Consider the following 115343-nt stretch of genomic DNA (forward strand, 5'->3'; position numbering starts at 1 on the left):
TTCCGAGTTCAAAGGTGCAACTTCCGAGTTCAAAGGCTCAACTTCCGAGTTCAAAGGCTCAACTTCCGAGTTCAAAGGTGCAACTTCCGAGTTCAAAGGTGCAACTTCCGAGTTCAAAGGCTCAACTTCCGAGTTCAAAGGCTCAACTTCCGAGTTCAAAGGTGCAACTTCCGAGTTCAGAGGCTCAAATCTCAACTTAAACTGCTTCTTTATCCCCCTCATCTCCCCCATCCCCCTTATCTTTCTTTAATTTGCACGCTGCGATTGAATAAATTCATAACTATAGAGATGGTCAAACTCAAGGTGAGATAGGTGAGTATAATCAGTAATATTACTTCAACGGCTTTCCCCGTTTGGTTAAAAGTGGTGGAGGCGACAAAATAAATATCGGGGTAGCCGATCGCGATCGCTAAACTGGTATTCTTCGTCAAATTGAGATATTGACTCGTCAATGGTGGAATGATTACCCGCAAGGCTTGGGGAAAAATCACCAGCCGCATAACTAACCCTGGTTTTAATCCTAGCGATCGCGCCGCTTCCCACTGTCCCTTAGCTACTGATTGAATCCCACCTCGGACAATTTCAGCGATAAACGCACCCGTGTAAAAAGTTAATCCCAACAGCAAAGTTGAAAACTCTGGTGATAGAGTAAACCAAGGGAACTGTAAGCCATTTTGACTAACGCCAATAAAACCCCAAAGGGATATCTTATTTTCTGTTTTGGGAAAACTTAGGAAAACAGCAAAGTACCAAAATAGCAATTGCAGCAGTAAGGGGGTATTGCGGAAAACCTCCACGTAAACCATCGTGATATTCCGCACTAGCCAGTTATCAGAAAGTCGGGCAACCCCAGCACCTACCCCGACGATTGTTGTGAGAAAAATTCCTGCAACCGCCACCCGCAAGGAGTTGATTAACCCCACCCACAAAGCATGACTGTAGGTGTCAGTAGGTTTGTAGGTAATCAGCGTCTCGCCAATATCAAAAGATGCTTGTTGCTTAAGAAAATCAAAACCAAACTGAATACCCAATTGCTGCAAATTGCGGTTGAGATTGCCCCACAGTATTACTACTACAACTGCTGCTAAAAATACGGCAATGAGTTGTAAGGTAATGCGCCAAAAGCGATTATCACGCCATATAGGCGGTTTTGAATTAGTCATTTATTATTTCTCCCCCTGCTTCTCCTGCCCGCCTGCCCTCTTCTACCGGAATGGCGGAGAATAAAGCAGTCCGCCTTTGCTCCAGAGTTGATTTTGACCGCGAACTAGATTAAGTTTTGTCTTGGGGCCAAGGTTGCGATCGTAAATCTCAGCATAGTTGCCGACGTGCTTGACTATCCTGGCTGCAAAGTCGTTAGTTAAGCCGAGTCCTTCACCAAGGTTGCCTTCAGTTCCTAAAAAGCGTTTAATATCTGGATCAGTACTAGTGGCGAACTGACCTACATTCTCAGAAGTAATACCTAACTCTTCAGCCTTGACCAGCGAATAAACCACCCACTTAACAGCATCACCCCACCTAGTGTCTCCTTTGGCAACTGCTGGTGCAAGGGGTTCTGAAGAAATCACTTCCTCAAGAATCACGTTATCTTCTGGTTTAGGTAGAATCGTACCTCGCGAAACTAATGCTGAACGGTCAGCCGTAATCCCGTCGCAACGACCTTCGGCATAGGTAGCAAAGGTAACGTTAACGTCTTCAAAGACAACGGGTTTGTAGGTGATGCCCCTTTTCCGCATTTGGTCTGCTAAGTTCTGTTCAGTAGTAGTTCCAGTTTGAACGCAGATGGCTTTATTTTTAAGGTCTGCTAAGGACTTAATGTTGCTATTTTTGCGAACCATTATCGCTTGTCCATCGTAAAAGACCACAGGTGCAAATTCTAGACCGACTGTGGTTCCGCGACTAAGTGTCCAGGTAGTATTACGGCTGAGAACGTCTACTTCACCAGTTTGCAAAGCTGTAAACCGCTCTTTAGAATTGAGATTGCGAAATTCTACTGCATCTGGGTTGTCAAACAAAGCTGCGGCGATCGCGCGACAGACATCCACATCAATGCCGCTATATTTACCATCAGTTCCCACAAAGCTAAACCCTGGCACTTCGCCACTGACACCGCAAATTACTTGACCACGACTTTTAACACTAGCCCAGCGATTTCGATTTGCTGGTGCTGCTGGAGTACTGCCTGGAGGGCTGGATGTATTTGCTGTTTTACCTGACTCTCCACCACAAGCAGCGATCGCAAAGACTAAGGGTGCGATCGCTATAATTAAAGCTGATTTACGCATAAACTTCATTGATACTAGACAATCAAAAATGTATTGCTCACTACAATCATTTTGTGAAAACAATTTGTTGCTTGTAATATAAAACTCTACCAGCCTCTGGGCTATATTTATTCGCTTTTAAAAGCGGTAGTTTAAGTTTTTACTTATATTTCCAAAAGCCTCAGATGCTATGTAGAAATTCTCTTAACTTGGCTTCAGCTTTCGAGTTTGATTTAAAATGCTGCCATCATGCTTCTAGTAATACATTCATTGAACCTAGAAGATAATATTAAAATTGAAGTTATTAGTGCTATATCGTTGACTGGGTAATATTTAACAAAAAGTGATTATCGCTTCTTTAATAATCAGTAATAGTCCTTCATAAAATATAATTTACAGCACAGAATGATCATCTGTTTTTTCTATCTTCAATGCCCAATGCCCATCAAAAGTTTTGAGTGACTTTGGCGTGAGCGCTCAGTCGAACCCTGAGTGCTGAGTAGGGAATCTCACTTCTTTACTCAGAACTCGGAACTCGGAAAAGACAAACTGTTTTACCCCGTGCCCTAATTGCATACTTCTATGTGAGCAGAAGTAGCCACACCAACCTAAACAACTACCCCTAGCAGGTTAAACTAGGTCTGTTAACAGCTGCTCCATGTTCCTTATGAGGCTTTTATGGGAGCTAACCTCAAACAAATTGCCAACTATTTAGACAACCTTGGTTGGGACTACCGTTTTGATGATCAAGAAGACCGGATTATAACAGGTGTGGAAGCTGATAACCTAGAAGATTTTCTGATAGTTGTCCAGTTGGATGAAGAAGGAAAATTTTTCAGGGTATTTGCTCCTCAAGTTCTGGCAGTAATCCAAGACCATCCTCACAAAGGAGCTATCTTACAGACAATGCTTGCCATTTCCTGGGAAACCAAAATGTTGCAATGGGAGTATGACCCATCTGATGGCGAAATCCGTGCGATTATTGAATTTCCTCTAGAAGACTCGATTCTCACAGAAAAGCAATTTCACCGTTGTCTGAGTGGGTTAATTCAGATTGTGGATGGCATAGCGGCACCTCGCCTAAAAGAAGTGATGGCAACAGGTCTTGATCCGGGGAATATAGAACTTGGGGAAAGACTGTTACTCAGTATCCAAGAAGAAGCTCCAGGATTGCTAGATTTGCTAGAAAAAGCAATGGAAGCGCGAAAAAAGCGAGGAAGTTTTAAGCGCGACTGAGACGGATCATCACTTAAATAGCTATACTCCAAAGTGATACCCTCACTATATACTGAAATTTTCTGGGGCTGGATATTATGACATCCTATGCAACCTCCTCTGCCAAAGCGGAAATGAGTGAACTTCGGCGGTTGAAAGGCTTACTACCGCCAGAATTACAGAGCTGGGTCACGGTTGAAGGCACAACTGAGGTCAATCCACCCCTGGTTCGCTGCGAAGAAATTGGTAAAGACCAGGTAGAAATTCAAATTGACTTGGTGAAATGGGATGCCCTCGCAATGGATCAGCGTAATCTGCTATTCTGGCATGAAGTTGCTCGCGTTCAAAATGACACAATTCCTAAAGATGGTTGGGAAATGGCAGCACTAGCCATCGGTTTAGGTGGCGCTGTAGGCGAATTGTGGGTACAAGATGGATTGCTATTGGTGTTAGCTTTGTCGCTTTGTGGCGTGTCAGGGTGGCGACTGTACCAAAAGAATAGTGGTGAAAAGCAACTAAGAGAATTGCTAAATGCTGATGAAAAAGCGATCGCCTTAGCAACTCGTTTTGGTTATAGCCTCCCCAATGCCTACAAAAGTCTAGGTAGCGCCTTAAAAACCCTGATTGATAATACTCCTAGTAAGCGCCAACGGTCGAAATACGAAGCAAGACTCTCTGCCCTCAAACGCAGTGCCAATAAGGCAAAAGGTAAATCCAAAATTCCAGATGAGGGCGCACTGTAGAAACCAGAAAGTAGGTTGGGTGGGTATTACCCACCCCACATAATACCTAAATCAACATGAGTTCGAGGAACCTCTCCCTGCCTTGAACTAAAGTTCAAGTCTTTCTCTCTCCGACTCCCAGAGGGACGGTTTTACTGCGTAAAACCTCTTAGAGGTCTTTTGATTGAGATAACTAGATTGCTTATTGAGGGGGTGCTGCCTCCCTGATTAGCAGCAGCTCAATGACTATTTCATAAAATCTTACTTTTTTCTTGACTACATCTTTATCAAACTCAAATTTTACAGCTGGTTCAGCATTTTATGCGTCTGAGGGATCACACGCACTTGCTTCACAAACCGCTTCATTAAAGCTTGCCACGTCAAAACTTGATCAGCCGTAGGGGCAAGTACAGGTATTGGGGAGAATTGTTCAGATGCTGCCAAAGGCGTAACAGGTTGTAAAAATACTGAGATATCTGGACTAACCTCTGCCACCAGCAAAGCTGAACGTTCCAACTCAGCTGGATCTGTGTTTTGAGACACAATTATCTTGACAAAAACATTTAAATATGAATCATGACATAATTGGAGAAATTTAGCATGTTCTTGCCAATGACTTTCACCGCTGACACTGGGCAATTTGAAATCCATACCTACAGAGTCTAAGTAGGGGAGAATCATCGCCAGTTGTTCGGGGCGATGTCCGCCAGTTTCTAAGTATATAGGTAGACCAGTTATGGCTCGCACTTGGGGGAGAAACTGGATTAAAAATGGGGCATGAAGAAGTGGTTCGCCTCCAGTTAAGCTAATGCTATCGTGTAGACAAGGTAGATTTTGCTGTTCCACCCATTCGATTAATATGGGTAATGGGACAGGGTTAGAGTGGATTTCAAAGTCGCGCAATCCAGGCGATCGCTCTATCCGACAAGTAGCAGGTGCATTCCAAGTGTGGGCACTATCACAAAAGTGACAGTGCAAATCACACAAAGCAAAACGAATAAATATCTGACGCGTCCCTACATTCAGTCCTTCCCCTTGAATGGCAGAAAAGACCTCAACTAGGCGTGCGGTAGGTGTAACCGTAGTTTTAGCAATCATTTGATTAGAGCAACGCGATCGCGCTGCGTCGGCACAACAGCAAGGATGTTTTTTGGCTTCTTGTTCTATTGTGAATCGTCGCTAGCGATCTCCAATCTCAGCCCCGATAAATAGCAATTAGTCCTTATTACTACTGATTCCAATATTAGATTAAGTAATTTTATAGGACAAAATAATGTTTGGTAGATTACATTATACATGGCAACGAAAGTGCAGAGCTTCATGACTAGCCAACCGACAGAGGTCGATTTTCCAGTTAATTCCCTAGATGACACGGCTATAATGCAGGTGCCCACACGGTTGAGCGTGCTGGAGGCTTTAGGTTTTAAACAAACCTGCCAAAGCTTAATCCAACCCAATTCACATCCTAAGCAAATCATTATTGACTTTCACCAAACTACTTTTATAGATAGTAGTGGTTTAGGTGCGCTGGTCAGTAATTTTAAATACGCCCAGTCCAAAGGGATTGCATTAACACTGCGGAATGTAACACCTCAGGTAATGGCAGTCCTAAAACTCACAGGATTGGATCAGGTTTTTCCTTTAGAGCTTGTGGATGAGGCATCGCTAATAGAACAAGAAGACTTAGTAGATATTCGGAAGACAACTTCCCGGAAAGTAGAGCAGTTACCCACTACTCACCCTTCTGTGGCATCTTGGATGAAACGGTTATTAGACATTGTAGGGTCAGTGATCGGTTTATTAATTACAGGAGTTTTATTTATTCCGATTGCGAGCGCTATTCAAATTAATGATCCCGGACCCATTTTCTTTAGTCAAACCCGCTGTGGTTGGATGGGGAAGCGGTTTGAAATTTGGAAATTCCGCTCCATGTGTGTGGATGCGGAAGCGAAGAAATCTGAAGTCAAAAACCAAGTGCAAGGTGCCTTTTTCAAAAATGAGAATGACCCCAGAATTACCAAGGTAGGGCGCTTTTTACGGCGAACGAGTTTTGATGAACTACCCCAATTTTGGAACGTCCTCAAAGGAGAGATGAGTTTAGTAGGCACCCGACCACCTACACCTGATGAAGTGGAACGCTATGAAGTACCGGAGTGGCAACGTTTAGATGTTAAACCCGGTATGACTGGCGAATGGCAAGTAAATGGGCGTTCTACAGTCCGTAGTTTTGAAGATGTAATTCGCTTGGATTTGCAGTATCAAAAAAATTGGAGTTTGGTGTACGATTTAAAGCTAATTTTCAAAACTATAGCTATTCTGTTTAAGAGAAACAGTGGTGCTGTTTAGCTAACTACCTTTATTCACAATTTTTTGGTAACTCCCAATCACGAAAATTCTAAAATTTACCCAAGCCTATTTTAGGCTTGGGTAAATTTTAGGTTCACCATACAGTACCATGTAATGTCATCCTCTGCTTAACAATATGCTGGCATGAATTGTGAGAAGATATCTTTGATATAAACAATGTTAAAAGCGCTGGTTTCAAAACCTAAATAATTATTTTTCAGCCTAATGCAAAGGCGCAAAGATGCTAAGAAAAACTCTGCGCCTCTGCGTGAACTTAACCCACCGCCTTCTGAACACCAACTACTTCAATCGGCTGCACCTCTGGCAACAAACGCTTCATACCTTGCTTAACAAACCCCTGCAAAAAACCAATTTGCTGATTTTGCCCAAATACCTTTTGCAAAGTTTGCCGCAAATTCTCCAAATTCAAACCAGTCCCGGAATCTATCGCTATTTCCTGCTGTTGGAAATACTCAACTAAACTTAACCCTGCTACCCTAGTCAGATAAGCTGCACTTACTCCCTGCACCACGCCACCAGCAACAAAGGTAATAGCATTACTTTTAAGAACAGTACTAATCGCCTTTGTAGAAAGTTCAACTAAACCCAGTTTCAACATCAAACTTCCCATTGTTCCAGCTACGGTTTGCGCCTGTTCCAAGGAAAACTTCTGCTGATAGATATTACCCAAATCCATTACCATCTGAGCATTAATTGCCGCAGTCGCTAGGATGTCAAGGGCTGGTACTGGGTTAGCAAAGGCAGCTGCTGCTGCTATCCACTGATATTGTTCAATAATTGGGGTAGCGTGATCGCGTCTGGTTCCATTCAGCCAGTTTTTCGCCTCAGCTTTCAACAACCCGGCTTTTCTGATGGTAGTTACCCAAACCAGCCGTTGTCCTTGCTGTGCCAAAACTTCATCCAACTGCTGCGTCAACTGCTGGATATCTGGTGCTGGTTGTTCCATCCACTCTTGCACAGAACCATCAGCCTCATGCTTTCGGACTTTGATGGCAATGGGAGAGGCCGCAGTTGCAACTACATTTCCCTGCATCCGCTGTTTCAATTGACTAAAGATGCTGGCGCTTTCATCGGTTAAATACTGGTCTTGTTTGTTGAAAACCAGGATTGTAGGCTGATTTGCTGCTTTTAGCTGCTGTAAGGTTTGAAATTCTGAGTCTGTCAAATCACCGTTTGTCAGGAACAGAACAAAATCAGATTTTGCCACTTCTGCCAAAATAGCTGCATCTGAATTGTCACTTACTTCTCTAAATAAAGGTGCTGTCTCTTCTAAAGACACTAAATTTCGTGTCTCTACATTTTGTAGCACTTGCATTAAAGTGCTTTTACCCACGGATTTACCGCCAGTCACAGCCACTTTAATTTCTTGCCTGTCTAATTCCAATAATAATTGGGCAATTTGTTCTCTGAGTGTCTCTAATGCCAGATGGTTTTCTGCTTCTTGTGCCAGTTGATTTATTACGGCTTCAGTTTTAGCGATCGCACTTTCCCCAGTCGCCCGATCCACGAGCATACCATCTAGCTGCTCTAAACTGTCTTTCGGGCGATTTTGCTGTAATAACCACAAACCACCGCCTACAGCTAAAGCACTCAATAAACCAAACTCACCCACCTGCACTATAGAATCGTGCCAACTTTGTAACATCCACAGGGAAAAGGACAGTCCCAATCCTCCCACTAAAATTGGTCGCTGCAACTTTACAACCATGATTCTCCGCGCTTTTTGGATGGCTATTTCTTCCAGAATAGATCAAAATAAAACAAAACCCTGCAATCTTTATTGATTGTAGGGTTTTGTTTTATTTTTTATTTGGTGGCGGGAAGTGGATTTGAACCACTGACCTTCGGGTTATGAGCCCGACGAGCTACCAGGCTGCTCTATCCCGCGTCGCTCTTAACTTTTATAGCATAACCTATAGTTAAGAGTTTGGCAACTACAAAAATGATAATTCTCCAATTACTTCTAAACGCTTGTATTTTCCCAAAGTCACAAACTTTTCTGAGAGGCTTTCGGCGGCGCTGGGACTAATCCAACCCATTTGTTGGAGTAAGTGAATAGCAACGGCATGTTTTGCCCGTTTTGCCCCATCCATGACTTTGATTGCCAATCCCATGCCTTCACCGAGTCTACCAATGCACTGCACTCCTTCGGCACCAGCTTTACTGACCAGTTCCCCTGGAGTTAAGCGCATCAGTTCCGTATCAAATTCTCCATCTCCTGCTACCATCGCGGGGTGATGAGTCATAGCACGGAGGATGCGCTCCATATCCAAATTGGTACTAGAGGCTAACAGCGCATACAAAGACGCCATATGACCGAGTTGCATCAGATAAGTTGGTGCGCCACAGTCATCATGAGCGCTGATAAATTCTTCAGCTGGCATTCGCAGCAACTCTGCTACTTTGCCCAAAATCAACTGCTGTATTGGGTGCTTGCGATCCAAGTAGTTATTCAAGGGCCAATGGCGCTGCTGACAAACGGCTAACATTCCCGCATGTTTACCAGAGCAATTGTACTCCAGAGGACTGCGTTTACCTTCAGGAATTGGACACTGGAGTATAGTCGGGTCAAGATCAGCCCGCCAAAGGATATTAAATACCTGTCGGACTTGATCTATTCTTCCTTTATGGGAACTTGTGATAATTGCTAAGTCGCGATCGCTGAGATTATAGCGTTCCAGTGTACCCGTGGTGGTGACTGCAAGTGCCTGAAATGGTTTGAGCGCTGAACGAATAAATGTAGCAGTTTCAGAATTTCCGGCTACGGTTAGAACCCGCCCCCGTTCGTCGCATACAACAGCCTGGACTATATGCTTGGATTCAATAATACCTTCCCGCAGCAACCGGACTTCCAGTGCTGTGGCTTGAGTTCGTTTTCCCATTGTCATGGGTTTATATTTATCACCTTTTTTTAGTTAGGAGTTAGGAGTTAAGAATTATGAATTATTAACCAAACTCACTGGTGAGTTTTGAGTTCTGAGTAAAGTAAAAAGTACTTCATTTTGATGCTCTCGGTATATGCCCGCTCTTTGTGGGCGGTCTTTTAACTCAGTACTCCATACTCAGGACTCTTCATTAATCACTCCTAACTCCTGACTCCTAACTTTTAAAACAAATGCCAAACTATCGTACCAATAACGAACATTCCCGCCAAGCCAGCAACGGTAAATTGTAACCGCCGCAGAATAGGTTTGATTTCGTATGCCACAATTAAACGATCGCGGTTGAGGACTTCCTGTGGTTTCGTCCAAGTTTGGCCGTCATACCAGCCGGACTCTTCATAAAATACTGTGGGACTGCAAAGGCGATCGCATACGTAAAACCACCCTAAGTACAACCTTACCAGTGCCAGCACTACTCCGACACTCGCTCCTGCTGCACCACAAAGGATAAAATGTGCAATATACTTGTGGGCAGGAAAACTCGCCGCAGCTACAGGTCCTGCTACCAGCCAAGATAAACTCCAAATCCAAACAATTTTCGTGATATACTTGCGCCAATTTAAAGTGCTATCACGAAACAGCCAGGAAGTTTTTAACTCTTCATACTCATTGAGCGGTTGTTGGTCTGTGGGAACTGGGCAATTTGAAACCGAAGACCTAATCATGTTGGCTTACTCTCACCCTCATCAGATTCTGGAAGGGAAATACGTTCTGCATGAATCCAGAACGCTTCTAAATTATAAAACTCCCGTTCCTTGGGCATCATGATATGAACGATCACATCACCGTAGTCTTGTAGTACCCAACTCCCCTCGACTTTTCCTTCTGTCCTTATGGGACGCCGTTGCAATTCAGTTTCGACTTTTCCTTCAATTGCTTGAGCGATCGCCCTTACTTGTACTCTAGAATAGCCAGTCATCATCACAAAGTAATCAGCCAGGTAAGATACCTCTGCTACTTTGAGCAATAAAATCTCACCCGCTTTGCGGTCTGATGCAGCTTCTGCTATCGTTGCAGCTAATTTTTCGCTCGTCTCTTCAGTTTGGGCGTGGCTTTTTACCACACTTTTTGTCAGTGGGACAGATTGTAATGGGAAATTTCCTTGGAAATAATCAGTCATTAAACCTCATGTGCTTTCTTTCTTTTGAAACAATTGTTTACATTTACTTACAAATAACAAACAATTGATCTGAAAATGTGTCAATAGGTTTTTTTGAATACTAACAAAAAAATAGGTGTCTATGGAAGCTGGTTTGATAATTGGCTGTTTATATTTCGACATCAGCAATCAGCAGTTGCGGATGGTTATTATGCAGCTTTTTAAGTGCGATTCGTTCAGTCGAAACCGAGCAATCGGGGGATGACTGGCTTTTACAAGGTAATTCATTAGGATTGAGTTCGCACTTTAATCCCTTGTAGATGACAACTTCATAACCTTACAAGTGAGCGTAAGTACCCTAGAAAACGACAACCCCTATCTTCTATACGTAGGAGTGAAAACACATATCTCCCACTGTAGAGACTAGCCCTCAATCGGTGAAGTGGGGATAAAAGCAAAAAGAGCTACTAGCACTGCAAGGCGGAAGTCAAAAGTCAAAAGTCAAAAGTTAAAAGAAATACAGCGTAAACGTTTCGTTGATTTGAAATGGGTTGTTTATTTCCGCCGCGCTGTACTGGCCTAAAAGTGGTGTCCTGTGAGTAAGTCCTTATGGATAACTCTCATCTAAGTCACTACTTGAATCACCGTTACTGCAAGCCAGCGAAATTAGGCTTTCTGCGCTGGAAGTCCCAAAAGGGTATAAGAAAAAAAGGGTGGGATGAAGATTTTTCTCGACATACCTACGTTATCCAAAAACTCGGTAATAAGGTGGCATTCTAACGGAACAAAACTCCAGTTACGAGGAACGAAGTAACTCACCTAATTACTCTCAAAGAGGTGGAATACTTTCAGTAGTAAGCTAAAACGAAAACTCTGGATTAAAACCAGGTAGCAGGTGAGAGAGATTGAGCGAAGCTGGAGACACTCCGCCTCCGGTCAGAAACTAATACCTTGCTGTTTTCTAGATAATTCTTTCCACCATGCTGTACTAATAATTTGCAGGTAACGTCACATCTATACTTTCGGCTGTCTACTAAAAACTACAATACAACTGCTCTTGACTTAAACCCCCAGAATTAATTAACCACCCTCAAAATCTGTTGTTATTTAGATAGCGAGGGTAAAATTGCGACTTTCTGAGTTGGTTACATCCTCATGGGCTTTCTGCTCTCGATACTGTAACTCTTGTGGACTGAATTGCTCTACAATCTACCGTCAATGAGTAACACAACGACTCATACTGATTTAAAGCTTGCTCAAAAGCATAGTGTTCAACCGCATATTGACGACTTTTATAACCCAGAGTTTTGACTTTTTCGGGGTTTTGGTACAAATCTAAAATTGCCATTGCTAAAGCTTGAGGATGTTCTGGAGGAACGATAACTCCGCCGCCACTTTGCCTGATAGCTTTTGCTGCTGTACCATTGTCAGGGACAGAGGCAACTAAGGCCCTTCCACTGGCAAGTAGCACTTGAATTTTTGACGGCATATTGAAGGATACAACATTTTTCTTTTGCACCACCAAGCCAACATCAGCAGCTGCTAACATTTGTGGCAAATGTTGGCGGGGTTGAAATGGCAGTAGCAAAACATTATCTGCGCCACAGTTTAGACATTCCTGTTGCAATCGCTGTAAACCTTTTGCCTCTCCAACGATGACAAAAACAATATCTCGGATATGGCGCAACTCAGAAGCAGCTTTGACAACGCCTTCTAAGCCTTGGGTTAGGGCAATGTTACCAGAATAAAGTACTACAAATTTGCCATTCAGATTATGTGCTGTGCGGAAAGGGTTATTTTCTTTAGGCAAAGGGCAGATAAAATTTACATCAACCCAGTTAGGAATTTGCACAATTTTGTTAGCTTCTACGCCCTTGGATCGCAAATTGTCCACGAACCCATCGGCGATGACGCTAATTTTATTGGCAGTGTGGTAAGCAAACTTTTCCAACACTGTAAATAACTGTATAAGCAATTTATTTTTTAGTAGACCGACGTGGACTGCTGCTTCTGGTAATATATCTTGTAGGTTTAAGATTACAGGACAAGCACGTAACCATCCTAAAAGAGCGACTGGTACACAGCTTGGCAAGGATGGCGATGTTGAGAGAATAACATCTGGGCGCCAACCGATGAGGGCAGGCACAAAACTAGTGACAACGAAACTAGCATCTAGTAACACCCGATCTAATAGGTTGGGTTGGGGACGAATCCAAACGTAACTGCGTTGAATTTGAACGCCATTTTTGTATTCGTTGACATACCACTTGCCCCGATATTCCTGGTAAATTTGACGCTCAGGGTAGTTGGGCATAGCGGTGACTACGCGCACTTGATGCCCACGCTTCACTAGTCCCTCTGCTAATTCGGTCATCAGTGGGGCAATACCAATTGGCTCTGGATAGTAGTTGTAGGAGTAAATTAAAATCCGCATAAAAATTAGTCCGAAGTAACCCGGTTTTTTATTTAATGACAAATATTTGTCTTAAACATGATTTGGAGCTTGGAAACTCCTATATTTAATTGTGACTTCAGACTCTTTTTATGTCAGGGATTTTTCTTAAAGATTGAGTAAACTTTGATATTAAATACATAGGCAACCTGTGAACTTTTTTTACTATTATAAGCACTATTTTAAGTGTTTATTTCTAACTGGTACGTAAGTAGAAACCCTATGTTTCTCGATATTAATTAAGACCGATTTCACAATATTAGTTATTCAATGAGCGATCGCCCTTGTATTTTCTCCTTTTTTGCTGGTTCAGGACTCCTAGATTTAGGTTTTGAAACCAGTGGTTTTAATATTGTTTACGTCAATGAAATTTTTTCCTCATTCATGGCAGCATACCGCTATTCACGGCAGGTTCTCAATCTCCCGTTGCCAGAATACGGGTATCATAACGGACAAGCAGGAGATGTAACCCAACTTCTCGAAGGTTTAGAAACACAACACCTCCGGGAGTTAGTACAAGACTGCCGCAAATCTAATAATATTGTGGGCTTCATTGGCGGGCCTCCCTGTCCTGATTTTTCTATTGGCGGGAAAAATAGAGGACGTTTAGGAGATAATGGCAAGCTTTCCGCTTCTTACGTTGAATTAATTTGCCGCAATCTTCCAGATTTCTTTTTATTTGAGAACGTTAAGGGGTTGTGGAGAACGACAAAGCACCGTTTATTTTTTGAATCGCTCAAGCAACAATTAGTGGAAGCAGGCTATATATTAATAGAGCGGTTAATTAATGCTATCGAATATGGTGTACCCCAGGATAGAGAAAGAATTATTCTCATTGGTTTCCGAAATAGTTTGATCAAGGATAGAGGAATAAAACTCGGTAGTGAAAAGTTACTACCTGAGGGATATTTTCCTTGGATAAATCACATTTTATATCCTCAAAAAAAGGTTTTTGCTTATCTTTGGCGTAAGTGCGAACCATTTCAAGAAAATTCCATAATGCCTTGTCCTGATGGCATACCTCAAGAATTAACAGTTGAATACTGGTTTAGAAAAAATAATGTGCTGAAGCATCCTAATGCTGAGAACTGTTTTCAACCAAGGGCAGGGATCACAAGGTTTGCTGCTATTGATGAAGGAGATGATTCTAAAAAGTCTTTCAAGCGTCTGCACAGATGGCGTTACTCTCCGACAGCCTGCTATGGAAATAATGAGGTACATTTGCATCCCTATAAAATCCGGCGAATATCTGTGGCGGAAGCTTTAGCCATACAATCTTTGCCTGCAAATTTTGTACTTCCAGAGAATATGTCGCTCACGAATATGTTTAAAACTATTGGTAATGGCGTACCATATTTGGCATCGAAGGCGTTAGCTAAAACTATTATTGATTTCTTAGGATCTGGCGTAAAAAATGCTGTTGATATTCCTAATCTTACTATGCCTAATGTCAACTTAAACACTTACAGTAATTCCGGGAAATCTCCAAAGCCGACATCCAAAATAAGTCAGCAGTTTGTTTTCAGAATAAACTCGTAATAAATGTGGTTTAATATATATATAAGAAATGTTTTAATTTTTTATAAAGTTTAATAATCAATTACTGGCAGAAGACACGATGGCAGCAGACTATCCAGATATTGATATTGCGCCATTTATCGATCACGCCCTGTTAACGCCAACGGCTACTCCAGAGCAAGTTAAGCAGTGGTGTGAAGAAGCATACAGATTCAATTTTGCGGCGGTTTGCTTGTATCCCGCCTATGTCAAACAAGCAGCCGAACTCCTCCACGGCAAGAACCCAAAAGTCTGTACGGTGATTGGTTTTCCCTCTGGTGCAACGACTTCAGCAGTCAAGCTGTATGAGGCTCAAGAAGCAGCAGAAAATGGGGCGACTGAGTTGGATGTGGCAATGAACTTGGGCTGGTTGAAAGCTGGTAAAACTGAAGAAGTCCACCGGGAAATTGCCGAAATTTGCGAAGAGACTGGGCAAACTGTCAAGGTAATTTTGGAAACCAACCTGTTGACAGATGCGGAGAAAAAAATAGCTGCTGAAATAGCTATGGAGGCGGGGGCGGCTTTCTTAAAAACTAGTACAGGTTGGAATGGTGGTGCAACAGTGGCAGATGTGCGACTTTTGCAGGAATTGGCAAAAGAAAGGGTGGGAATTAAGGCTTCGGGTGGTATCCACACTATCAATCAAGCCCTAGACTTAATCGTAGCTGGTGCTACTAGATTAGGCACATCTCGCGGTATCGATTTGATCCGCCAGCGCGATAACCTGGGAAAGGGTGAATAGTCATTTGTACTTTGTCCTAACCTAATGACCAATGACCAATTTTAGATTTTAAATTTTGGATTTTGGATTGAGGATTCAAAATTTACACCTGGTTTGAGAGCAACTAGTTTCAACTATGGAAAAATCTAAAATCTGAAATCCTTGCATTCCTTTCCCAAGCTCCTACCTTGAGTATGGGGTTAATCTAAAATCTAAAATCCCAAATCCGAAATTGATTGGCTAATGACTAATTACTAATGAGTAGAACCTACAAAGCAACCGGAATTAATCTTAAAACCCAGGTGCTGGGAGAATCAGATAAAATAGTGACGATTTTGACACCGGAGTTGGGACTGATTCGAGCAGTGGCTCCAGGGGCACGTAAGCACAACTCCAGCCTGGGCGGCAGGAGTGGAATGTTTGTTGTCAATGAACTATTGATCGCGAAAGGGCGATCGCTTGATAAAATTACTCAAGCACAGACGTTAAAAACTTATCCTGGTTTAGCTAAAGATTTGGGAAAATTGGCTGCTAGTCAGTATTTAGCAGAAATAGTCCTGTGTCAAGCTTTGAGCGAACAACCCCAAGAAGAACTTTATGAGTTGTTCAATGAACATCTGCATCGGTTGGAGGCGTTGTCTACTGCAAATGCGTCTGGTGTTTTGGCTCATCTGGCTCATGGGGTGTTTCATCTTTTAGCCTTAGCAGGACTAACACCACAAGTGCAAATCTGTTGCCTATCTGGGCGCCCCCTTAAGCCAGACTTTACAGACCCCAACTGGCAGGTAGGATTTAGCATTCCTGCAGGTGGAGCGGTTTGCTTAGAAGTTTGGGAACGTTTACGAACAGAGGGAGAAAGGGAGAGGGGGATACAAAGAAATTCATCTTTTTCTCCATCACCCAATCACCCCATTATCCCATCACCTCCAAAACCTGGCTCTCAAACAGTTGTTGTGCATCGGCAAGAAATACCTGTGATTTCTAGTCGTCCGGGTGCTATGGAATTGACTTTGCTTCAGCATCTGTCACAACCAGAGATAATGCAAATTGATGGTGCTAGAGATCATAACTGGTTATCTGTTGAGCAGATTTTACGCCAGTATGCTCAGTATCAATTAGGTCGCCCTATTCGCTCTGCTACCTTGATCGACTCTTATTTTGCTGCCAACCATGATGCAACCGTCTGATTTGGATAAAAAAATCCTGCCTTTGTCACCAAGCCTTGTCAAAAAACAGAATGGGGCATTAGATCCTCCAGTCAAGAATCACTTGAGTGCCGTTTCCGAATGTACACCTAGTCAAATCAATAGCCAAGAAATGTCTCCAGAAGACGTTTCTAAAAACGATCAAAGTTGGACAGAAGAAATTCCAAAAACTGATATTCCAAGTCAATCAGAAACACAATCTGAGGACAAATTAACCACTGCTGAGGTAGATAGCAACGGGCAAAGTTTGCCAGCAGGCTCTCTCCCAGAAAAAGAACCACCGAAATTAGATGGCTCTGGTTCAGGTTCAGAAGCTGTTTTAGGAAATGTCAAACAGAAGGGGTTTTTGCCCGTATTAAAAAACCCTAATTTCCTGGCTCTTTGGGGTGGTCAAGTTTTCTCCCAATTAGCAGATAAAGTTTATTTGGTGCTGATGATTGCCTTGATTAATACTCAGTTTCAAGCAAGTAATCAGAGTATTAGTGGTTGGGTATCAGTCTTGATGATGGCTTTTACTATTCCAGCTGTATTGTTTGGTTCCGTTGCTGGTGTGTTTGTCGATCGCTGGTCGAAAAAGGCTGTGCTGGTGGCAACGAATATTTGGCGCGGCATCCTGGTTTTGTCAATTCCCTTCCTGCTGTGGTTGACTCATGGCTGGAAACCCATAGGAGTAATGCCAGTGGGTTTTTTGATCATCCTGGGTGTAACTTTTTTAGTTTCCACACTGACGCAGTTTTTTGCACCGGCAGAACAGGCAGCAATTCCTTTGATAGTAGAAGAACAGCATTTACTTTCGGCAAATTCGCTTTACACGACAACGATGATGGCATCAGTGATTGTTGGGTTTGCCGTCGGAGAACCGTTGTTAGCGATCGCCGATGGACTTTGGCTGCAAATTGGTGGTAGTGGTAGTTTAGGTAAAGAATTTTTAGTAGGTGGTAGTTATGCGATCGCTGGACTAATTTTATTTCTCCTGGCAACTAACGAAAAACACCACGACCCCGATACAGAATTCCCCCACGTATTCTCTGACTTACGGGATGGTTTTGCCTACCTCAAAGCAAATCAGCGCGTCCGCAATGCTTTGCTTCAGCTGATTATCTTATTTTCCGTCTTTGCAGCATTAACTGTTCTAGCCGTTCGCATGGCAGAAATAATTCCCAACATGAAAGCCTCACAGTTTGGCTTTTTACTAGCAGCCGGCGGTGTTGGCATCGCTGCTGGAGCAACAATTCTCGGTCAATTTGGTCAACGCTTCTCTTATACCCAACTAAGTCTGTACGGTTGTATGGGCATGACAGCATCCCTGATTGGTCTATCAGTATTTACAACCCAACTGTGGCTAATCCTCCTGCTGGTGGCGCTATTAGGTATCTTCGGGGCGCTAGTAGGTATTCCTATGCAAACAGCGATCCAAACAGAAACACCTCCAGAAATGCGTGGTAAAGTCTTTGGCTTGCAGAACAATGTAATTAATATTGCTCTCTCCTTACCTTTGGCATTAGCAGGTGTAGCAGAAACCTTTCTGGGATTACAGGTAGTTTTTTTGGGATTAGCAGCGATCGTCTTTTCAGGAGGTATATTAACCTGGTATAACTCACATAAGTAGTTATCAGCTAATAGGAGCTATTATTCATTAACTTGAAGTAATTATAATTTACTTAAAGCTTTTGTGTTCATGGTAAACTGTGGTCAGTGAAAATTTATCACATACTTGCCGGATATGAATCTGACATTAGTCAGAATAAGTTGTTTAAATATCAGAGATTAACAACTTATAGGTAGAAGAAATAAAGCCATAAATCTACTGGTTTAATCAGCTGAGAATAAGCTTTTTAAAGTAGAGTGTTATGGAAATTTTTAATAAATAAAAAACCAGCAAGTATAGCTAGATAAAATAAAAATCACCAAGGACACAAAAGTAATAGAACAAACCCGCTTTTCTTACAGCTAAATAAAGAATGCGTATAGCCTGGATTGGAAAAAAATCGCCCTTTTGCGGCAATGTCACCTACAGTCGAGAAATTACAAATGCCTTGCTAGATAGGGGACATCAAGTTAGCTTTCTTCACTTCGCCCAGGAAGAGTCTGAACCTGACAATTGGCCAAATCTTCGAGAGGTTTCCCTACCTTTCATTTATAAGTCCCAGGTTTATACAATTCCGACTTTTAAAGCCACCAAACTTTTAACCGATTCGCTACGGGAAATCAAGCCAGATGTAGTCCATGCTTCCTTGACGCTATCTCCTCTAGACTTTTTTCTACCGGAAATCTGTGAGGAACTGAGGTTGCCCCTAATTGCCACTTTTCACACACCGTTTGCTGGCAAGGGGGCAAAGCTGATATCTGGAACACAACTTTTGGCTTATCAGCTCTACGCGCCTTTTTTAATTAACTACGATCGGGTGATTGTATTTTCTCAAATTCAGCGAGAATTATTGGCAGGGATGGGCGTGCGGGAAGAAAATATTGCCGTAATTCCCAACGGTGTTGATACCGCCAAGTATTCTCCAGGACTTTCTAAAATAAAAGCAGAATTTAAAGCCGAACGCTTGTTTGTCTATCAGGGTCGCATAGCGCCAGAGAAAAATGTTGAAGCCCTCCTCCGGGCTTGGAAACAGTCGGCAATGGGGCCTGGTAGTAAGTTGCTAATTGTGGGCGACGGGCCTTTGAAGTCTTCCTTAGAGCCGTTTTATGGTTCAGAATACGGCATTATCTGGTTAGGTTTTGTTGCTGATGAAGACCGACGCATCGAAATTTTGCGGGGCGCAGATGTATTTGTTTTGCCTTCATTAGTAGAGGGTTTGTCCCTATCTCTGTTAGAAGGAATGGCATGTGGGTTGGCTTGTTTAGCAACAGACGTGGGTGCAGATGGAGAAGTATTGGAAAAGGGCGCAGGTGTAGTTATTAGTACCAAAACAGCGCGATCGCAGTTAAAAACCCTCTTACCAGTGTTGCAAGACCATCCGGAGTTAACAACCTTACTGGGGCAAAAAGCCAGACAGCGTGTATTAGACCGCTATACCCTCAGTAAGAATATTACTCTAGTGGAAGAACTTTATAAGGAAGTTTTAGCACAGCGACCTCTACCACTAAGTCGCAGAGCATAGGGAAAGGGAAAAAGTGCGATCGCACTGTAAATTATCATATGGCAATCAATGCGATTGGATAACAATGTTAGGCAGCATTAGCTAGTATTCTAGTTATGCAATGATTTGTGACTTATGAATACAGATGCCTAACTAAGAATTATCTTACCAGTTTTACAAGATATCTAGAGTTCACGAAATGAAGTATGACGCAAGTCAGATAAAGTTGAGAAATATCCCTGACTTAGAGCAGCTAGAAGATGGAAAGTGCTACCGAACATACGTCTATTGCTTCACAAATCCGTTGCCCGAACAAAACCTTATCGACCAAATTGCAAATAGTTTGGAGAAGAGATTCACCTTTTCAAAGGAAGTATATGAGATTCCTGAAGATGCTGAAATTTGTGCATCTATTTTCATGGAGCGTTTACAAGATAACGAAGCTAGAATTCGTGTTTTGACAGATCAACCAGAAGAAGATTGCGTTTACATCTTTGGGATATCCACTCTACCACGCAAAATTGAGGAAAGGTTTGGAATTGTACAGTCGATTCAGGGGGAACAGCGAGAGACTTGGATTACTGACAAACGGTAGGGTAGAACTTTTGGTTGGTTGTTCTTCTAGGAATTGCTGGATCTCTTCTGGCTTAACTTATGGGTGCTGTGTATCTTTTTTTTTAATTCTTATTTGGTATTCAAAAAGCGCAGAAAGTCCAAAGTTTCTTCTAGAAGAGAGTCTGAGGAGGATTCAATTTTTTGAAGCAGGAGTTTTTTAACAGTCATAGATTATAGAAAAGACCAACATTTTCCAATTTACCTATCGCTCAATTAATCTTTGAATTATCCACTAAAGACCATCCTAAACTGGTTGGCTGTTCATAAACCCGCTTTAGAGTATTTACATCTCTGGCAGAAATAGGCGACGGGTTACGAACTTGAGAAAAATATAGTGCATCGGTTTGTAGCGGACTATGGCCCCAAATTCCCAATGCATGACCGAATTCGTGGCGGGCGGCTGCAATGAGATACTCACCTGTTTGACTGGGGCTTAAAAAGATGGTGAAGCGGTGGGATAAAACTTTGTTGCTGGTGTATAACTCGTAAGTAGTTTGTGCCGATCGCGCCCGGAGTATATTACTACCAGGGGAAATTTGTAGAGGTGGCGCTTTTCGCACAATTGTAATATCAGCAATTTCTGGCTGTTCGACTATTGTCAAAGGCAAATAAGTACTCCATTCTTGCACACCCTGCAAGACACCGTTAACCCATGCTTGAGCTTGTTTTTCACTGATGGCTTTTGGTGGTTCTACGTAAACTTGAATGGGAAATTGTGACCAGACTAAATAACCAACTTGGGTTGTTGTGATTTGGGAAAAGTAGTCACCACTATTAGTGCTATCTTGCCACTGTACAAGTGTGGGCGGTAAGGGATGGGGTTTTGGGGAAGATGAGGGAGGGAGAGAGATTATTAAGCCTGAATATACAGATTTTGGTATTATTATAAACCCATCGCTCGACTGGAGATTTGTAAAAATGATTAACAGCCCTGTGCCAATAAACAAGGCAAGAGCTGTAATTAACCGCTGTGAAATTAAATTTATTAAGGTGTTAAGTATCGCGTATTGGGTTCTTCTCCCCATTGACCTATCCTTATTTAGGCAGCCAACCAGCACTTAAAACTACTGTTAAACCGAGAAAAATTACTGTCAATGCCCAAGTAATTCGGTTTAAAGTGTTTTCTGCACTCTTGGTACTGCTAAATAGCTGGGCTTGTCCGCCAATGGCTCCAATGCCATCACCTTTGGGGCTATGCAGTAAAACCAAGATAATCAAACCAGTGGCGGAAAATGCCCATATGCCTTGCACAATATTAGTAGCTGTCATGGTAGGAATCTCATTTATAAAAAGTTTTAAAAAAGAGGAGTCAGGGTTGGAAATTAGGAGTTGGGAGTACAGACGCGATTAATCGCGTCTGTACAGTAGTTGGGAGTAGAGACGCGATTAATCGCGTCTGTACAGGAGTTGGGAGTTAGGAAAGTCTTAATTCATCACTCTTCACTTTTAATTATTAACTCCTCACTCTTAACTCCTAACTCTTTTACAGCCCTACTTGCACGGGAGTGCGAGTGCGTTGCAGCTCATATTCTGCTGTTTTCAGCAGCGATCGCCCTGTCATTTCTGGTGGCTGAGGCAACTGTAAAATCTCTAGAATTGTGGGAGCGATGTCGGATAGCTTGCCATCGCTTCGCAGTTCGACATTTGTACCATATCCAGGGATTTTGACTTTCTCTCCTTCCACCAAGATAAAGGGGACTGGGTTAGTGGTATGAGCTGTCCAGGGATTACCCCCATTATCTAGCATATACTCAGCGTTGCCGTGGTCGGCAGTAATAATTGTTGTACCGCCGGCTTTAATAACGCTCTCTAGTAAGCGTCCCAAACAGCGATCAACTGTTTCAACTGCTGTAATGGTAGCTTCGATTTGACCAGTATGCCCTACCATGTCTGGGTTGGCATAGTTAATCACAACTAGAGAATACGTACCCTTTTGAATCGCAGCGATCGCTACATTTGTAACTGCTGCTGCTGACATCGCTGGGGCGTGATCGTAAGTCGCTACCATCGGGCTGCTTACCAGTTCTCGGTCTTCTCCAGCAAAAGGTTCCTCCAATCCCCCATTAAAGAAATAGGTGACGTGGGCGTATTTTTCTGTTTCGGCAGTGCGGAACTGCTTCAGACTATGATTGGCTATCACTTCTCCCAGAATGTTACTGAGATTCTGAGGCTCAAAGGCTACAGCCACGGGTAAGTCTGAATCGTACTGCGTAAAGGTGACAAAAGACAGTGGTGTGATTTGCTGTCTTTCAAAACCGTTAAACGTGCGACTGACCAAAGCTTGAGTCAGTTGTCGGGAGCGATCGGGGCGGAAGTTAAAAAATATCACCCCATCCCCTGGTTCTATTGCCCCTGGAGCAATTCGGATTGGGTTGACAAATTCATCTTTTATCCCTAAGGCGTAAGATGCTTGCAAGATTTCCACAGCCTTGAGACCATTACCAACACTATCTTGAGTCATCACGTCGTAGGCGCGTTTGACCCGATCCCAGCGGTGATCGCGATCCATCGCGTAGTAGCGACCGCTGAGGGTGACTATGCGCCCAATTCCTGTGCGATCTATATAATCTTGCAGCAGTGTGATTGCTCTTACACCGTCAGTTGGGGCGGTGTCACGACCATCGGTGATAGCGTGGATACAAACTTCTGGAATTCGCTGGTCTTTGGCTAAGTCAAGTAGTCCGAATAGATGGGTAATATGCGAATGTACCCCTCCCTCAGAACAAAGGCCCACTAGATGCAGCTTGCTATTCCGAGAGCGAACTTCCTGGCAAATTTTAAGGAGTGCTGGGTTTAAGGCAATAGAACCGTCTTCGACTGCATCAGAGATGCGTACAAGTTCTTGCGGTACCACTCGCCCAGCACCAATGTTCAAATGACCAACTTCTGAGTTGCCCATTTGACCTTCTGGCAACCCTACGGCTTTTCCTGATGTGTGGATGAGGGTATGCGGGTAAGCTGCCCATAAACTGTCCACGATTGGAGTTTTAGCAGCAACAATAGCGTTTCCTCGCTTTTCCTCGCAGTAGCCCCATCCGTCTAAAATGACTAGCACCACAGGAGCAACAGGTGCTTTGGTCATAGTAAAATTGCCCTTTACTTTTTGTAATACCCGAATGATACCATTGCTAATCCACGCCGCAAGGAGATATATGCTTATTAAATTCTTTTATTAATTACTTTATAGTTTTCTTAGATTTTTCTTAAGCTTGTTAAATCTTGTGTATTTTATGATTTTTAAATTATTGATTAGTTTATAAGTAGCAATTGCTACTTATAAACTAGGGTAAATCATTTTTTTGCAGTAGCTTTTACAACCCTAAGTATATTAGTAGTAGCAGGAAAACGCTACTACTAAGGCATTATCCAACCTCTTATTTCCTTTTTGTGGAAGCTTTAGCAGCTTTAGCAGCTTTTTTCGCTGCTTTTTCGGCTTCTATTGCAGCTAACTTCGCTTCTTCTTTTTCTTCGGCAATTTTCTGGAGATAGTAATGATAATCTCCTAAGTAAACCCGGAATTCACCATCACGAATTTCTACAATTTTGTTTGCTACTTGAGAAATAAAGTAGCGATCGTGGGAAACTACAATTGCCGTACCATCATAATTTTTGAGCGCTTCTTCCAGCATTTCTTTAGCTGGAATATCTAAGTGGTTTGTCGGCTCATCTAAAATTAATAAGTTCGCGGGACGTAAGAGCATTTTTGCTAACGCCAGACGAGCTTTTTCTCCTCCACTTAATGCTCCAACTGCCTTAAATACAGTGTCACCAGTGAATAAAAATCGTCCCAAAAGCGTGCGGACTTCTTGATTATCCCAATCGGGAACTTCATCATGAATAGTTTCCATGACAGTTCTTTTCAAGTCCAAGGCTTCAGCTTGATTTTGCTCAAAGTAACCAGGAAGAACGTTGTGATCGCCTAAATTCACGCTACCTTCTGTGGGTGGTTCCATACCCATAATCACGCGTAGAAGGGTAGATTTCCCAGCACCGTTGGGCCCCAGAAATGCAATGCGATCGCCTCTTTCAATTAGGAGATTCGTTCCTAAAAACAAAATCTTATCATCATAGATATGAGTTAAGTCTTTAATTTCTACTACCTCCCGTCCACTACGGGGTGCAGGCGGAAAACGGAAGTGGAGAGTTCTGATTCCCGCAATTGGTGCTTCAATGCGCTCAATTTTGTCGAGTTGCTTTTCCCGGCTTTTTGCCTGGGTACTACGGGTAGCACTGGCGCGAAATCTATCAACAAAGGTTTGCTGTTTCTCTAATTCTTTCTGTTGGCGTTCGTAAGCACTCAGTTGTGCTGATTGACTTTCAGCTTTTTGTTCTAAATATGCTGAGTAGTTCCCAAGGTAAGTACTGGAAACGCCACGTTCAGTTTCTACAATTTGGGTGCAGAGGCGGTCAAGGAACTCCCGGTCATGGGAGACTATTACCATCGGCGTAACTAGCCCTCTGAGGTAATTTTCCAACCACTCAATAGTTTCTAAATCCAGGTGGTTAGTCGGTTCATCCAGCAGCAACAAGTCGGGTTTTTGCAGAAGAATTTTACCTAAACTCATCCGCATCTGCCAACCACCACTGAAGGCACTGACGAGGCGATCGCCATCTTCTAGCCCAAACCCCATCTCTGGTAAGATTTTCCCGATGCGTGCATCTAAGTTGTAGCCATCCAAGGCTTCAAATTTGCGCTGCAAGCGATCCAACTTGTCGATCAATCGATCCAGTTCCTCTGGGCTAGCCGTTTCCATCTCTTGTGGCACATGCGCCAGAGACAACTGTACTTCGTTAGCTTCTTTGAAGACAGTCCAAAATTCTTCTCTAACAGTGCGGCTGGGGTCTACTTCAAACTCTTGGTTGAGGTAGGCTATGTGTAAGCTGTTGGGACGAATGATTTCGCCGGCGGTAGGTTCAATTTCCCCAGAGATGATTTTGAGTTGGGTAGATTTTCCCGCACCGTTGACACCGACTAAGCCAATGCGATCGCCTGGTTTAACTTCCCAGTTGATATCTTTGAGAACTTCGCCTGTGGGATAAATTTTACTTATATGTTCTAATCGCAGCATTAAGTTTCTCTCAGGTAGGGAGTGGGTGGTTGAGGACGAAGTACTAACACCGCTTCCAATATTAACAAAAATTAACTATAAATTCGTCGTCAGTCAAGTCTCAAGGGCGCAAACAAAATTTTGCTTTACTCACGCATAAAACTTACCGCATCCTTTTCAAGGCTGACTTTGTATTACTTGTCTGACTATTTCGATACTCAAATCTAAAGCCGATGCTACTTGTTTTATACTCAACCCTGCTGCCAACCAACATTGGTAGTACTGCTTTTAGTTTACCTTTAACCTCACCTTGTTCAAAGGCTTCCTGATCAAATCTAGTACTTGACTCACTATTTATACAATTAATTTGCTACGCAGCTTATGCAAACTCTTCTGAACAATTGCCTAATTTGACAAAACGGCTAACAGTCTGGGAATTAGAGCAGAATGGATATGTAGCCTGTTGTTTGTCCAATCTTGAATCAACCTAACTTCGTGCGTAATCTGCAAGAAACTCACTTAAATCGTGCCCGCGCCAGTCTCAGGCAAGTGCTGTCTTGGTATGGATATCTTCGCAAGTCAGGACAGCTTTCATCTAACCCAGAATTGGCAGGTTTAGTGAAACCGGAATTGGAAGCTTTGAACTCCACACTCAACAAGCTGGACTCTAGCGTTATTAGAATTGCGGCTTTTGGTTTGGTGAGTCGTGGTAAGTCAGCAGTTTTAAATGCCTTGCTGGGAGACAAGATTCTGCAAACTGGGCCCCTGAACGGTGTCACTCAATGGCCGCGTTCCGTGCGTTGGCAGCCAGGGGGTAAGGTACTAGTAGAGTTAATTGATACCCCTGGATTAGATGAAATTGAGGGTGAGTCACGGGCGGACATGGCACGAGAAGTTGTGCATCAGGCGGATTTGATTTTGTTTGTCGTGTCTGGTGATATCACCCGCACTGAGTATCAGGCACTGCTGGAATTACGTCAAGCACAAAAACCCTTGATTTTGGTGTTTAACAAAATAGACCTTTATCCAGATACAGACCAGGGAGCGATTTACCAAAATTTACAACAACTAGGTGCAGGACATCTTCAAAAAAAACCTCTACTACCGGATGAAATTGTCATGGTGGCGGCAGAACCAGCACCAATGGAAGTAAGGGTTGAGTGGCCTGATGGACGTGTCAGTTATGAATGGGAGACACCATCACCGCAAGTAGACGAACTCAAAGAGACAATTCTGAATATTCTCAATCGAGAAGGGCGATCGCTTCTGGCTTTAAATGCACTAATCCAAGCACGGGATGCAGAAGCCGCGATCGCTCAGAAAACCATCGACTTACGCGAACAAGAAGCCGAAGATATCATCTGGCAATTTACCAAATACAAAGCTTTGGCAGTAATGCTCAATCCCATCGCCTTCTTAGATATCCTTGGCGGAACTGTTGCCGATTTAGCTTTAATTCGCGCTCTAGCTAGATTGTATGGTTTACCGATGACTAGCTATGAAGCCGGAAAAATTTTAAAAACAATTTTATTTAGTTCCGGTGGCTTGCTGCTGGGAGAATTAGGTAGTAGTTTTCTTTTGGGTTTGGGTAAAAGTACGGCTGCAATCACCAGTGGTGACAATCCCAGCAATATTACTGCCTTTGCTGGCAGTGCGATCGCTCAAGCTGGTATCGCCGGTTATGGAGCATACTCTGTTGGCAAAGCTGCCCAAGTGTATCTCGAAAAAGGCTGCACTTGGGGACAGTTGGGCGCTAGCAGCGTCATTCAAGAAATTCTCTCTCAAGTTGACCAGAATACAATTCTGTATCGTCTGCGACAAGAATTAGGTATAAAGTATTGAGAATAAATAAAAATTGTTTCCCGTTTGTTGCTGTTTATAAGTGTTTATCAACTTCTATTAAGCTCTTATGACAATTGACTGACATTCCCAATTTTGGATGCAAGATTGAAAACATGACCATCTCTATTAGTGACCACAACTAGTGGAATATCCTTACCTTTTTGAATAAAAGATGACAATAGGGTAATTCCCACTCAATTTTGCCAAAAAGATGACGGTGTTTACTACCGCCTGTTGTGGTCAGCCTATCTAAACTGGAAATGTGAGCTTTTTGAAATCATTAAAAGCTCACAGTTAATATCTATCTCTATAAACTAAAGGTGAAAGGATCATGACAACTAGCCTAAACTCATTTGAAACTGCTGGGAAGGCAAATATTGAAGAAGCGATTTCTGAAGCCATTACTGAAGCCCGCACAACTTGTGAGCAAGATGGCAATTCTGCTGATTGTGCCGTAGCCTGGGACATTGTAGAAGAATTACAAGCTGAGAAAGCTGATCAACAGCAAGCAAAATCAAAGAAAACCTCTCTAGAAAATTATTGCGATACCCATCCCGATTCTGTAGAGTGTCTAATATACGACGTTTAACTCTTCCGTAAATCAGTTGTTGCTGATTGCGTTATTTGCTTAATTGCCTCTAAATCGGGCGATGGTGTTTCACTTTCCATTCCTAACCACAAAAGATATTCGATATTCCCAGCAGGGCCAGTGATCGGCGACCAAGTTAAGCCTTTGTATTTCCATCCTAATGGGTGGGCTGTTTGTAACACCTGAAAAATGGCATCAGCTTGGTCGTTTGGATCACGCACAACACCTTTTTTACCTACACGGGATCTGCCGACTTCAAACTGTGGCTTGACTAACAATACAGCTTCTCGGTTAGCTTGAGTTAGTTGCCACAAAGCAGGCAAAATCTTAGTTAAAGAAATAAACGATACATCGACCACAGCCAAATCAGGAATCGGGTCATTCTCCCCATATAAGTCATCTGGTCGTAGTTGTCGTAAATTAGTGCGTTCCCGCAAAATTACCCGCGAATCATTTCTTAAGAGCCAGTCAACTTGTCCATAACCAACATCAATTCCGTAAACTTGTTTTGCTCCAGCTTGCAAGAGACAATCAGTAAAACCACCAGTAGAAATTCCACCATCTAAACAAATGCGCTCTGCTACAGGAATGGCAAATACTGATAAAGCTTTGGAGAGTTTTTCACCGCCTCTAGAAACAAAAGGCGATCGCTCCTTAATATTTATTTGAGCAGAAATATCAACTTCTGTACCAGATTTATCAACTACCTGCTGATTAACAGTAACTTCCCCCGCCTGAATTAACCGCTGTGCTAAGGCGCGAGAAGAACATAAATTTAGCTCTACTAATAGTGTGTCGAGTCGCTGTTTAGCCAATTAATTAGACTCTCCTGGTAAAATTAAAGTCAAAGCACGATTGATAATTTCTTCTCGGTTAATCAGCTTTTCTAATTCTTCTGGCTCATAACGACCTTCTACTTCAAGCGTTGCCTCATCAATGGCATTTAAATAAGCTTCTAGTAAGATTTCTAACAATTCTTCTGGTGTGAGATAATAGCCCCCTGCTTTACGCCGCTTATTTTCCCGCTGAATTTCCCGAACCGAATTCCGAATTGAGACTTCCCAAGAGCGAGTCGTGCGATTTTCAGCTTGTTGTTTAATCAGATGAAATAGCAAAATCACTGCATAGTTACGAATCGTCTTGATTATGTAATTTCGACTCATTTCTGTTAATTCTTCGACTATCAGCAATGCTCTTTGAACATCGCCCTTAACAAGCAAGTCTTTTAGGGTTAATAATTCTTCCATAATCAGCGCCTGAAATATCGGCAACTTCTATTGTGGCGGATCTAGAGCGATCGCAGTTGGTTGCACTGAAATCTACCCTGCATTTACTTACATCAATCTCCCCTCTTATTCATCCTCATCATAATTAAACATTAAAACAAATTTTTGTTTAGGTAAAACTAACATAGGTAGATAGATAGGATGATCATCCCATCCTGTACTTTTTTCCCCTTTTTGATAGCAAATAATTAAAGTTGGTACATCAGGATATTTCTTCTGAGCTTCTATTGACCAATTACCTGAACCGAAGCCAAACATCCATTTAAAAGGCTCTTTTCTTGGCATATCTAATCTTTTATTTTTATTTCTCTCACCTCTGCGAACATTTAAACGCCCCTTTGTCATCCCCTTTGATGATACGTTTATCTTCCCATTTTTCAGAGGAAACATAATAACTTTTTGTGTGACTGATAATTTTAATGATCAGGTCTATATCTACTTCAGCATATAAATTATTATCTTGATAATTAATTAAAAGTGTCTCTATTTCTTTAAAGGTATGCTCGCGCATTTTCTTCCTGTGAACTGAAGCTAAATGACCATGAAGATGTGGGTTTTTTTGATATTTTAAATAGGATAGCTGATTCTTTATTTGAGCTTTTTATAGTATAAAGAGATGAATGAATATAAGATAAATAACTAATAGAGATATAAGATGTTCCTTTGAGGAGTCGAAGAAAAGCCGCACTATGCAGAAATTCTAGATCATTAATACTCATAGAACTATTGCCAAAAATTATTTATATCAATAATAAACATCGGAATAGCAAGTATAAAACTTTCTCAGTACTACTAATTAATTTGTCAGACAAAAAATTTTGCATTAATAAAAGTAAACGCACCTTGCCAATCAAGCCAAAGTGCGATACACATTAAGCCCACTTACGCGAACTTTATTTGTATAGTTCTGCGATTTCTAGTCCCTAGAAATAGATGCTAAATATCCTGCTCGCTCAATTCGCGTGTGATGTGATCAAATGGTTCATCCACAAAGCTAGAATTAATCACACCTGCGGTTGTCACCTGTTCTTTAATCAAATCCTTGAGAATTTGGATACCGCGAACCGTAGGCCCAATAGGCACTCCTAGAGAATTGTAAGTTTCCCGCAGCCCTTGTAGCACTCGTTCATCCAACACATTCGTGTTTCCAGCAACCAGCGCATAGGTGGCATAGCGCAGATAGTAGTCCATATCCCGCAGACAAGCTGCATAACGACGAGTTGTATAAGCATTTCCACCGGGGCGAATCAATTCTGGCAGTTCTTCAAATAACTGTAAACCAGCCTGCTTGACAAGTGCAGCCGCATTGGTATTGATTGCTGCCGCAGCTTGTACTCTTGCTGTACCACTGTCAAAGTAAGACTTCAGGCTATCGATCGCATTCCGGTCAAAATACCGACCAGCTAAGTCATAATTCTTAATTAAACTTGTTACCGCATCGCGCATTCCTTCTTCTCCCAATCGTTGCTATTTATGGTTTGATATTTATTTGGCTGCACTTATGCACCAGTAAAGTTTTGTGCTATTAAAAATAGATTCGGCACAAAAACAATCTATCCACTATCTATGGATTCTATGCCAAAGTTGACCCCTATGTGATGAACTTTCCAGTTTTGTACAGATGATCGCCGAAAGGTTAATATAACCTGAGAATCAAGACATCTGTAACATAAGTTACAAAATCCCATAATGACTAGTATTTAAGATATTTCTGGTGTGTCACGGCTTGATTGGGATCAGCAGGGTTAGGATGCTTTAGAAGATTCTGGTATTACTTTAGGAAATTGGTAGAGAAGGAGTAACAATGACAACACCGCAAGAAGTCTTGACGAGAATTCAAGATGAAAAAATTGAACTTATTGATCTCAAATTCATCGATACAGTAGGGACTTGGCAGCACCTCACACTGTACCAAAACCAAATCGATGAGACTGCATTCACTGATGGCGTACCGTTTGACGGTTCCAGCATCCGGGGTTGGAAAGCGATCAACGAATCGGACATGACGATGGTACTCGACCCCAACACTGCTTGGATCGACCCATTCATGGAAGTCCCAACGCTAAGTATAATTTGTAGTATTAAAGAACCCCGCACGGGTGAATGGTACAATCGTTGCCCACGCGTTATTGCCCAAAAAGCAATAGATTACCTGGTTTCCACTGGTTTTGGTGACACAGCCTTCTTTGGCCCTGAAGCTGAGTTCTTTATTTTTGACAGTGCTAGGTTTGCCCAAACTGCCAACGAAGGCTACTATTTCATAGACTCCGAAGAAGGTGCTTGGAATTCCGGTAAATATGAAAAAGGAAAACCCAACTTAGGTTACAAACCACGCTTCAAAGAAGGTTATTTCCCAGTTTCACCTACGGATTCTTTTCAAGATATCCGTACAGAGATGCTGTTGACGATGGCACAATTAGGTGTACCCATTGAAAAGCATCACCACGAAGTTGCCACTGGTGGTCAGTGCGAACTTGGTTTCAAGTTTGGGAAGTTGATCGAAGCGGCTGACTGGTTGATGATTTATAAATATGTCATCAAGAATGTTGCTAAGAAATACGGTAAAACCGTTACCTTCATGCCAAAACCGATTTTTGGCGATAACGGTTCAGGAATGCACTGTCACCAATCCATCTGGAGAGACGGCCAACCTCTGTTTGCAGGTGATAAGTATGCTGGTTTGAGCGATATGGGGTTGTACTACATTGGTGGTCTTCTCAAGCACGCACCAGCGCTGTTGGCAATTACCAACCCCAGTACCAACTCATACAAGCGCCTAGTACCTGGTTATGAAGCTCCCGTGAACTTGGCTTACTCCCAAGGTAACCGTTCTGCTTCTATTCGTATTCCTCTATCTGGAACTAACCCCAAAGCCAAGCGTTTAGAATTCCGTTGTCCAGATGCTACTTCTAACCCATACTTGGCATTTGCTGCAATGCTTTGTGCTGGTCTTGATGGCATTAAGAACAAAATCCATCCTGGTGAACCTTTAGATAAGAATATCTATGAACTTTCTCCAGAAGAACTGGCAAAGGTTCCTTCAACTCCAGGTTCTTTAGAACTAGCGTTGCAAGCACTGGAAAAAGATCACGCCTTCTTGACAGAATCAGGCGTCTTCACGGAAGATTTTATCGAAAATTGGATTGATTACAAGCTAGGTAACGAAGTCAAGCAGTTGCAGCTGCGTCCTCATCCTTACGAGTTTTACCTCTACTACGATGCTTAATTAAGAGTTGTATCTAACTAAAAATAACAAGTTTTGCCACCCTAGAGTAGAGGGTGGCTTTTTTTCTAGAGTTGTCAGTTGAGACATTCACTCAAAAATCAACCTTAAAACTCTTAAAACTTAGCTCATGGAAGCATGACTAGACCCATAAATCATCCGAGCGTTAGCATCTACCTTGCCTTGAATCGGGTTCCAGTAGTGAGATGCTTCTTCAGGAAGACCAAGTTCTTGTGCAGCCCGCATCAGTATTGATTGTTGGCGATTCTTAACTTGCTGATGTTCACGCACCATTAACGCACGAGATTTATCTGCGATAGACATAACCATAGTCCTCTCTATTTTGTTATATATTTTTCGGTTGTTCTATGAACTACTATAACAAAAATTCTGTAACATAAGCTACTTTTTCCGAGATTTATGTTTGGCTTTGCTGACAATATCAGGTATTTTTTCCTAAAGCTCGAAAAATCTTCCTTAATCTACCTTTGATGGCTAAAATCATCTGGCTTCAGATTTGTCTCACCAGGAAGCCTCTACCTTTGCAACGGTAAACAATTTTTTCGTTACAATTATTTACATAGAAGTATCAAAACTTAAGCTATTCGTATGCCCGAGAGTTTAACTAAGCTGACTTATCAAGCCTTTCAGCAGAGCAAAAATTACTTTGGTCTGACTCACAGAATATTAAGTTCACGGTTGAGGAACCTGGTGTATCCGACACTTGAACAAAACACCAAACCCATCCCATATGAGCTTTTACTCAAACTTCAACAGAGATTGAATCAGTTGTTGGAAACAGACTGGCAAGATGCTCAAAAAGGTGTATACCCGGAAAGTTTGCTGTTTGACAACCCTTGGGATGACTTTTTCCGCTACTATCCGTTGTTATGGCTAGATTTTCCTCAAACCTGGGAGCGGGTTCAAAAACAGAATTACCAAGATTTTTCGCCCGAAATTGATAGAGATGGTTATCCCAGCTACTACGTGCAGAACTTCCATCACCAAAGCAATGGCTACTTAAGTGACTTGTCAGCCAATTTATATGACTTACAAGTGGAAATTGTTTTTGGTGGGGCAGCTGATGCGATGCGGCGGCGGATTCTCGCTCCTCTCAAGCAAGGGCTGAAAGCAATTGATTCGGTTGCACCACGGCAAGTCCGGATTTTGGATGTAGCTTGTGGAACTGGGCGGACTCTGAAGTTGATTCGGACAGCCCTACCTCAAGCATCTCTGTTTGGCACAGATTTGTCACCAGCTTATTTGCGTAAAGCAAATGAACTACTATCCCAAATTCCAGGAGAACTGCCACAACTTTTACAAGCGAATGCCGAAGAGTTACCCTATGTAGATGACTATTTTCATGCTGTAACTTCTATTTTTCTCTTCCATGAGTTACCAGGAACTGTACGTCAGACAGTCATTGAGCAATGCTTCCGGGTTACAAAACCAGGAGGAGTGTTTATTATTTGTGACTCAATTCAGTTGAGTGATTCACCTGAGTTGGAACATATGATGGATTCTTTCCCCGAAACTTTCCATGAACCCTATTACAAGCATTACACTACTGATAACTTGGTAGAACATTTACAGAGAGTAGGCTTTGAGAATATTGAGATCCAAGTACATTTTATGAGCAAGTATTTCATTGCTCATAAGCCAGCTTGAGGTTATACCTCCTCATTCCCTTTTCTTTAAGTAAACTTTACCTAAAAAGGCCAGATGCAAAATATTGCATCTAGCCTTGGGTGTAGAATAATTAAATGACTAAGATGAACTAGCAGATCCTTCTTAATATTTATTTCGTCGGGAGCCATCTGTGAGGAGAACGATCCAGAGGGCAACAGTAGGTCAGGAATAGTAAGATTTGTTGCCAAGTGTAATAAACGTATACTACTTGTGCAAATTTATGCCCTACATAAATTCAGATGAAACGAAAGGGATTTTATGCTTCGGCAAAGGATGCTAAATAGGTGTCGGAGCGAAGATCAATTATTTCCTGATCTAGATAGCCAGCTACTCAATGTATGAGAAAACCTATTGGGGAATAAAGTGAAGTTGCCTTAAGACTGTTTCCTCAACAAGCAAAATATCTTAATTAGATGTGCTTTAGATTAACTGATAGCCTATCTATTTATAGAGCAGTTGAGGATTGAGACGCAGAGTTTCCCAGGAATATAGCAACATTTGTGTAGCTTTTAAGGAGTTGGTAATGCTGTTGATCAAAGCACTTAATTTGATTTGCGTTTTGATCGCCAGGATTTAGGCCAACTTATGATATCACAAAGCTTGCAGTTGAAATACTAAGTGATCGCTGAAGATTTTCGGGCGTCAACTGTATATATCTCTGCCAGAAAACTTGTGTAAAACATGTTAGCACAACATTCTGTTTTCTGGTACTTTGGTTGCTTTGGAAAAAGAGGCATTACCCTACAGTAGTTAAACCACAGCATAGATATATTCCGAATTTTTGCGTCACTTCTCTGCGCCCACTACCGCGATGACGTGGCGCATCATCTGAATTTTGTTCAGATGCTGCCGATAGCCACTGTTTTGAAGCAGGCGTAGAAGGCAGCGCATAGGATAAGTGATTGACCATTGCTTGGCAGTTAAAAGCTAAGGGGCCGAACACCAGACTCGAGACTAAAAGTGAAATGGCAGCACGCATAGCAGATGTCTATTTTGGAACTCTCCACTTCACTGATACTTAGCTTTTTCATGAATATCCGGACAATTAATCAAAAAGTATTCTGTTTTACTGAAAATAAACTCTTCTTATCCTTCGTTTAAATGTTCGACTAATAACCACTTACCAAAGTGATTCTGACGGCCCCACAATGTAACTAATTGTTCGTGGGGATAAGCGCGTAATTGGTCGTTGATATGCGATCGCAAAGTCACAAGCTGCCAATTTTGACCTTGATATGCAGCTGGTGCTGTGACAGTGAATCTGTATTCCTGCTGATCCAAGCGGTAGAAAATGCCTTTGAAACAGTTTCTTTCCCGAATTAATGCCTTGTCAAAAGCAGAGTCAGGGTACTCATTCCCCGGTAGGCAAGGGCAATAACCATTAGCTGGATAGGCTTGTGGGTTATTTAAGTAATACAGTTGCCAGTCCAGCCAATCCGAATGATTGGGTGGAAGATTAAACAAAGGAATAATTGCTGCTTTTGAGCAATTATCTGACAATAAAGCCGTTTGCAGCGCCCTAACAGGTAAATCCCTTGGCTGGCAGTTTAACTCAACACACATCGCCGCTGCCATCCCCCCTGCTTGACCAATGCCCATAACCACAGGTTGTAATCTGGTGGCCCCATTGGCAATGTGGGAGACAGAAATATTTTTTTCACAAACTAAGAAACCATCTGTTGTAGCTGGAATTAGGGAACTGTAGGGAATTGTAAAAGGAGTTCCCGTCCAGCGTCCCCCCCAGCGAATAGATTTAGGTTGCAGTGGGAATTGAACACCAGGATAATGATGGTCATTGGCGTAGTTACCAATAGCGATCGCTTCGCAAACGCCTGCCGTAGGATGCCCGAAGGGCTGTAGGGCGAACGCTTCTCCTATCAAAGACGCTTTGCGATTGCAAAAATTCCCATAATTAAATATAGATGCAACTCTCCCTCCAGCAATCGGCAAAATATCCTGTTCTCGGACAGTAGTTAGCCCTACTAAGCGGCGGCTTTCTCGGTAATAGGGATGCAGTGCAAAAGCTGTAGGGGCGTGAGGAAATACTTTTTTTGCTAAACCATAGCGAAGACCAAGCTGATTTTGGATAAAATGGGCAAAATTTTGGCTGTGCCAGCGAGATTCTTGGATGAATTCACTTCTAGATACATCTGACTCTATCAGCCGCCCTACTCCTTCGCCGTAGTCATTACCACAGATTGGCCAATTCATCATGAATCGGCCATCAGGCAAACGTCCATAATTCAAAAATGTCTCTGCTCCATAGCCATCCCAAGCACCTGTAAACTGGGATGGATTATAGTTAGGGGCAGCCGGAATTTCTAGGGCGACGGCTTCACCATAGTCTTGCATAATCACTACCCAAGTGGGCGCTTGCACTGGATATTTCTGGGTTAAAGAGTTAAAAGTCACTGGGGCGCTAGGTTCTTCCCACTCAGATTGCAATTCCCAACCCCAGCGGTAAGGTATTTCAGCTAAAGCCAATAAATCTCCTAATTCTGTAGCGTCGAGAATAATCTTGGCTGTGACAGCAAAATCAGCAAAGCGGACACCAGTAATAGAATCACCTTGGCGAAATACTTCTAAAGGCACTTGTCCAGAAATCCAGTCCAGATTTGGCAATTCCTGCACCCAATCTGCAAAAATCTCTGCCCCAATCCGAGGATCGTAACTAAAAAAGCTCACCCAACTGTGATCTAATCCTCCGGGCTGTCGTTGTCGCAATTCCTGCAAAAACGCACCCCATAACCCCGTTTGAAAAGCTTCTAATTCGTTGCCATCGGGTGCAGATACTCCAGCCGAAGTCAGCATCCCCCCCAACCAAGGAAATTCACTCACCAAAATCGTTTTGGCTCCCCGTCGCGCCGCTTGGATTGCAGCCGCAGTGCCTCCGGTTCCTCCACCGACAACTAGGACATCAGCTGTATATGTCTGATGAACCATCTTCTAACCTCTCTGAGTTTCCGACATATTCTCCTAAAAAAAGCGATCGCATTCCAGTTTTTATCTCAAACTGAGTGCGATCGCGATCGGATTCCCTAAATCAAAAGAGATTATTACGATTTTTATCAATTGGCACATACCCAACTCGAAGTCGAGGCGGTCTTCAGTTGTATTTACTTCGTCAAACCCTCAAACACACCCCTCAAAGCTGCAACAGCATCTTGAGTCCGTGCCCAAACACCTTGATCTGGGTCTTGACCTGTAAGTTCTCTTGTACCCAAAACTTCCAACACACCTTTCAATTGTTCTTGATGGGCACGATTTTCAAAGTTGACTTGGTTGAGCGGCCCAATAGCTTCTTTCACGTCGTCACCTACCACCTGTGAAGCTTTATGGATAATTAAACCAGTCATTACGGCTTGGTGCTTAATTCTTTCGTGAATAGAAACCTTTTGGTACAGTGTCAGCTCATCCCCATCTATTATACGGCCTACTTGCTCGACGTACTGCCCTATAGTGTCTCTAGGCTGGGCTGAACCACCACCAAATTTAGAGATGACTCCCTCGATTACTGTGAGATTTTCTTGATCATCTTTGAGAAAGTCGTTTAGGCGCTTGCTAATTTCTTGATCGTTGCTTACAGCAGGTAGTACTTTTTGTTCATTAGCAATTAGCAACTCTTGTATAGCTTTCAAATCTGCTAGCTCTGTAGCGATCGCGCTCCGCTTGGTATCATCTAAAGCTACAACCATTTCTAGACTTTCCTGAAATAATTTAGGACACGATTAAGCTCTCACAATTGTTTGACTCGGCGCATCTTTCTTGAGATGTATTATCATCTACTACTTAAAGTCGCAAACAGGCATACAGCGAATCTGACACACGGATAAACTTCCAGAAGTCGAGTAGCTGTTCTCCTACAAGCTGATACTGAGAAAAGTGAAAAAAATGCCCTCCTTCAAAACATGACCATAGGCGATCGCCTTCCTTGAAATGCGATCGCCATCCTTGCAGTGCATCAGGTGTGATAACAATATCGTTTAAGCTACCACAAACCATCAAAGGTACTGAAACTCTGTTTGGAGTCATACTCACGCTTTCAAACAGAGAATGAGGAGAGAGCGAACAATCTAAGTCTTGCTCCAGAAGATGTGTCAGACTCTTGAGAGTGCATTTCTCCTGATAACCAAATAAGTTATAAACCATATCAGTTAAAAGCTTTTGGCGACTTAAAAACTGACGGTGAATATAGTAATGAGCTTGCCAATCAACTGCTGGATCAACACCCACAGCTAATAGCGTCAAAGACTTAACTGTTTCTGGATAGCGACGGCTATAGAGTAGACCTAGTAATCCTGCTGTACTATGACCAATCAAATGAACAGGTTGATTGCAATATTTGAGGTAGTCGTGAAGCAGAACAACAGCAGCATCTAGTGAACTTGCTTCATCTTGACTTTGGCAATATTTCCACTCTTGGATTGTCACTTGAGATGATAAGTAACAAAATAGTGGTTGAGCAAAGTATTGCAAACTAGGGCTTGTATTTAACCAAAGAACATCTGGTAGTTTAGACATCCTGATTTTCCTGTAAATAGAATAAACTCTCAATTCACTAATTAAGAATTTTTGTAACGAATAATCCTAAATTCCTATATCTGATTACAGCTGATTTTTCCAGTCAGGCTTACCAGTGTGTCAAACCTCCTATAAAAAGTTATTGATAAATATATTCAATATATTTTAGAAAAGCTTACAACATCAGAGAAATTATTGCAAATAATTATTGTTAGTGCTGCAATACAGTTTCTCTGTGAAGTTATACAAAAATTTCTCCCGTCTAGAGGTTTAACAGGATTTTGTCTTGCTGACGAGTTAGAAATACCCTTTTGATATAGCGGTTCTCGTTTACGTGAGGTATACGCGTAGGGGCACGGCAGTGCCCATAGGTGTCAACTTAAGCTACAACCTTCGTAAAACCTCGTTTCCAGCCTCTGGCTGGAAATGCATACCCTGGCGGCTCTGCCGCTAGGAGAGGGAGGCGGAGCCTCCGAACTGGCATTCCCAGTCGGAGACTCTTAACGAGGCAACGAGGCAATCTCTAAAAAGTCTATCTAGACAGACGTTTACGTGAGGTAGACGCGTAGGGGCACGGCAGTGCCGTGCCCCTACACCTCGCAATATAATCTGAATGGGAAGCGCTATATACGAGCGCCCATATCTCAGTCAGATCGTATATTTAGTCACTTAAATAACATTATTACATTAATTACGTAGAAAATTTTCTCAGATCAGGAAAAATAAACTTTTTTCTCTAATAGGACTTACGCACACTCTATGAATGCTTCTCAACTTGATGAGACGCTGCGCGTTGGCGTTGGTAGTAGCCTACGGCAAGCCACTACGTGTCTACGATAAATTAAGCTTTTTGGCTATTTTTGCGTAAGTCCTGTCTAAATATCTAGATACCGCTTTTGTAAAGGTGAAATAATTTCAATTTTTGATCTCAGCTAGCAGAAATATATTACCAAAGTTGTTACTTTGAATTTATTCATTAGAGAATACAATGTCGAATCCTTATAAAAGCAAGAGTTACAAATAATTTTATTATGGCTGGATATACATAGGATTTAGAATTACATCAAACAATGGCTTGAATTTTTTAGCCAGACTTATGAGAATTTATTTTCAGTCAATATGAATTAATCCAACTTGTATATACATCTAAAGACAGAGGTTGGAACTATAGATTGGTATTTAGAATTAATATAAATCTTAACTTTATGAATTACTAGTATTAAGTAAAATCCAGATATTATGTTTACTAATTGTTTGAAAAAAACTGATAAATTAAGTATAAATCAAGATAGTAATGTCTCAAATGTTGATATAGCACTTTTTATAGATAAAATTAAAAGTAATATCTGGGTATTTGGTATTCCATCTTGGCTTTTCGGCATAACCGATAGAAGCATAGCTGCATTTTCTGATGGTTATTTATCTCCCCTAGAAATTTTTCAGCTATTGACAGCCTCTTTCTTTTTTATTAGTTGGCTATATCTTAAGCCTGAGGAAAGCTTCAATAGCAATGATTTAGCGCCCAGCCAATATCAAGAATATCTCGATCGGACGCAAGCTAACAAGCTTCAATTAAAAAAGCTTCACATGATTAGTCAGGAGTACATTTTACCGTTTCCTTATGTTTGCCAAATCTATCATCTATTGAACTTAAAACATTTGGAAACAGTTCATAGATTTAGCCTTAATAATCTTAAAATTATCAATATTAGCCATTTTGAAACCACAAATAGCGGTGGGATAATCAAGTTTAAAACAATATTAGATTCGCCAGGTAATCCTCTGAGAATTTGGCGACAACCAACTGTGGAGGTGGATTTAATATTACATACTCCCTACACCATTGAACTGAGTATTCCAGTCTATAATCAGAAAAGAATAATTGTTATATTTCATGCTTTCCCCTTAAATGACTCAGAACATCAGCTATTTATAGATATTTATAGTGACCTAGAGTGGCCAAAGCCATTATTACAAATAATATTGCATTTTGCTTCTTGTTTGACACTCTTTGAAGATTTGCCGTATCTAAGAGCTTTAGGTGACAAAAAGATAGAGCGTTTATTCAACTTAAGCAGGACTTCAAATCACGAGACAGCGTTGCTATTTAAAAGATTCGTTGAGCTATATGGGTCGAGTGGAGAAACAACTAAATTACTTGAAGGAAGGGAAGAGAATTAACAGTTAGGAGTTAGGAATTTGAAACTTATAACTCCTCATCTTAATTTAATTAAGCGCGTGCTAGCAATGGAGCAGCAGCTAGTAAGGTTTTGGTATAAGGATGCTGAGGATTAGCAAAAATATTTTTTGTCAGACCGAGTTCCACAATTTTACCGCTATTCATCACGGCAATCCGATCGCACAAAAATCGAGCTAACCAAAGGTCATGAGTGATGAACAGATAAGTTAACTCAAATTCTTCCTTTAATTGCAACATCAAATCCAGCACTTGCGACTGCACGCTAGCGTCTAACATACTCACAGGTTCATCGCAGATTAAAAGTTTAGGGTGAGTAATCAAAGCACGAGCGATCGCAACTCTTTGCTGTTGTCCACCAGACAAATCTGATGGATAACGCTCATAATACACTTTTGGCGGTGTTAACCCGACTTTCTCTAGCATCCACAAAACCTGTTCTTTTGCCTTAACAGGATCGGCAAGATTGTGGATAAATAAAGGGTCAGCAATACTTTGTCCCACTGTCATCGCTGGATTGAGACAAGCATGGGGGTCTTGAAAAACCATTTGTATTTGTCGCCGTGAGGAGCGAATTTCTTGGCGCGACAGTCTAGTTAAATCCTGTCCTAAAAACTCAACTTTGCCACTAGTGGGACGAATTAGTTGCAAGATAGTTCGTGAGAGCGTACTTTTACCACAACCTGATTCCCCAACTAAGCCGAGAATTTCTTTTGAATAAAGATCCAGGTTGATACCATCTACTGCTTTAATTGTCTGCGTTTGTGTGTTCAATAGTCGTTCGATAAAATTAGGTTCGATGGTGTAATATTGCTTGAGTTCAGTCAGACTCAAAATTGGGGATTGCTTATTAATAATTGGTAATTGCTTTTGTTCATCATTGACAATTATCAATTCTCCATTATCATTTACTGCTTGAATATGTAAAGCTGCTTTTAAGAGCGATCGCGTGTACTCATGTTGAGGATGTCTAAATACAGTTTCTGTAGAACCCATTTCCACCATCTTGCCGTTGTACATAACGCCAATGCGATCGCAATACTCAGCCACCATTGCTAAATCGTGAGAAATCAGCAACAATCCCATGTTTTCTTCACCGCACAGACGAGTTAATTCTTGCAAAATCTGCGCGGAAACTGTGACATCTAAACTAGTGGTGGGTTCATCGGCAACAATTAACTTGGGGTTGAGGAGTAAAGCTAAAGCGATCGCTACCCGTTGACGCATTCCACCGCTAAACTCATGGGGATACTGATTCCAGCGACTAGCCGGAATATTCACCTTTTCCAAGGTAGCAAGTGCTTTTTTTTTGGCTGATCGCGTTGATAATTCTGGTGAGTGCGCCTGAAGGGTTTCGATACAATGCTTACCAATCGTCATCAGCGGATCGAGGCGTGTCATCGGATCTTGAAAAATTAAGGCGATCGCCTCTCCCCGAAATTTCCGCAACTGGTTAGGCGTTAAGTCAAACACTGACTGTTCTTGAAATGTCACCTGTCCCTGAATACGACTAGAGGCTGGTAGTAAACGCATTACTGCCCGTCCTATAGTTGACTTACCACAACCAGATTCTCCCACCAATCCCATTCTTTCACCTGGTTGCAAGCTCAAAGATACATCATCAACCGCCCAGCTTGCTTCTTCTCCATTCCTGTGAGGATAAGCAACTCGCAGATTTTCGATACAGAATAAAGCTTTACTCATAGTTAGTTATTAGCCTTGGGCTAGCAGCTTTTATAATTTCAAATTTAAGATAGTCTATCAGATTAGTATTAGACCTCCGTTGTGCGAACATCTTTATTGTCTTAGCGTAGGCGTAGCCCGCCCTTTGCGTAGCGTCTCCAATTGGCATCGCCTTTATAAAAAACTCCACCCACAAGGAGATGGAGTTTCCTGCCGACTTTCGATGAACAATAGTTCTACAACAGAGACGTTGAGGTTGGATCAACCTAATGTATCTACCGACAACCAATCCAAAGGTAGTGACGAGATCCGCCAATCTTCTATCATACTGATTTATACCGCTGGCCTCAAGTTTTCTCAGTTCATGTTAAGAGACAAGCAAGCATTTTTACTATTGAGCTAATTAATCTTCATCAGCTTGATATCATTTGTACCTTGCTCAGTTTCTAGTCATTAATTCACCCATTTGTGGGAAGTAATTAGTAAGCCAATAAGTGTACTTTGCTAATAAGCAGACCAACACAAGATGGTTTGAATCAGCATTCATCCAATAAATGTATCAATCATGTTGAATTCGATATTCACCGGATCTATAAAAATAAAACCTTTGGTAGTTTTAACAGCTTTTTTGCTGGTTGTACAAACTTCTGCCAATGCTCAACAACCCCTTCCTAGTTTGACTCCAACACAAGCTCAACATTTATCCCGTGACTTGGTTCCATATAATTCTCAAGACTTTTTTAGGCAAGGAAAAGATTCTATTGAGACAGAAATTCAAATTCTTAGGCAAAGGCAACTGCGCTCAATTAAACCTGTTCTTAAGATTGATTTAGTACCGCATACAAAAATACCACAGACCCAGCAAAACCCTAACATCTTATCTAAGTAATAATTATCATTCTTCTATAGGACTTCTATTTGATTTTTGAGAAAACTCCTTACATCTGAAGAGTGCGGAAATCAAAAGTAGTGTGTTGAATAAACCACTTTTTCCATCCACTTCAAAAGAAAGAACAGCTATGTCTTTTAGATTTTTTGATTGGCTGACTCTTAATCGTGACTATTTACTGCGAATATCGCCAGTTTAGGCTACATTTGAGCTTAATTTTTGTTTAAGTCCCGTTATTCAACAAACCCGCTTGTCAATAGGCTTTGAGATACGCTAGCCCTGTATGGTTAACATAAGTTAGCGAGGAGCGATCGCTTATTTACGGGCTAGGGAACAACCATTCGCTCCCAACACTCAAGAGAACTTACTTAGATACACAAAGCGATCGCTCATTCTTGCATCCCTTCGTATAACAGTCGTGCAAACAGCCGTGCGCCATCATCTATCTTCAACCGCGCATAAGTCGGTGGTTCACACGTTCCTACTGTTCGCAAATCGGACAATAGCTCTGGGTGAAACTGACATGTAAATGAGCGCCGAATCCGTTTACTCTCAAAATCTTTATAGATAATGCAAGTCGCAGAACATTCGGTAACAATTTCATTGTCAATGGTAGTAGAACACAAAATCTCGATCGCATCCGGCAGTTTCAGTAACCAGGCCAGCCGACTACCTGCTAAAATCGACCGATAAGGAATAATGGCATCATGCAGCAAGCGGTATGCCCAGTTAGCAAATAAGATTGCTTCTTCATTAACCTCATCTGAATGAAACATGGCAATATTGACTTCCCGTTCATACTTAATGGCGGTGTCAATCACGCCTTCATATTCATCAGCCGTGATTTCGTGAGCGGTGATTAGGTCTTGGGGAATATCAAGAGCCTCTGCATCCGGTGATTGGTAGTGATGCAGCCGCCGTTCGCCAACTTCCTTGTGTTCGTTCGGGCCAACAGCAAATTCTGGATGATCCCAGCCTTCGGCGATGAGGTGCCCATTTCGCTTAGTAATTTTTAGGGAACTGCCAACTGTTTCAATTTGTTGACAAACGCGCTTCAGGGCTTTTAACATTTTGCCATTGCGGTCTCTCGGTAGATATTCTAAACTCAGCACTTGCTGAACCGCCCGCTTAATCAAATTGATATGTCCTTGCGCCGCCAGTTGATGTCCCAAACAAATAAACAGCGCTAAAGCACTTATCGGCGAGCGCGAGATCAACAACTTTTCAACCAAACAATGGAGATCGTCGAGGGAACATTTGCCACCCTCAAAAGTAGAAGCATCCCGTACTGAGGGATCGCCACCTTCTACTACTACAGCTAACCCCGATGTAATCAAAGGTACCACCACATCAGGATCGAGTAGTCCAGAAGACCATACAGGAAACAAAATTGAATCGCAATCGGCAATTTTTTGAGCGATGTATGCAACATTCAGCGATGCTCGAACATCTTCTCCTAATGGATTTTGTCCGACGTGTTTCCAAGGTTCAATGATGGCGATCGCATTGCGAAATAGACAAGGATGTTTCATCAGAAATTCTAAATCTGACTGCGAGTTAATTACCTTCTCCAATGGTTTGCCATATCCCCACTGAAATTTGGCGTTTTCTATGAGTAGCGATGTATCTGGTAAAGGATCAAGAGAGTGGCGATCGGCAAGAAATTGACCGATGAGAACATGCATAGATTCAAAGTCAGAATCCCCTTCACTTAAATAACCAGGACGCAGCCGCCAATTGTTAGGGGTTACTAATTGATTAATCTTTTGAGTTGTACTCATTACAATTTATATACTTTTTTAAAAGAACGCGATGTGCAACTTAATTTTGATACCTGAATTTATAGCATTTGAGCTATCTACAAACTCATCGTCCGAGCAGTCGCTAGAGAGAAACTAAGGATTCCAGACTTCAAGTCGCATATAGCGTTACTTACTAGATTTTTAGCTAATCCTCCTAAATACTTTAATTCTCGCTTCTTTAGTTCTAATAAGAAGGATGTGTTATTACCATATCCAGCATCTACATCTGAAATAGGTTTTTTCTCTCGCTTTCACCCAATAATCCCCCTAAATAATACCTAAACTCTCTTTTTTGCGCTTTATGAGTCAACACATCATCAAACCGCTTACACCATTTTCAAAGCACGGAGGCATGGCTGTGGGGGTTGTCTCTTTCATGGGGAGTTACTTTGACGTGAAAGCTATGCTAGCAAAGCATTATACTCCTTTTTATTCTTCTTTTTTGTTTAAGTCCCACTAAACCACACCCCCAGGCATCACAATCACTATGCTCTGCTTTCCAATAACAGAGATTTTGTGTTTTGAATAAATTTTGCAACACAAATTTACAATCTTAATCGTCTAGTAAACTCATCAACGCTTGGATTTCAGCGTCTTGCGGCTCTGATAATTGACACTGTAACTTTAATAATTCATTTTGTAATCCTTCTGCTACATAGAGCAGATTAGATTCTTGTGCAATTTTTAGCTGATTTTCTTTAATTTTGATTTGTTTAACCAACTTGTTTTCAACATGAATTGAATTATTGTAATGTTGAGCAATCATAGCTTTACATTTCTTATGAATCTATAGAGTGCAATTAAATTTACCACCTATGTATTGTTCCACACTTTTATGATTTTTTAAATATTTGGTGATTTAATCTTTTGACTAGTAGTGTTTAGGGGTATGGCATTTCTCCTTGCTTGAGTAGTTGATTTTTTCGGGGTCTTTAGGGCATTGAATCGGACGCTTAATGCCATTTTGCTCTATAGCGATTTTCATTTTAATGAGGTACACGGCATTGCCATGTCCCTACCTTGTATCTGTGTTCATCTGTGGTTAATTATTTTTTCTGTACCTTACCCATGTGGGAACCGCTATATTCTCCGAAGGAGGAGACTTTTAGGGAGCATCTTAATAGCAAGCAAATTTACCAAAATCGTTAAAAGTCAATTGCGAATGAAGCGGACTCCAACTCTACAAGACGCTCCGCGAACACTGCGTTTTGCTTGGAATGACAAATTATGTTTTTACACATTTGGGATACTCCCGACTTTTCACGAGAAATCCTCAAACGACAAAAATGTATAGTTTTTTCCACAAATCCATTCTCAATAGTTTGGGAATATTGACTTAATACACCATATCGATATTTTTACAGGCTTTTACAATAATGTAAATTATGATATAAGATTGGTTGATTTCGGGAGAATTTTTAGATAAGACGCATTAACTTATCTGTTACTTCACCGAGTCTTGTAGATATGTTAAACATTTTTTTTTGAACAGGATGAACTTAAAGTTTATAAAGAGAAACCTTTTTACCTTTGTAAAAATTATATCTACAGTGCTTATAACAAGCGCAATTGGATTGGAATCGTGGAATATTTATGCAGTAATAACTAACAGTCATTTACCAAACAGTCTTAATCCAATTTTTTGGATTGAGCGTTTTGCCATGACGATCCATTTTATAGAAAGCATTATAGCAGCTTTTTATGCACCTTCAAGAAAAAAGATGCCAATAAAATATGCTACTTATACTTTTTTTGTAGGCACAATTGGGTTGTTAGAACTGTTTGATCAGCAGGATGACTATTGATACCTCCACGCCTTGAAGGTATGAGATTTTTGGATTAGGTAGGTTGTGAGGGTGCGTTATGCGATCGCTAACTTACGTAAGAAAGTTGTAGGTTATTAGATCCACGCTACCAAGCAAAAGTCAGTTGCGGGGGTTTCCCAATCTAGGTGACTGGTAAATCTGACAGCCAGAAGGGAGTATATTTGTATAGTTAGCTTTTTGCTGAAATTTTAGTTTGACACTAAGGAATTAAAAAATGTCTACTGATACTGACATAGTTGCTTACGTTGAAGAAAGTGAATTTGATACTGTTTTAACTGGAAGTGAAGAGAAAGTCGTTGTTGTTGATTTTACTGCTACTTGGTGTGGCCCCTGTCGCCTGATCAGTCCGTTAATGGATCAACTTGCCCAAGAATACAAAGGTCGCGCCAAAGTCGTTAAGGTAGACGTTGACAGCAACAAGCCGATTTTCAAAAAATTCGGTCTTCGCAGTATTCCAGCAGTTTTAATTTTCAAAGATGGTACTTTAGCAGAAACCATCGTGGGAGTTTCTCCTTACGAAGACTTCAGCAACGCTGTTCAGAAGCTTCTTGAGGTTACTTCAACGTAATTGGTAATTCATAATTAAACAGGGTTTATACCTGATGCCTAATAACGGCAGTCACGTTTCAGGTGGAGTTTAAATTCCCCGAAGTTCCGAGCCTCGTAAGCCGACCCTCGGACTTCTTACCATTTGAAACACAATTATAAATTTTTAACCCTTTCCTTTTTGCCTATAATGTGATTGGAGTAAACCACTAGGATATTGTTTTGAGTCAATCAGCTCCAATTTTTCTTCAGGGCTAGCTGGTGGGAAAAGGTGTATACCACCACCTAAGATAATTGGAATAGTTGAAATAATATATTCGTCAATCAAGCTGTGCTGAAGAAACGAATTGATTAATGCTCCGCCACCAACTAGCCAGATATTTTCCAAACCTTGAGCCTCCATATTTGCTAAGACGTGCTTCACTGTGTCCGAAACAAACACAACATCCTCGCGGTCAGATTGGAGATGGCGCTGGGTGAAAACGAAGGATTTTTTCCCCGAATAAGGCCACTCATCAAAACTAAGTCCTATTTCATATGTATTGCTGCCCAAGACAATAGCATCAATCGATTCGTAGAAAGCAGCGTAACCGTAGTCTTCTCCTTCTGTATCAAGGATTGATAGCCAATCAATTCCGCCATCGCTACGAGCAATGTAGCCATCCAAACTAGCTGCGATATAGAGTGTAACTTTCGTCATTGTGCTTGGTGAATGTGGTAGTTTTCACTCAATTGGTACAAGCGATGCCTGCGGCAACGCGAAGCGCGATCGCAGGCTTATTTCTTTTAAAGTATTTTAGCTTCTGATGGTTCTGAACCATATTTTGATTGAACACATCATAAAAAAGCGATGTCTACGACGGGCTACGCCTACGCTTACCCAATTAGTTAGGTTTTTTGATTGGGCGATTTAAACCGACCTGCAATAAATTCTCGCTTAGATAAATGCTTTGTATTGCGTTTGGTGACTCGCTCGCGCCACATCTGGAAACTAGATTCTTTCATTTCGCGCCTCATTAAGGCAATTACCTGTTTCTCCAGTAGCCCAAATTGAGCCTCAATGGCATCAAAAGATGTTCTATCTTCCCATGCCATTTCAATAATGCGATCGATGGTTTGTGAATCGAGGTTAGGTAGGTTCATTCCTTTGCTGGCAATTGAGAAATTCGATATATATATATTTTACTTTTCATTTTGAAGAACCATTGTGTCTGCTGTGTCTGCTGCACCCAGTTGTAGAGCATAGAGATTCGCATAGACACCCTGCTGATCGATGAGTTCGGCGTGAGTACCCTGCTCTACAATTTGTCCCTGCTGAATTACTAATACCTGATCTGCCAGAGTAACTGTACTGAGGCGGTGAGCAATCACGAAGCTGGTACGACCTTGCAGCAAGCGGGCGATCGCAGTTTGTACTAGCGCTTCTGTGCGGGTATCGATGCTGCTGGTGGCTTCATCGAGAATCAGAATTTGGGGGTTAATCAACACCGCACGGGCAATACTGATCAGTTGTCGCTGTCCTTGGCTCAGGGGAGCGCCCCGTTCACCCAATTGAGTTGTATAACCCTGTGGCAGTGAGGTAATGAACTCATGCACATTTGCTAATTGTGCAGCCTCTTCGATATCAGCTTGGGTGGCGTAAGGAACGCCAAAGGCAATGTTTTCGGCGACGGTGCCGCTGAACAGAATATTGTCTTGCAGGACGATGCCAATTTGACGCCGCAGACTTGCTTGAGTCACGCTACGCACATCAACATCATCAATTTTCACTGCACCGCCAGATACATCGTAGAAGCGCAAAATCAAGTTAATGATCGTACTTTTTCCCGAACCTGTCGGGCCTACTAACGCAACCATCTGCCCTGGATAGGCGTGCAAATTCACCCCTTTGAGAACCAATTGATCTGGGTTGTAGCCAAACTTGACATTTTCAAATGTCACTTCACCCTGAATAGGCAGCATTTCTGTCGCATCGGGTGCGTCTTTGAGTTCTGACGGTTCATCTAGCAATAGAAAGATTCGCTCTAATCCGGCGAAAGCAGATTGAGCTTGGGTATAAAACTGGCTGAGAATTTGGATCGGGCGGAAGAATTGCTGGACATAAAGTAAAAAAGATGTCACTACACCTACTGTTGCACCTCCGGTGACCGCAAGATAGCCACCATAGGCCAGCACGCCTGCCGTTGCTAGTGTGTTGAGAAAATCGATCGAGGGCAAAAAGGCCGAAGTAATTGCTACAGCCTCGACGTTAGCATCACGATTGGCAGCGTTGAGAATGTCAAATTCTGCGATGTTCATCTGTACACGATTAAATGCCTGTGCTTCTCTGACGCTACCAATATCTTCTTCTAACTTGGCGGAAAGCTCCCCAATCGTCTGTCGCGTGACGCGAAACCTAGCTCTTGCCCAACGTGCAAACAAGCTTGTGGTAAAAATCATCAGTGGCACAACCAGATTGCTCAACAAACCGAGTTTCAGGTTGATTGAGAGCATAGCAATGATTATGCCGACCAAACTGAAAGTGTTGCCCAGCATTTGAGCGATCGTCAGTCCAAACGCCTGATTTACAGTATTGACATCATTCAGCAGGCGGCTCATTAAATCGCCTGCTTCGCTGCGATCGAAAAAGCTGAGTGGCAAACTTTGGATTTTAGTGAAAATATCTTGCCTCAGTTGAGCCAGCAATCGCTGCATAATCCAGCCGACTCGAATAATTTGACCCCGGATTGCCAAGATGCCAAGTCCGTAGTTCAGCGCTAGTAGCCCTAATAACACCAGCAGTCCTTGCAAATTCCCTTGTTTAATTAGGTGATCAATCGACCAACCGATGAAAAACGGCCCAATTGCCTGGGTTGCAGCACCAATAAATACTAATGTCAAGGCGATGGGAATTTCTTTGCGATAAAGTCGCAGGTATTGCAAAAAGCGCCGCAGGGTGGAAAATTGCTGACTCGCCTGCTCAGATGCAACAACGGTAACTGTGCCTCTCATACCAATTTTGGATTTTAGATTTTGGATTTTGGATTAAAAGTCTTTGTCTTTATTCGCTGTTATAAAAATCTTAAGCAAAACTATTTATTAATACGGTTGGGTTAAGGCTTAATTCCTCCTCGTCAATTTTTTTAAGGTAGACGCCCAGGCTACTGCCATCTCTACAAGACACTACTTGTAGCAAGATACCCGTAGGGGTACGCACAGCCTCCGCACCAGAAGGACGCATTCGCCTCTGGTCTAGTAGAGAAGAAAGCAAAGGAAGAGAAGGAAGAAATGCTTAACTGAACTGTATTGGACTACTTATACTAATTTAGGATCATTTGTTTCTTCACCTTAACCTGAGATTCCAAAATCACACCGTAGAGCGGGCTGGTTTGCATCAATTCCTCATGGGTGCCTTGTGCCACCAATCGTCCTTTATCTATAAGAAAAATGCGATCGGCATTCTTGACGGTGCTAATACGTTGAGCTACTACAAAAGTTGTACAAGCTTTTTGGTGGATTAATTTATCCAGTTCGGCTTGAATCTGGGCAGCAGTCTTGGCATCGACTGCCGAGGTACTATCATCTAAAATCAGAATCCTGTAATCGGTAAGTAAGGTCCGAGCGATCGCAATTCGTTGTTTTTGTCCACCAGACAAGCCCACGCCCCGTTCACCCACAATCGTCTCGTAGCCATCGGGTATACTGGTAATAAAATCGTGTATTTGTGCAGTTTTTGCAACCTCAATCACCTGCTCTAGAGTTGCATTGGGTTTTGCGTAGGTAATATTTTCGCGGATTGTGCCAGAGAAGAGGGTGGTTTCCTGAAATACAATGCCAATACGCGATCTAAGGCTTTTGAGCGTCAAATCTTTTACATCTCGTCCATCAATGCGAACTGCTCCCCCTGTGACATCGTAAAACCGGGGAATTAAGTTCATAATTGTACTTTTTCCCGAACCCGTCATCCCTAGAACGGCAATCAACTCGTTAGGCTTTGTTTCAAAGGAAACTTCTTTAAGAGCTTCGGTTGTCGCTCCTGGATAACGAAAGGAAACATTTTCAAAGGTGATTCTCCCACCGCAGGTGTCAAATGGGACAGCACCGGGGCGATCGCGAATTTCTATCTCTGCATCTACAACTTCATAAACCCGTTCCGCAGAAGCAGCTGATTGAGCGATCGCAGGTGCAGCAAATCCAATCAACAAAATTGGTTGGAGAATCAACGCTAGGTAGGAGTTAAACGCCACCAGTTCGCCAATGGAGAACCTACGCCCAATCACCTGCGCTCCCCCGTAAGCGAAAACTGCCAGTGTTACCAAATTACTCAGCAAAAAGATCAACGGAAAGATATCACGGATGGCGCTAATGGTCTTCAGATTTGCCCTGACTAGACCATCATTCAGGCTCGTGTAACGCGACCTTTCAGTTGACTCCCGCACAAAGGCTTTCACTACCCGTATTCCTAGTAAGTTCTCTTGCAATACGGCATTGAGGTCGCTCAGTTGCTCTTGTACTTGCCGAAAAAGTTTGTTATTTCGGCTGATGAATCGCGCCATCAACCATCCGCATAGGGGCACTACTGTCAGGGTAATCAGTGCTAATCGCCAGTTCATCACCAGCAAAAGCACTGAAATACTCACCAATGTTACAACTGAACCGATGACTTGAATTAAACTGGTGCCAACAAAGGTGCGGATCTGCTCAATATCGCTGGTGACACGGGTTAGCAGTTGAGAAGTCTGCGCCTGGTCATGATAGCTGAAACTGAGATTTTGAATCTTGCTAAAAATTTTGTTTCGCAGGTCATAGGCCACACCTTGAGACACTGCTTCTGCCAAATAGCTTTGTCCAAAGTTAAATAAACCACGAGCGATCGCGGCGAGTACCATCCAGGCGGCGCTGTATAGCACAATTTGTAAATTTTGTTTGATAATGCCCTGATCAATTCCCCACCGAAATAGTTGTGGGGTAACTGCGTTTGCGATCGTCAACAGCAACAGGCTGGCCAATGCTCCTAGCGAAGTCCATCGGTAAGTGCTTAAACTCTCAAGCACCCGCTGGATTGACTGTATCGACGAAGTTTCCTGGAGTTCTGGTTGCTGAACCAATGGTATTTACCCCTGTATCTTTGAAAAATTATCTCCTATTTTGATTGTAAAAAACCAATCCGCCAGTTGACAGTGGGGAATGTAAGATAGAGAGAAACTCTCCTATTTGTGGTATAAATTCCGAATTTTGGGACAGTGGCATGGGAAAATACCTCTTTGGCAAGCATTGTGGCTAGGGGGTGTTTTCAAAGTCTTAGATTCCCCTAACCTCCCTTTAAAAGGCTTGCTCAGAGTCTCTTAAAGTCCTCCTTTTTAAAGGGAATTTAAAAAGTTAGAAGTCTAAACGAGTAGTTTGAAAATACGCCCTAATCCATTTAAATACCTGAGAAAAACAAAGAACAAGAATAATGGCTCAAAATTTTCATAGCAATTCCCAACTTCCATCGGATATTTCAACTGCTATCAGTCGCACAACAAAGCCAAGTTCTGAGTTCTACTCTCTTTTTTCTGAAGAAGAAGTTTTAGGGATAATTCATGCATTAGAAGTCAGGCGAGAAATACCTCTAAAGTATTCTTATAAAGGTAGAGGCGCAAAAATATGGGATGATTTTTATCTAAAATATATTATTCCTACATGGTATCGGACATCAAGTATAGAAGTTGAACTTTTAAAGAAGAACTTTAAATACTTTAATGACAATATTAAAAGTGGCGAAAGAGTAAATATTGTAGACGTTGGTGCAGGAAATTCATATCCAGTTAAAAATTTTATTCAAAGACTTAATAAATTGGGAAAGGTTAATAAATATATTGCTTTAGATATTAGCGAGGAATTGCTTCATTTATCTAAGAATAATTTTAGAAAATGGTTTCCTCTCATTGAATTTCTCAGTTCGATGATTGACATAGAAAATAGTAGCATACCCAAAATTTTATTTCAAAATAAAGCTAGCCTTGAAATTGATGACACAGTAAAAATATTTTTCCACTTAGGTGTTACCATTGGAAATCATCAAAATAGAGATGAGGTACTCAAAAACTTTAGAGATAGCATGGGAAAAAACGATTTTCTGGTGTTCACTAATGAAACTGGTTCTAACTCTCAATGGGATGGAAACGTCAGAGGTGGCTGCAAGTATCATGTAGAAGAAATATATGGATGGGTTAAAAATAATATTGGGATTAAATCTGAAGATTGTGAATTGGTTAGAAAGTATGATTTAAAAACAGATAGTATAGTTGCTAATATGAAATTTCGTCATAATTACACTATAAATTTCAGTCGAATAGGCATAGATAAGAAACTTGAAATATCTGAAGGTGAAGAAATTACTATTTGGCGACATCACAAGTATGAAATTCCTAAACTTTTGCAAGAACTAGAACGTTCTGGACTACAACTTCTTCATTATAATACTGACAAATACAAATCACATATTATGGTGATTTGTGCGGTTCGCTAAAAAATTTGACGAGGACAAAGAGTTAAGTAAGCCTAAAATTGCGGTGTTCAGATCCTCAACCTCATAAAAATTGCCGGGGATCTAATACCAATTCCGTATTGCAATTGGTAGAATTTTTTAGACTTTTTAGCAAGAAACTTTTGTTTTCCGTATCCAATTAGGTGTAAAATATTTCTGAGAATGTTAAAAAATCAGTTGCCCTTGGTTTGTTTATCAATTAGATGTACATCAAACGCCGTCTAGGTTCAGGAACTGGACGCCCTAAATCTTTAGCTGTTTCTATCCATTCCTGCACAACTACTTCTACATTGTGCAGGGCTTCTTGATAAGTCTCACCGTCAGCAGTACAGCCTGATAATTCTGGTACTTCAGCAATAAAGGCTTGATCTAATTCACTCCAGTAGAGAATAATTTCATAACGAAATATCATTTTTACTTCCTAGCTTATACTTGATAATTACTGCACGAACTTGTTTAATTTGATAGCTTTTGGCTTTTCCTTTTTTATGTTGGAGGTTCAATATTTCCTCAACATCGGCTTTGACAAAAATCCGATGATCGCCACGAATCCGTTCATCAAAGCCTAGTGTATATAAGAGTTGCCACAGTTGTGCAAAAGGGATGTCTGTATCAGAAGTCCCAGAGAGGATTTTTTCTAAGAGTTTGTCTTGCTGACTCACGTTTTTCTGACTGTCTTAATGTTTCTATAGTCTCATATTTATTTAAAATCAGGGCATACACGAGCAAATCTCTGTTTTTACTCCTGAGTAGGATGACATTAGCACCAGGCACAGACGCATAGCGGCTTGTCGTTAGACATCGCTTCTTTGTAAAATCAAGATGACTTAGAGTCCAAAGAAGTAGAAGTGTAAATTTTATATCTAATTATCAAAAAGTATTACAGCAACGTCAAGGTCTGACCCTTGAAGAACAAATAAGTAGCTAGGCATAAATAATTAGAAGATAGTGAACTTGCACAACCAGTGAGTGTTTACTCAAATTTACAAGTGATATACGCAACTACAGAGGGCAAACTGTTCAGATTGCTCATATCATAGGCTGAGGTATAAATCCGTCTCAGTCAATGTTGAATATTGAGTAAGAAATATTACGCGAATATGAAAAACCAAATTATAGTCATAGCTGCTTTTTTAACCACGATTAGTTTGACAACAACCGTACAAGCAGCAAATTCTGAACACGTTAGACAGTTATTGGCAACCAAACAATGTCAAAACTGTGATTTAACCAGTGCAGGTTTAGTGATGGCTGACTTATCTGGAGCCAATTTGAGTGGTGCTAATCTCACAGGTGCTAACCTCAGCCGGGCAAACTTGAGCGGTGCTGATTTGCGGGGTGCAAACTTGAGTGGCGCGAGTTTATTTGGTGTTAACCTAAGCCAAACTAAGTTTAGTGGGGCAAATTTGGCGGGTGCTGATTTAAGAAATACCTATCTAGCAAATGCAGAACTGACTGGTGCTTACTTAAATGGCGCTAACTTCCAAGGCGCAGTAGGTATACCATCACAAATTGCAACACCCGAAGAATTTTATGCTTTGGGTGTGGCAGAAGCACAAAAAGGTAACCAACAGCAAGCAATCAGTTATTTTAATCAGGCGATCGCTATTAAACCAGAATATGCCGGTGCTTATTTAGCTCGTGGTGTTGCCTGTTACCAAATACTGGATAGACAAGCTGCATTCAAAGATGCCCAAGTTGCTGAAAAATTGTTTACATCCCAAAACAATACCGCTGGAACGCAAACAGCCCAGGCTTTTATTAAAGAACTGCAAACACCCGTAAATGAGAAGGTAAGCGCTGGTAAACCCAGTTTCGTTGACTTTTTGGGAAGTCTTGGCTCAGTCTTACTTCAGTTCTTACCTTTTTGAGGGGGAGAGTTCACAGAACAGAGGGATAATAACAGATGACAAATGACAAAGCGCAAAGTCTGAGCGGAGGTTTCCTCCGATCAGAACTTTGTAAGAGAGGACAAATAATAAATGACTTTATCTAACGAATTATGGGCAGCAAATCAAGACTTAGCCCAAGCTTGCCTAAAGCATCCTTTCGTTCAAGGCATTGGCGATGGTACTCTTGAGCAGGCGAAATTTGCTTACTACGTAGGGCAAGATGCTTTTTTCTTAGAAGCTTTTGCCCGTGCGTATAGTATTGCCGCAGCTAAAGCACCAGACTGGTTAGGTTTCACCACATTTCATAACCTAGCTAGTGAAGCTTTAGAAGAACTGCGGATGCATATTGGCTATGCTTCCCAGTTAGGAATCAATTTAGATTCTGTGGAACCAGGAACCACCACCCGCCGCTATACTGACTTTTTGTTAGCAACTGCTTGGGGTAGAGATGTGGGTTTAATTGCTGCGGCGATGTCTCCGTGTATGCGTTTATATGCCTTTTTGGGAGAACAGTTAGCTCATAACGGCATTCCTAATCATCAATATGCAGACTGGATTCGTACTTATAGCAGCGCAGACTTTCAACAACCGACACAACAATTAGAAAGTTTGGTTGACAATTATGCCATTACTAATTCTGTTGTGCATTCAACCTATCGTTATGCTATGTTTTGCGAACGCGACTTTTTTCAGGCTGCGTGGGAGTGTTAAAAACTGCTGTTATCATTTGCTCAAAAATAACCTAGACAAATTCCTCCCAACTTTTCCAGAGGAACGTTCCACTACTATGGCGTTCCCGCATGGGTAAGGTACAGAAAAAATAATTAACCACAGATAAATACAGATACAAGGTATAACACGGCATTGCCACGTCCTACTTTGTATCTCATTCAAATGAGAATCGCTTATATATGGGAAAAATCAAAAATTATAGCGGTGTAAGTTGAATAGACTAGAGAGGAATGGAAGCGAGGTTTAGGCGTAGTCTATTCATTTAAATATCGTTATATAAAGTGTAATTTTTGAGAGTAATTTTAAAGAAAGGTAGCAGATGGGTAAAAACTACCCCTCTGCTACAAGTAAACGGAGGTATAAACTTGATTAGTTAATTGGCATGAGCCAATTCTTGAGGCGCTGCGGCATCATATTCTACAGCTTTAACAAATTCCTTGAGAACGTCTTTGAGTCTTTGCTCAATTTCCTCATCTAACACCACACTGTTATCAGCTTGTCGTTGAATTTGTTTGTCTACCGCATAAATAGTAGCTAGGATATGCCGCGCTCCTAATTCAGATAAGACAGGTTTAAGAGCATATTCAATTGCCAATAAGTGAGCCAACGTCCCACCAAGGGCAATCGGTAACACGGGTTTACCTGTCAATGATTTTTGTGGCAGCAAATCTAGAAACGTTTTGAGTACTCCTGTGTAAGCAGCTTTATAGATTGGGGTGGCAATAATCACACCATCTGCCTTTGCTAGCAAAGCTTTTGGCTGTTCCAAAGCAGGGCTGTCGTATCGTCCAAAAACTAAATCTTCAGCAGGCAAATCCCGAACTGAAATAATGTCTACATGCAAGCCTTCTTGTTGTAAAAGCTTGGCAGTGTATTCAACAACACCATAGGTTCTAGAGGGATGAGTTGGACTACCAGCGATCGCTAAAATATTTGTCATTCAATTGAACTCCCAATTTATAAAACGGGTTCAGTGTGTTTTGTGGTTTTGGTCTTCATAGCTTCTGCTGTGTTGACCTTTTCACTCAGACGTTTGTAGGGACGGCGCAAACTCATACTCTCTACTTCCCAAATGTAGCCATGAATAACTACATCCTGGGGAATTAAAGGAGAATTACGCAGCAATTCCACCTGCTGTGTGCAGATTTTGTCCACATCGGTAAACGTTTTGATCCATTTGGAAAAAACGCCTTTTGCTAGCTTCAACTCTGGCAAAGCAGGATCGATCGTAACTTGATCCACGTCAATACCTTGGTTTCGCAATACCTCACTGAGAAAGTCTCCTGATGCTGTCATCATGCCACATTCGGTATGGTTAATGACGATGATTTCTCTTGTGCCAAAAAACTGTGTAGTTAACATCGCTGACCGAATAGCATCATCCGTAACTAACCCCCCGGCATTACGGAAAATATGAGCATCTCCTTCACCAATTCCTAATGCTTTATCCACAGGTAAACGTTCGTCCATGCAAGTTAGCACCCACAAGCGTTTATTGTTAGGTATCCCCAACTGACGACGCAATGCCCACGCTTGTTTTTCAGAAATCTTTTGGTCAATTTGTTGGTGCAACATCGCTGGTAATCTCCTAGTTCTTATCTATTAGGATATGGACGTTGCTCTTTGCTGAGGCTGCTGCTTAGGGAAATCTTCATTTGCGACAATCTCACCAAATGGACTCAAGACATGTTGCTTCTCTACTGCTGGCAGATTCTCTAAGGGCAAATGGGGAAATAAAAGTTCTGCGACTCGATAAGCTTCTTCTAGGTGGGGATAACCAGAGAGGATAAAGGACTCAATGCCTAAATCTGCATATTCCAACATTCTGGCAGCTACGGTTTGAGGATCGCCTACTAAGGCTGTTCCCGCACCACCTCGTACCAAACCGACTCCCGCCCATAGGTTCGGGCTAATCTCTAATGCCTCACGATTACCGTGGTGTAATTGGGTCATCCGTTGTTGTCCAACTGAATCCATCCGAGCATAAGCTTTTTGGGCTTTAGCGATCGCCTCATCATCTACATACTTAATCAATTGATTCGCCGCATCCCAAGCTTCACTCTCGGTTTCGCGCACAATCACATGTAGGCGAATCCCAAATCGCAAAGTTCGGCCTTCTGATAAAGCAAGTCTGCGAGCCGATGCAATCTTCTCGGCTACTTGCGCCGGTGGTTCACCCCAAGTTAGATAGACATCTACATGCTTGGCAGCAATTTTTTGGGCGATCGCAGAGGAACCGCCAAACCACAAGGGCGGATATGGCTTCTGGACGGGTGGAAACAGCAGCTTACCATCCTGAATGTTGAGATAGTCGCCCTGAAGATTAACTTGTTCACCACTGGCGATCGCTCGCCATACTGTCAAAAATTCATCTGTTAATTCATAGCGCTGATCGTGATCCAAATGCAAGCCATCTCCCGCCAACTCGACAGGATCGCCCCCTGTCACGACATTAATCAGCAACCGTCCACCAGAGAGGCGATCAAAGGTCGCCGCCATCCGCGCTGCCACCCCAGGTGATACCAAGCCGGGACGAATCGCTACCAAAAAACGCATCTGTCGCGTCAGTGATACCAGCGTTGACGCTACAATCCAAGCATCTTCGCAAGAGCGGCCTGTAGGCAGCAATGCCCCTGTATAACCAAGGTCATCCACCGCTTGGGCTATCTGCCGCAGATAAGGAAAGCTTACTGCTCGTCCGCCTGTAGCAGTTGCAAGGTAACGTCCGTCGCCGTGGGTTGGGATGAACCATAGTAGCTGCATGAGTCCTGTCCTTTTAAACTACGGTAATTCGATAGAAATACCGTGCTTTATTTATAGTTTTCACAGTATCACATATTCCACTTAACCAAGCAAGAAGTTTTTTATAAAACTACGGTATTCCTATCCAACCAATGTATATTAAGCCGTGTTCAATAAGCTGGCGATCAAAAAAATTGGGCATTAAGCCGAAGAAGTCGCTCTGATGTTGATCTAATCAGGGAATGTGGACAAGCAGAGAAGTTGCAAGCAGGAGCCAGCGTTGCGGGAGGACCTCCCTCTGGGCAAACTTCAAAGGGCAAGACTTGGCGGAATTATTGAATTAGGACTTACGCAAAAAACCTCTCAAACTCTCATTCCTTTGCGTACTCTGCGTCTCTGTGGTTCGTTGATGATTCGGCGTCAGTTATCAGAAAAATTATTCGATGCAGAACCAGGCTGGTTGGGGCCAAAGTACCTAAAGGGATTTTTTGCCCAATCAGATTGGGAGCAACGCGTAATGATGATTCAGCAAGCTAGAAATGGCGGTTCCATGACACCTGCGTAGGCGTAGCCCGTCGTAGACATCGCCACACAACTACGGAAACAAGTGCGTCGTGGTAAAATCAGAATTGATGAAAACTGTCAAGTAGTAAAAACCCAATAATTATGTAAAAATTGGCACATAGAATGTAGCGATGGTAATCAACATGAGTGCGATTATATTTGGTTATCGACTGGCACTAAATTCGATGCCACCACTGAACCCTTGTTAAAAGATATTTTAGAGACTTACCCTATCAAGATTGTTAAAGGTTTGCCTGTTTTAGATACTTATCTGCGTTGGCTTTGTTGTGAATTATTTATCATGGGTGGCTTGGCTGCAATGCTCGTCGGGCCAACAGCACGGAATTTATCGGGCGCAAGAATGGCTTGTGAGAAAATTGTTCCAGCTATTGTCAAGCCAAGTATAGCTCTTTCTCATAGGCTCAACGAAGTACAAGCAGGCTGACCAAAGACCCTACACTAAACTTACACCAGGAATCGGGAGTGGAAGAATTTTTTTCAATCAGCAACGTCGCTTCTTCAGGAACGTGAATTTCATCGCTCAACCATTTTTCATTGCAACCATCCAATAATGCACTGGATGATGCTCATATCTTCTGTTTACTTAATCCATTATAGTCATTAATGTAGGGAATTCCGTACTGGAGTTGATTGGCCAGTTAACCGGAAAATAGAAAATAATAGATATATGGACAAACGGTATTTTTTACAGGCTAGTGCAGTAATAGTCGGCACGGCATTGTTATCAAGGTATATTAATTGGGGGTCAAAAGAGATGACAACTTCTGAGAGTGGATTTGAAGTTACCAAACCTGAGCAAGAGTGGCGCACGATTTTAACGCCAGAACAATTTAATGTATTGCGTAAACATGGGACTGAACGCCCTCACACCAGCCCATTGGATAAGGAATACGACAACGGTACCTATTATTGTGCTGCGTGTAAACTGCCACTGTTTACATCTGATACCAAATTTAACAGTGGTACTGGCTGGCCTAGCTTTTTTAATCCAATTGAAGGTGCGATCGCCATTACTGAAGATAAGTCGTTGTTTATGACCAGAACTGAAGTACATTGTAGTCGCTGTGGTGGTCATCTGGGTCATGTTTTTGATGACGGCCCTGCACCCACTGGTAAGCGCTATTGCATGAATGGTGTTTCGCTGAAGTTTACTCCTGCCTAATTTAGTTGCCAAGAAGTAGCCCGTTGTAGACATTACACGCGCTACCAACCTAAATTATCAGATTTTAAGATTTGACCAAGAGTGAATAAATTTTTGACAATAATTTATCCTACTTAATGCTACTGGACGAAGTATTGTCAATTTCAGGAAATGAACTCTTGGTCTTCGTTAAATGTATTTTCTTAAATCGTCCTATTTATTTGGGTCTTTTTTATCCTTTTTGTCTTTCGGATCTTTTTTAGGTTTTTTAACTTCTTTATTACTTTTTCTTTCCTTTGACATCATCGTTCTCCAATTAGATTAATCAGTGCAAGCTTCCAGATTCTACCGTCAGCAAAGCAGTAGATGACTTATCTGATATTTTTTTAAGGCAAAAAAAGAAAACATCAGACATCAATACTACTAACTACCATGATAAGGTGTTGTTTGATTTAATGTAGCTTGAATTTATATTGCCAGAGGTTGCCCAAATTCCATGAAGATTTAGGTTATATTACGTCCGCCTAATTATTTATAATTCAAAACTCTCTGCGTCTCCTTTAGGAAAAGTTATGATCTGACTTTTCAGGTCATGTGCAAAAACCAACACCAAACCTAACCCTTGAGCAAGCTTCCCTAGTAGGGAAGGGAGAAAAATCAAAGCCTCTCCCTTTTTAGGAAAGCCACTACGCCCTTCTCCCTTGGCGTTAGCCTCTCCCTTTGGGAGAAAGGGAGACGCCAAGGGCGATAGCGCAGCGGTAGCGAGCCTGCGAGCGTCTGCGGTTTCTCGACTGATTCGCTCTTAGGGTTCCCGCAGGGTAGCATGTGGCCTCAGAGGAATAGGAAGTCAGGTTTTCCAGATGACGTGAAAAGTAAGAAGTTATGACTGTCCATTCGCTTATTTCGATCTCAGTTTTAAACAATTACAAAGTTGTTGTTGGTTAGTGACAACCCAGGAGATAATTGTGCAAATTGTACCTGAGTCGAATCACCAGTACCGTCAGGGTCAAAAAGCAATGCACCAGTAATGTTGTTGTAAATAAATTTTTGAGCGCTAGTAGTTGCAGATGCTCCGATTTGAAACTGATTAGCTGAAAGTGAACCGGTTGATAACCCCCCACCAAAATTCGATATCCCAATCACGTCATTAGTGGCGTTGAAGTCATAAACTCTATTACCAGTATCGGAACGTATATCGTAAGTATTAAAAACAAAGGTATCAATACCAGATCCTCCATAGAGACTATCATTACCTTTGCCACCTATGAGGATATCATTGCCATTACCACCTATGAGTGTGTTCTTAGCGTCATATGCCTGAGAGGCTGTGAGAGTATCATTGCCATCGCCTCCATCTAGAAGATTATTACCTGATGCTGATGAAGAATTATTTCTATCAATATTCAAGCGATCATCACCTGCACCGCCAATAATCGTATCATTGTCACTGTCATAATAGCCCCCAGAGATCGTATCGTTGCCATTGCTCCCGACAATGTTATCATCGTAGTTTGTACCTGTAATATTTAATCCTTCGATATTCTTATAACTAACCCCATAGGTGCCCGCCGTAATTGAGCCAATATTAGTAGTGGCATTGAATGTCGTTGTGATCCCCCCCGTAGCACCGCTGTAATCGATGTATAACACATCGTCACCCTTACCCCCATCTATCGTATCTTTGCCACCACTGCCCGTAGAGAGCGTATCGTTGCCATTGTTCCCTATAATGTTGTCATCATAGGCTGTACCTGAGATATTTAATTGTTCGATATTCTTGTAGCTAACTAGATTCGTGCCCGCTGTAATTGAGCCAATGTTAGTAGTGGCATTGAATGTTGTTGTAATCCCACCTGTAGCATTAGTGTAATCGACGGATAATAAATCGTCACCCTTACCTCCATCTATCGTATCTTTGCCACCACTGCCCGTAGAGAGCGTATCGTTGCCATTGCTCCCCACAATATTGTCATCATAGGCTGTACCTAAGATATTTAATCGTTCGATATTCTTGTAGCTAACGCCAGAGATGCCCGCCCTAATTGAGCCAATGTTAGTAGTGGCATTGAATGTTGTTGTAATCCCCCCTGTAGCATTGCTGTAATCGACTCTCAACAAATCGTCACCCTTACCCCCATCTACCGTTTGAGTCACTAAATTAGAGGGGGCAGTATCTGAAGATTTAGCATTTACATAGAAGGAGTCATTGCCATCGCCACCAGAGAGTAGGTTATTACCTGTTGAATACTCAGCACGCAAAGTATCGTTACCTGCGCCACCGTTGAGCGTGTTATTGCCTGAGGAGGCATCAAAAATTTCACCGTCGAAGTACCCGATTAAATACCCAGAGGTGGAGAGATAGTCATTGCCATTGCCACCAGAGAGTAGATTATTGCCTGTTGAATACTCAGCACGCAAAGTATCGTCACCAACACCACCGTTAAGCGTGTTATTACCTGAAGAGCTAAAATAGAAAAATGATCTATAACCATCAATACCAGAACTGGAGAGATAATCATTGCCATCGTCCCCAGAGAGTAAGTTATTGCCCAATGGAGACTCAGCAAGCAAAGTATCGTCACCAGCACCACCGTTGAGCGTATTATTGCCTGAGGAGCCAAAAAAGCTGTATCCCGAGTTAATAGAAAGGTAAGAGGTGTCAAGACGATCATTGCCTTCACCCCCAGAGAGGAAGTTATTGCCTTGTGAACCCCAAGCATACAAAATATCGGCACCAGCACCACCGTTAAGGGTGTTATTACCTGAGGCAGGATAGACCCCCTGGCCACCATCATAATTGTAACTAGAGGCTGTGAGAGAATCATTACCATCATCGCCATTCAGTAGATTATTGCCTAATGAGTAGTCAACATTCAACTTATCGTCACCAGTACCACCGTTGAGGGTATTATTGCCTGCACCACCTCGTAGTAAGTCGTTGCCACTTAAGCCGTCGATTTTGTCATCACCTCCCTGACCATTAATGACATCATCTGAGTTGTCAAAGCCATTAACATTGTTGTCGAGGTCATTAAGGAAGGTGACTGTGTTCAAATTGAAGATAGTGCTTTGGGTGGAGTTGGAATTGAAGACATCAAAGCTATCTGTGATGCTACTTTGTCCGTAAAACAGGATATTACCTGAATTTACGGTGGCTCCAGTAGATGTGCTCAAGTTTTCCAAGTTTTCCAGGGCAAAGTTTTGCAGTATGACTGTGAAACTCAAATCCCTTAGACCTTCAAAGGTGATTTCCAGATTGTTGCCATTCTGAGTCAGCAGCAGATTTTCAGCAGTTAACTCACTATCAAGGAATTTGATGGTATCGACTTCTGCAATCACTCCTACCTTCGGGTTTGTTCCTTTACCTACGCCACCAAAATCAGTGATAGTATCAGTACTTCCAATCGAGTCATACAAGTCGTAAATAAATGTATCCTTGCCACCGCCACCCGTTAAGGTGTCGTTGCCTCGATTCGCTGTGATGGTATCATTCCCAGCTTTGCCGTTAATCGTATCGTCACTATTAGTGCCTTGTAGAGTGTCATTTGCGTTGGTTCCAATGATGTTTGCCATAACTATTTCCTACCTGAATCGATTTTTGCAGTAACTTTAGTTTTCAAGTGTCAGTGCTGTTTTAGGGCACAAAAATTTCTCGAAAGTTGACGCTTTCGACACAGCTAAATCTCAGCCTTGGGGATTAGGAATTTTTAATGAAAATTCTCTTTTTGATTTGCAAGTATTGAGGATTATCTAAATTTTAAGCATTCTACAAATTCATCAGTGTGTGGATTCACAAAAATAGTAGTTTCAGGCTGATTTCAATCATCCTTCAGCAGTAGCATAGGCAACCATTTACCATAGACATCGCTGACAAAGAGTTACAAAAATCGAGCTTGGACGCCCCAAATTTCAATACCATTATTTAGTTTTTTTGTCAAGGCATAAGTCTTACTAGCTTGAAAATAGGGAACACTTGATAGAGCATAGGAGAAGGGATCTTTATGCCCGGGCCGTGGACTATTGCCTGTAGGTGTTTGGCTTCAAAATGTGAAGTATCTAAATCACATCATACTACGCTTAGTACAAAATATTTATTTACATGTCTAGATTTAGACAAATATCTTTGCATATATGTATATATTAAGTACTGAACCTTATATGTACTTGACATTTTCAAGTTAAAGAATTTGCCGAAAGCAGTAGACAGATGTCTTCTGGAGCGATAGAACATAAATATTTTGTTTAGCGATCGCTACCAGAAAAATAAGTTGTATCTAATTTACAATCGCTCAATTGCTGTGAGCAGACAGAAAATTTCGTTGCTCGGTTGAAGGTAGATATCAAAACCCTGTATTAAATGCAGGTCAAATACAAAAACTTTAGGTGAATTTATTAGCTGGAGCAAAGGCAAAGACCCCAATGATTTGGGTTAGCAGTATAACCGACTTGAGACAATGTATTATCTAGTACAATAAGCCTATATCAGTAGACTGAAAAGTTTTCCCTGTAGACAAGTATAGAGTATGGGGAAGAAATACAGCCTACATTCTGCTGATCGATAAATGTTCGCTTAATTGCAAAATGTGAGTTTTACAGGGTACAGAGGATAATTTTCTTTACTCTCACCTGTAACCTATCCCCTTCTTAACTCCTAACTTCCTTTACTATTGCTCCAATAATTTCATCCGCTGCCACCAACGATTCAGGGGATAATAGACCACAGGTGCCCACAGACTACTAAGAATGGCAGAGGCTAGGGCGACACGCTGGTAATATGTCCAAATATCTGTTACTTTGCGCTCATCGCCGATCAAAGTTAATTGCAATCCAAAGATAGTTTCTGCCAAAACTGCCATACCAAACACAATTACAGCAATCGAAATAAAATCTTCTTCGATAAAACGCTGTTTCTGGAGCAGACCAGTTAGAATTCCCACTATACCTAAACTGAGGGCATGAGTAGGATTAGGTGATGTCATGGAATCTTGAAGTAGCCCCAGAACTATACCTGCCAATGCCCCGGAAAACACTGTGCGCTTCACACTCCAAGCTACCACCCAAATTAACAGCCAGTTAGGGCCAATTCCTAATAATTCCATACCTGGCAAGCGAGTTGGCAATAATAGTAAACATAACACTACAGATCCAGCCGTGACTATCCAACCCAACAACTGACGGATACCGGGATGCCAACGAGAAAGCGGCTGGATTTGGAATTTCGATTTTCGCTCTGAGGATTTTGGCTTTTTCTGCCTGCTGCCACCAAATGCAGGAATCTTCATTTTTCTATGGATTTTCAAGGGAGAATTTACTTAGACTTTTGCGGCACTTGATTTACCGACTTTTGGGTTTCCAACTCTTGGTTTTCTACCTTTGGATAAACAGCTACCCAATCGAGAGAACGGATTGGCGGAAAAAGCTCAATTTTCGCCACTGATGCCGGAAGTTTCTTTAAATCCAGCGACTTGATTCGTCCTACTGCCAAGCCAGATGGAAATTTTTGACTATAAGTAGATGTGGAAACTAAATCTCCTACCTTGACATTTGGGACTTTTTCATAAAACTCCAGCACAGCTTCTGCCGAAGAATCTCCTCGTAAAACGCCTTTAGCTGCCGTGCGGCTAACTGATACACCCACTTGACTCTTGAGGTCACTGATTAACAACACGCGACTAGTATTAGGAGTTACACTCTCCACCAGACCGACCAATCCGCCATCTGCCTTGACAATGAAGCCTTCCTGAATCCCTGCATTCGCACCACGATTTAGAAATACTTGTTGCCACCATTGGTCAGCACTACGTCCTACTACCCGTGCTGGAATTGGCCGTGATGCCAGTGGCTCTTTTTCTACATAGCCTAATAAATCTTGTAGCTTTGTCTTTTGACTTTCTAAATCTACTATACGGGTTTGCAATTCCAATATCCGGGCATCTCTTAGACGTTCTTCTGGAGTTGGCCCTGACTGCAACATCTCTAACGGACGGGTAATTGCTTGGTATGTTTCAAGCACCAATTCACCTTGAGTTTGTCGCAATATGCAAGCACTACCAACTACTAAAGCTAATAACCCGATTTGTAACCCTTTATGATCCCACCAACGTCGTATTGTCACCATATATACCTTTGCATACTTATATAAATTAAGTTCTACTTGGATTCTATTTATATAAAACCCAAATAGAACTCAAATAGAACTCAAGTCTGATATTTTTTTGCTACATATTGCGAGAGCTTTCTGTGACAACTCGTTCCAACTGTTTGAAGTTTTCTAACACACGACCTGTTCCCAGCACAACACAGCAGAGAGGATCGGCGGCAATATGAGTTACAATCCCCGTTTCATGGCTAATGAGGGTATCTATGCCTTTGAGCAAAGCACCCCCGCCAGCTAACATAATACCTCTGTCAATAATGTCTGCTGCTAGTTCTGGAGGTGTACGTTCCAGTGTCCGCTTCACAGCTTCTATAATTACTGATAGCGGTTCTAACATGCTTTCACGGATTTCTGGGCCTTTGATCGTTACAGTTCGCGGTAGACCAGAAAGCAGGTGTAAGCCTCGGACTTCCATAATCGCGTCATTATCATCATTAGTAGGATAGGCAGAACCAATGCGAATCTTGATGTCCTCGGCAGTACGTTCACCAATGACTAAGTTATGAAGTTTTTTAATATACTGAATGATCGCATCAGTCAGTTCATCTCCAGCAATACGTACTGATTCGCTGATCACCGTACCTTGAAGACTCAGCACTGCAACTTCTGTTGTGCCACCACCAATATCGATGATCATGTTACCAGTGGGTTCGGCAACAGGTAGTCCTGCACCAATGGCCGCAGCTACAGGTTCATCGATTAAATATACTTTTCTTGCTCCTGCTTGATGAGCTGCATCCATCACAGCTCGCCTTTCTACTCCTGTAACGCCACTGGGAATACCAATGACAATCCGGGGTAAAATCAAAGACCTACCTTCATTTACACGTTGAATAAAGCTTTTCAGCATCAGCTCGGCTATATCGAAATCAGCGATTACACCATCTCGCAAAGGGCGGAGGGCAATCACATTTCCAGGTGTGCGACCGAGCATTTTTTTGGCTTCTTCTCCTACTGCCAGCGCTACCTTTTGGTTGACATCGATCGCAACTACAGAAGGCTCTTGCAGTACAATACCTTTACCAGATACATAAACGAGAGTGTTAGCGGTACCGAGGTCGATACCCATATCCCATGATGTGCGAAAGTTCCTAAAAATACTCACGCGTCTCTAAGCCCCCTATGTGCGATACTTTTTGACTACAACGATAAGAATTAATCGTGCTGAATTAGATTACGTTTATATCCTGAGTTGAGTAAAGTAGACTATATTTTTATCTGATTCCCAGGAATATTTACTATGTCTGAGTCCTCTATCTTTTTGATATTTTATGGTTAACTTAGTATATTCGTATACTTTTATGTGTTTCTCCAAGTAATATGTATAATTTTTCAATTCAATTATATTGTTAACTGTTTAACACATTATTTTCAAGAGTTTCACAATTCGCTATGATGAAAGTCGGAATTACTAAGTACCTATGTACTAAAAGGTAACACACATGAGTATAAATGTTGTCACGCTCATTGGTCGCGTAGGCGGCGACCCAGAGATTAAGTATTTTGAGTCTGGTAGTGTTAAGTGTAAATTGACACTAGCTGTTAATCGCCGCACTAAAGAAGGCGAACATACCGACTGGTTTAATTTAGAATTATGGGGAAAAACGGCAGAGGTAGCAGGTAATTATGTACGTAAAGGTAAACAAATTGCCGTCAAAGGTTCCTTGAAGTTTGACACATGGAGCGATCGCCAAACAGGAGCAAACCGATCATCACCAGTTATCCAAGTAGACCAACTGGATTTATTAGGCTCTAAACGAGATGGAGAAGGCGGTACAGAAAATATGTCTTCAGAACATTTTTAATTGGGCATTGTCCTTTTTCCTCACAAATGACAAAGCGCAAAGTCTGAGCGCCGGCTTCCGGCGATCAGAACTTTGTAACAGAGGACTAATGACTAATGACTAATAACTAATTTGCAGTGTTACTGATGCTTCTACTTGCTGCTCACCACCAACGACAGGGGTGGAAGCATCAGCTACCTTGGCAGCCTCAGCCCGTAAAAACATGGGTGGTGGTGGAGGTGAACTGGCATTATTAACTTGAATGCTCACCACTTCTTTAGGTTTAAAACCCAAGGCGCTGAAAACAGCATCAGCTTGCTGCTGGGCGTCTTGGGTAGCTTCTTTTAATGCTTGTTTTTGAGCAGATGCGATCGCTTGATCATTCGCAACAAAACTAATGCCATTAATTTGTGTTGCACCCGCTTTCACTGCATCATCCAATAATGTACCAGCTTTCTCAGTGGGAATGCGAAAACTCACTGTGTTAGTGGCAGCATAGCCTGTAATCCGCTGCACATTATTAGTGTAGCTATAAACTGGGTTAAGTTGAATACCAGTGGTTTGTAATTTTTCGACATTTTGGCTCTTGAGGAACGCAACTACAGCTGATGACCTCCGGGCGGCTTCTTGCTGTACCTCCTGTGCTGTTTTCCCTTGAATTTCTACTCCTAAACTAACTTGTGCCAAGGTTGCAGGAGTTGTTTCCACTCCGCGACCAGTGACACTAAGGGTTCGCCACAATTTATCCTTTTCTTGTGCTAACGCAGGCAGTACAAAAGTTGTACATAAGAGTAAAGCTAAAGGCAGTATTTTCCACAAGTTCCCACTTGGAAACTGAGAACCGGGTAAAGCGGCTCTAGTCATAAGATTTGCACTCCTCAAAGTATCCACAGATGTTTTTAATAAGCGTATGTAGCAATCTTTTGGTGGCTGTTAAAAGTCAACAGTCACCACAAGTTTTTCACAACTTAAGTGCGATCGCTAGATCCGATTTATATGTTCTTACTTTGACACTGCCATAATCAAAAGCTGAAATGGTTACATTTTTGGATACTAAAAAAATTACACTAGTACGCTACGGCGTAAATAGAGCAACCATTTAAAATCCCTAAAGAGCTTATTCCATAATACTTTTGACTTTTGAACGCCAGTTGCGTCTCCTTTAGGAGACGCTGCGCGTAGCTTGCTTCCCCGTAGGGGTACAAGTCGGCACTGCCCAACGCACTGGCTCCTTTTGATTTTTGACTTCCGCCTTGCGGTACTAGCCTTTTTGGAGATTTGTCGTGGCGTATTGGCTGCTGAAAACTGAACCGGAAAATTATTCCTACTTCGATTTGGAACGGGATGGCAGTACAGTTTGGGATGGAGTCAACAATTCTCTAGCGCTCAAACATTTACGTACCATGCTTCTTGGTGACTTAGCGTTCATTTATCACACAGGCAAGGAACGGCAAGTCATAGGTTTAGCAGAGATAGTTAGTCAACCCTATATCGATCCAGCACTCAATGACAGCAAACGGGCAGTTGTGGATGTGCGGGCATTACAAAAAGTGCACCAACCCGTCACCCTAGCCCAAATCAAACAGGACGGTAAATTTACAGATTTTGACTTGTTGCGACTTCCTAGACTATCTGTAGTCCCGGTTTGGGAAGTCTACTGGCAATACTTGATCGAGTTGACAGGTGGTACAAATTAATTTGTGTCAGCTGCCAATTGCATCTCTATAGGATGTTTTTCAGAAACGCGTCAAAATCAAAGAGAAGGATTTTCACAGAACCCATGCATTTGTTAGATCCAATCAGCTACTCTTTTCCTCTGCTGGCCAGCGCAACACAAGCCGCAGACAGTTCAATGGTAGTAGCAGCAGTGCTACTAAGCTTAGTAGTCATTTATCTCGCCAGCAAAGTTGGTGGAGAGTTATCAAACCAAGTGGGTTTCCCGCCTGTCTTAGGCGAACTAGTAGGTGGTGTGGTAGTGGGCATCTCTGTTCTCCACCTTTTAGTCTTTCCAGAAGGCGGCACAGACAGTTCTAGCTCTTTGATCATCTCCTTCCTTCAAACTACTGCTGGTTTAACTCCTGAAGCCACTCCAGCGGTGTTTGCAGCGCAGTCTGAGGTCGTTTCCGTTTTGGCAGAATTGGGTGTGATCATCCTGCTGTTTGAAATCGGCTTGGAGTCGAACTTAAAAGATTTAATGGCAGTTGGTATTCAAGCCACCGTTGTAGCAGTAGTGGGGGTAGCAGTACCCTTTGCCGCTGGTACTGTGGGATTGATGACTTTGTTTGGTATCGATGCTATACCTGCAATTTTTGCCGGGGCTGCTTTGACTGCCACTAGTATTGGGATGACTTCCAAGGTGCTGTCAGAATTAGGACGACTCAATTCTAAAGAAGGGCAGATTATTCTCGGTGCTGCCGTAATTGACGACGTACTGGGAATCATCGTTTTAGCGGTAGTTGCCAGCCTAGCTAAAGATGGCGTGGTAGATGTGAGCAAGGTCATTTATTTAATTATCAGCGCCACTGGTTTTATTTTGGGAGCAATATTACTGGGCAATGTTTTCAATAAGTCCTTTGTGGCGATCGCTGATAAACTCAAAACACGCGGTGGACTGGTAATACCAGCATTCATCTTCGCCTTTGCTATGGCATACCTTGCCGCTGTCATCCAGTTAGAAGCAATTCTGGGAGCTTTTGCGGCTGGTTTAGTCCTGGAGGAGACAGATAAACGCAAAGAACTACAAACGCAAGTCATACCCATCGCTGATATGCTGGTGCCAATTTTCTTTGTGACTGTTGGGGCAAAAACTGATTTGGGAGTGTTAAACCCAGCGATTCCCGACAATCGTGAAGGTCTAATTATGGCAACTTTCCTGATTACAGTAGCCATTCTCGGTAAAGTAATCACAGGCTTAAGCGTGTTTGGTCAACCGGAAATCAACCGTTTAGCGATCGGTGTGGGGATGATTCCCAGAGGGGAAGTCGGTTTAGTGTTTGCTGGTGTCGGCGCAGCCAGTGGCGCTCTCTCGAAACCATTAGGAGCAGCAATTATCATGATGGTTATCTTGACAACCTTTTTAGCTCCTCCTTTGTTACGATTTGTATTTCCAGATCCAAAAACCGTGGATGCAGGCTCAGAGCAACTGATTTTAGACGGTTCCTCTGGAACTTCGTTGGTAATTGAACCACCTGCGTCGAGGATGCCAGCATCAAATGATAGTGGCAATTTGGAAGTAACTCCAGAATCTGGCGATCGCTAATTAAAGTCTTGGGTAAATTCTGACTGAGTTCTGAGTGATTTTGCTCAGAACTCAGGACTCTGAATTCAGTACTATCACCGGGCTTTGAAGATTTTGCGATCGTGCAGTGGAAACTTCTCTCCCCAAATTTCCGTCCCGTGTGATTGTAGAATAATCGTTTGTTTCTAATTTCTACCAGCATTCGGAATGTTATTTATTTCCAGTCTCCCTTGGCTTGTGAGCCTTTATCTGAATATTTTCCAGGTAATTGGGAGTAACATCCATAAATCTTGCTAGATCATCTCACAGTAATGGGAATTATTTACTTAGTGCATTGATGGCAACAAACAAAAAACAGTTATCAGTGAACAGTTATCAGTTTTTAGTTTTTTAGCTTCCTTGGGAGTCAGAGTCTCCCACCTCTAAAGGTGGAAGATTTTACATGGGGATTTAAACCCAATATGAAACCTGATAACTGATTTAAGCGCCTCTTTATACCAGCTTAAAAAATCAAAAAAGGCATCAGAGGTCAAGTTTAGGTGGTGACGATGTGATGATTTACCAATGAGTTGAGATATTGACGGCTCCCATGAACGTGAATTAGGAGAAAGGACTGTGAAATTACACTGGTTACTACCCAGCACTATTGGAACTATCTTCATGCTATCGTCGCCGGCAATGGCTGCGAGACTTGAATCTTGGCGCTTTGATGCCAATCAAAACAGGCTGGAAATTAATACTGTGGGAGCAGTTCAACCCCAAGCGCAACTAATTTTTAACCCGACTCGGCTAGTAATTGACTTGCCAGGAACTACATTTGGTCGTCCGCAGCTAACCCAACAGGTGGGCGGTGGAATTCGCTCGATCCGTGTTGGGCAGCTTGATGCAGAAACGACGCGGATAGTTGTTGAACTGACTCCTGGTTATACTTTAGACCCCAAACGAGTGCAATTTGTGGGCACAACTGGCGATCGCTGGACAGTGCAATTACCTAAACCAGAAGTCGATATTGCCTCATCTCCTAGAAGTGCTTACAGTGTTGTTACCCCAGACTCTGAGCCTCAACCTGGTATTTCAAGGGTTGCCACTACTACACAAGGGGCGACTCAACTTGAGACTTTACAAGTAACAGGCGATGGGTTGTTCATCCGCACCAGTGGTGGTAATCCTCCGATTCGGATAATTCGCAGCCGCGATCGCGCTACCATCTTCATGGATATCTCTGACGCATCCTTATCACCACGTCTGACGCAACAGAATAATATACCCGTTAATAAATATGGTGTTAGCCGCGTCGAATTCACCCGATTACAAACCCGATCTCCTGGTGTCCGTTTGACTTTGCGGGTAGATAAAAATAGCCCAGACTGGCAAGCAACTAATAGTAACAGCGGTGGTTTGGTGGTTCTACCTAGTCGCGTTGTCAGATTGCCTGGAAGTAATAATTCGGACAATCAGTCAGAACGCGTTTCTTTTCCCAGCAGACTATCTGTTAACAACTCACCAGCAACAATTGAGTCTGTACAACTGGCTAATAATGGTACACAACTGCTAATTAAAGCCGACCAAACTTTATCTGCTAGGGGAATCTGGGATAGATCATCAGGTGTGTTCCGCGTCACAATTACCAATGCCAAGTTAGCTGCCAGAGTTACAGGCCCTACTTTTGCTGCCAATAGCCCCATTCTCAGAGTCCGGCTGCAACCGCAAGCACCCAACACAGTTGTTGTTTTAGTTCAACCAGCAGCCGGAGTGCAACTTGGGCAACCCAGGCAAATTGGCGACCAGCTTTTGGTACCAATACAAAGTTCTCGTCGGGTTGTCGCACTCCCCGGAAGACCCCCCTTTGCCTTACCTGGGCTACCACCGCCAAACCGGGGGCCATTTCCAGACCCAAACAATCCAAATCCCCAGTTCCGATCACAACCACAACGCCGAGTTACCAATGGGCGAGTGGTAGTCATCGTTGACCCAGGACATGGTGGCAAAGACTCTGGAGCGCTTGGTATTGGGGGGGCACGCGAAAAGGATGTTATCTTGCCTATTGGTAGAAGGCTGGCTGAGATTTTGCAGCAAAATGGTATACAAGTAATTATGACTAGGGATTCTGACTATTTTGTTACCCTTCCGGGACGGGTGCAATTATCAGAGCGAGCTAATGCTGATGTGTTTGTTAGCATCCACGCTAATTCAGCAGGTGCGAGTCGTCCCGATGTTAATGGCTTGGAAGTTTATTATTACGACAGCGGTCTGGGTTTAGCTCGCATTGTCCGCAGTAGCATTCTCCAAAGTATTGGGACTATCAAAGACAGGGGAGTGCGGCGAGCCAGATTTTATGTTCTCAGAAAAAGTTCTATGCCCTCCATTCTCGTGGAAACGGGTTATATGACTGGTCGAGAGGATATGGCTAGGCTAAGAACCTCAGCTTACCAAAATAAAATGGCAGAGGCGATCGCTCGTGGCGTTCTTCAGTATCTAAAGAGAAGATAAGTAATTTAGTCGAAATTATTGAGTAAATACATCTAATCTTTACCATTTTTATCCAATTTAGTAGTAAAACAATTTAAGTATTCTTGCGGTGGGACAGGAGTAGCTTATTTATTATTGTCATTTGATGCTTTACAAGCCACCCAATTTTGGACTTCGGCAACTTTTAAAGACGCTCTTGCGAACGCTTCAGTCGAACGATTTTGGATTTTGGTGAAGCAGCGCGATCTTGAGGGTTTCCACGCCACTTGCTTTATGCCGGGAAACCGCTTGGGCGCACTGCCTCCTTTATGCCGCCGGGAAACCCGTCCACCGCAGTGGCTCCCCATGAGCAACTACACCAAGCCGAAGGGATTGACTCCACTGATAAAAAGATGGGGCTTGATAATTTCAAATTTAGGATAATTGAATTATTTCAGGTCACAAGGGGTGTTAGTGTAGCAAGACGTTAGTCTGGCATGAACAAAAAATCAAAAAATCTAAAATTGGGAATCTAAAATCTAAAATTGACAGTCAAATTTATCTGAGCTAATGGCATGGCAAATTCACAAGAGCGTGCTATATTCTACCCCATTAGCTGTGTCTTAATAACAGCGCGAAACTCAAGTGGGCGCGGTGATGGTGTGAGGATTTGCCAATATGTTGAGATGTTGACGGCTCCCATGAATGTGAATCAGGAGAAAGGACTGTGAAATTACACTGGTTACTATCCAGTACTATTGGAACTATCTTCATGCTATCGTCGCCAGCAATGGCCGCGAAACTTGAATCTTGGCGTTTTGATGCCAATCAAAACAGGCTGGAAATTAATACTTTAGGGGATGTTCAACCCCAAGCACAATTAATTTTTAACCCAACTCGTTTGGTAATTGATTTGCCAGGAACCACATTTGGGCGTCCGCAGCTAACCCAACAGGTGGGTGGTGCAATTCGTTCGATCCGTGTTGGGCAGTTTGATGAACAAACAACACGCATAGTCGTTGAAGTCACTCCTGGTTATACTTTAGACCCCAAAAGAGTACAATTTGTTGGTAGAACTGGCGAATCCCCTGCGGGGACACTTCGTGAACGCTGGACAGTGCAATTACCTACGCCAGAAGCCGAAAATGTACCCTCAAGAAATACTGTGGGGCAACAAGAACAAGCTATAGCAACAGAAACTTCACCGAGAACATCTCCACCAGTGTTCTCCCAAAGAGATATTTACAACGTGGTGACAACAGGTCCTGTCAATCCACCTAAAAACGGAATGCTTGTTGCCAGGGGTACTCAAATTGAGAACTTACAAGTCACAGGCGATGGTTTTTTCATCCGTACCAATGGTGGTAATCCTCAGATTCAGGTTAATCGTAGCAACGATCAGAGGGCAATTAATATCGATATTGCTGGCGCAACTTTATCACCAATTTTAAAGCAGCGGGATTTGTCGATTAATCGCTATGGTGTCAGCCGGATTCAGTTCAGCCAACTGCAAACAAGCCCATCTGTTGTTCGCCTGACTTTACAGGTAGACGAAAATAGTCCCAATTGGCGAGCAACCACTAGTAGTCTTGGTGGTTTTGTCGTTCTGCCTAGTCGTGGCGTTGCCCAGTTGCCTGGAGGTAACAATCCACGCCCTATACCATCTACTAACACCTCACCTGCTACTATTGAGTCTGTGCAACTGGCTAATAATGGCACACAATTGCTGATTAGAGCCGACCAAGCTTTATCCGCTACAGGAGGCTGGGATAGAAGCTCTGGTCTGTTCCGCATAACTATCAACAATGCTCGGTTAGCTCCCAAAGTCACAGGCCCGACTTTTAATTCTAACAGCCCTATACTGCGAGTCCGCCTACAACCACAAGAATCGAATACTGTCATCGTCTTAGTTCAACCAGCAGCCGGAGTGCAAATTGGGGAACTCAACCAAGTTGGCGACGAGCTTTTGGCTCTAGAATTACAACGCTCTAGTAGCGTCACAGCGCCCATTGCTTTACCTCCTCTGCCATCGCCAAACCAAGGTCAATTCCCAAACCCTACAGATATTCCCCGGACAATTTCGCAGCCACGGCCACACGCCTCAGTTCCCAGAGGGAAATTGCTAGTAGTTATTGACCCAGGACATGGTGGAAAAGATTCAGGTGCCCCAGGTCTGGGCGGACTTTTAGAAAAGGATGTAATCCTGCCTATTGGTAAAAGGGTAGCAGCAATTTTAGAGCAAAATGGTGTAGGAGCTGTACTAACGCGGGATGCTGACTTTTTCGTAGAACTTCAGGGACGGGTAGAAATTGCCGAGCGAGTTAATGCGACTGCGTTTGTCAGCATTCACGCTAATTCCGTTGATAATCGCCCTGATGTGAATGGGTTAGAAGTATATTATTACGATAGCGGTTACGCTCTGGCTGAAGTAGTTCGCAATACCATTCTCCAAGACATCGGTACTATCAAAAACCGAGGAACGCGCAAAGCCAGATTCTACGTTCTTAGGAAAAGCTCTATGCCCTCGATTTTAGTGGAAACAGGCTACATGACTGGTTACGAGGATAATCCCAGATTAGGAACGCCAGAGTATCAAAATCGGATGGCAGAAGCGATCGCTCGTGGCATCCTCAAATACTTACAGCAGAGGTAATATAGTACAAATTACTAATTAAAGAGGTGGTATTTAAACTTCTTTTACGTGCTGAATTTAGTAGTCAATTTGCAGATTGTCTGCTAAATTCTGTATTTTAAATCCAAAAACCTAAATCAACATCTGCCTGTGTATTCATCTTCCATCTTTGAAGGGAATCTTGACGATTTTCCGGCTCTTGAACCCCAACGGGCCCCAATTGGCATCTTTGATAGTGGTGTGGGTGGACTGACGGTACTGCGACAACTATATCGGCAACTCCCCAATGAATCAATTGTTTACTTTGGGGATACAGCTCGACTTCCTTACGGAATTCGTTCACAAGCAGAAATTTTACAATTTACGCGGGAAATTCTTACCTGGCTACAACAGCAGCGGGTAAAAATGGTGATTATGGCTTGCAATACCAGTTCTGCCCTAGCCCTAGAAACGGTGCGTCATGAATTCAGCATACCCATTTTGGGAGTGATCCTACCGGGTGCAAAAGCAGCGGTACAGCAAGGAAAGCGGATTGGTGTGATTGCCACTCCAGCTACAGCTAAGAGTAATGCTTATAAGCACGCTATACTCGAAATTGCTCCTGATGTCCAAGTCTGGCAAGTCGGATGTCCAGAGTTTGTGCCACTCATCGAGCAAAACCGCATTCACGACCCCTACACTGCTGAAGTTGCACGAGCCTACCTAAAGCCTTTACTAGAGCAGGAAATTGACACCTTAGTTCACGGCTGTACCCATTATCCTCACCTTACACCAGTATTGCGATCGCTCCTCCCCTCTCAAGTCCAATTGGTTGACCCGGCTGTTCATGTTGCCGCAGCTTGTGCCCAAGAGCTAGACTTGCTAGGCTTAAGAAATACTTACCTCCCACTGCCAACTCGCTTCGCCGTCAGCGGTTGTCCGCAACAGTTTTCCCAGTCAGGAGTGCAGTGGCTAGGCTATACCCCAATGGTTGAAAAGGTTTGCTTCACTGATACCGCTATTTCCCAACTCCAATAAAACTATTTAAAAAATGAGAAGTTATACCACTTCTTTGTTAAACTACACAAAATCAAGCTTGCTCAGACTTAGGGCAAAATCCCCAAGTTCTAAAGCAATCTCATAAGTAGTTGGATAAAAATATTTATAGTTCTTGCGATTGCAACATTTGTGCAACTCTATCAGACGCTATGCGTAACTTGCTTCTTTATATCGTGGAGCGTCTGGTAGAGTTGGAGTACGCTCCATTCACACTGAAATTGTGCAATTAATTCTGTCCGATTGCTTAGGTAATCAGTATTAGGAGTTAAAAGTTTTGAATTAATAACTCCTAACTACTGACTACTGACTATTAACTGCTTGAGTCACCTTTGTCCTTACTGATATCTCCTGCTTGTGTTTTCCTTCGGCAGATGAAGGGAAACTTGTAAGAACAGTCTTTGCACCCGTTCGCTTTGCCAGTGCTAATAACAGGTAGACTGTGAACAAATATCCAGACGCTAAAATAAAAATCATCATAGGTATACTTCCGTAAATCATTGTTCTACCAGCACCTTTCTAAACGAATATAAAATTCCACAAAATTAGTAGAACCTCAGCCAATCAAGTGCATTCTTGATGGCTGTAGTTTCCTATGGTAAAATTAGCTGTAGAGATTAAATTCTTTACGGACAAAGAATTTATTATCTAATGCGACTTTTCGCAGACCATAGATCCCACAGCAGTTAGATTGCCCTTTAGCAATCTAAAACTACGATTCTTTGCGCTCTACTTGATCTGCGTTCTTTTTGCTCACACTGCTGCTAAATGAGCAATGCTTGCGCTCAACCTGCGCTGAAGACGTGTAGCGGCTTCCCTAAGGGATATCGCATAGCTCCAAACCAGGAGTTTCGCGGATTCGCAGGAAAAATCAAAGGAATTATTCCTTTAATCTAGGCTACGACTAATTATTTTAGACTCACATCACTAATCCAGTAAAATCAACTAGTACGTGACTTACTTTTGGGGTGTGAATATCTGAAAAATTTAAAATTCCTATATTTTAGCCTAACACAACCACCCTAAATTTTAAGCCCACTTGAGTGCTAAATTTCAAATTTTTTGAATAGCTACACTTCAGTCCTGAAAAATTCCTTCTTATTTATTGGTGACCATTTTAAATTAGATCAATTTTGTCAATAAGTAATATTGCTCAAATTGTGTTTTGATCTGTGGCGGGAAACATCTACTGCTAAACTACTTAAGACAATTTAAGCTGATATTTATTCCCATATACTGATAATTCCGGTTCTAAGTCAGTTTAAAACCTAAATTTCCACAAATTAAGTATAATTGCTTGTTGACAAATGTATTACTAACCAAAATTATCACCGATAGCTCATGAATATGGGATTACTTTATGAAAACTTTGCGCTGGCACAGGGTTATCTTAAAATGAGTAGAGGATATGTAAACTTTCGTAACCTAAGTCAGAGTCCGCCCATCCATGACCCCAGCCACCTCCATGTTTACCCCTGTGGAAGCAGACCTGCGACTACTAGCAGATAACCTAAAACAGCTAGTTGGAAATCGTCACCCCATTCTGTTTGCAGCAGCCGAACATTTATTCGGAGCTGGGGGAAAGCGTATCAGACCAGCAATCGTCCTGCTAATATCGCGGGCAACAATGTTAGATCAAGACATTACGCCGCGTCACCGCCGCCTAGCTGAGATTACAGAAATGATTCACACAGCAAGCTTGGTACATGACGATGTGGTAGATGAATCAGACGTGCGGCGAGGCGTTCCTACCGTTCATAGTTTGTTCGGTAATCGCATTGCCATATTAGCAGGAGATTTTCTTTTTGCTCAATCGTCCTGGTATTTAGCAAACTTAGACAATTTGGAAGTGGTGAAACTCCTCTCAGAAGTCATTATGGATCTGGCTACTGGGGAGATTCAGCAAGGACTGAATCGTTTTGATACTGGGATCTCTATTGAAACTTACCTCCAGAAGAGTTATTACAAAACAGCTTCGTTAATCGCCAACAGTTCTAAAGCCGCTGGGTTACTGAGTGAAGTCTCCGGAGAAACTGTTGAACATATATATAGCTACGGTCGTCATTTTGGGATAGCATTTCAAATTGTTGACGACATTCTAGATTTCACCAGTACAACAGATACCTTGGGTAAACCAGTGGGGTCGGATCTCAAAAGTGGTAATCTGACTGCACCCGTTTTATTTGCATTAGCAGAAAAACCATCCTTGGAAGTGCTGATTGAGAGAGAGTTTGCTCAAGAAGGGGATTTAGAGCAAGCATTGGAGCTAATTCAAGATAGTCAAGGTATACAACAGGCGCGAGAGTTAGCTGCTCATCATGCTAAGTTAGCAATTGAACATCTTGCAGTTCTCCCACACTCAGAATCCCATCAGGCATTGATTAACATAGCTGAGTACACACTTAGTCGCCTCTATTAAATCAGTTATCAGTTAACAGGTACAAAATGAGAATTTAGACCCTAAGTTAAACCTTTCACCTGTTTTTAGGTAGGGGAATCTGGCTCAACGGTAAACTCAAATTTAAAAAATGTTCACTGATAACTGTTTGTTAACCAATTTTAGATTAAAGGGAAAATTAAGCTGCTCGGCTGGTTGTTTAAAAGACTAAAAGGGTAGTAACTGGCATTAATTTTTCTCCATCATAAACTTTTTCAAACGAATTTGAGATTTAAAATTTGGGATATTGGATTGTATAGAAACAATCCAACATCCCAAATTTTTCTATGCAATATCAGGGGGTATCTGTTTAGGCGATCGCTGTTGTCGCAACTGTTGTTGCATGAGTTTTTCTAGGTCAGCTCGCCGAATTTCAACGCTATGAGTGGTCTTACCCGGCGTTTCCAAAAAAACGATACTATCTACGGGTTCCAATGCCACCAATTGGAACAAAATATGGGTGACAGGAATAATTTTAGCTAGCATTTGAGGGTCAAGCCCAGCAGGGGAAATTAGAGAGACATCCTGTATGGTAGGAAAAGCGTAAATCACACGCTTTTCCAATCCTGGATTAGCACGATTGCTCAATGTAGTTAAAACCCAGCTTGCCTCTGAATTTTGGAGAATATAGTATTGGGAGTAACGTAATTTTTGAGCGATCGCTCTAAGGGCAGGAGCAATTGCTGCAACAAGATGTGGTGTTATCCCATCGCGGGGCGCATTGTCAATCAGCAATTGAATTTGTGCTTCTAAATCCATAATGACTTGTATACGGCTCCTGGGTAATGGCAATAACATCTATCAAAGTGTGAACAATCCCATCAAAGTTGGGAATAATAAAATCAGCCACATCCTAAATGTAGGATTGGTCTGCGTTTAGCTTATACGTAAAACGGAAAAAACCAATACCCACAGTCATACAGGTTGTATTTAAGTAAGTTAGGGTCTTTTGAAAACCGAGACTATGAATTCAGCCGCAACCGCAACTATTCCATCTGTAACTATTCTGGGAGAAAATTCTAAAGGCGTGGAGGTGATCTTTCAACTCCTGTCCAGGGAGTTTCAGCAGTCAACCAAAGCTTCGGAACAGAATTGCCACGATGTAGCAACACGTATTACCACCGAAGTATATCGAATTTGCCATGAAAGCAAACGTATCCAAGCTTCTGGCTCTGTAGAAAGCTCGGCGATGACCCTAGCTCGGCATCGGCTACAACAGTGTCTCAGATACTATCAGTTGGGTTCAAATCGGGGCAGGGTAGAATTACACAGCACTCTGAGTGCAATTATTTATCGATACATTAATCCTCCTCAGAAGCAATTGAGTTATCAAGGGCGGCTGACTATAATTGAAGATTTCTTACAGAGTTTTTATCTGGAGGCATTAAACGCTTTCCGGCGAGAAAATCAACTTGGTTCCACTTATCGCCCTCAGACGCTTCTAGAATTGTCCGAGTACATGGCATTTACCGAGCGCTACGGCAAGCGACGCATTCCTTTACCAGGCCGTCAGCAGCAGCTAATTATCTTGCGGGCGCAAACTTTTTCCCAACAGCAGCCCCCAGAAACCAGCGTAGATATAGAACAAGCCGCAGAAGGCAGCAATAGTGAAGCCGATGGTTCTTGGGAAGAGCCAGCAGTGCAGCAATTGCGCTCTACAATGGCAACGCAAGCCGAACCTGAACCCGAAGAAGATACTCTGCGCTCCGTTGTGGTTACGGAATTAATGAATTATCTCGAACAACGGCAACAATCTGACTGCGCTGATTACTTTTCTCTCCGCCTCCAGGATCTATCAGCCCAGGAAATTGAGTCGATTTTAGGTTTAACCCCTCGTCAGAGAGATTACTTACAGCAGCGCTTCAAGTACCATTTGATTCGGTTTGCCTTGTTACACCGTTGGGAATTAGTTCACGAGTGGCTAGAAGCCTCTTTGCACACCAATTTGGGTTTAACTCCCCAGCAATGGCAAGTATACACAGCACAGCTGGACAATAAGCAACGGTCTTTACTAGAGTTGAAGCAACAAGGGCAAGCCGATGAAAAAATAGCAAAAACTTTAGGGCTGTCAATGGCACAACTTCAAAAACGATGGTTTAAGATTCTTGAGCAAGCTTGGGAAATTCGTAACTCATTAGTGTCCGGATCAGGTGCATCTACTCATGAATAGTGACTCAGAATCCTTACAACACCAGTGTCTCGATTGGTTATTGACAGATGATGTCAAAAATAACGAGCAATCGGTATGTAAGGAAAATGATGGGGTAGAAAACCTCCTCAAGGAAGCCACTGCTTCAAAAAGCAGTGAGCCAAAATTGGGAGGAACGCCCCAGGCCTTTCAATTGGGAGAAATTCCTACTGTGCAAGATCGTTTCCAAGCCGTCCTTAAGCGTCGGTTACAAATCCAAGTCCAAGACCACCCACCTTTGTTTCCCTGGGAAACACAATTAATCGACTATCCCGATTTTGTTGATGAGCCGTCAATGACGCTCGTTCCTACCTGGGGGTGGATGGTGCAACAGTCGAAGCTGAATCTGCCACGTCCCTTGCCAGAGAAAGTTTTCCGGCAATTGCTAGAACAATGTCAGGCGTTGGTGACATCTTCTGTGCCTCTGGGGGCAAAATTAGTTCAAGTGGTGGAGAACTTTTTTCCCAACGAATCTCAAGCATTAAACGACATAGCTGGATTGGTGCTAAGAAGCACTTATCGGTCTGTAAATACTCTGGAGACAATACCCAATATTCAGAGCGATTACTCAGATTTACAACCACGTCAACAGATGGCTTTGTCGTTGCTAGCAGCTAAACAACTGCTGGAAAATCTGACTCTACCACTTTCAGCAACCAGTCCAGTGGTAGAAAGACAATGGCTAACCAGTGTCGGTAATTTGAACATTAAAGTAGAGTATCAGTCTGTAGGTATTACGAAGTTACTTGTTCAGGCTGAGTTACCAGTTAAAGGAACTTTGACACTTCGCGGAAGTGGCACCTTAGCAATGGCAACATCTTCGACTTCGGGATACTTAAGTGTAGAGTTAGGCTGCGAACAACTTAACCCAACTTATACCCTAGAAGTTGAGTTTCCAGAAATAGACCAACAGCCATTGTTGTTCGTGATTAGTCCCACAATTTAGTTTAAATTGCCAGCGCTAGCACACTACGTCGATCAACGCCGATATATATTAAGAGGATTTTCCTGGTTTTGAAGCTTATCCTATTTTTCAACAAGTGGTCATTAGGGTGTCTACGAGAAGCAGTTATTACAAAGACACGGGGACACGGAGAAAGTATTTGATAATTTCTCCGTGTCTTTACGTCTCTGGCCGCATCTTCCGCTATCGATTATTTCTTTGACACAGTAGTAGGGTAGCCAATTACATCCCTCCGATTGTGTCCGTTGCATCTACATCATTGCTTTGCTTAGACTCAAATGTTTAACTTATCCAGGATGAATCGGTTTTGGCGTCTCCCTGTAGGTAGTTTCTGGCGGCAAAATATGCATATTTCGCCTTTGATAGAAGTGGAAGATTCAATTTTCTTGCGGGTGCTGGTGCTAGCGTTGGTTATTTTGGGAATTCTGGCGACGGATATCGCCGCCGAGACTTCATTCAGTTTTTGGGCGTTACCCCTGAGTGGATTGGGTGGGATTTGGAGTTACTATCGTCGCCGTGATGCCAATGTTGCAGTTAAGTTTTGCATCGCTATCGGGATGTTAGTAGCACTGGGTGCTTTCTTTGGGCGGTTAGTGGGAGAGTTGAATGATACGCGGTTGGGTTTGGCGGAGTTATTAATTCAACTCCAGGTGTTGCACAGCTTTGATACACCCCGCCGCAAAAATTTGGGCTATTCGATTGTTATAGGACTGATTTTATTGGGTGTGGCGGCAACGTTAAGTCAGACTTTAGCATTTGCACCTGTGTTGCTGTTATTTTTAGCGATCGCTCTGCCAACTTTAGTATTAGATTATCGCTCACGCTTGGGTTTGCAGCCATTAAAAACTCAAAAGCAAAAACTCAATCAGAATTCCTCAACTCTTAATTTTAAATTTTTAATTCTGAATTTTTTGCTAATTGTCGGTCTGGGGCTGGCAATTTTTGCACTTTTACCCAGATTCCCTGGCTATCAATTACGGAATTTTCCTGTAAGTTCTCCTATCGAGTTAAAAGGCAATTTTACAGGTCGTAGTATCATCAATCCCGGTTATGCCCGCCAAGGTAAAGGTAATAATCAAGGTAGTGGTACGGGACAAAATCAAACTGGTCAACCAGGGAAAGTAGATAATAACTTTTATTACGGTTTTAATAGTCAGATTAACCAAAACCTGCGGGGCGAGATGAAACCTAAAGTTGTGATGCGGGTGCGATCGCAAGCTGAGGGTTTTTGGCGAGTGCTAGGATTTGACCGTTATACAGGTAAGGGATGGGAAATTTCTCGTAATGAAGATGTTATGACCATGAAGCGATCGCCTTGGTCTTACCAAATTTTCCTAAACCAACCTCTGATTAGAGGTAAAACCCAAGAGATAGTACAAACTTATACAGTGGTGGCGGATTTGCCTAACCTAATTCCGGCGATGGCTTATCCCAAAGAGATTTATTTTCCAACAGCAATGATCGCGGTTGATAGAGAAAATGGATTGCGATCGCCTGTGGAATTATTAGAAGGATTCACCTACACAGTAATTTCTGGAGTACCATACCGCGATCGCACTTTGTTAGGTGAAGCTTCTACTAAATATCCGCAACAGATTAAGAAGCATTATCTGCAAATCCCTCCCGAAATTGCCGAAAAAGTCCGACAACGTACCGAAGAAATTCTCGCTAACTACAATCGGGAAGGGGTATCAAAGTCTTTTAAAAGTTTAGATTCACCTTATGAAAAGGCTCTCTACTTAGCTCAATACCTGAAGCAACACTATTCTATTCCCCAAAATCCCTTAGATTTGCCTTATTTGGGAGAAAAAGATGACTTAGTAGAAGCTTTTTTATTCAAATATAAAGGCGGTTATCCAGACCACTTCTCAACAGTTCTCACGGTAATGCTACGTTCTATTGGTATCCCAGCACGGTTAGTGGCAGGGTTTAGTCCAGGAGAATTTAATCCATTTACAGGGCTATATGTTGTCCGTAATACTGACGCTTATGCGATGACGGAAGTGTATTTTCCGAAATATGGCTGGTTTGCTTTTGACCCCATTCCCAATCATCCCCTCATACCTCCATCAGTAGAAGATACTCAGACTTTTAGTGTCTTGCGCCAGTTGTGGCACTGGGTTGCTGGATGGTTACCTTCTCCGGTGACAGGTTTGTTGAATAATGTCTTTGAGACAATATTTAGGTGGGTGATTAGAGCGATCGCTTGGTTTTTAGCTCTATTCTCTCAAGGTTGGTTTGGCCTATTAACTGGCTTAATTTTGACAACTACAGCAGCTTTCTTCGGTTGGCTGAGTTGGGGTCAGTGGCGAGAGTGGCGCAACCGTCGATGGTTAAAGAAATTGCCAGCAATGGAAAGCCTTTATCAACAAATGCTGCAATGGACAACTCAAAAAGGTTTAGGTAAGCATCCAGCACAAACACCTTTAGAGTATGCCAGAGGATCATACCAGCATCATGCCCCAGCAACTGCTGAGGTAATAGATGAGATTAGCCAAGCCTATGTTAGTTGGCGTTATGGTGGTCATACGCCTAACTTGAAGCGACTACGAGAAATCTGGCAAGGTTTGAAAAAAACTGCTAAATAATTCATCAATGAGTCCTGTACAAAGGTTATCCATTCGGCAACCTTTTTGATAGATTGCGACTAATAGCACTTTTCACAATTCCTGAAATATAAATTGCTCCTTCAGCACGTCTGATTGGTTCGTGGTTCTCGTTCTCCGATACTAAAACTACTTCTCCTTTTTCCCTCCTATAACGTTTAACTAAAGTCTCATCATCCACAGAAACTATAACAATCTCTTCCTCCTTAGGCTTTTGGTATAGAGGATTAATCAGTTCAACAATTAACCAATCACCAGGATATATACCAATACCTATCATTGAGTCTCCCATTACAGGTAAGATGATCGTTTTATTTGATTCATTGATCAGTTCCTCACAGAGATCAATTTCTTCATAATCAATGTTCATTGAATCCCCTCCAACACTAGATGTGCTATGTGTGCCTGCTGATACTGGATAATCATACTTCCTGACCTTGCGAAACTTTGCTGAATGTAGAATATCTATCAGTTCTTTTCCTTTTATTCCCTTTTCCCAGAGGTTCTCTATTGCCACAATCAAGTCATTACTGATTGATGAAGGAACACCTATGTCTGTAAGTGGCTCACCAAATTTATATTTCCGACCTGACCCTTTTCTGGAACCGCCTCTTGGCATAAGTAATCATCCTTTGTGCAAGTTTTCGCAATTTCTCATATTTCCCTAGTAAAAACCTTACTAATTGTGTTTGTCTTGCAAAACTTTTGCAGGGTGTTCCTGATTAGGTGAACTGCTAAATTGTAGATAAGCAATGCCTAAGGCAAGTATGATATGGAACAATGCAATGAGAGCTTTTTCAGAGAAAATAACACTCAGCCCAGTGTTATAATTTGTTTCCTTACTCTGATTAGGATCGCTTTTCATAATATGCCTGTAATAAAATCTACAACTATCAAAATAGTACATATGAACTAAGTTTGCCTAGTATGTTTTGAAAAAAGTCTGGAAATCAAACTTTTATAAAAGTACTGTGTATGGTATAAAAGTGCGACCCAACACATCAAATCTAGGAATCAGAAATTGAATCTGGAAGCGAAATTGCAGTTTTCATAACTACGCTCGTTTTGGTCGCTACACTTCCAATACTGCTCGGTTAAAAAGATTTGCAGGTTGGGTTGAAGGTCATGAAACCTAACAAAGCTGAGAATCTTGGGTTTCGTTCCTTAACCCAACCTACCCCAGAGTGATTTTTTAGGCAAAACCTACGCAGTATTGACTACACTTCTGGTTATACCCCATCAGGGAGAGTTTAAGATAATTTAACTTTTGTCAATTAGAAATTATGCTGAAAATTTAGGATAAACACAGGTATCAAGTTAACTCTTGTACTGAACTTAGGCGGCAAGAATGAATCATGCGTATCAAGATTAAGTGATGGCCTGCTCAAAAATTGTGTTTCCGCCCCGATTTTAGCACTGTTTTAAGTACTATTGCTTATTGACAAATGCTATTCGAGCTTAACCCTTCACGAATGGTTATACCCTGGTTATTGAAACAGAATTCAGGAGTCAGGAGTCAGAATTCAGTTGGGTATTCTGTACGACTGATGGATGGGTGGATAATCTCAAATCTCAAATCTCAAATCCAAAATTGAGTTACCAGATGTTTATTAGCTATTATTTTGGATTTCGTCTAACTTGGCCCGCACTGCCTGGATATCCTGCCACATCAACCATTTTGGCGCACCTCTTTCTTTAGAAGGGTTACGCAGCAAGTAGGAAGGATGAAAAATTGGCATACATAAACGCCCTTCCCACTCCAACCACTGTCCGCGAATTTTCGTAATCCCCCGCTTATCGCCAGTGATCCCTTTGACAGCAGTTGCACCGGTTAATAAAATTATTTTGGGGTCAACTAGGCGAATTTGTTCTAGTAAGTAGGGTAGACAAGCCGCCACTTCTGTTGGAGTGGGAACTCTATTATCTGGTGGGCGACATTTATTGATATTGGCAATGTATACATCCTGCTCAGTAGTCAGATTTACAGATGCCAAAATTTTCTCTAGCAACTGCCCCGATCTGCCTACAAATGGTAAACCCGTTTCATCTTCATTTTGACCAGGCGCTTCTCCTATAACCATGATTGGTGCTTTGAGATCACCGCGTCCGACAACAGCATGAGTCCGAGTGTCTCCCAATGCACAACGGTGGCAGCGATCGCAATCCTGTGTCAATTCCGTGATGTCAGAATATGTTCCCGGAGCGATCGGAATTTTAGCGTCCGTGGGAATCAGTTCTTGCTGGCTAAAGGTTGAGTCGTCGAAGAGGCTGAGTTGGGTTTCGCTGCTCATGAAAATCAGGATTTTGGCATCAGCGCCAGCTTTAATATCTAAGTTAAATACCGCTTTTGTTGCAGATTTATCAGAATAAATAGACTTTTGCTGATTACTTATTATTTATACAAATCTTATTGTATCAGTTAATTTGAGACAAAATTCAGTCATGATAAAAGTAGTGCCGTCCTAAGATGCTGGGGGAAACCATGTCACATACCCCACTTTTTGCCGATCGCACCCATGCGGGTGAGCAATTGGCGCGAGTGATTCATGATGTTTTAACTCAGCAAGCTATTGATTCTGGGGTAAAGCCTGTACCAATTGTTTATGCTTTGCCAAGAGGGGGTGTCCCATTAGCAGCACCAATAGCCCGTCTTTTGGATTGTCCGTTGACAATCATTGTGGCGAAAAAGATTAGCCATCCAGAAAATCCAGAGTTAGCAATTGGTGCAGTGACTACTTCTGGAAATGTTCTTTGGACTGATCAAAAGCTATTTCGCCCTAAACATGATGCGCGGTGGCGGGAAGTAGCTTTAAATAAAGCCATCAACCAAGCTAAATCTCTTGAAGCTCAATTAATTCCTGCTTGTCCGCAGGTGAATGCCGAGAATGCTACGCTCATTTTAGTTGATGATGGCATTGCCACAGGTATGACAATAGCGGTAGCTGCAACCGCCATCAAAGCGCTTTCTCCAGCAGCAGTTTGGCTATGTACTCCAGTAGCGCCACAAAAATTGCTACCCTGGTTAGAACAGTGGGGCGATCGCACAATTGTCTTGGAAACACCGGAACCCTTCTGGAGTGTGAGTAATTTTTACGCCCAATTTCCTCAAGTAGATACATTAGAAGTTATCGGATATCTCCAGCAACAAAAGACAATGGGGGGAATGGATCTGTGCGAGTAATTTTAAATTTTGAATGAGTAAATTTTAAATTGTTTCCCCCTCTTCCTTTTTAATTATTTGGAGATTTTCCTTACTGGTATTGCATCTAGTTGACTGACAAAAGTCCTCAAAGTTTTGTCCTTTCGCTTTCATCCAGCTTGGAATCAATTCCCAAGCTAATAACTTAAGTCTACTAAAGTAGACTCAAAAGCATATCCAGTCCACTTTAGTGAACTGGAGCTATAAGCAATCAATTTATTGCAGGGCGGGTTAAGGTGCAACGCATTCATATTTGTCAGTCAACCAGGGTATTGCATAGCTTTGGCGTAATCGCCCAAGGCATAGCAAGCAGCTCTCAAACGAGCAAGAGCTTCTTCTTCACTGCGCCGATCTTTCATACTCCTAGCTAACAGTAAACGTTCTTCATAATATGTAATTGCTTTGTTATAGTCACCCAAAGCTTCACAAGCAACTCCTAAACTACCTAAAGACTGTTCCTCGCTACGGTTGTCTTGAATTTCTCTAGCTAATTGCAACCGCTCTTCATAATACTTAATGGCTTTGACATAATCATATAAGGCATAACAAGCATTACCTAGATTCTTTAGCACCTGAGAAGCACTACGAACATTTTTTAAGGAGCGTGCTATTACTACACATTGCTCATAGTAGGCGATCGCTTTTGGGTAATTGTCCAAAGCATACCAAGCATTACCCAAATTCTTGAGTACCTGTTCCTCGCCCCAATTATCTTTGAGTTCCCGTACAATTTCTAGGCTTTGCTGCTGATACACAATTGCCTGTGTAAAGTTGCCCAAAGCTTTATAAACCAATCCCAAATTATTCAGTGCTGCCAGTTGACTCCGTTTGTCTTGCAGCTGTTGCGTTATTTTCAAACACTTTTCCAGAAACTCAATAGCCTTGCTATGGTCATTTAGGTGACGGTATGAATTGCCTAAATGGGAAAGTGCTTGCATTTGCAATGCTAAATCTGAGGTGTTGTTGAGCAAAGACAAACACTGTTGGGAGTGAGAGATAGCACCCTTGTAGTCTCCGGCGCTGTAAGTTACCAATCCTAAAAAACAAAGCACCTGTGCCTGTTTTTGCAAATCCCCAATTGCCTGAAACAACCCCAAGGATTGTTGTAAAGATTTTATCGCCGTAAGGAATTCACCAGCTTGCTGCTGTTGCATTCCTTGCCGTAGTAGCTTAGACGCTTCCGATAAATTGTCGTCACTTTCCTGTGGAGGTAGTATTTCTGCTTGTGAACCAGAGTCAAATTCATGAGTAATTGTATTACGCTTCACTGATTTTAGGTATGTTATAGGTAATTGCAAGGGAACTGTATTTTTCGATCTGTTATTCCATTCGCCTTTAGACATCAACCTATTCCTGTTAAGTCTGGTGGTAAATTTAGTGTTCCCAAAACCAGAAGGTATCTTTCATCTATTAGTTGTAGAAGTTAGCTGAAGTTAAGATAAGGAATATTAATAATTAATCCCCCCTTTACTCCTGAAAAAGCGGGGCTATGTCCGCTATTTCTGAGAGTAATTGGGAGGATATTCAAGAGAAAAATGTCACTAATCTTCAAGTATTACAAAACTTACGCAAGAACTCTCTGAAACTCTTATTTCTTTGTGTCCAACTCTTGGAGACGCTGCGCGAATGCGTTTTTTGCGGTTCATTTTATCATGATTTTGCGTAAGTCCTGTATTAATTACTTACTCAATTTAAATGCATTTGCTAAAAGTTAAGTGTTGGTTGCACCAACAGGTACAGAGAGATTTGCAACAGAGCCATTATTTAGGATAGGTTGACGGGTTTTCAAGTCAAATTTGAAGCCATGTGGCAAAATATGAAGCTTTGCTCCGCAAATCGCCAAAGACTCATCCTTCAAAATTTCGCCCATATTGTTATATGTAGCTTCTGATTCATCAACAATTGTGACAGCGCCTTGGCCAATAACTTCAACTTGGTTATCTGTCACTACCATAGCGGTATTCTCGTCAATACCAAATCCCAAAACAGCAGGCTGTAGTATCAAAGCTGAAATTAAGCGTCCCAAGCGTCCGCGCTGGGAAAAATGCTGGTCAATTACCACCCCTGGTAAAAAACCTAGACCAGGGCCCATTTCAACAGTTTCAATCCTTGGATGTGTTTCTGAGTCGCCTTCCACAATCATTACATCTGGCATCACGGCAGCACCCGCGCTGGTGCCTGCGATAACTACACCTTCAGAGAACCGTTTGTGAATCGCTGCATCAATTTCGGTATCCTTGAGGATGCTGGTAATGCGAGCTTGGTCTCCCCCAGTAAAAAATACCCCAGTTGCTTTATTAATTGCTTCCAATGCGGTAGATGAAGATGCATCTTCGCGCGTTTCTGTATCAATGATGCGAACATTCTCGGCTCCCAGCCGCTCAAATACTCTAATATAATTTTCTCCCACTTCTTTTGGTAATTCTGTCGCCGCCGTGATAATTACAATGTACGCTTTGATACCCCCAGAGCGTCGCACAAAGTCCCGCAGAATTATGGAATCTCCTTCTTTGTCTTCAGCTCCCCCAATAATTACCAACTGCCGTTTGATATTACTCTGCACCATGATGCCCCCTGATTTGAGTTAATAAATCTCACTAAACCATGACAATTAAAATTATACAAGCATCCCTTTGGTAGATTAGCTGATAAAAGTAGTATTAAAATTTGCGTACACGCATTCGCGGAGCGTCTCGTAGAGAAGCGGCTTGTCGTTAGACATCGCAATTAGACCAAAAGATTTTTCCGGAAAATTACCTAAAAAATAACTCTCATCAAAATTAATTTTCCCTTACTAAATAAAACCCACAACGGCAACTGCCTCTAGAGGTATTTTATAGAGGCATTGTTGGCTATATTGCTAATTGTCGATTGGAAATTTCTCGTGCGATCGTGAGTAATTTGGTATTAACTCTGGCTGGGTGCAATTAAATATCTGATGGTAAGTCCTAATGAATGCGACTTCTGTAAAGCAAGTTTGTTAAGAAAAAACGTGCTTGTTCTAGTGGGAGATGCCTGGGTTTGCCTTGGTAGACAATTTGATACTCATTCATGTCTGCCCCATCACCATGCCCAGATATCAGCTTTTGGTGAAAAGCTTCCTCAGCAAGTTCTCGAATTTCATATCTTAGAGCAGCTTGTGTGCTATTCATACTTTGCTGTCTTTTCAATACCGCAGATTTAATTATACAAATAAATTGGTGGGTGTTGCACTATTCAAAGGTTATATTTTTGACTCATCATCAGGATGAATAGACTGTTCTTTATTCTTTGCTGAGGAAGGGGGGGTTAATTATGCCTTGAGATAGTTGAAAATACTTACTAATAGGGTTAGGGTGGGTTCTGATTAGATCAATGGCTTTGCCATCACTCTTCAAAATTAATCTGAATCAATCTACAATCAATAAGTCTGAGTAACCATAACTCAGCATCTAAATTTCAGGGTGTTTAGCCAAAGGTTCGTAATCAATGGTTCTACAAAAAAGCAGTGATTTAGTCCGCATTAATGCTAGAAGAACGGATGTATTCGATATTTTCAACTTCAAGCATTATATTGGGCCCAACCTCTATTTAGATACAGGGGCGCTAGTATTTGACTTTGCTCTAATTGACTCTAGAGAGCCTTTGCCCCTTGAAGATTATATTGCAAGGATTGGCGATCGCTATTCACACTTGGGCAGCCAAACCTACGAATCTTATGCTCATTTATTTGCCCAAGTTGTGTCCGAAGTCGGAAAACTGGACATGGATTTGCACCTTAACCATTGGAGTGTTAAGCCATATCCAGATTTGGTGCGGATTAGTGTCCAATCACTACATGAACGCACAACTAGAGAAGTAGCTTATTTTGTTTGGGATTGGTTTGAAGCCATTACCCAAGACGAAGACTTTACCTTTGATGAGCAGCTAGTGAAGCTGCAAAATAGATTCCGCGCATCTGTCTATGGTGGCCCCACGGTTTACGCTCTATTGCGAACAGCCTACGAAAAAGGTATTCCCGCCTTTTATTTATGGGAAGAAGGATTGATGCAGTACGGCTTGGGAAAAAAACATGTCCGGGGGGTAGCAACAACATTTAACTGTGATAGTCATCTAGATTCGGAGTTTACTACCCGCAAAGATGACTGTAAGGCATTTTTAAAAACTTTGGGTTTCCCAGTCCCTGAAGGCGATATCGTCTTTTCTGAAAAGGAAGCCTTGGCGGCAGCAAGACAAATTGGTTACCCAGTGGCAGTTAAGCCTGTGGTTGGTCACAAAGGAATTGGTGTTACGGCTGACATACAAGACTCAAAAGAACTGGTATCTGCTTATAATAGAGCACTGGCAGCGATTCCCGAAGACCAGTTAACTCGGATAATTGTTGAGAAAAGCATCTCAGGATCAGATTTTCGCTTGTTGTGTGTCAATGGTCGATTCGTCGCCGCCACAGAACGCCGTCCAGCATCGGTTGTCGGTGATGGGTATTTAACACTTGCAGAGTTAATCCGCCAAGAGAACCGCAAACCTGCACGTTTAGACACGCCCACCTCGCCGATGAGTAAAATTCAGATAGATGAAGCGATGGAACTCTATCTAAACGAACAGCGCTTATCATTAGACAGCGTGATTGAGAAGGGACGCACTGTTTACCTGCGTAAAGTCGCCAATCTTTCAGCCGGAGGTATAAGCATCGATGCAACCCAGACAGTTCATGATGACAATATTATCTTGGCGCAAGATATTGCCCAATACTTCCGGCTGACTTGCCTTGGTATTGATGTAATTACCAAAAGTCTCTCAGAATCTTGGAAGTCCAGTAACTTTGCCATCTTAGAAATCAACGCTGCACCAGGCGTTTTAATGCATCTAAAACCTTCTGTTGGTGAAAGCGTTGATGTGCCTTCCCATATCTTAGAAACCTTTTTTGAGTCGGGTACAGATGCCAGGATACCGATTATTACCTTTAATAAAATCTCAGTTGAAGAACTGCAAGCAACGATTGACCATATCCTTTTGCAACATCCCGACTGGACAATAGGCGCTGTTTGTCGTGATGCAGTTTTTGTGAATCGCTCGAAAAAAGTATTAAGCAAAAATTACAACAGCAACGTCCAAACTTTGCTGCGTCATCCAAAACTTGATTTGCTGATTGCTGAGTATGCGGAAGACATCCTAAATGAAGAGGGCATGTTTTACCGGAGTAGTAATATCGTAATTTTGGATAATCCCACCGAAACAGAGATGATACTAGTGCGGGATGTCTTCGATGGTTCTACTGTAGTGATTAGAAAAGGCAACGACATTTCTGTGCGTCGTAAAGGGTTGATTGAAGATTATACTTTGGCTGAAGATGAACCATTTTCACGGGTTTATTTGAAAGAAAGTGGAGCGATTTTGTGAGCTAAGTAAATAGGCGCTCAACCCAATATTTCTGAATTTAACTGAAAACTTAGATCCCCGACAAGTTTTACGAAGTCGGGGTTCTAGAGTCTAGCTAAAAATTGCTAATTATCTGAATTCATCGATTTTCTAAAACTTTAAAATATCTAATGATTCTTCTATTTCTAAATCTAATATTCTTTCTCGTGTATCTTTGAGTGCTTCTAGTTTACCTTCTTGACGATAGATGTCTGCCGCTTTTTGAAAATCTTCAATTGCTCCCTGTTTATCTGCTATTTCTAAACGAATATTGCCACGATTGTAATAAGCATCTGCATAATTTAAATTAATCTGTATTGCTTGAGTATAATCTTCAATTGCTCCTTCAAAATCTCCTAAATCAGAACGAGCATTCCCACAGTTGTAATAAGCATCGGCATAATTACGATTAATCTGTATTGCCTGGGTATAATCTTCAATTGCTCCTTCAAAATCTCCTAAATCAGAACGAGCATTCCCACGTTTTTTATAAGCGATCGCATCTTTAGGATTAATCTTGATTGCTTGAGGAAATCCCGGTTGAGAGCCTAATAAATAACGAGTAATTCCACGGTTTTTATAAGCATCAGCATAATCGGGATTAATTTTAATAGCCTCGGTATAATCCTCAATTGCTCCTTGATTATCTCCTACATGAGAACGAGCTTCAGCCCGGTTTTTATAAGCTACGGCAACATTAGGATTAATTCTGATAGCCTGAGTATAATCATGAATTGCTTCTTCTAATCGCCCCAGTTGATAAAGAGCTAAACCTCGTTTATTGTAAAATTTAGCATCATGAAGATTCATCTGAATTGCCTGAGAATAATCTGCGATCGCCGCTTCATAATTGCCTATTTGATAGTGAGCTAAACCTCGTTTATAATATAAATCAACATCGCTAGATTTAACTTGTAAGGCTTGATTATAATTGGCGATCGCATTCGGATATTCTCCTTTTTCAAAACATTCGTCACCTAATTTTACATAAAGTATATTTAAATCTTCATCACGATATTCTAAAGAGTTCTCTAATTCAGGTTGAAAAAAAGATTTGGTCAACTGATTATTAGTTGGCTTCAATGCAATTTCCTGCTTCGGGAGATATTTGTAAATTGATGATTGTTGCTTAGAAGAATTATTTATACAAGATTGTAACTGTTCTAAATAGCACCATAAACCACCACCATACAGTAATTGTTCTATCCCAAATGAAATTTTACCAGTCTTCAACTTAATCATCTGGGTTGGCAGAAAGCCAGCCAAAAAAAGGTGATACTCAGATTGTGCTTCACTCACATCTTCTTGAATCAAAATGCAAACTACAACTGCATTTTTTTCAACCTCTTCAGAACTAATTGACCATCTAACTCTATCAATCCGACCATGACGAGATTTAACTTCGATACCAATAGATGGGTCAGAAGTCAAGGTAAAATCTATATTACCATCGCCGCCGAATCGCTTTTCATAATCGACTTCGGTAATAAAATCAGCTAAACGTTCTTTGACAACTTCCTCACCCAACTTCCCTTTGAGATAGCTAATAAAAACGTCACGGACTGGCGAAACACGCTTATATTTCTCAGCCATCAGCCAGCAAAATTCCCGTAGTGCCTTTAATCTCTCTCCAGAGATTATAGTTAATTCACTATATTGACCTTCTGTTTCACAATGAAGCAGACAACCAGATGTTAACCTTTTAATAAAATCAGACTGTAGCGATCGCAGTAGTGTAATCCAGTCCATTTATATTTCTGCGAATCTTTTGATGAGATTATTCTATTAAAATATCCAGTTGGCGTAAACCTTTTAATTAGCTTGGGTGATATTCACAAAAATTGTTTACTATTTTGCAATAATTCTTAATTTAACTTAATATTTTACAATTGGCAAAGAATGAGATTGGATTAAAGGGAGTGTATTAAGACATAGCACCCTGTTTCAGACATCGCTGCTTTTTAGAGTCAAGTATAGTAGTGATTTATTGATAGATTTGCCTGAGTTCTTCTAGAGAATTCACAGTTTTGATACTGGTCAGAATAGCCCTTAAGATTATGTTTGTGGAGTATGGAATTTTGTCTGTGAAGAAGTACAATCATTTAGCATCTCTTAATGAGGATAGCTCAACCCAATCGCCAAATTTTGATTGTCTTATCAATACTTCCACTAGCAATGATTTGACCATCTGGGCTTATAAAAACTGACTTAACTTCACCTGAGTGACCAGAAAGCGTTTTTAGCAGTTGTCCCGTATATAAATTCCAAATTTTAATGGTGCTATCACTACTACTGCTTACAAGAGTTTGACAATCTGGACTAATGGCAACTGATTCTACCGAATCTGTATGACCTGTTAAAAGCTGAAGCATTTCTCCTGTATTAAGATTCCAAATTTTGATAGTTTTGTCGCTACCAGCACTGGCAAGAATTTGACCATTGAGACTCAACGCGACTGAAGAAATCCAGCCTGAATGACCAACAAAAGTGCGACTTTTTCCCAAACTACCTGGGCAATAAATTTGGATAATTCCATCTCCTCTACCATTAGCTATTATTTGACCATCGCCACTGATACTAACTGATGTAACTCCTATTATTGGCCCACTAGAAAACCTTCCTTCCTCTAAATCCCAAAAAGCAAATTCCTTACCAAAACCGCCACTTAATAGTAGTTTTTTGTTCGGCACAAAGGTAACTGAAAAAATAGTAAATGAATATAAAATAGTATGCAGTAGCTCTCCTGTCTCTAAATTCCATACCTTAATAGTTTCATCTGCACTACCACTTGCAAGAGTTTTACCATCATGACTGATAGCAACAGAAAAAACTGACCAAGAATGTCCAGTGAGAGTGCGGATATTCCTGCCTGTAGTAAGATTCCAAATCTTGATGGTCTTGTCACTACTACCACTAGCAATAATTTTTCCATTAGGGCTAATAGCCACAGAATTTACTGCGCCTGAATGTCCTGATAGAGTGTTTAGACATTTTTTGTAGTCAGAGATAGTGTTTAAGTGGCTTCGTAAACCACCACAGTATAGTAAATCTTTTATTGTTACTGAAGTGCTATGGTTACCAATTATAAGCTTTTGTTGAATAATATTTGTTGGTAAAAATCCTGCTGTAATAATATGATATTCAGCTTGTGCTTCACTTACATCCTCTTTAATCCAAACGCAAAATAAAACAGAATTTTTTTCTAATTCTTCTGAGCTAATTGACCATCGAACTGTATCAATGCTACCATGACGGGCTTTAACTTGAATACCAACAGATGGGTCAGAAGTAAGTGTAAAATCGACTTTACCATCCCCGCCGAGTCTTTTTTCATAGTCAACTTCTGTAACATATTCAGCTAAACGCACTTTGAAAACTTCTTCACCCAGTTTTCCTTTTAAATTGTTGATAAAAACATCCTTAACCGAAGACATTCGCTTATATTTTTCAGCCATCTCCCAGCAAAAATCTCGCAATTTTTCTAACTTTTCTCCAGAGATAATAGTTAACTCACTGTGCTGACCTTCTATTTCATAATGTAGAAACTGTCCGGATCTTAGCCTTTGAATAAAGTCATCTTGTTGCGCCCTGAGTGTAGTTGTCCAATCCATACTTTCAGTAAGCTAATTTTACTTAATAAGAAACTTAAGGTTAGTATTCACAATTTAATAACATAGATATCAAATCCCTGTTAAGTTACACTACCTCAACCCCTTCTCTGGCAACAGTGCATCCACCCAAACTGCATTCTTTTCTGACAATTTTGATACTGAATACTGACTGTAATCTATTACTAAGTCATAACTTGCACGGTCATAAATCCCAGCTAATAAACTATGCAAATCTACCAAAGGTTCACTATCACCAGTTTGCAAAGGTAAAAGAAATGAGGGAATTACATCTTGCAAATCAAAGGAATATAAATCAGATTGGGGGCGATTTTCTGCCCGACTAACCAAAATCCGATAATCATTTTGCGTACCATCCCCAAAAACTAACATTGGTTCCCCAGCACGCAAGAAATCAATTTCAACCAGATGTGTTGAACTTCCCAATACTCGTTGTCGCTTAGTTTCGTATGCGTTGCCTCTTTCTCCTGTACGTTTATTTTTAGGTGAGAGAATTTCAATCACTGTCACTACTTCTTTTGTTCCTACCTTTCGCACCTCTAAATATCTCTCCTTCACTATCTCAGGTATGGGAACTGTCACCGTTTTAGGTTGAACGGCAGGTGTAGCTACAGCTATATTCGGTATTTTATAATTTATTGCTGTCTGTGAATTTTGTACTATTACATCAGGAATACCAATCAAGAGTTTATCATTGCCAGTAGTTTGATAAATTCGTTTTTCAATGGCGACAAAATATTTGGGACGTAGTTGAGGAGAAAGATAATCTGCGATCGCTACTATTAATCTCCCATGTACTCCTAGCCATAATTCAGGATCTTCTAAATACGGGTTCATTCCTGGAAATGGATAAGGCATAACAAATATCTCAAAACCAAAATTTTCAAAGTAATTCTCATAGCCCCCTCTCAAAGAGCAGGGTGGGGTTCTAAGAACAACTGGTAAGGGCTGCACCACATTGATCTTTCCTTGTTAACCAACCTTTAACACCTTGATATTCCACCTGCGCCCAATCTTTCTGACAGCCTAACAACTTAACAACCGTATTAGCCGGAATTCTTCGCACTTTTTGGCTTTTTTCACTGGTACTAACATATAAATCCACGCCATTAGTACCATAGCCCCGCGTTGTTAAGCCTAACTTTGGCACAAATACCCATCCAGTTCCTTGAAAACCATCACTAGCATTAGTAATCTGTACCCAATCTCCAGCAGCATTAATAACCTGAACTGTTTCCTTGATGGGTATTTGCCCTATAATTGTATTATTTGTACTTGCACCACTCCGCACATTTAAACCTTGTGAATCTGTATCGGTGACGTAGGCAAGAATATCGCACTTTTGAGGATTAGTTGATTTCGCTAAACCTATTTGATGAGCTATACCTGTATTGAGCATCACACTAATAGAACTGAATGTTAATCCTATCACTAACTTTGATGCTGGATTTTTCACTTTTTTTATCATAATTTCTCTAATTTTCTGGCATTAGTAACTAAGGCTGTAGTTTTATTTGTATCTGATAATCTACCCAAATAAATTAGGGTTAACTTTGTAACGTAGTTCCTTAAAATGAATTTAAGTACTGCAATAACACTTTTCATTTTACAAAATTTAGTCCTGCGATGTCTACGACGGGCTACGCCTACGCAGATGGATGCAACACAACGACATATTGAGTATTAAAATGTCAGTATATAGTGTCGTTAACGCTAACAGTGAGTTCAAATTTCGACAGCCTTTTATTAAATTATATGAATACCAAGATACAGCCCATATCAGATGGCATAGGTCAAGAGATTATTAATCTTGATAATGTCAGTATTTTATAATTAGATAAAAAACAACTTATTAGTTTGTTTAAACCTTATGAAATCTTACTTTTTAGAATATTTGATGTTGATGCTGAGATTTTTAAAGAATTTACCAATCTCTTGAGTATCAATTTTATAAATTATGCTGGTGGTGCATTTAATTAATGGAGATTAGACTCTTTTAAGTGTAAATGATTTTCAGTCTGAGATTAAATTACACGGAGAAATGTATTATAAGCAGAATATCCCACTTATGCTGTGGTTTTTCTGTGCTAATACACCATTGGAAGATGGTGAAACAACAGTATGTGATGGCAGACAGTTTTTTCATGAAATTAGTAGTTCAACCAAAGAATTGTTCAACAAAAAGAAGCTAAAATTTACCGTTAGCATATTTAAAGATGAGTGGCAGAAAAAATACCAAACAAATAACTTGAATACACTAGAAGAAATATGTCAGAATAATAATACGCATCTAACAGTAAATGATGAGCAATCGATTCTGATTGAATACATTTGTCCAACCATTATCCCTAGCAGATGTGGAAAGTATCAAGTGTTTATTAATAGTCTATTGCCCACAAAGCAGTTAAGCTCAAAGATTCTTAAGTTTGAGGATGATTCAGAAATTCCTGAAGATGTTGTCTCTGAACTTAATGAAATTGCTGAAAAAATAACCACGGAAATTTCGTGGCAAAAAGGGGATATTTTAATAATTGATAATACCAGAATACTTTATGGTAGAAGAGGTTTTACTGATGATCAAAGAGATATTTATATTAGGCTATGTTCTCCAGCTTTTTCATTCTGATATTTTATTAATTTTGGGTAAGTTTGACTGATAAAAATCACTTAAGCTGATAGCCAGCATAGATTTTTACCAGTTTCTATCTAACACGTTACTTCATGTCATAGCCAAACAAATTCGGGTCTACTTCTCCTAACTGCAACTCTGCCAAACCATATTCCGCCCATCGTCTCTCTACCATCGCCGCCACATCTGGGTCAGATTCCAAGGGTGCGCCCCATTCATGGTCTGTTTCCGGCGGAATCTTTGTAGTCGCATCAATTCCCATGCGTCCACCTAAGCCAATCTTTTCACTGGCAAAATCCAACGTATCAAAAGGTGTATTTGGCAAAATAAAGACATCCCGCACTGGGTCAACTTTGGAACTAATCGCCCAGACTACTTGACGCGGATCGCGAATATTTATGTCTTTATCCACAACAATGACAAATTTGGTGTAAGTAAATTGTGGCAAAGCACTCCAAAACGCTAAAGCTGCCCGTCGCGCTTGTCCTGGATATGCTTTATCTATGGAAATAATCGCCGCTTTGTAACTCAAAGCTTCCATTGGTAGGAAGAAATCGACAATTTCTGAGACTTGTTGCCGCAGAATGGGCGTATAAATGCGATTTAGTGCGATCGCCATCATCGCTTCTTCTTTAGGTGGACGACCGCTAAATGTTGTTAAGTAAATCGGATTTTTCCGGTGCGTCATACACTCAAAGCGGATCAACGGCGAATCTTCCACGCCGCCGTAATAACCCATGTGATCACCAAAAGGCCCATCTGGCAAAACTTCCCCTGGTGTAATCGTTCCTTCCAAGACAAATTCTGAATCTGCGGGAACTTCCAAATCTACAGTTTTACACTTCGCTAACTGCACACCCGAACCGCCGTACAGTCCAGCAAACAGCCATTCTGATAAATCTACAGGTATGGGTGTAGCAGCTGCCATGATAATTAGAGGATCTACACCAAGTGCGATCGCAACTTCTAATTTCTTCCCACGTTCCGCCGCTTTTCGCAAATGCCTCGCCCCACCCCGCACCGATAACCAGTGAACCGTCATCGTAGTCTGAGATTGTAGTTGCAAGCGATACACACCTACATTGGGAGTACCCGTCTCACAATCTTTGGTAATTACCAGTCCCAGCGTGATAATCTTGCCAGCATCACCAGAATAAGGACGTATCAAGGGCAACTTATGTAAATCTAAATCATTACCTTGAAGCACAACTTGCTGACAAGCAGGGAAAAAGTCCCGTCCTGGTTTCGCCTTCACCACGTCAAACAGTACTTTTCCAAAATCTATCGCCTGGGAAATCTTCTTCGGCGGTTTTGGTTGTTGCAGCATACCCAGTTTTTTCCCCAGAGTTTCCAACTCCTCTGGATGCTGCATATTCATCGCCCAGCAAATCCTTTCCACAGTTCCCATCAAATTCACCGCCACCGGGAAGGAAGCGCCTTTGACGTTTTCAAACAACAACCCTGGGCCACCTTTTTGCAGCATCCGGTTGGAAATCTCAGCAATTTCTAAATCTGGGTCAACTAAAGCTGAAATTCGCCGTAATTGTCCCTTATCTTCCAAAATTTTAATGAATCCCCGCAAGTCTCTCGCCATTGTTATAATAAAGCTGATTATTTAAGAAGTGTGAAGCGCTTTCTTATATTATGGGGCATTGGGTATTGGGAAGAGATAAGCAAGAAACTTATTCAATAATTCTCTCTTGTCCCCCTTGTCCCCTCATCTTCCCATTTGGGAAATTGTTAGTTTTAATTGGAAATTAACCTATTTAGTAACTTTTCTTAACTATTTTTTCAAAAGTATTTAGTTATTGTATCTAGGGATACGCAATTATTTTTACAAATAAGCGTTAACCTGATCAAACATGGCCAGAATATACTATACCTTCCTGGCAGCGGGCTTGTTATATGTCCCCTGCTGGGTTTATTTGTTACAAGTTTGATCTGTATTTTGCTTTTAGATTTTTCTGAATTTTTGTGAGTTTGCGTTGGCGTAGCCTAACTGTAGGAGCGTACAGTTGTACACCCTTACCAATGTATATGTAACAGGTATTTTGTCAAATGGTATAAAGAATAGTTTTCTAAGTTAAGCAATTAATTTGATTATTTTTCGAGATTATTAATAAAAAATATTTTATAAATAATAATTTATCCAACATCATTAAAATAAAAATACTACGCCTTAAATGTGTGATATTTTCAAGTAATAATGTTGACTTTACCAGTGTCAATATCGTAACAAGCACCAACAATTTTTAGTTTATCTTCACTGAGCAATTTAGCTAAAATAGTTGAGCTTTCCTGCAATTTTTCAGTCTGATATTGAATATTAGCTATAACCGTATCTTGCATATTATCACCCGTTCTTAACTTTACTCTTTCTACAGATGGTTTGATGCCCTCAATAATCAAACCAATTCTGCCAGGAAGTGGTTCGTTTTTGATTGCTTCTGCTACTGCGCCGCATCTTTTATGACCCAAGACCACAATCAACTGCGAACCCAATACTGCTGTAGAGTATTCCAGACTACCTATAACCGTGTCACTGACGACATTACCAGCAACTCGCACGACAAATAAATCTCCAAGCCCTTGATCGAAGACGATTTCTGCTGGTACTCTGGAATCTGCACAGCCCAATATGGCGGCAAAGGGATACTGAGCTTTAGCAACTAATCGCAGATGTTCTAATGATTGATCGGGGTATTTACGTTTTTGATGGATAAATCTTTGATTACCATCAAGCAAGCGTCTGATAGCTTCATTAGGACTGATTAGATTAGGGTTAACTGGATGAATATCAGCAACAGTAGTTTGCTCTGTATTCCAAAAACTATCACCAAAAGCAGTAGCCGCAATACCTACCACACTTGCGAATTTTAAGAAATCACGTCGCCCTACAAATCCATTAATTCGACTCATCAATCTACCTGACAACAACAAAGCTGTTCTCAGCAAGATATCAGACTCAAGCAAGATGTAAGAGTACCCTTTTACACGATTTAAGAGTCATTTAATCTTCACCTTGTATCGGAATTTATAACTTATACATTATACAGATTGACTATTATGTGTATCAAGTAAATTCGATATCATCTGTCAAATTTAAAGCTAGAGTTAGCCCTCCTTAAATTAGAGCAAGCCTTTTTAAAGAGAGCCACTACGGTCTTCTCCCAAAGGGAGAGGCTACGCCAACGCAAAGCGTCTCGTAGAGAAGAGGGTTTCCCTCATGAGCAAGTGGCGTGGATTGGGGGGATCTTCCTGGGCAAAGTATCACTAACCTAAGGTATTGAGTCATAACTAAGATGTTTTTCCAACACATTATCTTCTGGTTACGAAAGAGTATAATTTGTGTCAAAAGCCAAAACGAGCTATTGTTTGTATTTCCTATATTTTTTGGGAATACTTAACATAGTACTGGCTATAGATATGACTTTTTTAAACAAAATAAACTGGAATTTACTACGTAAAAATTCTCAAAATAGCTCTGGGATAGATCCGTCTGCCCCAAGCCTTCAACCTGTAGTGCAGAAGAAACCTACAACACCATCAACCCCCAAAAACCTTGCTGAATTAGAGCATGAAATGGAGTTAGAGAGGCGGGTTCTCAAAACCTCCCCTCAGCAACTGCATAGCAAAGCCAAGCAGGGTATAGGTAGTAGACTTATTTGGATAGCAATACTTATAGGCATTCCCGTTGGTGTAATTTGGGTGGCGAACCAGCCTTACCCGGTAATTCGCCGTCCGGTGATGCTCCATGCGCCTTTTTTGTTGCTACCCAGCTACATCAGCATGGATAATCACTATCGACAGGCGTTGGTATCAGTCGAGCAAGCTGAACAATTGATTGAAAAAGCTACTAGTCCAGCAGATTTGGCTTTGGGAGAACAGAAGCTACAAGAAACACAAAAACATCTAGATCAGTTGCCAACTTCCTTTGTCAACGATTGGTCAGAATACAGATATTGGTGGTACGACTCGCGCTTTAGCATCTATGGTTTTAATGCATTTCGGAGTAAAGTTGGGCAGCTAGAAGCTAAGGTTTTTCAGGAAAAGAATGCTCAGTCCTTGCTTACCGATAATATGCAAACCCTCTTAAATGCAAAACAGCAATATGAACGGGCTGCAACACCAACTGATAAACAGACTGCAACAGCTGCTTGGCAGACGGCGCTTAATCAATTAGAGCAGATTCCTGGTCAAACCCTAGCAGGAAAAACTGTACAAAATCAACTAGATACTTATAAGCATGAGTTTCAGGAAGTTGTTGGATTGGCAGCTGGGAACGATCGCATCAGTGCCTTAATCACCGCAGCCCGGCAGTTTTCCTGGCAAGCTGCCAAAGCTGGTCAAAATCCGCCGCACACCGTAACTGAATGGCAACAGATAGAAAATTTGTGGATAGAGGCAATTGAGCGGCTTAAAGAGATTCCTTCAAAAGACGTGGCGGGTTATACCGAGGCACAGAAGTTATTAGCAATTTATCAGGCTAATTTAGGTCAAGTTAAAATCAGGCGGCAAGCTGAGGCGGATGCTGTGGAGGCAATGGACGCAGCGCAACGAGAAATCGAAAGTTTGCTGGCTTCAATTCCTGCTAATGCTGATTATAAGGAGCGCAATCGTAGGTTGAGCCAATTGCAGAGTATTATTAACCAATTAGAAAAGGTGCAAAATGGCACAACAACCTATCTAAAAGCTCAAGAGTTACTACTGTCAGCAAATAATAAACTAAGGCAGCTTGAGGCTCAATAAATGGTGGCGATCGCTTTGGTATGATCCGATTGCCTAACTATGTGTTTTCTGTTTGATTTCTAGCCAGTTGTGGTGAAGCGGTGACGTTCGTGCTTGTTTACTGCATCCACCCTAAAAGGGTAGTTCACAGAGCGCAAAAGTCAACAACTGGCCATTGGGTGGGATTTTTGAGACAGGAATCGATCCCTTGTAGAACTTTCTCAATGTCCCAGTAACCCTGCTGATATCTCAATTAAAACTGCAATAGAAAAATTTTGGATGCCAAATTGCCAAAAGCACTCAATCAATTTTGATTAGGGGAAACATAGGCGTTTTTATCCCATGCAAAAACGCCCAAGGTTTCCTCTAGTGCAGCTTTGCAGGAGTTGTTGTGACTCAGCAGTACCTCAAAAAGTGATGCAGAGCTTTATCAGGACTTACGCATTGAAAACCTGAAACCTCGTTCGCATAGCGTGCGCTTCGCGCACTCCTCCCTAACCCATGCCACTTGATTGCCAGTCCGCTTAAGTCAAAAGACCCGCCCACGCGATCGTCCAATTGAGGAAACCCTCTGAGTAAGGGACTTCCAAATAAAAAAATACTCAAAAAACTGGCGAAAAAACTCTCTCCTTCTTATTCCTCTGTGTTCTCTGTGTCTCTGTGGTTCGTTTATTTGGATAATTTATTTCTTGGAAGTCCCTAAGTGGCTCCCGTTAAAAAGGGGGGATCTTAAAAGCCAACTTTTAAGGGGGTTAGGGAATCTCTTTTGCATAAGTCCTATTTATATATAGGAAGCTCAGATGCATTCCTCTTTAATGGGGGTTTTGGCAGATCCCGGTAATTTACGTTCTGGTCACTTTTTCCTGAATGAATGTCCTGTTTTACCTTTTTACTCGCTGTAGATGTGATTAGAAACGCAAGGATTATTGGGGAGAATTCTTTGAGCATCGAAAATGACGGTCGCGGCAGTGGCAGGAATTGTTATAGCTTTTGCATTAACCCAAGTATGCTAGTTATGCTGTCAAGCGATCACTTCAGGTCACTTAAGTAATAAAATCCCCTCCAGTCAGAAAATTAGGAGGGGCATATGTTAAATGAAATAATTACTGTCTATGCTATCACTGATGATCTCTTGTTCGCGTAGCGTCTCGAAGAGAAGGCGATGCCTACAGCGGGCTATTGGGCGTCGCTGCTCATGAAGATTGTCTTATCGAGATGAGCGATGCAGAAATTATTACAACGGCTGTTTGTGCTGCAATGTTCTTTGATGGTAACCATGATAAGGCTTGCTGCTATCTGAAAGACTACAATTTTAGCTCTCATACGTGAGATAAATCACAATTTTCTCACAGATTACACGGTATATGAATGCTAATTAATAATTCATTACTGGAGTATTTGATTGAGTTTGATTTGCAGTTGTGCGTAGCGCAACCAGACATCTCGTTGCGTGCGATACTGATAGCGAACGCAAGAGCGTCTCCAAGAGTTGCTCTCTTCGAGTCTTCTCCCTACAGCCCTTTGGGCATCCTACGGCAGATTCTTTGATAGTAAATAGATCTGCACTTTCGGGGCACAGAAAAAGCTCATTGGTGTCAATATGCTTTTTGGTTACTATTTAATCTCTCTTACCTGCTCCCAGATATAGCTCACCCACTTTCGGGTCATTCAACAGTTCTTGACCAAAACCGGAGATCGCATCGCGTCCCGACTCCAGTACATAGCCACGATTAGCCATTTCTAAAGCCTTACGGGCATTTTGTTCCACTAATACGATCGCAGTACCCGTCTGATTAATTTGTTTAATCTGCTCAAAGACTTGTGTCACCAACATAGGGGATAAAGCAGCAGATGGTTCATCCAAAATCAGCAAACTAGGTTCTAACATCAAAGCTTTGCCCATCGCTAGCATCTGACGTTCTCCTCCAGAGAGAGTACCAGCGCGTTGACGACGGCGATCGCTCAGTCTGGGGAACATGCTAAATATTTTATCTTTGATTGGTTTCAGGGGAACGTTAAGCACAAAAGCACCCATTTCCAAATTCTCTTCAACACTGAGAGAGGGGAAGACATTGGCGATTTGTGGTACGTAGCACATTCCTCGTTGGACGATTTGATTGGACTTTAGCCCGACGATGTTTTCACCTTTGAAGGTAATTGTGCCTGTGTGGGGGATTAAAAGCCCAAAAATTGCTTTTGCTAAAGTAGATTTACCAGCACCATTGGGGCCAATCACTGTTACCAATTCCCCTGGTGCAACCCGGAAATTTACACCTTGCAGGATATCTACATCTTTGATGTATCCAGCGTGGACATTTTGAATGTCTAGTAAATAGTCATTTATCATTTGTCATTTATCATTTGTCATTGGTCAACAGTCAAGTCAAACATAACTATTGACTATTGACTGTTGACTATGGACTATTACGGAGTTTTTTGCAACTCTGGTCGTTCTTCTGCAAGAATCGCCCCTTCTACTGGGCAAACTTGGAGACATATACCACAGTCGATGCAAGTGGCAAAGTCAATCCAGTACCAATCTGTTCCCTTGGCATTTTTGCCTGGGCCATCATGAATACAAGCTACTGGACAGGCATCTACGCAGTCAGCTACGCCTTCACAGACTTCTGTAACAATTGTGTGCGGCATGTTCTCGATTCCCTCTTTTCTGTATCGGCTATTTCTAGCCTAGCAGGGGAGTGGGGACTGGAGATTGGAGATACCGCTGTCATTCGATTTTGGATTTTGGATGCAAGGATTTTGGATTGACCCCATGCATTAATGCACTTGCTCTGGATGATGAAATTTATTGATTTCACTCGCGTCTGAAGTCGCTTGCTCTAGAACCTTTTAATAGAAGCTAGATTTTAATTTAATCCAAAATCTAAAATCTAAAATTGTCTCTGTCAAGGTGAGTCTGGATGAGACATGCCCAATGCTCAACTCACTTAACGCAATGATTCAATAGTTGGTGAACCATCAGCTTTAATCCAAGCAATTTGGGCTATGCTGCGATCGCGTGCATATTGGCGAATAGCGTCTGCATCCTTTTCCCCCAAATCAATTTCTACCCGCACCAAATCAGTAGAATCTCTGAGTTTTTGCGCGTGGGCAAAGGCAAAGGCGTTAGCACTCGGCGTCTCTGGTACTACCAACCAGTCACTCGCTGGGATTGCCTGTGGTAATTGCTGAGTAGACAACAAAATTTGGTATAAATCTTCGATATTGAGTCCAAAACCAATTCCGGGGATGTTTTCTCCTTGAGGATGATATAGCCCCAAAAGCTGGTCATAGCGACCACCCCGCCCTAAAACTCTGGCTTGCGATTCGGTATCTGTGACAACTTCAAATACAATACCAGTGTAGTAATCTATGGTTTGAATGAGGCTGAGGTCAAGGATTAACGGAAGTTTTTTCTCTGATTCCAGTAATTCTACTAGGGATTTGAGGTTATTTACTGCCTCTCGCTGTTCTTCGTCTAGATCCAAACTACTGACTTTTTGTAACACGTCTGCACTAGAGCCACGCAAATCTAGCATGATTCGGGCGCGATCGCGTAGTTTGTCACTTAGGGGTAAAGTATCTATAGTAATGCGGTCGAGATGAGCGATCGCACTGCGAACTTGATCTTGTAAATTATCAGGAAAGGCACTCAAGAGCGATCGGGTAATTCCCGCCTCACCTAAAATTAAATGCCATTCCTGCAAACCCAGTGCTGCCAAACAATCTGCTACTAACAGTAGGACTTCCGCATTTGCCAGCAATCCGCCAGCACCTAACAACTCCACCCCAGCTTGATAAAACTCCTGTTGGCGATTGTGTCTACTTTCCCAAGTGCGGCGAAAGACATTGGCGTTGTAGTACAACCGTTGCGGATAACGCAGACTTGCCATCCGAGTGACAACAGTTCGAGCAATGGATGCTGTTAACTCTGGACGTAGCCCTAATTCATCATCTTCGCCATTTTGTTGTAGTTGAATCACCATCTGACGCTGGATTGCTTCCCCCGCCATCAAAGTATCCATGCGCTCTAAAGTCGAGGTGATAATCCTGTGATATCCCCAACGGTGAAACACCTGCTGTAACCGATCTTCAATCCAGCGTTTTTTCTCCACATCCAAGGGCAATAAATCCCTGGCTCCCGCTGCTGGTTGATACACCATTATTTTTTCTTCCCACCAAACAAACCACCGAACAAACCGCCACTACCAGATTTATCTGGTTGCTTATCTCTATTATTGGGGGATGAAGTCACCTTATGATCACTAGGTTGTTGTCCTAAAGCCTTATCTATTTTAGGTTTCCATTGTAGAGCTATTTCGTCATTGGGGTCTAATTTTAGAGCATTGTCAAAGTGGATTTTTGCCATTTTTAGCTGATTTTGCCTCAAATACACCATTGCAATTAAGCTATGGCAGCGACTATTTTTAGGTTCTAGCTTTAGGGCATCCTGCAACTCTACTTTGGCTTGGGCAAATTGGTTTTTGTCAATTAAAGATTGAGCGCGACGAACATACTGTTCTACAATCGAGTCTTCTTTTGCTGGCGCTGGTGGTGTATTTTTTGGTGTATTTGGCTCAGACGTTCCTGATTGGACTTTGGGTTGAGCAGATGGTGGCGGCGGTGCCGATGCTTTGCTCCCACTCCGCATTAAATAGACTAAATTCAACTCACTAACTTGGGCAATAACTTGCAGCGCTTGCTCTAAAGAATCATATTGGGTTTGGGCTAGTTTAGCGATCGCACTTTTATAGAAATGATCGATATTGGCGGTATCAGCTAACTCTCTCCCCAAGTCAGTGTTTAGAATTACCGAAGTAGACTCTTGTACCAGACGCTTGCCAATTTGCGACAAAATTAGAATATATTCAGCGCGAGTGCGATCGCCAGAAAGTTTTTCGTAAGCTGGGTTAACTAACTTTGATAACAATTCGTTTCCTAGCTGTTTTTGTGCATCATTTTCAGTAAAACTACTATCCGGGTGTAAGCGGCGGGCAATTTTGAGATAGCGTTTGCGAATCTCTTTGACATCCGCATCAACTGGAACGCATAATACTGCGTGATGATCTATGAAATCATATTTAAATAATCCACGATCTATTTTGAAAGACATATACAGGTTTTGCACCAAAGGATCAGTTAGATTCTTTTTAGTTTACCCAAAGTCGGGGGGAAAGCCCCCATCTGCTACACCCATGCTGACAGTGGTGGAACTTGTAAAAGTTCGCTACTAAGAAAGTCGTGAATATAACTATTTGTTGCAATAATTCTACCTGACTCAATTTTGACGGGAGTACCATCGTAGGCAGTGACTTTGCCTCCAGCTTCTTGTACCAAAATTATCCCGGCGGCAATATCCCAAGGAGAAAGTCCCCGTTCCCAGTAACCATCGACACGTCCACAGGCAACATACGCCAAATCTAGTGATGCAGAACCACTACGTCTGACTCCTTGGGTAAGATGGGTGAGGTGACTAAATTCTGCGTAGTTGTTATCAGCGGTTTCGCGGCGATCATAGGCAAATCCAGTTACCAGAAGGCTCTTACTCAGTTTTGACGTTGCCGAAACCTTGATGGGATGACGGTTACGCGTTGCTCCCAAGTCAGCAGCAGCACGGAATAGCTCATTATGAAAGGGGTCATAAATTACACCAACTTGCGGAACACCATTAATTAACAGCCCGATGGAAACGGCAAAAAATGGGTATTGATGAGCGTAGTTGGTTGTGCCATCTAGAGGATCTATTGCCCAAAGGTATTCATTCTCTTGATTACCTAATTTCCCTGATTCTTCCGCGAGGATAGAATGTTGGGGAAAATGGCGACGCAAAATTCCTAAAATCAACTCTTCTGAGGCTTTATCAGCAGCAGTGACTAAATCACCAGGGCGTCCTTTTTCAACAATTGCGTCTTCTAACTTACCCAAGTAACCTTGCAAAATGGCACCAGCAGCTAAGGCCGCTTCTGTAGCAATATCTAGAAAGATTTGTAGATTTGTCATTTGTCATTTGTCATTGGGTTTAGTAGTCTCCTTTGTGCCCACTCCTTAAAGATTTTGGCGGCGAAACTCGGCGGGAGTAAGGCGCATAGGTTTTTCAGGGTTCCAGATTCCTTGGCCCATAAGTCTAGCCCATTGTTGGGCACGTTCTAAACGCTGATCATATTTGTGGTTAGGCGATCGCCCAATAAACATTGCATTCCCTTGTTTGACTAATTCTTCATTTAACAACACCTTATTTTTCCACACATAAGCTAGAGTTCGGCCGATTTTGTCTTTTGCTTCTAAATCAAACTCCAGGGTTACCGATTGTTCTACACCACCAATTAGATTTTCTAACTGTTCTTTTGCTTCTTCCCCCCAAGGTCGCTGTCGCAAATCTGGTGCATCAATACCAACTAACCGCACTTGGGAAATCAAATTTGGTTGTTCAGCCATGCCTAACACTTCCAAACTTTGCCCACTAACTACCCGCGCTACTTTCACCTCAGCCTGATTGCTTGGCAGCTGGTTTTTACCTTGGCAACTCACCAAAAGAAATAAGCAAGCCAAAATGGCTATTTTTCGCACCCAGTCACCAAAGCGCACAGGCATCAGAACTTCTCCTCTGGTCGCAGGTGTTGCTAGCTGGCTTTTGAGTAGGGGTACGGTGATTTTGAATTGTTTATTCCTCATCTAAGGGTAAACCCGCTTTAACTCTCCCCCTAGCAAAATAGCGTCCAAACTGGAGTTCGTAGACTTCATCTTCGTCTTGTGTCTCCACCTCCAAGTCAGAACGGGGGTAACTCACACACAACAAGGCATAACCTTGCCGACGTAAATTTGGCGACAATCCGATCGCTTCTGGTTGGTAAATTTCTCCTGACAATACCCTTACCGCACAAGTGGTGCAAGCCCCGTTGCGGCAGGAAAACGGCAGTTCCACCCCTTGTTTTTCGGCAGTGTGCAGGATGTAGCGGTCTTCTGGCACTTGTAGGGTGTATGTTTTGCCAGTGGCGCGATCGCGAACTCTAATTGTGTATGTACGGGACATCTGGATTTGCGTTTTGGGATTGGGACTTTCAGATTCAACCTAAAAATATCTTTCTTTATCTTTGCATTTTCTGGGATTATATAGTAGAATCGGAACTTGTGGCACCTGGAGAGGTGGCCGAGCGGTTTAAGGCGCAGACCTGGAAAGTCTGTTTAGGGAAACTTAACGAGGGTTCGAATCCCTCCCTCTCCGTTCTCAAACCTAGTATAAATATATAGATTTGAACTAGACTTCTACAAATCGTCGGGTTCAGTAATAGCACGATATTGCTAAATATATTCTTAAAATTGCTTTGGAAAGGTGATCGAGTGTTAAATCTGACTACTAAATTTAAACGATTTAGCAGGAAGTAACATTTGTTTATTTTTCACTCATAATCGAGGCATTTTGTAAAGTCGCCAAACTCCTACTTCACTATAGTGACAGCCTGATGAACAGATCAGGTAAATTAAGATAAGTAAAGAAAACGCTTTGAACTAAATGGCAGATCTAAGCTTACAAGAAATTTCTACTCAGTTAGAAAGTCCGAATTTGCGCGATCGCATGGTAGCCCTTGCCAATCTGCGTCATATTCCCGCTGAGGATGCAGTCCCTTTGATTAAAAAGGTACTAGACGACGAATCTTTGCAACTGCGATCGATGGCAATATTTGCTCTGGGAATCAAGCCGACGCCAGAATGTTATTCAATTTTGGTAAGAATTCTCGAAAATGACCCAGATTATGGTATACGCGCTGATGCCGCTGGTGCCTTAGGATATTTGGGTGATGCCAGAGCCTTTGAGGTGCTTTCACGGGCGTTTTATGAAGATACTGATTGGCTAGTACGCTTTAGTGCAGCCGTTTCTCTAGGTAACATTAAAGACCCTCGGGCCCATCAGGTTCTTCTTCAGGCATTGGATAGCAAAGAAGTCGTGTTGCAACAAGCTGCAATTTCTGCACTGGGAGAAATTAAAGATATTGAGTCTGTTGATAATATTCTGCGCTTCGCCCAGTCAGATGATTGGATAGTAAGGCAGCGTTTGGCAGAAGCCTTGGGAAATCTTCCCACTCCCAAAAGTGTTTCAGCTTTAAAATACCTGGAAAAAGACAATCATTTCAACGTTGCTGAGGCAGCGAGAATTGGTCTCAAGAAGCTTGAGGAAATAGACAATCAAGCTTAATATTAAAGCCTCCTGCTACCTTTTAATAATAATTAAGTGAGAATTTTAGCATTTTGATGTAGGGTAATTTCATTCATGAATATTGAAGAATTTTTTCAGTTAAGCGCTGGCAAATGGTTTTCTCATCGGACTAGTCAACATTTGGCTTTTAACCAATCTGAAAATAGCAAGTCAGACATCATTATTGAGACGCTGGCAGTAGATCATCCAGAAGTGATTAAACTATGTCAACAGGACAAAATTAATCCTAGTTCCGCCTCTTGTGCGATCAAAATTACCTGGAATGGCACAATGGAAAAGGATCAAGCAAAACACAGTGGTTCAACTGTGTTAGTTTCGATACCTGATGCAGATAATCCGGTGCAAGGTAGGTTACTACGGGAAATACTTGATGGTGATAAAAGCCCAATAGCTGGAGACTATAAATTTGACAGTGATGGTGCCTTGATCCTAACTACAGAAGATGAAAGCATGTGGTTAGAGGAGCGCGTGTGGTTTGCTAGCCCCAATTTGCGAATGCGGGTAAATGTCCTCAAGAATTTCGGTGGATTTAGTATCACTTCCTTCACTTCTGAGATTCGTATGGGTGGCTTCCCACCAGCTGCGAAGGCTGACAAAGCGGCTAATTCAGTATCAAGTTAGTTGTAATACGAAATAATCCCCTTTTCCCTAGCTACGGTGTACACACAAGTTATCTGATTACCAAAAGTCCTTTTCTACAAGATTAAGCTAAATAAAACCTCACCCTGTCCTAACTGACATCCCTCTTTGAACTTACGGAGAGGGACAGGTTTTGCCTAGCACAACCGGGGTGAGGTTTGATTGAGCTATTTGATAAACCATAAATTGCTAATGAGACTTGTGTGTACCTAGTGTCGCCTTTTATAGAATTAATAAAAGCCTGAAACGACCTATTTGTGAAATGCATACCATGACTAATTTGTACAGGGCATAAGCCCTAGTATTGAGCAATGGGGCAGGGGATATATTTCTTATTTACCCTCTGCTAACAAAACTGCAAAAAGCACTTTTAAAAGAGGGCTGTTATTTAATATTGGATATAATTTCAATCACCAAATATCAAACTGTGGT

At 41.8% G+C, this 115343-nt stretch carries 99 protein-coding genes, 2 tRNA genes and 3 pseudogenes; 42 read left to right on the forward strand and 62 right to left on the reverse strand.

Going from position 1 to position 115343, the window contains the following annotated elements:
* The 3 genes and pseudogenes from V7K46_RS28040 to V7K46_RS28050 all read right to left on the reverse strand — a co-directional run.
* Positions 1-195 (reverse strand): annotated as a pseudogene (locus V7K46_RS28040) (hypothetical protein); the annotation flags it as partial.
* A 41-nt stretch (positions 196-236) separates the two neighbouring features.
* Entirely contained in the window at positions 237-1163 is a 927-nt protein-coding gene (locus V7K46_RS28045; protein WP_298920476.1) for an amino acid ABC transporter permease, read from the reverse strand.
* A gap of 42 nt (positions 1164-1205) precedes the next feature.
* A complete protein-coding gene (locus V7K46_RS28050) occupies positions 1206-2285 on the reverse strand; it encodes an amino acid ABC transporter substrate-binding protein (protein WP_335119089.1) in 1080 nt (359 codons plus the stop codon).
* Between the two features lie 657 nt (positions 2286-2942).
* Here V7K46_RS28050 and V7K46_RS28055 point away from each other — a divergent pair.
* Both V7K46_RS28055 and V7K46_RS28060 read left to right on the forward strand, forming a co-directional pair.
* On the forward strand, positions 2943-3500 hold the full coding sequence (locus V7K46_RS28055; protein ID WP_335119091.1) for a hypothetical protein: 558 nt from the start codon (positions 2943-2945) through the stop codon (positions 3498-3500).
* Between the two features lie 77 nt (positions 3501-3577).
* Positions 3578-4222, forward strand: coding sequence for a DUF3318 domain-containing protein (locus V7K46_RS28060; RefSeq protein ID WP_335119093.1), 645 nt, complete (start codon positions 3578-3580; stop codon positions 4220-4222).
* A 279-nt stretch (positions 4223-4501) separates the two neighbouring features.
* On the opposite strand, the gene V7K46_RS28065 is transcribed toward V7K46_RS28060, so the two are convergent.
* Positions 4502-5299 (reverse strand): 7-carboxy-7-deazaguanine synthase QueE, encoded by a 798-nt coding sequence (locus tag V7K46_RS28065; protein WP_335119095.1) that lies wholly within the window; start codon positions 5297-5299, stop codon positions 4502-4504.
* Between the two features lie 198 nt (positions 5300-5497).
* On the opposite strand from V7K46_RS28065, the gene V7K46_RS28070 reads away from it, so the two are divergent.
* On the forward strand, positions 5498-6547 hold the full coding sequence (locus V7K46_RS28070) for a sugar transferase (protein WP_335119097.1): 1050 nt from the start codon (positions 5498-5500) through the stop codon (positions 6545-6547).
* A gap of 274 nt (positions 6548-6821) precedes the next feature.
* On the opposite strand, the gene V7K46_RS28075 is transcribed toward V7K46_RS28070, so the two are convergent.
* The 6 genes from V7K46_RS28075 to V7K46_RS28100 all read right to left on the reverse strand — a co-directional run bounded on the left by V7K46_RS28075 (position 6822) and on the right by V7K46_RS28100 (position 13043).
* Positions 6822-8276: a YcjF family protein gene (locus V7K46_RS28075; protein WP_335119099.1), complete on the reverse strand. Its 1455-nt coding sequence runs from the start codon at positions 8274-8276 to the stop codon at positions 6822-6824.
* Positions 8277-8379: 103 nt separating this feature from the next.
* Positions 8380-8456 (reverse strand) — tRNA-Met (locus V7K46_RS28080).
* Positions 8457-8502: 46 nt separating this feature from the next.
* Positions 8503-9456 carry an asparaginase gene (locus V7K46_RS28085; protein ID WP_335119101.1) on the reverse strand — a complete coding sequence of 318 codons (954 nt, stop codon included), beginning with the start codon at positions 9454-9456 and terminating at the stop codon, positions 8503-8505.
* Positions 9457-9674: 218 nt separating this feature from the next.
* On the reverse strand, positions 9675-10175 hold the full coding sequence (locus tag V7K46_RS28090) for a CGLD27 family protein (RefSeq protein WP_334721967.1): 501 nt from the start codon (positions 10173-10175) through the stop codon (positions 9675-9677).
* Positions 10172-10630: a ribosome silencing factor gene (rsfS, locus tag V7K46_RS28095; protein WP_335119104.1), complete on the reverse strand. Its 459-nt coding sequence runs from the start codon at positions 10628-10630 to the stop codon at positions 10172-10174. Before rsfS ends, V7K46_RS28090 begins: the two co-directional genes overlap by 4 nt.
* Positions 10631-11762: 1132 nt before the next feature.
* Positions 11763-13043, reverse strand: coding sequence for a glycosyltransferase family 4 protein (locus V7K46_RS28100; RefSeq protein ID WP_335119106.1), 1281 nt, complete (start codon positions 13041-13043; stop codon positions 11763-11765).
* A 288-nt stretch (positions 13044-13331) separates the two neighbouring features.
* On the opposite strand from V7K46_RS28100, the gene V7K46_RS28105 reads away from it, so the two are divergent.
* From V7K46_RS28105 to V7K46_RS28130, 6 genes are all read left to right on the forward strand, one after another.
* On the forward strand, positions 13332-14600 hold the full coding sequence (locus V7K46_RS28105; RefSeq protein WP_335119108.1) for a DNA cytosine methyltransferase: 1269 nt from the start codon (positions 13332-13334) through the stop codon (positions 14598-14600).
* Between the two features lie 79 nt (positions 14601-14679).
* A complete protein-coding gene (deoC, locus tag V7K46_RS28110) occupies positions 14680-15360 on the forward strand; it encodes a deoxyribose-phosphate aldolase (protein WP_335119110.1) in 681 nt (226 codons plus the stop codon).
* A 236-nt stretch (positions 15361-15596) separates the two neighbouring features.
* Positions 15597-16526, forward strand: a complete 930-nt coding sequence (gene recO / locus V7K46_RS28115) for a DNA repair protein RecO (protein ID WP_335119112.1) — start codon at positions 15597-15599, stop codon at positions 16524-16526.
* Positions 16513-18153: an MFS transporter gene (locus V7K46_RS28120; RefSeq protein ID WP_335119252.1), complete on the forward strand. Its 1641-nt coding sequence runs from the start codon at positions 16513-16515 to the stop codon at positions 18151-18153. The genes recO and V7K46_RS28120 overlap by 14 nt, the downstream gene beginning before the upstream one ends.
* Before the next feature lie 352 nt (positions 18154-18505).
* Entirely contained in the window at positions 18506-19654 is a 1149-nt protein-coding gene (locus V7K46_RS28125) for a glycosyltransferase family 4 protein (protein ID WP_335119115.1), read from the forward strand.
* 178 nt (positions 19655-19832) lie between these two features.
* Entirely contained in the window at positions 19833-20228 is a 396-nt protein-coding gene (locus V7K46_RS28130) for a hypothetical protein (RefSeq protein ID WP_335119117.1), read from the forward strand.
* Between the two features lie 229 nt (positions 20229-20457).
* On the opposite strand, the gene V7K46_RS28140 is transcribed toward V7K46_RS28130, so the two are convergent.
* The 4 genes from V7K46_RS28140 to V7K46_RS28155 all read right to left on the reverse strand — a co-directional run bounded on the left by V7K46_RS28140 (position 20458) and on the right by V7K46_RS28155 (position 25317).
* Positions 20458-21273, reverse strand: a complete 816-nt coding sequence (locus V7K46_RS28140) for a peptidase (protein ID WP_335119119.1) — start codon at positions 21271-21273, stop codon at positions 20458-20460.
* Positions 21274-21283: 10 nt separating this feature from the next.
* The gene (secG, locus tag V7K46_RS28145; protein WP_012410686.1) at positions 21284-21517 is read right to left on the reverse strand and encodes a preprotein translocase subunit SecG; all 234 of its coding nucleotides are present in this window, start codon (positions 21515-21517) and stop codon (positions 21284-21286) included.
* Between the two features lie 214 nt (positions 21518-21731).
* Positions 21732-23330, reverse strand: coding sequence for a 2,3-bisphosphoglycerate-independent phosphoglycerate mutase (gpmI, locus tag V7K46_RS28150; protein ID WP_335119121.1), 1599 nt, complete (start codon positions 23328-23330; stop codon positions 21732-21734).
* A 292-nt stretch (positions 23331-23622) separates the two neighbouring features.
* Positions 23623-25317 carry an ABC-F family ATP-binding cassette domain-containing protein gene (locus V7K46_RS28155; RefSeq protein ID WP_335119123.1) on the reverse strand — a complete coding sequence of 565 codons (1695 nt, stop codon included), beginning with the start codon at positions 25315-25317 and terminating at the stop codon, positions 23623-23625.
* A 474-nt stretch (positions 25318-25791) separates the two neighbouring features.
* Here V7K46_RS28155 and V7K46_RS28160 point away from each other — a divergent pair, with 474 nt between their 5' ends.
* Together V7K46_RS28160 and V7K46_RS28165 are read left to right on the forward strand one after the other, a co-directional pair.
* On the forward strand, positions 25792-27138 hold the full coding sequence (locus V7K46_RS28160; protein ID WP_335119254.1) for a GTP-binding protein: 1347 nt from the start codon (positions 25792-25794) through the stop codon (positions 27136-27138).
* 331 nt (positions 27139-27469) lie between these two features.
* On the forward strand, positions 27470-27727 hold the full coding sequence (locus tag V7K46_RS28165; RefSeq protein ID WP_335119125.1) for a Calvin cycle protein CP12: 258 nt from the start codon (positions 27470-27472) through the stop codon (positions 27725-27727).
* Here the strand turns inward: V7K46_RS28165 and V7K46_RS28170 are convergent.
* The 4 genes from V7K46_RS28170 to apcB form a co-directional block, all read right to left on the reverse strand.
* Complete coding sequence (locus V7K46_RS28170) at positions 27724-28542, reverse strand: TlyA family RNA methyltransferase (protein WP_335119127.1); 819 nt, start codon at positions 28540-28542, stop codon at positions 27724-27726. The two genes, V7K46_RS28165 and V7K46_RS28170, sit on opposite strands and share 4 nt — an antisense overlap.
* Entirely contained in the window at positions 28543-28974 is a 432-nt protein-coding gene (locus V7K46_RS28175) for a DUF29 family protein (RefSeq protein WP_335119129.1), read from the reverse strand. It lies immediately after the preceding gene.
* A gap of 105 nt (positions 28975-29079) precedes the next feature.
* Positions 29080-29403, reverse strand: a complete 324-nt coding sequence (locus tag V7K46_RS28180) for a hypothetical protein (RefSeq protein WP_335119131.1) — start codon at positions 29401-29403, stop codon at positions 29080-29082.
* A 546-nt stretch (positions 29404-29949) separates the two neighbouring features.
* On the reverse strand, positions 29950-30459 hold the full coding sequence (gene apcB, locus V7K46_RS28185) for an allophycocyanin subunit beta (protein WP_335119133.1): 510 nt from the start codon (positions 30457-30459) through the stop codon (positions 29950-29952).
* A gap of 358 nt (positions 30460-30817) precedes the next feature.
* On the opposite strand from apcB, the gene glnA reads away from it, so the two are divergent.
* The gene (gene glnA, locus V7K46_RS28190) at positions 30818-32239 is read left to right on the forward strand and encodes a type I glutamate--ammonia ligase (RefSeq protein WP_335119135.1); all 1422 of its coding nucleotides are present in this window, start codon (positions 30818-30820) and stop codon (positions 32237-32239) included.
* Positions 32240-32359: 120 nt separating this feature from the next.
* Here the strand turns inward: glnA and V7K46_RS28195 are convergent, their stop codons facing one another.
* Complete coding sequence (locus V7K46_RS28195) at positions 32360-32560, reverse strand: hypothetical protein (protein WP_273768515.1); 201 nt, start codon at positions 32558-32560, stop codon at positions 32360-32362.
* Between the two features lie 285 nt (positions 32561-32845).
* On the opposite strand from V7K46_RS28195, the gene V7K46_RS28200 reads away from it, so the two are divergent.
* Complete coding sequence (locus V7K46_RS28200) at positions 32846-33904, forward strand: class I SAM-dependent methyltransferase (RefSeq protein ID WP_335119137.1); 1059 nt, start codon at positions 32846-32848, stop codon at positions 33902-33904.
* Positions 33905-34661: 757 nt separating this feature from the next.
* Here the strand turns inward: V7K46_RS28200 and patX are convergent.
* The 4 genes from patX to V7K46_RS28215 form a co-directional block, all read right to left on the reverse strand.
* Positions 34662-34904 (reverse strand): heterocyst-inhibiting protein PatX, encoded by a 243-nt coding sequence (gene patX, locus V7K46_RS32205; RefSeq protein ID WP_442939883.1) that lies wholly within the window; start codon positions 34902-34904, stop codon positions 34662-34664.
* A gap of 107 nt (positions 34905-35011) precedes the next feature.
* Positions 35012-36868 carry an FAD-dependent oxidoreductase gene (locus V7K46_RS28205; protein WP_335119139.1) on the reverse strand — a complete coding sequence of 619 codons (1857 nt, stop codon included), beginning with the start codon at positions 36866-36868 and terminating at the stop codon, positions 35012-35014.
* 173 nt (positions 36869-37041) lie between these two features.
* Positions 37042-37620, reverse strand: a complete 579-nt coding sequence (locus V7K46_RS28210) for a hemerythrin HHE cation-binding protein (protein WP_335119141.1) — start codon at positions 37618-37620, stop codon at positions 37042-37044.
* 94 nt (positions 37621-37714) lie between these two features.
* On the reverse strand, positions 37715-38446 hold the full coding sequence (locus V7K46_RS28215; protein ID WP_335119143.1) for an alpha/beta fold hydrolase: 732 nt from the start codon (positions 38444-38446) through the stop codon (positions 37715-37717).
* Positions 38447-39685: 1239 nt separating this feature from the next.
* Between V7K46_RS28215 and V7K46_RS28220 the strand changes: the two genes are divergently transcribed.
* Complete coding sequence (locus V7K46_RS28220) at positions 39686-40627, forward strand: hypothetical protein (protein WP_335119145.1); 942 nt, start codon at positions 39686-39688, stop codon at positions 40625-40627.
* A 49-nt stretch (positions 40628-40676) separates the two neighbouring features.
* Here the strand turns inward: V7K46_RS28220 and V7K46_RS28225 are convergent, their stop codons facing one another.
* Positions 40677-42347 (reverse strand): ABC transporter ATP-binding protein, encoded by a 1671-nt coding sequence (locus tag V7K46_RS28225; RefSeq protein WP_335119147.1) that lies wholly within the window; start codon positions 42345-42347, stop codon positions 40677-40679.
* 544 nt (positions 42348-42891) lie between these two features.
* Between V7K46_RS28225 and V7K46_RS28230 the strand changes: the two genes are divergently transcribed.
* Positions 42892-43215, forward strand: a complete 324-nt coding sequence (locus V7K46_RS28230; protein WP_335119149.1) for a hypothetical protein — start codon at positions 42892-42894, stop codon at positions 43213-43215.
* Between the two features lie 389 nt (positions 43216-43604).
* Here V7K46_RS28230 and V7K46_RS28235 read toward each other — a convergent pair whose 3' ends face one another.
* The 3 genes and pseudogenes from V7K46_RS28235 to V7K46_RS28245 form a co-directional block, all read right to left on the reverse strand.
* A complete protein-coding gene (locus tag V7K46_RS28235; RefSeq protein WP_335119152.1) occupies positions 43605-44996 on the reverse strand; it encodes a hypothetical protein in 1392 nt (463 codons plus the stop codon).
* Between the two features lie 244 nt (positions 44997-45240).
* A pseudogene (locus tag V7K46_RS28240) lies at positions 45241-45395 on the reverse strand (IS701 family transposase); the annotation flags it as partial.
* 175 nt (positions 45396-45570) lie between these two features.
* Positions 45571-45783, reverse strand: a complete 213-nt coding sequence (locus V7K46_RS28245) for a hypothetical protein (protein ID WP_335119154.1) — start codon at positions 45781-45783, stop codon at positions 45571-45573.
* Between the two features lie 727 nt (positions 45784-46510).
* Between V7K46_RS28245 and V7K46_RS28250 the strand changes: the two genes are divergently transcribed.
* Positions 46511-46822 carry a hypothetical protein gene (locus V7K46_RS28250; protein ID WP_335119156.1) on the forward strand — a complete coding sequence of 104 codons (312 nt, stop codon included), beginning with the start codon at positions 46511-46513 and terminating at the stop codon, positions 46820-46822.
* A 235-nt stretch (positions 46823-47057) separates the two neighbouring features.
* The gene (trxA, locus tag V7K46_RS28255; RefSeq protein WP_335119158.1) at positions 47058-47411 is read left to right on the forward strand and encodes a thioredoxin; all 354 of its coding nucleotides are present in this window, start codon (positions 47058-47060) and stop codon (positions 47409-47411) included.
* A 144-nt stretch (positions 47412-47555) separates the two neighbouring features.
* Here trxA and V7K46_RS28260 read toward each other — a convergent pair whose 3' ends face one another.
* The 4 genes from V7K46_RS28260 to V7K46_RS28275 form a co-directional block, all read right to left on the reverse strand.
* Positions 47556-48089 carry a dihydrofolate reductase family protein gene (locus V7K46_RS28260; RefSeq protein ID WP_335119160.1) on the reverse strand — a complete coding sequence of 178 codons (534 nt, stop codon included), beginning with the start codon at positions 48087-48089 and terminating at the stop codon, positions 47556-47558.
* 188 nt (positions 48090-48277) lie between these two features.
* A complete protein-coding gene (locus tag V7K46_RS28265) occupies positions 48278-48532 on the reverse strand; it encodes a TIGR03643 family protein (RefSeq protein WP_273768503.1) in 255 nt (84 codons plus the stop codon).
* Between the two features lie 39 nt (positions 48533-48571).
* Complete coding sequence (locus V7K46_RS28270; RefSeq protein ID WP_335119163.1) at positions 48572-50380, reverse strand: ABC transporter ATP-binding protein; 1809 nt, start codon at positions 50378-50380, stop codon at positions 48572-48574.
* A 308-nt stretch (positions 50381-50688) separates the two neighbouring features.
* Positions 50689-52476: an ABC transporter ATP-binding protein gene (locus tag V7K46_RS28275; RefSeq protein ID WP_335119165.1), complete on the reverse strand. Its 1788-nt coding sequence runs from the start codon at positions 52474-52476 to the stop codon at positions 50689-50691.
* A 347-nt stretch (positions 52477-52823) separates the two neighbouring features.
* Here V7K46_RS28275 and V7K46_RS28280 point away from each other — a divergent pair, with 347 nt between their 5' ends.
* Positions 52824-53879, forward strand: coding sequence for an L-histidine N(alpha)-methyltransferase (locus V7K46_RS28280; protein WP_335119167.1), 1056 nt, complete (start codon positions 52824-52826; stop codon positions 53877-53879).
* Positions 53880-54096: 217 nt separating this feature from the next.
* Here the strand turns inward: V7K46_RS28280 and V7K46_RS28285 are convergent, their stop codons facing one another.
* Positions 54097-54309, reverse strand: a complete 213-nt coding sequence (locus tag V7K46_RS28285; protein ID WP_335079857.1) for a type II toxin-antitoxin system HicB family antitoxin — start codon at positions 54307-54309, stop codon at positions 54097-54099.
* A complete protein-coding gene (locus V7K46_RS28290) occupies positions 54293-54559 on the reverse strand; it encodes a type II toxin-antitoxin system HicA family toxin (RefSeq protein WP_334958429.1) in 267 nt (88 codons plus the stop codon). The genes V7K46_RS28285 and V7K46_RS28290 overlap by 17 nt, the downstream gene beginning before the upstream one ends.
* Positions 54560-54997: 438 nt before the next feature.
* Between V7K46_RS28290 and V7K46_RS28295 the strand changes: the two genes are divergently transcribed.
* Both V7K46_RS28295 and V7K46_RS28300 read left to right on the forward strand, forming a co-directional pair.
* Positions 54998-55768 carry a pentapeptide repeat-containing protein gene (locus V7K46_RS28295; protein ID WP_335119169.1) on the forward strand — a complete coding sequence of 257 codons (771 nt, stop codon included), beginning with the start codon at positions 54998-55000 and terminating at the stop codon, positions 55766-55768.
* A 111-nt stretch (positions 55769-55879) separates the two neighbouring features.
* Positions 55880-56500: a TenA family protein gene (locus V7K46_RS28300; RefSeq protein WP_335119171.1), complete on the forward strand. Its 621-nt coding sequence runs from the start codon at positions 55880-55882 to the stop codon at positions 56498-56500.
* A gap of 394 nt (positions 56501-56894) precedes the next feature.
* Here the strand turns inward: V7K46_RS28300 and ssuE are convergent, their stop codons facing one another.
* The 3 genes from ssuE to ssuD are packed head-to-tail and all read right to left on the reverse strand — an operon-like array spanning position 56895 to position 59284.
* Complete coding sequence (ssuE, locus tag V7K46_RS28305) at positions 56895-57461, reverse strand: NADPH-dependent FMN reductase (protein ID WP_335073740.1); 567 nt, start codon at positions 57459-57461, stop codon at positions 56895-56897.
* A 17-nt stretch (positions 57462-57478) separates the two neighbouring features.
* Positions 57479-58096 (reverse strand): beta-class carbonic anhydrase, encoded by a 618-nt coding sequence (locus V7K46_RS28310; protein WP_335079849.1) that lies wholly within the window; start codon positions 58094-58096, stop codon positions 57479-57481.
* A 27-nt stretch (positions 58097-58123) separates the two neighbouring features.
* Entirely contained in the window at positions 58124-59284 is a 1161-nt protein-coding gene (ssuD, locus tag V7K46_RS28315; RefSeq protein ID WP_334967677.1) for an FMNH2-dependent alkanesulfonate monooxygenase, read from the reverse strand.
* Positions 59285-59543: 259 nt separating this feature from the next.
* Between ssuD and V7K46_RS32210 the strand changes: the two genes are divergently transcribed.
* The 3 genes from V7K46_RS32210 (at position 59544) to msrB (ending at position 61010) form a co-directional block, all read left to right on the forward strand.
* Positions 59544-59828, forward strand: coding sequence for a hypothetical protein (locus tag V7K46_RS32210; protein WP_442939884.1), 285 nt, complete (start codon positions 59544-59546; stop codon positions 59826-59828).
* 201 nt (positions 59829-60029) lie between these two features.
* Positions 60030-60272, forward strand: coding sequence for a hypothetical protein (locus V7K46_RS32215; protein ID WP_442939885.1), 243 nt, complete (start codon positions 60030-60032; stop codon positions 60270-60272).
* A 243-nt stretch (positions 60273-60515) separates the two neighbouring features.
* The gene (msrB, locus tag V7K46_RS28325; protein ID WP_335119174.1) at positions 60516-61010 is read left to right on the forward strand and encodes a peptide-methionine (R)-S-oxide reductase MsrB; all 495 of its coding nucleotides are present in this window, start codon (positions 60516-60518) and stop codon (positions 61008-61010) included.
* An 894-nt stretch (positions 61011-61904) separates the two neighbouring features.
* On the opposite strand, the gene V7K46_RS28330 is transcribed toward msrB, so the two are convergent.
* From V7K46_RS28330 to V7K46_RS28345, 4 genes are all read right to left on the reverse strand, one after another.
* Complete coding sequence (locus V7K46_RS28330; protein ID WP_335119176.1) at positions 61905-64562, reverse strand: beta strand repeat-containing protein; 2658 nt, start codon at positions 64560-64562, stop codon at positions 61905-61907.
* A 1091-nt stretch (positions 64563-65653) separates the two neighbouring features.
* On the reverse strand, positions 65654-66271 hold the full coding sequence (gene mreD / locus V7K46_RS28335) for a rod shape-determining protein MreD (RefSeq protein WP_334872310.1): 618 nt from the start codon (positions 66269-66271) through the stop codon (positions 65654-65656).
* A gap of 26 nt (positions 66272-66297) precedes the next feature.
* Positions 66298-67107 (reverse strand): rod shape-determining protein MreC, encoded by an 810-nt coding sequence (gene mreC, locus V7K46_RS28340; RefSeq protein ID WP_335119178.1) that lies wholly within the window; start codon positions 67105-67107, stop codon positions 66298-66300.
* Between the two features lie 100 nt (positions 67108-67207).
* Positions 67208-68215, reverse strand: coding sequence for a rod shape-determining protein (locus tag V7K46_RS28345; protein ID WP_335119257.1), 1008 nt, complete (start codon positions 68213-68215; stop codon positions 67208-67210).
* A gap of 373 nt (positions 68216-68588) precedes the next feature.
* Between V7K46_RS28345 and V7K46_RS28350 the strand changes: the two genes are divergently transcribed.
* Positions 68589-68951, forward strand: coding sequence for a single-stranded DNA-binding protein (locus V7K46_RS28350; protein ID WP_335119180.1), 363 nt, complete (start codon positions 68589-68591; stop codon positions 68949-68951).
* A 99-nt stretch (positions 68952-69050) separates the two neighbouring features.
* Here the strand turns inward: V7K46_RS28350 and V7K46_RS28355 are convergent, their stop codons facing one another.
* Positions 69051-69794 carry an SIMPL domain-containing protein gene (locus tag V7K46_RS28355; protein WP_335119182.1) on the reverse strand — a complete coding sequence of 248 codons (744 nt, stop codon included), beginning with the start codon at positions 69792-69794 and terminating at the stop codon, positions 69051-69053.
* Positions 69795-70213: 419 nt separating this feature from the next.
* Here V7K46_RS28355 and V7K46_RS28360 point away from each other — a divergent pair, with 419 nt between their 5' ends.
* The 6 genes from V7K46_RS28360 to murI all read left to right on the forward strand — a co-directional run bounded on the left by V7K46_RS28360 (position 70214) and on the right by murI (position 78265).
* Positions 70214-70627 carry an EVE domain-containing protein gene (locus tag V7K46_RS28360; RefSeq protein WP_335119184.1) on the forward strand — a complete coding sequence of 138 codons (414 nt, stop codon included), beginning with the start codon at positions 70214-70216 and terminating at the stop codon, positions 70625-70627.
* An 83-nt stretch (positions 70628-70710) separates the two neighbouring features.
* The gene (locus V7K46_RS28365; protein ID WP_335119186.1) at positions 70711-72189 is read left to right on the forward strand and encodes a cation:proton antiporter; all 1479 of its coding nucleotides are present in this window, start codon (positions 70711-70713) and stop codon (positions 72187-72189) included.
* A 594-nt stretch (positions 72190-72783) separates the two neighbouring features.
* Complete coding sequence (locus V7K46_RS28370; protein ID WP_335119187.1) at positions 72784-74658, forward strand: N-acetylmuramoyl-L-alanine amidase; 1875 nt, start codon at positions 72784-72786, stop codon at positions 74656-74658.
* A gap of 114 nt (positions 74659-74772) precedes the next feature.
* The gene (locus V7K46_RS28375; protein ID WP_335119189.1) at positions 74773-75060 is read left to right on the forward strand and encodes a hypothetical protein; all 288 of its coding nucleotides are present in this window, start codon (positions 74773-74775) and stop codon (positions 75058-75060) included.
* 283 nt (positions 75061-75343) lie between these two features.
* A complete protein-coding gene (locus V7K46_RS28380; protein ID WP_335119191.1) occupies positions 75344-77269 on the forward strand; it encodes an N-acetylmuramoyl-L-alanine amidase in 1926 nt (641 codons plus the stop codon).
* A 129-nt stretch (positions 77270-77398) separates the two neighbouring features.
* Entirely contained in the window at positions 77399-78265 is an 867-nt protein-coding gene (gene murI, locus V7K46_RS28385) for a glutamate racemase (RefSeq protein WP_335119193.1), read from the forward strand.
* A gap of 321 nt (positions 78266-78586) precedes the next feature.
* On the opposite strand, the gene V7K46_RS28390 is transcribed toward murI, so the two are convergent.
* A complete protein-coding gene (locus V7K46_RS28390; protein WP_335119195.1) occupies positions 78587-78784 on the reverse strand; it encodes a hypothetical protein in 198 nt (65 codons plus the stop codon).
* A gap of 946 nt (positions 78785-79730) precedes the next feature.
* Between V7K46_RS28390 and sds the strand changes: the two genes are divergently transcribed.
* Positions 79731-80702, forward strand: coding sequence for a solanesyl diphosphate synthase (gene sds, locus V7K46_RS28395; protein ID WP_335119197.1), 972 nt, complete (start codon positions 79731-79733; stop codon positions 80700-80702).
* 303 nt (positions 80703-81005) lie between these two features.
* Here the strand turns inward: sds and V7K46_RS28400 are convergent, their stop codons facing one another.
* On the reverse strand, positions 81006-81479 hold the full coding sequence (locus V7K46_RS28400; protein ID WP_335119199.1) for a hypothetical protein: 474 nt from the start codon (positions 81477-81479) through the stop codon (positions 81006-81008).
* A 205-nt stretch (positions 81480-81684) separates the two neighbouring features.
* Between V7K46_RS28400 and hetZ the strand changes: the two genes are divergently transcribed.
* From hetZ to V7K46_RS28415, 3 genes are all read left to right on the forward strand, one after another.
* Entirely contained in the window at positions 81685-82890 is a 1206-nt protein-coding gene (gene hetZ, locus V7K46_RS28405; RefSeq protein ID WP_334872339.1) for a heterocyst differentiation protein HetZ, read from the forward strand.
* Positions 82883-83854 carry a PatU gene (locus V7K46_RS28410; protein WP_335119201.1) on the forward strand — a complete coding sequence of 324 codons (972 nt, stop codon included), beginning with the start codon at positions 82883-82885 and terminating at the stop codon, positions 83852-83854. Before hetZ ends, V7K46_RS28410 begins: the two co-directional genes overlap by 8 nt.
* Before the next feature lie 314 nt (positions 83855-84168).
* Positions 84169-86460, forward strand: a complete 2292-nt coding sequence (locus tag V7K46_RS28415; RefSeq protein ID WP_335119203.1) for a transglutaminase TgpA family protein — start codon at positions 84169-84171, stop codon at positions 86458-86460.
* A 25-nt stretch (positions 86461-86485) separates the two neighbouring features.
* Here the strand turns inward: V7K46_RS28415 and V7K46_RS28420 are convergent, their stop codons facing one another.
* The 3 genes from V7K46_RS28420 to V7K46_RS28430 all read right to left on the reverse strand — a co-directional run bounded on the left by V7K46_RS28420 (position 86486) and on the right by V7K46_RS28430 (position 88769).
* Positions 86486-87097, reverse strand: coding sequence for a LexA family protein (locus tag V7K46_RS28420; protein ID WP_335119205.1), 612 nt, complete (start codon positions 87095-87097; stop codon positions 86486-86488).
* 60 nt (positions 87098-87157) lie between these two features.
* Positions 87158-87343: a hypothetical protein gene (locus V7K46_RS28425; RefSeq protein ID WP_335119207.1), complete on the reverse strand. Its 186-nt coding sequence runs from the start codon at positions 87341-87343 to the stop codon at positions 87158-87160.
* Between the two features lie 745 nt (positions 87344-88088).
* Complete coding sequence (locus V7K46_RS28430) at positions 88089-88769, reverse strand: uracil-DNA glycosylase (RefSeq protein ID WP_335119209.1); 681 nt, start codon at positions 88767-88769, stop codon at positions 88089-88091.
* A 191-nt stretch (positions 88770-88960) separates the two neighbouring features.
* Here V7K46_RS28430 and V7K46_RS28435 point away from each other — a divergent pair, with 191 nt between their 5' ends.
* A complete protein-coding gene (locus V7K46_RS28435) occupies positions 88961-89659 on the forward strand; it encodes a phosphoribosyltransferase (protein ID WP_335119211.1) in 699 nt (232 codons plus the stop codon).
* 278 nt (positions 89660-89937) lie between these two features.
* Here the strand turns inward: V7K46_RS28435 and V7K46_RS28440 are convergent, their stop codons facing one another.
* The 3 genes from V7K46_RS28440 to V7K46_RS28450 all read right to left on the reverse strand — a co-directional run bounded on the left by V7K46_RS28440 (position 89938) and on the right by V7K46_RS28450 (position 92829).
* Positions 89938-91020: a tetratricopeptide repeat protein gene (locus V7K46_RS28440; RefSeq protein WP_335119213.1), complete on the reverse strand. Its 1083-nt coding sequence runs from the start codon at positions 91018-91020 to the stop codon at positions 89938-89940.
* 368 nt (positions 91021-91388) lie between these two features.
* Positions 91389-92243, reverse strand: a complete 855-nt coding sequence (locus V7K46_RS28445) for a cyanophycinase (RefSeq protein ID WP_335119215.1) — start codon at positions 92241-92243, stop codon at positions 91389-91391.
* A gap of 382 nt (positions 92244-92625) precedes the next feature.
* On the reverse strand, positions 92626-92829 hold the full coding sequence (locus tag V7K46_RS28450) for a hypothetical protein (RefSeq protein WP_335119217.1): 204 nt from the start codon (positions 92827-92829) through the stop codon (positions 92626-92628).
* Between the two features lie 316 nt (positions 92830-93145).
* Here V7K46_RS28450 and V7K46_RS28455 point away from each other — a divergent pair, with 316 nt between their 5' ends.
* A complete protein-coding gene (locus tag V7K46_RS28455; protein WP_335119219.1) occupies positions 93146-95056 on the forward strand; it encodes an acetate--CoA ligase family protein in 1911 nt (636 codons plus the stop codon).
* 129 nt (positions 95057-95185) lie between these two features.
* Here V7K46_RS28455 and V7K46_RS28460 read toward each other — a convergent pair whose 3' ends face one another.
* The 4 genes from V7K46_RS28460 to V7K46_RS28475 form a co-directional block, all read right to left on the reverse strand.
* Positions 95186-96823 carry a tetratricopeptide repeat protein gene (locus V7K46_RS28460; RefSeq protein ID WP_335119221.1) on the reverse strand — a complete coding sequence of 546 codons (1638 nt, stop codon included), beginning with the start codon at positions 96821-96823 and terminating at the stop codon, positions 95186-95188.
* A 377-nt stretch (positions 96824-97200) separates the two neighbouring features.
* Complete coding sequence (locus tag V7K46_RS28465; protein WP_335119223.1) at positions 97201-98685, reverse strand: WD40 repeat domain-containing protein; 1485 nt, start codon at positions 98683-98685, stop codon at positions 97201-97203.
* Between the two features lie 90 nt (positions 98686-98775).
* The gene (locus tag V7K46_RS28470; protein WP_335119225.1) at positions 98776-99561 is read right to left on the reverse strand and encodes a DUF4058 family protein; all 786 of its coding nucleotides are present in this window, start codon (positions 99559-99561) and stop codon (positions 98776-98778) included.
* Positions 99562-99631: 70 nt separating this feature from the next.
* On the reverse strand, positions 99632-100171 hold the full coding sequence (locus V7K46_RS28475) for an SH3 domain-containing protein (RefSeq protein ID WP_335119228.1): 540 nt from the start codon (positions 100169-100171) through the stop codon (positions 99632-99634).
* A gap of 600 nt (positions 100172-100771) precedes the next feature.
* On the opposite strand from V7K46_RS28475, the gene V7K46_RS28480 reads away from it, so the two are divergent.
* On the forward strand, positions 100772-101329 hold the full coding sequence (locus V7K46_RS28480; RefSeq protein WP_335119230.1) for a TauD/TfdA family dioxygenase: 558 nt from the start codon (positions 100772-100774) through the stop codon (positions 101327-101329).
* Positions 101330-101417: 88 nt separating this feature from the next.
* Here the strand turns inward: V7K46_RS28480 and V7K46_RS28485 are convergent, their stop codons facing one another.
* Both V7K46_RS28485 and V7K46_RS28490 read right to left on the reverse strand, forming a co-directional pair.
* Entirely contained in the window at positions 101418-102926 is a 1509-nt protein-coding gene (locus V7K46_RS28485) for a UbiD family decarboxylase (protein ID WP_335119232.1), read from the reverse strand.
* Positions 102927-103528: 602 nt separating this feature from the next.
* A complete protein-coding gene (locus V7K46_RS28490; protein WP_335119234.1) occupies positions 103529-104251 on the reverse strand; it encodes a carbonic anhydrase in 723 nt (240 codons plus the stop codon).
* Positions 104252-104758: 507 nt separating this feature from the next.
* Here V7K46_RS28490 and V7K46_RS28495 point away from each other — a divergent pair.
* Both V7K46_RS28495 and V7K46_RS32220 read left to right on the forward strand, forming a co-directional pair.
* Complete coding sequence (locus V7K46_RS28495; protein WP_335119236.1) at positions 104759-106081, forward strand: hypothetical protein; 1323 nt, start codon at positions 104759-104761, stop codon at positions 106079-106081.
* Positions 106082-107147: 1066 nt separating this feature from the next.
* Positions 107148-107386: pseudogene (locus V7K46_RS32220) on the forward strand (hypothetical protein); the annotation flags it as partial.
* A 292-nt stretch (positions 107387-107678) separates the two neighbouring features.
* On the opposite strand, the gene V7K46_RS28500 reads toward V7K46_RS32220, so the two are convergent.
* From V7K46_RS28500 to V7K46_RS28530, 7 genes are all read right to left on the reverse strand, one after another.
* Positions 107679-108407 carry an ABC transporter ATP-binding protein gene (locus V7K46_RS28500; protein ID WP_335119238.1) on the reverse strand — a complete coding sequence of 243 codons (729 nt, stop codon included), beginning with the start codon at positions 108405-108407 and terminating at the stop codon, positions 107679-107681.
* A 77-nt stretch (positions 108408-108484) separates the two neighbouring features.
* Positions 108485-108709 (reverse strand): indolepyruvate ferredoxin oxidoreductase subunit alpha, encoded by a 225-nt coding sequence (locus V7K46_RS28505; protein WP_012407913.1) that lies wholly within the window; start codon positions 108707-108709, stop codon positions 108485-108487.
* 299 nt (positions 108710-109008) lie between these two features.
* Positions 109009-110223, reverse strand: coding sequence for an ATP phosphoribosyltransferase regulatory subunit (locus tag V7K46_RS28510; protein ID WP_335119240.1), 1215 nt, complete (start codon positions 110221-110223; stop codon positions 109009-109011).
* The gene (locus V7K46_RS28515) at positions 110223-111173 is read right to left on the reverse strand and encodes a J domain-containing protein (RefSeq protein WP_335119242.1); all 951 of its coding nucleotides are present in this window, start codon (positions 111171-111173) and stop codon (positions 110223-110225) included. Before V7K46_RS28515 ends, V7K46_RS28510 begins: the two co-directional genes overlap by 1 nt.
* A 74-nt stretch (positions 111174-111247) precedes the next feature.
* Positions 111248-112060, reverse strand: coding sequence for an inositol monophosphatase family protein (locus V7K46_RS28520; protein ID WP_335119244.1), 813 nt, complete (start codon positions 112058-112060; stop codon positions 111248-111250).
* A gap of 45 nt (positions 112061-112105) precedes the next feature.
* Positions 112106-112651, reverse strand: a complete 546-nt coding sequence (locus V7K46_RS28525) for a thermonuclease family protein (RefSeq protein WP_335119259.1) — start codon at positions 112649-112651, stop codon at positions 112106-112108.
* Positions 112652-112721: 70 nt separating this feature from the next.
* Positions 112722-113090 (reverse strand): 2Fe-2S iron-sulfur cluster-binding protein, encoded by a 369-nt coding sequence (locus V7K46_RS28530; RefSeq protein WP_298918949.1) that lies wholly within the window; start codon positions 113088-113090, stop codon positions 112722-112724.
* A 107-nt stretch (positions 113091-113197) separates the two neighbouring features.
* Between V7K46_RS28530 and V7K46_RS28535 the strand changes: the two genes are divergently transcribed.
* From V7K46_RS28535 to V7K46_RS28545, 3 genes are all read left to right on the forward strand, one after another.
* Positions 113198-113282: transfer RNA gene (locus V7K46_RS28535), tRNA-Ser, on the forward strand.
* Between the two features lie 288 nt (positions 113283-113570).
* Complete coding sequence (locus V7K46_RS28540) at positions 113571-114251, forward strand: HEAT repeat domain-containing protein (protein ID WP_335119246.1); 681 nt, start codon at positions 113571-113573, stop codon at positions 114249-114251.
* Between the two features lie 75 nt (positions 114252-114326).
* Positions 114327-114893, forward strand: a complete 567-nt coding sequence (locus tag V7K46_RS28545; RefSeq protein ID WP_335119248.1) for a phycobiliprotein lyase — start codon at positions 114327-114329, stop codon at positions 114891-114893.
* Positions 114894-115343: the final 450 nt, after the last annotated feature.

This window comes from Nostoc sp. (genome assembly GCF_036917395.1).
GTDB lineage: Bacteria > Cyanobacteriota > Cyanobacteriia > Cyanobacteriales > Nostocaceae > Nostoc.

Bases quoted from the DNA above. Each gene is read 5' to 3' on its own strand.
- V7K46_RS28045 (WP_298920476.1), bottom strand. From the start codon at position 1,163: ATGACTAATTCAAAACCGCCTATATGGCGTGATAATCGCTTTTGGCGC.
- V7K46_RS28050 (WP_335119089.1), bottom strand. From the start codon at position 2,285: ATGCGTAAATCAGCTTTAATTATAGCGATCGCACCCTTAGTCTTTGCG.
- V7K46_RS28055 (WP_335119091.1), top strand. From the start codon at position 2,943: ATGGGAGCTAACCTCAAACAAATTGCCAACTATTTAGACAACCTTGGT.
- V7K46_RS28060 (WP_335119093.1), top strand. From the start codon at position 3,578: ATGACATCCTATGCAACCTCCTCTGCCAAAGCGGAAATGAGTGAACTT.
- V7K46_RS28065 (WP_335119095.1), bottom strand. From the start codon at position 5,299: ATGATTGCTAAAACTACGGTTACACCTACCGCACGCCTAGTTGAGGTC.
- V7K46_RS28070 (WP_335119097.1), top strand. From the start codon at position 5,498: ATGGCAACGAAAGTGCAGAGCTTCATGACTAGCCAACCGACAGAGGTC.
- V7K46_RS28075 (WP_335119099.1), bottom strand. From the start codon at position 8,276: ATGGTTGTAAAGTTGCAGCGACCAATTTTAGTGGGAGGATTGGGACTG.
- V7K46_RS28085 (WP_335119101.1), bottom strand. From the start codon at position 9,456: ATGACAATGGGAAAACGAACTCAAGCCACAGCACTGGAAGTCCGGTTG.
- V7K46_RS28090 (WP_334721967.1), bottom strand. From the start codon at position 10,175: ATGATTAGGTCTTCGGTTTCAAATTGCCCAGTTCCCACAGACCAACAA.
- rsfS (WP_335119104.1), bottom strand. From the start codon at position 10,630: ATGACTGATTATTTCCAAGGAAATTTCCCATTACAATCTGTCCCACTG.
- V7K46_RS28100 (WP_335119106.1), bottom strand. From the start codon at position 13,043: ATGCGGATTTTAATTTACTCCTACAACTACTATCCAGAGCCAATTGGT.
- V7K46_RS28105 (WP_335119108.1), top strand. From the start codon at position 13,332: ATGAGCGATCGCCCTTGTATTTTCTCCTTTTTTGCTGGTTCAGGACTC.
- deoC (WP_335119110.1), top strand. From the start codon at position 14,680: ATGGCAGCAGACTATCCAGATATTGATATTGCGCCATTTATCGATCAC.
- recO (WP_335119112.1), top strand. From the start codon at position 15,597: ATGAGTAGAACCTACAAAGCAACCGGAATTAATCTTAAAACCCAGGTG.
- V7K46_RS28120 (WP_335119252.1), top strand. From the start codon at position 16,513: ATGCAACCGTCTGATTTGGATAAAAAAATCCTGCCTTTGTCACCAAGC.
- V7K46_RS28125 (WP_335119115.1), top strand. From the start codon at position 18,506: ATGCGTATAGCCTGGATTGGAAAAAAATCGCCCTTTTGCGGCAATGTC.
- V7K46_RS28130 (WP_335119117.1), top strand. From the start codon at position 19,833: ATGAAGTATGACGCAAGTCAGATAAAGTTGAGAAATATCCCTGACTTA.
- V7K46_RS28140 (WP_335119119.1), bottom strand. From the start codon at position 21,273: ATGGGGAGAAGAACCCAATACGCGATACTTAACACCTTAATAAATTTA.
- secG (WP_012410686.1), bottom strand. From the start codon at position 21,517: ATGACAGCTACTAATATTGTGCAAGGCATATGGGCATTTTCCGCCACT.
- gpmI (WP_335119121.1), bottom strand. From the start codon at position 23,330: ATGACCAAAGCACCTGTTGCTCCTGTGGTGCTAGTCATTTTAGACGGA.
- V7K46_RS28155 (WP_335119123.1), bottom strand. From the start codon at position 25,317: ATGCTGCGATTAGAACATATAAGTAAAATTTATCCCACAGGCGAAGTT.
- V7K46_RS28165 (WP_335119125.1), top strand. From the start codon at position 27,470: ATGACAACTAGCCTAAACTCATTTGAAACTGCTGGGAAGGCAAATATT.
- V7K46_RS28175 (WP_335119129.1), bottom strand. From the start codon at position 28,974: ATGGAAGAATTATTAACCCTAAAAGACTTGCTTGTTAAGGGCGATGTT.
- V7K46_RS28180 (WP_335119131.1), bottom strand. From the start codon at position 29,403: ATGTTTCCTCTGAAAAATGGGAAGATAAACGTATCATCAAAGGGGATG.
- apcB (WP_335119133.1), bottom strand. From the start codon at position 30,459: ATGCGCGATGCGGTAACAAGTTTAATTAAGAATTATGACTTAGCTGGT.
- glnA (WP_335119135.1), top strand. From the start codon at position 30,818: ATGACAACACCGCAAGAAGTCTTGACGAGAATTCAAGATGAAAAAATT.
- V7K46_RS28195 (WP_273768515.1), bottom strand. From the start codon at position 32,560: ATGTCTATCGCAGATAAATCTCGTGCGTTAATGGTGCGTGAACATCAG.
- V7K46_RS28200 (WP_335119137.1), top strand. From the start codon at position 32,846: ATGCCCGAGAGTTTAACTAAGCTGACTTATCAAGCCTTTCAGCAGAGC.
- patX (WP_442939883.1), bottom strand. From the start codon at position 34,904: ATGCGTGCTGCCATTTCACTTTTAGTCTCGAGTCTGGTGTTCGGCCCC.
- V7K46_RS28205 (WP_335119139.1), bottom strand. From the start codon at position 36,868: ATGGTTCATCAGACATATACAGCTGATGTCCTAGTTGTCGGTGGAGGA.
- V7K46_RS28210 (WP_335119141.1), bottom strand. From the start codon at position 37,620: ATGGTTGTAGCTTTAGATGATACCAAGCGGAGCGCGATCGCTACAGAG.
- V7K46_RS28215 (WP_335119143.1), bottom strand. From the start codon at position 38,446: ATGTCTAAACTACCAGATGTTCTTTGGTTAAATACAAGCCCTAGTTTG.
- V7K46_RS28220 (WP_335119145.1), top strand. From the start codon at position 39,686: ATGTTTACTAATTGTTTGAAAAAAACTGATAAATTAAGTATAAATCAA.
- V7K46_RS28225 (WP_335119147.1), bottom strand. From the start codon at position 42,347: ATGAGTAAAGCTTTATTCTGTATCGAAAATCTGCGAGTTGCTTATCCT.
- V7K46_RS28230 (WP_335119149.1), top strand. From the start codon at position 42,892: ATGTTGAATTCGATATTCACCGGATCTATAAAAATAAAACCTTTGGTA.
- V7K46_RS28235 (WP_335119152.1), bottom strand. From the start codon at position 44,996: ATGAGTACAACTCAAAAGATTAATCAATTAGTAACCCCTAACAATTGG.
- V7K46_RS28245 (WP_335119154.1), bottom strand. From the start codon at position 45,783: ATGATTGCTCAACATTACAATAATTCAATTCATGTTGAAAACAAGTTG.
- V7K46_RS28250 (WP_335119156.1), top strand. From the start codon at position 46,511: ATGAACTTAAAGTTTATAAAGAGAAACCTTTTTACCTTTGTAAAAATT.
- trxA (WP_335119158.1), top strand. From the start codon at position 47,058: ATGTCTACTGATACTGACATAGTTGCTTACGTTGAAGAAAGTGAATTT.
- V7K46_RS28260 (WP_335119160.1), bottom strand. From the start codon at position 48,089: ATGACGAAAGTTACACTCTATATCGCAGCTAGTTTGGATGGCTACATT.
- V7K46_RS28265 (WP_273768503.1), bottom strand. From the start codon at position 48,532: ATGAACCTACCTAACCTCGATTCACAAACCATCGATCGCATTATTGAA.
- V7K46_RS28270 (WP_335119163.1), bottom strand. From the start codon at position 50,380: ATGAGAGGCACAGTTACCGTTGTTGCATCTGAGCAGGCGAGTCAGCAA.
- V7K46_RS28280 (WP_335119167.1), top strand. From the start codon at position 52,824: ATGGCTCAAAATTTTCATAGCAATTCCCAACTTCCATCGGATATTTCA.
- V7K46_RS28285 (WP_335079857.1), bottom strand. From the start codon at position 54,309: ATGATATTTCGTTATGAAATTATTCTCTACTGGAGTGAATTAGATCAA.
- V7K46_RS28295 (WP_335119169.1), top strand. From the start codon at position 54,998: ATGAAAAACCAAATTATAGTCATAGCTGCTTTTTTAACCACGATTAGT.
- V7K46_RS28300 (WP_335119171.1), top strand. From the start codon at position 55,880: ATGACTTTATCTAACGAATTATGGGCAGCAAATCAAGACTTAGCCCAA.
- ssuE (WP_335073740.1), bottom strand. From the start codon at position 57,461: ATGACAAATATTTTAGCGATCGCTGGTAGTCCAACTCATCCCTCTAGA.
- V7K46_RS28310 (WP_335079849.1), bottom strand. From the start codon at position 58,096: ATGTTGCACCAACAAATTGACCAAAAGATTTCTGAAAAACAAGCGTGG.
- ssuD (WP_334967677.1), bottom strand. From the start codon at position 59,284: ATGCAGCTACTATGGTTCATCCCAACCCACGGCGACGGACGTTACCTT.
- msrB (WP_335119174.1), top strand. From the start codon at position 60,516: ATGGACAAACGGTATTTTTTACAGGCTAGTGCAGTAATAGTCGGCACG.
- V7K46_RS28330 (WP_335119176.1), bottom strand. From the start codon at position 64,562: ATGGCAAACATCATTGGAACCAACGCAAATGACACTCTACAAGGCACT.
- mreD (WP_334872310.1), bottom strand. From the start codon at position 66,271: ATGAAGATTCCTGCATTTGGTGGCAGCAGGCAGAAAAAGCCAAAATCC.
- mreC (WP_335119178.1), bottom strand. From the start codon at position 67,107: ATGGTGACAATACGACGTTGGTGGGATCATAAAGGGTTACAAATCGGG.
- V7K46_RS28345 (WP_335119257.1), bottom strand. From the start codon at position 68,215: ATGGGTATCGACCTCGGTACCGCTAACACTCTCGTTTATGTATCTGGT.
- V7K46_RS28350 (WP_335119180.1), top strand. From the start codon at position 68,589: ATGAGTATAAATGTTGTCACGCTCATTGGTCGCGTAGGCGGCGACCCA.
- V7K46_RS28355 (WP_335119182.1), bottom strand. From the start codon at position 69,794: ATGACTAGAGCCGCTTTACCCGGTTCTCAGTTTCCAAGTGGGAACTTG.
- V7K46_RS28365 (WP_335119186.1), top strand. From the start codon at position 70,711: ATGCATTTGTTAGATCCAATCAGCTACTCTTTTCCTCTGCTGGCCAGC.
- V7K46_RS28390 (WP_335119195.1), bottom strand. From the start codon at position 78,784: ATGATTTACGGAAGTATACCTATGATGATTTTTATTTTAGCGTCTGGA.
- sds (WP_335119197.1), top strand. From the start codon at position 79,731: ATGACCCCAGCCACCTCCATGTTTACCCCTGTGGAAGCAGACCTGCGA.
- V7K46_RS28400 (WP_335119199.1), bottom strand. From the start codon at position 81,479: ATGGATTTAGAAGCACAAATTCAATTGCTGATTGACAATGCGCCCCGC.
- hetZ (WP_334872339.1), top strand. From the start codon at position 81,685: ATGAATTCAGCCGCAACCGCAACTATTCCATCTGTAACTATTCTGGGA.
- V7K46_RS28410 (WP_335119201.1), top strand. From the start codon at position 82,883: ATGAATAGTGACTCAGAATCCTTACAACACCAGTGTCTCGATTGGTTA.
- V7K46_RS28415 (WP_335119203.1), top strand. From the start codon at position 84,169: ATGAATCGGTTTTGGCGTCTCCCTGTAGGTAGTTTCTGGCGGCAAAAT.
- V7K46_RS28420 (WP_335119205.1), bottom strand. From the start codon at position 87,097: ATGCCAAGAGGCGGTTCCAGAAAAGGGTCAGGTCGGAAATATAAATTT.
- V7K46_RS28425 (WP_335119207.1), bottom strand. From the start codon at position 87,343: ATGAAAAGCGATCCTAATCAGAGTAAGGAAACAAATTATAACACTGGG.
- V7K46_RS28430 (WP_335119209.1), bottom strand. From the start codon at position 88,769: ATGAGCAGCGAAACCCAACTCAGCCTCTTCGACGACTCAACCTTTAGC.
- V7K46_RS28435 (WP_335119211.1), top strand. From the start codon at position 88,961: ATGTCACATACCCCACTTTTTGCCGATCGCACCCATGCGGGTGAGCAA.
- V7K46_RS28440 (WP_335119213.1), bottom strand. From the start codon at position 91,020: ATGTCTAAAGGCGAATGGAATAACAGATCGAAAAATACAGTTCCCTTG.
- V7K46_RS28445 (WP_335119215.1), bottom strand. From the start codon at position 92,243: ATGGTGCAGAGTAATATCAAACGGCAGTTGGTAATTATTGGGGGAGCT.
- V7K46_RS28450 (WP_335119217.1), bottom strand. From the start codon at position 92,829: ATGAATAGCACACAAGCTGCTCTAAGATATGAAATTCGAGAACTTGCT.
- V7K46_RS28455 (WP_335119219.1), top strand. From the start codon at position 93,146: ATGGTTCTACAAAAAAGCAGTGATTTAGTCCGCATTAATGCTAGAAGA.
- V7K46_RS28460 (WP_335119221.1), bottom strand. From the start codon at position 96,823: ATGGACTGGATTACACTACTGCGATCGCTACAGTCTGATTTTATTAAA.
- V7K46_RS28465 (WP_335119223.1), bottom strand. From the start codon at position 98,685: ATGGATTGGACAACTACACTCAGGGCGCAACAAGATGACTTTATTCAA.
- V7K46_RS28470 (WP_335119225.1), bottom strand. From the start codon at position 99,561: ATGCCTTATCCATTTCCAGGAATGAACCCGTATTTAGAAGATCCTGAA.
- V7K46_RS28475 (WP_335119228.1), bottom strand. From the start codon at position 100,171: ATGATAAAAAAAGTGAAAAATCCAGCATCAAAGTTAGTGATAGGATTA.
- V7K46_RS28480 (WP_335119230.1), top strand. From the start codon at position 100,772: ATGCTGTGGTTTTTCTGTGCTAATACACCATTGGAAGATGGTGAAACA.
- V7K46_RS28485 (WP_335119232.1), bottom strand. From the start codon at position 102,926: ATGGCGAGAGACTTGCGGGGATTCATTAAAATTTTGGAAGATAAGGGA.
- V7K46_RS28490 (WP_335119234.1), bottom strand. From the start codon at position 104,251: ATGAGTCGAATTAATGGATTTGTAGGGCGACGTGATTTCTTAAAATTC.
- V7K46_RS28495 (WP_335119236.1), top strand. From the start codon at position 104,759: ATGACTTTTTTAAACAAAATAAACTGGAATTTACTACGTAAAAATTCT.
- V7K46_RS28500 (WP_335119238.1), bottom strand. From the start codon at position 108,407: ATGATAAATGACTATTTACTAGACATTCAAAATGTCCACGCTGGATAC.
- V7K46_RS28505 (WP_012407913.1), bottom strand. From the start codon at position 108,709: ATGCCGCACACAATTGTTACAGAAGTCTGTGAAGGCGTAGCTGACTGC.
- V7K46_RS28510 (WP_335119240.1), bottom strand. From the start codon at position 110,223: ATGGTGTATCAACCAGCAGCGGGAGCCAGGGATTTATTGCCCTTGGAT.
- V7K46_RS28515 (WP_335119242.1), bottom strand. From the start codon at position 111,173: ATGTCTTTCAAAATAGATCGTGGATTATTTAAATATGATTTCATAGAT.
- V7K46_RS28520 (WP_335119244.1), bottom strand. From the start codon at position 112,060: ATGACAAATCTACAAATCTTTCTAGATATTGCTACAGAAGCGGCCTTA.
- V7K46_RS28525 (WP_335119259.1), bottom strand. From the start codon at position 112,651: ATGCCTGTGCGCTTTGGTGACTGGGTGCGAAAAATAGCCATTTTGGCT.
- V7K46_RS28530 (WP_298918949.1), bottom strand. From the start codon at position 113,090: ATGTCCCGTACATACACAATTAGAGTTCGCGATCGCGCCACTGGCAAA.
- V7K46_RS28540 (WP_335119246.1), top strand. From the start codon at position 113,571: ATGGCAGATCTAAGCTTACAAGAAATTTCTACTCAGTTAGAAAGTCCG.
- V7K46_RS28545 (WP_335119248.1), top strand. From the start codon at position 114,327: ATGAATATTGAAGAATTTTTTCAGTTAAGCGCTGGCAAATGGTTTTCT.